Consider the following 115,343-nt stretch of genomic DNA (forward strand, 5'->3'; position numbering starts at 1 on the left):
CATCACGAATTCGGCACCTTTGGCCGCCTCGAACGGCGTCTTGGCCATCTGGCCGCCGTAGGTGTCGACCCAATCCTGCGCCTTGGACGCGGTGCGGTTGTAGACGGTTACGTCGTGACCCGCCTTTTGCAGGTGCCCCGCCATCGGCGCGCCCATGACGCCCAACCCCAGAAATGCCAGCTTTGCCATTCGATCTTCCTTTTACGTCGGTATTGCCTATCGCTTGCGCCTTTCCTAACAGTCAGGCACATCGGGTCAACTGTGCAAGTAAAGTGAGAGTCCGTCTATGGCATTGGTATTTCAGTGGCTGGTGCGCCTGACCGCTGGGCTGATCGTTCTGGCAGTGCTGGGCGTGGGGATGATCTATTACCTCGCGTCGCGGTCCCTGCCGGACTATGACGCGACGCTGCGGGTCGATGGTTTGGCCGCCGAGACAGAGATCGTGCGCGACAATGCCAACGTGCCCCACATCCTTGCGCAGACCGATGCCGATGCGTTCTTTGCGCTGGGGTTTGTCCACGCACAGGACCGGCTGTGGCAGATGATGCTGCTGCGGCGCACGGCGCAGGGGCGGCTGTCCGAAGTGTTCGGCGCGCCAACGGTCGAGACCGACAGTTTCATCCGCCGACTGGATATATACCGGCTGGCCGTGCAATCGGTCGCCGTGCAAACCCCGCAGACGATCACCGCGCTCGAAGCCTATTCCGCAGGCGTCAACGCGCGCATCGCCCAGATCAACGATCAGGCCCTGGGCCGTGGCGCGCCCGAATTCTTTGTCTTTCCCATGGCGCTGGCCCCCTGGCAGCCCGCCGACAGCCTCGCCATCGGCAAGCTGATGGCCCTGCAACTGTCGGGCCAGCTTGACGCCGAAGTGATGCGGGCGCGCATGTCGCTGGCCTTGCCCGATCCGGCCCGGCTGGTCGACATCCTGCCCGATGCCCCCGGCACCGGTGTGGCCGCCCTGCCTGAATATGCGGCGCTGGTGCCGGATGTGCCGCGGTATGCGGCCGTGGCACCGCAAAAGATCAACCCGCTGTCGCCCTTCGGCCCCGAGGTCTTTGCCGGTGCGTCGAACGCATGGGCGGCGGCGCCGTCGCGGTCCGCGTCAGGCGGCACCTTGCTGGCCAACGATCCGCACCTGGGCTTCAGCGCCCCCGGTATCTGGTATCTGGCGCGGCTGGACCTGGCGGCGGGCGGGGTGATTGGTGCGACGATCCCGGGAATGCCCGTGGTGCTGACCGGCCGGTCGGACGCCTTGGGATGGGGGCTGACATCGGCCTATGTCGACGATCAGGACCTGTTGATCGAACAAATCAATCCCGACAATCCCACGCAATACCGCACCCCCGACGGCTGGAAAGAGTTCGAGACCCGCAAGTCGATCATCACCATCAAGGATGCCGACCCGATCACGCTGACCCTGCGCTGGACCGACAACGGGCCGGTGCTGCCCGGCAGCTTCAAGAACATCGGTGCCGTGACACCTGCGGGCCATGTGGCGGCGCTAAGCTGGACGGCGCTGTCGCCCAACGACACCTCGCTGAGCGGGGCGGTCGGGCTGATGTCGTCGCGTGACGTGGCCGAGGCGATCAACGCGTCCGAGCTGTTCATCGCACCCGCACAAAACCTGACACTGGCCGATCTGGACACCATCGCGATGAAAACCGTCGGCGCCGTGCCGCGCCGCGATCCCAACCACCAGTCCAAGGGGCGGATGCCGTCGTTTGGCTACCTGCCCGAGAACCGCTGGCAGGGGGTGATGTCCTTTGCCTCGAACCCCGGTTTTGTCGCGCCCCTGGGCGGTATTCTGGGCAACACCAACAACAAGATGGTCGAACGTCCCTTTCCCAACCACATCAGCTATCGCTGGGGCGACACCCAGCGGGTGCAACGCTGGCAACGGTTGATGCAGGCGCGGCAGGTGCACACCCGCGACAGCTTTATCGAGGCGCAACTGGACACGGTCAGCGCCACCGCGCGGTCGCTGTTGCCGCTGATCGGGGCCGAACTGTGGTTCACCGGCGAAGCCGCCCCCGACGGCACCGCCGAACGCCAGCGCCAGCGCGCGCTGACACTGCTGGCCGACTGGAACGGCGAAATGAACGAACACCTGCCCGAACCGCTGATCTACGCGGCATGGATACGCGCGCTGCAAGACCGCATGGTGCGCGACGACATCGGCCCGCTGGCGGGCGAGCTGACCCATGTGGAGCCGCTGTTCATTGAACGTGCTTTCCGCGACGTGGACGGCGCATCGGTCTGGTGCGACGTGCGCCAGAGCGCGCCGGTGGAAAGCTGCCCCGACATGGCCCGCATGGCGCTGGACGACGCGCTGATCTGGATTGGCGAGACCTATGGCACGCAACTGGAATCGCTGCGCTGGGGCGACGCGCATCAGGCCATTCAGGACCACCCGGTGCTGGGCGACGTGCCGGTGCTGCGCTATTTCGTGAACATCCGCCAAAGCACCTCGGGCGGGGACAACACCCTGCAACGTGGCCTGACGCGGGGCGGCGCGGGCGCGGATGCCTTCGAAAATGTGCACGGCGCGGGCTATCGCGGGGTTTATGACTTTGCCGATCCCGACAGTTCGGTCTTTGTCGAATCCACCGGCCAGTCGGGCCATTTCCTGTCGCGGCACTATGACGACATGGCGCAACTGTGGCGGCGGGGCGAATATATCCCGATGTCGCTGGATCAGGGGCTGGCGCGGGCGGCGTCGGTGGGCATCACCAAGCTGGAACCCGCCACCCCATGACGACGATCCTGTTCAACAAACCCTTTGGCGTGCTGCCCCAGTTTACCGACTGCGGCAGCCCGACGACCCGGCCCACTCTGTCGGATTACATCGACTTGCCGGGGGTCTATCCCGCGGGCCGTCTGGACCGCGACAGCGAAGGGCTGATGGTGCTGACCTCGGACGGTGCCTTGCAGGCCCGCATCGCGCACCCGAAGTTCAAGAAGCCGAAAACCTATTGGGTGCAGGTCGAAGGCACCCCCACCGAAGCACACATGGCGCAACTGCGCGCAGGCGTGACGCTGAAAGACGGCCCGACCCTGCCCGCCTGTGCCCGCCTGATCGACGCACCTGCGAACCTGTGGCCCCGCACGCCACCCATCCGGGTGCGCAAGACGGTACCAGACGGCTGGATCGAGCTGACCCTGACCGAAGGCCGCAACCGCCAGGTGCGCCGGATGACCGCGCACGTGGGCCTGCCCACCCTGCGGCTGGTGCGCGCCAGCATCGGCGACTGGACGCTGGACGGGCTGGACAGCGGCGCGTGGCACGAGATCGCGGTTTGACAGGTTGCACGGGGGCGCTGCCCGCTAAGACAATAGACGGGGGCGCTGCCCGCTAAAATGATCGACGGGGGCGCTGCCCCCGGGCCCCCGGGATATTTAAGGCCAAAAGAATGCGGGATCAGACCTGTTCGAACTGGGCGCGTTGTTTGGGGGTCCAGCGGACGGTGATGGCAAAGCCGTCTTCGTCCTGCACTTCGTCCACGGCCACGCCTTCGGAGAACAGCCAGGCGCGTTTCTTGCCCTGGGCAAAGCTCAGGCGCAGAACCTCTTCGCTGACGCGGCCTTGCAGTGCGTCCGAAATGATCGACATGAAGCTGTCGACGCCGGTGCCGTTAAGCGCCGAAATCGCGATGATGTCCTGATCGCGAGCTGCGCGGGCCTGTGCGGCCTCGGCCTCGGCTTCTGGCAGCAGGTCGATCTTGTTCCAGATCTCGAACATCGGGCGCTCGTTGCCCACGCCCAGCGTGGTCAGGATCTCGCGTACGTCGTCGGCCTGATCCTCGGTCTCGGGGTGCGAGATGTCGCGCACGTGACAGATGATGTCCGCCGCCAGCACTTCCTCAAGCGTGGCGCGGAAGGCCGCGACCAGTTCGGTCGGCAGGTCCGAGATGAAACCCACCGTGTCCGACAGGATAATCTCGGGGCCGTTGTCCAGCTCGACCCGTCGCATGGTGGGATCGAGCGTGGCGAAAAGCATGTCCTCGGCCATCACATTGGCACCGGTCAGACGGTTGAACAACGTCGATTTGCCCGCGTTGGTATAGCCCACCAGCGCCACGATCGGGAACGGCACCTTGGCGCGGGCGGCGCGGTGCAGGGTGCGGGTTTTCACCACCTTGTCCAACTGGCGGCGCAGGCGCACCAGTTGCAGATCAATCGCGCGGCGGTCTGCCTCGATCTGGGTCTCGCCGGGGCCGCCGACAAAGCCCAATCCGCCACGCTGCCGCTCCAGGTGGGTCCAGGCGCGCACAAGGCGGGTGCGCTGATAGTTCAGGGCTGCCATTTCGACCTGCAACACGCCCTCGCGGGTGGCAGCGCGGTCGCTGAAAATCTCGAGGATCAGGCCGGTGCGGTCCAGCAGTTTGACCCCCCATGCCTTTTCAAGGTTGCGCTGTTGCACGGGCGTGACGGGACCGTCCACCAGCACCAGCTCGACCTCTTCTGCCTCGAACCGCGCGCGCAGCTCTTCGATCTTGCCTTTGCCGAACAACATGCCCGCGTGCACCTTGGGCAGCGGCACGGCCAGATGGCCCACCACTTCAAGATGCCGCAGCGCATGGGCCAAAGACACGGCTTCGGCCAGCGCCAGGTCGGCGCCGCGCCGGTTGCGGTCGGATTTTATATCTGGGTGCAGCACAAAGGCCCGCGTGAAACGGGGCCCTTCGCTTTCGTCCACCTGAAACGGAGGTTTGCTCAAGAGGCGTCTTCGCCCTCGTACAAGCTGATCGGCGTGCTTGGCATGATCGTCGAAATGGCGTGTTTATACACCAGTTGCGATTGACCATCGCGGCGCAGCAGCACGCAGAAGTTGTCAAACCATGTGATGACGCCTTGCAACTTTACACCATTGATCAGGAAAATGGTCACGGGCACCTTGGTTTTGCGCACGTGGTTCAGGAAGGCATCCTGCAAATTCTGTCTGTCCGAAGCCATGTCGGTTCTTACCTTTTTTCTTGTCGTCGGCTTGCGGACCAAGCCATCCCTCATTGTGATCGAGTATGAAGGCCAAGTTCCCGAGTTTCCAGCCCAAAAACAGATGCACCCCGTACCGCGCCGTTGACATTGTCCACCAGTGCGTCAACCGCGCCACAGGTCCGGGGTCAAAAGTGCGATGATGGCCAGTGTTTCCAGCCGCCCCAGTATCATCGCGGCGGCAAATACCGATTTGGCACCTGTCCCCAGTTCCTGCATACGGATCGGTGCATCGCCTGCCCAGTCCAGCAACGGGCCGGTGGTGGACAGCGCCGCCACTGCCATGGTCAGCGACGACTCGAAATCCACGCCGAGGGCGCCCAGCAACATGGTGACAAAGGCCAGGCTGATCGCAAACAGCATGAAGAACACCCAGGCGATGAACGCGCCGCCCTTCAGCACCCGGCGGCCCAGCGACGTGCCCCCGCCGACCGAATGGGGATGCACCAGCTTTTCCATCTCGCGCAGACCGGCCTGATACAGCGCAAAGACGCGCAACAGCTTGACCCCGCCCGCGGTGGTGGCCACGCCGCCGCCAATCAGCGCCAGCCCCATCAGGATCATGCCCGGCGTCGCCAGCCCCGACCAGTTCTGCGAGGTTTCCCAGTGCGTGCTGGCAAACCCGGTGGTGCTGAGGAAGGACAGAACCGTGAACACGCTGCCCCACAGGGCCTCGGCGGCGGCGATCAGACGGTTTTGTTCGCCGATGTCGATGGCACCGATGAAATGCCGCAAGAACAGGATCAGCGGCACCCCCAACACCAGCGCAATGCCGATGCGAAATTCGGGATCGTGCCGCAAGCCGCCGCTTTCCGAGGTGACCGTGTCGGTGGAAAAGGTCATGCGCGACAGGGCAAACAGCATGAACAGCGCCATGACCATTTCGCCACTGATGCCCGCAGTTGACCCCGAAATGCCGCCCACAGGCGAAATCCCCGAGGTCGCCATCACCGACATCGCGTGACACAGTGCCACCAGCGACCGGTCACCGCCAAAGATCAGCAGCACCCACAACAACAGCGTCAATCCCACATAGATCGGCACCAGCGTCTTTGACACCTTGACCAGCCGCGCGCGGCCCTGGGGATGCTGATAGCGCATGTTGCGCTCGTCATAGCGGCCGGGTTCGGCGCGGGCCGTCACCTCGAACCCGCCCAGGTTCAGCGGGGCCAGAATGGCACTGGCGGCGATCCACATCAGCAGCCCGCCCATCCAGCCGACCTGCGCACGCCACAAATGCAGGCTGTCGTTCAGCCGGCCGGGGGTGTCGAACAACGTGGCCCCGGTGGTGGTGATCGAGCTGACCATCTCGATATAGGCGTTCAGAAACGACGTGGTGCCCAGTCCCTCGTGGAACGGCACCGCCAGGAACAGCGGCAGGAAGGCAAAGGCGGCAAACAGGCTCATCAACGGGCCAAGGGTGCCGTGACGCGGCGCGCGGCCCGCGTGGGCCAGCGCAATCAGTGCGAACAGCACAAGGCCCAGAATGGCCGAATACAAAAACGCCCGCGCCGTCGCCAGTTCGCGGATCACCCCGCCGTGGATCGCAGGCACCAGCATCGACAGCGATGCCGCGCCGAACATCAGCAGGAACAGCGGCAACTGCAACACGCGGTCCTGAAGGGTGGACGGGCGCATCATCCTAGAAAAAGTCGATGGACACTTGCATCAGCCTCTCGACCTCGGGGACATCCTTGGCCAGGCTGAAAATGGCAATCACGTCGCCCTCGTCGATGCGGGTGGACGACAGCGGGCGGATCACGTCGCCGCCCTTGCGCAGGGCGCCGACCAGCACGCCTTCGGGGAATTCAATCTCGCCGATCTTGCGGCCCGCCAAGGGCGAGGTCGACAGCACCTCGGCCTCGATCACCTCGGCCTCGGCGTCGCCGATGGAATAGACCGACCGCACGCGCCCGTGGCGGATGTGGCGCAGGATCGACGACACGGTGGTGGCGCGCGGGTTGATATAGGCGTCGATGCCCAAGGGGCCCATCATCGGCACCAGCGTCGGATCGTTGATCAGCGCGATGGCGTAAGGGCAGCCTTCGGTCTTGGCGCGCACGGCGGCCAGCATGTTGGTCTTATCATCGTCCGTCACGGCAAGCATCGCATCGGCGCGCGACACCCCAGCCTCGTGCAGCAGCGCCACATCCAGTCCGTCGCCGTTCAGCACAATCGTCCGCTCAAGCGCTTCGGCGGCGCGTTCGGCGATCTTGCGGTTCTTTTCGATAATCTTGGTGCGCACGCGGTTGGTGCGCTTTTCCAGCTCGGACGCGACCGCCAGACCGACATTGCCGCCGCCCACCAGAACTATGCGTTCCTGTTTGGCCAGCTTCTTGCCGAAAATCTCCATCGTGCGGGGCACGTCGTCGACATGGGCGAAAACATAGCAATCGTCACCGACGAAAAGCTGGTCCTTGGCCTCGGGGGTGAACAACGTGCCGTCGCGGCGCACGCCAACCACCACGGCGCGCAGGGTCGAGAACAGATCGGTCAACTGCCGCAGGGGCGTGTTCACCACGGGGCATTCTTCCTCGATGGTGATGCCCAACAGGTGCGCCTTGCCGTCCATGAACCGTTCAGTGTCAAAGGCGGCCGTGGTGTGCAGCCGTTGCAAGGCGGCCGCCGCAACCTCGCGTTCGGGGCTGATCACCACGTCGATGGGCATGTGATCGCGGCGGTACAGGTCGGAATAGATCGCATCCAGATAGGACTGTGACCGCAGCCGCGCGATCTTGCGGTTGATGCCGAACACCGAATGCGCCACCTGACAGGTGACCATGTTCACCTCGTCCGAGTGGGTGGCGGCGATGATCATGTCCGCATCGCGCGCGCCCGCGCGGTCAAGGATGTTGGGATAGCTGGCATAGCCCGCAACCCCCTGCACATCCAGCGAATCCGTGGCACGCCGCACCAGATCGGGGTCGCTGTCGACCACGGTAACATCGTTGCGCTCATTCGACAGGTGACGTGCGATCTGCCAGCCAACCTGACCCGCGCCGCAAATGATGACCTTCATGCGTTCCTTGCCCCTTTGGCAACCGCAACCACAGTGATCGGAAACATCTGCATGACAGAAGGCCGAAACCGGGTCAATTCAATTGTAAATCCTAAAGATTTCCGCCAGTCTTGCCATATGAAAACACGCATTGCCACCCTGATCATGACGCTTGCGCTGCCTGCCTGCGCACCGTTGACGCTGTATTACAAGGCGGGCACGCCCGTCGCCACGCAACAGCGCGATACCACCGCCTGCCAGGTGCAGGCCCTGCGCGATGCGCCGGTCGCCAATCAGGTGCGCCGCACGCCGCCCACCTATGTGCCGCCGCGCCGTGTGTGCAATTCTTCTGGTGCGTGCAGCTCTACGGGCGGCTATTACCTGCCCGGCGAGGTCTATACCGTCGATGTGAACGCGCCCCTGCGCAAGAGGGTCGAAACCCAGTGCATGGCCGACCGCGGCTATAGCCCCACCAGCATTCCGGCCTGCCCTGCGGGTGTGAAACAGGCGGCAACGCCGGGGGCCACGTCCACCCTGCCCCGTCTGACAGCGAAATCCTGTGCGATCCGCAATTCCGACGGCAGCTTCCAGATCGTCAACCAGGGCTGATCCGGGCGCACGCCGCGCATCTGGGGGGCGCTGCCCCCGCGCCTGCGGCGCTCCCCCGGAGTTTGTCTGGCAAGATGAAGCTTAATCTTCGTCGTCGTCCGCATCGTCCACATGGGCCACGCGCGCGCCTGCCTTGGCCGAGGTGACGACGCCCAGGCTTTTGAGTTTGCGGTGCAGGGCCGAGCGTTCCATGCCGACAAAGTTCGCAGTGCGGCTGATGTTGCCGCCAAAGCGGTTGATCTGGGTCAGCAGGTATTCACGCTCGAACGCCTCGCGGGCTTCGCGCAGGGGCAAGGTGGCCAGCGCGCCGGACAGCACGACACGCCCCTCTTCACCGCCCGAGCTGCTGTCGGTGCCCGGCAATTCGCGCGCTTCGATCGGGCCGGTGCCATCCCCCAGGATCAGCACCCGTTCAATCAGGTTCTTGAGCTGGCGCACGTTGCCCGGCCAGACCATCGTTTGCAGCAACGCCAGGGCCTCGTCGCTGATGTCGCGTTTGGGCAGGCCCTGAACGGTGTTGAATTCGGCAATGAAATGGTCGGCCAGCACCGGAATATCCTCGCGGCGGTCTTCCAACGACGGCACCGCGATGGGCACCACGTTCAGCCGGTGGAACAGTTCCTGACGGAAGGTTTCGGCGGCAATCGCCTTTTCCAGATCGCGGTTGGTCGACGAAATCACCCGCAGGTCCACGCGCACCTTGTCGTTGCCGCCGACGCGGGTGAACTGTTGGTCGACCAGCACGCGCAGGATCTTGGACTGGGTGCCCAGCGGCATGTCGGCGACTTCGTCAAAATAGATCACGCCGCCATGCGCCTGTTCCAGCAGCCCCGGCTCGACCCCGCGTTCGGCGTTTTCACGGCCAAACAGCACCTCTTCCATGCGATCCGGCGCGACACCGGCGCAGTTGACCGTGACAAAAGGCGCCGCCGCGCGGTTGGAATTGGCGTGGATATAGCGCGCGGCCAGTTCCTTGCCCGCGCCTGCGGGGCCGGTCAGCATGACGCGTCCGTTGGATTTGGTGACCTTGTCCAGTTGCGAAATCAAACCCTTGAACGACGCGCTGGCGCCAATCATCTGGGTCGGGCCGGTGTCCTGCCGGCGCAGGCTTTGGTTTTCGCGGCGCAGACGGGACGTTTCCATGGCGCGGCGGATCACCACCAGCAACTGGTCGATGTTGAACGGCTTTTCGATAAAGTCGTAGGCACCCTGTTTGATCGCCGCGACCGCAATCTCGATGTTGCCGTGGCCCGAGATGATCACCACCGGCACATCCGGGTTGTCGCGTTTGACCGTTTTCAGAATGTCGATCCCATCCATGCGGCTGTCCTTCAGCCAGATGTCCAGGATCATCAGCGCGGGCGCTTCGGCGTTGATCGCGCTCATCGCGTCGTCCGAATTGCCGGCCAGACGGGTGACAAAGCCTTCGTCCTTGAGAATATCGGAAATCAATTCCCGGATGTCGCGCTCGTCATCAACAATCAGAATATCACTCATGTTACCTCACTCTTTTATTCGTTGCGGCGTCAGCGGCAGTGTGATCACCGCCATCGCGCCGAAATGCGTCTGGCCATCGAATACGGGGGCGTCCTCCAGAACCAGCGTGCCGCCGTGTTCCTCGATAATCTTCTTCACGATCGGCAGGCCCAGCCCCGTGCCGCTGGACCGCGTGGTCACGTAGGGTTCGAACAGGCGCGCGCGATCTTCGGGCAGGCCAATGCCGTTGTCTGCAATCCGGATAATCGCGCGGGCTTTCCGGGTTTCAAGGTGCACGCGAATGCGCGGCTCAAGCCCCTCTGGCGCGCCTTTTTCGATCAAGGTTTCAATGGCTTCGCCTGCGTTCTTAATCAGGTTTGTCAACGCCTGACCGATCATGGTGGCATCCAGATCGGTTGCCAGCGGCGCGTCGGGCAGGTCGGCGTCGATGGTGACATTGGGCTGGCCCGCACGCTGCAAGGTCACGGCATCGCGGACAATCTGCGCCAGATCGTGGCTTTTCCGGTCGGGTTCGGGCATGCGGGCGAATTTTGAAAACTCGTCAACAATGCGCCGCAAGTCATTGGTTTGGCGCACAATCACGTCCGTCATCTGTTCCAGACTGTCGCTGTCATCGCCCACTTTTGACGAAAACTTGCGCTTGATGCGCTCGGCGCTCAGCTGGATCGGCGTCAGCGGGTTCTTGATTTCGTGCGCAATGCGCCGCGCCACGTCGCCCCAGGCGGCCATACGTTGCGCGCTGACCAGGTCGGTGACATCGTCAAAGGCCACAACATACCCTTCAAGCCCGCCATCATCGGTGCGCCGTGTCGCCATGCGCACCAGAAGGTTTTCCAGATGACCGTTGCGGCTGACCTTGACCTCGCCTTGACTTACCTCTTGAAGATTGGCCTTCAAGGCATTGAAAAGAGACCCGAATTCCGGAACGGCCACGGACAAGGCCGTGGATTGGTTGTTGTCCTTCCAGTCCAGCAGCCGTTCAGCGGACCGGTTTACAAAGGCCACGCGCCCTTCGGGGTCCAGCCCCACGACACCCGAGGTCACCGAGCTGAGCACCGAGTCGAACAAGCGACGACGGCGTTCGATCTGGCGGGTGTTGTCCAGCAGCGTTTCGCGTTGGCCTTTCAGTTGCAGGGTCATCTGGTTGAAATAACGCCCCAGCATGGCAATCTCGTCGTCGCCCTCTTCTTCGGGCACACGCACGTCCATGTCCCCCGCGCCCACGCGCTGCGCCGCCCCTGTCAAACGGCCCACCGGCCCGGACAGACGTTCGGCAAACCACAGCCCCAGCCAGATTGCCGCCAGGATCAGGATCACCGCAAAGCCAAGATACAGCAGACCGAATTCAAACAGAACGCGGCCCCGTTCGTTTTCCAATTGCTGATACAGCCGCACCGTCTGCTGCGTTTCGTCCAGCAACGACAGGATTTCACCGTCCACATCGCGGCTGACGTACAGGAAACGGTCGACCAGCGTGGTCAGGGGCACAAGCGCGCGGAATTCGTTGTTGGGCCAATCCTCGACAATCGCCACACCGTCCTTGCGCGCCACGTCGAATTTGCTGTCGTCGGGTTTTTCAAAGTCGAACAGATACGACCGGTCGCCGCGTGCGCGGATCTCGCCGGTGCCGTCGATCAGATAGGCCTCGCGCAGTCCGCGCTGAATCTGAAGCTGGCCGTCGGTCAGAATTTCAATATCGCTCTGGCTGGGCTGGGTGCGGCGCACGCGGTCGATGAATTCGGCCAATGCGCGGGCGTCTTCGACCAGATCGTCATATTGCTCGGCCTCGTAAGCTTCGGCTGCTGCCAGCGACGAGCCGACCACATTGCTGACCCGGTCGGAAAACCAGCCCTCAAGCCCGATGTTCACCGTCAGGCCCGCAAAGACCGCAACCGTCACCGTGGGGATCAACGCCATCAGCGCAAACACGCCGGTCAGCCGCAAGTGCAGGCGAGACCCCGCAGATTTGGCCCGCCGCGCGGCGATCAAACGGGCGACCTGGCTCATGACCAGGGCGGCCACGACCAGAATATAGACAAAGTCGGCCAGCAGAATCAGCCGCAGGGACATGTTGGTGGTGCCCTGATCCAGCGGCCCCAAAATCAGGAATGTCGCCAGCGCCAGCGCAGGCCCCAGAATGACCAAACCCAGCGTCGCGGCGTTGCGCACACGCTTTTGACGGCGCAAACGCCCCATTGTTGCCCATCGTGATTGCCGTGTCCGGGTTGCCACCCTGCACCACCTGTTGATGTGGTGTCCTAAGACACCTACCGCCATATATCGTGGTCCTGACCCGAAAGTGTCCGGATGGCCACGGTTTGATGTGGCAGTTTTACATCATCTTTCGACCGCGTGTCACCTGTATTCCAAGGTCGGTGATCTTCTTGCGCAGGGTATTTCGGTTGATCCCAAGAAGTTCGGCCGCTTTGGCCTGATTTCCGGCGGTGGCGGACAGGGCAATTTCGATCAGCGGTGCCTCGACCTCGCGCAGGATTCGCCCGTGCAGACCGGCGGGCGGCAGCATGTCCCCGTGCAGGTCAAAATACCGCTGCAAGTGACGTGCCACCGATGCGCCCAGTTTCTCGGTGTCGCCCACCGATTGCAGCGGCTCCATCTCGGGCTGGCTGCCAAGCGCCTGTTTGACCTCGGTCGCCGCGATCTCGGGCAGACGGCTGGTCAGGCCCAGTCGGCGCACGGTGTTTTCCAACTGGCGCACGTTGCCGGGCCACGAATAGGTGCGGAACACTTCCGCCGCCTCGTCCGACAGGGTGCGCTGCGCCGCACCCGATTTTTCGCCACGCGCCAGAAAATGATGCGCCAGCAAGGGGATGTCATCGACCCGCTCGCGCAAGGACGGCACATGCAGCGTCGCCCCGCTTAGCCGGTAATACAGATCCTTGCGCACCTTGCCGTTTTCCATGGCCGCGGCCAGATCGGTCTGGCTGGTGGCCAGAAACCGGGGCACGTCATCGCCCGAGGCATCGGTCATGCGCACGATACGCGCCTGGATTTCGTCGGGAATATCGCCAATCTCGTCGATCAACAGCGTGCCGCCGCGCACGCGGGCCATGACCCGTGCGGGGCCTTCCAGATCTTGCAGATCGGCAGGCGTCACAGCCACGAAGGGCATCGACCGGCGGTCCGAAAAGTCGTGAATCGCGCGCGCAATCAACGACTTGCCCGTGCCACTTTCGCCCCAGATCAGCACCGGCAGGTCGGTGTTCATCACCTGTGCCACCACGCGGTACAGCGCCTGCATCACCGGCGTGCGGCCCACCAGCGGCAGATCGTCGGGGCGGTCGTCCTCGATCATTTGCGAACGCGGGCGCTTTTGCTTGCTTTCCAGCGCACGCGCCGTGCGCTTCATCAGGTCGGGCAGATCGAAGGGTTTGGGCAGATAGTCATAGGCTTCGGCCTCGGCGGCCTGAATGGCGGTCATGATCGTATTCTGCGCCGAGATAACGATAACCGGCAGGCCGGGGCGATCCTGCGCAATTTTCGGCAGCATTTCCAAGCCGTTGCCATCGGGCATCATCACATCCGAGATCACCACATCGCCTTTGCCCTCGCCCACCCAGCGCATCAGGGTGGTCAACGACGACGTGGCATGTACCTTGCACCCTGCCCGCGTCAGCGCCTGCGTCAGCACCGTGCGAATTGTGCGATCATCGTCTGCAACCAGAACCGTGCCGTCCATGCTTTATACTTCCTTTTTGGGTTTTGTTTGCCTGGGCGCGCGCGCCAGTGACAGGCGGAACACCGTACGTCCCGGCACCGACGTGACCGAAATTGACCCGCCGTGGTCTGATATGATCTTGCTGACCAGCGCCAGCCCCAGCCCGGTGCCGTTCTCGCGGCCCGAGACGAAGGGATCGAAAACATCCGCCTTGATCGCCTCGGGCAGGCCGGGGCCGTCGTCGATAATCTCGATCTGCAAGGGCAGCGACCGGCCCGTCCCGTCCGCACGACGCAGTCGGAACGAATGTTCAAAGTAGCTGTGCAGCCGGATGGTGCCACCGTCCTTGCCTGCCGCTTCGGATGCGTTTTTCAGCAGGTTCAGCACCACTTGCAGCAACTGGTCGGGATCGCCCTGCGCCATTGGCAACGAGGGGTCGTAATCCTCGATGATCTTCATGTTCGCGCCAAACCCCAGCAGGGCCGAGCGGCGGGCGCGGTCCAGCACGTCGTGAATGTTCACTTCGCGAAAATCGGGCGGCGACAGGTTGCCGAATTGCTCGACCTGTTCCAGCAGTTTGACGATGCGGCGGCTTTCCTCGACGATCAGGTCGGTCAGTTCCAGATCATCCTTGCTCAGGCTCATGCTCAGCAGTTGCGCGGCACCGGTGATGCCCGCCAGCGGGTTCTTGATCTCGTGGGCCAGCATCTCGGCCATGCCGATGGCGGATTTGGCAGCGGATTTCACGCTGTCGTGCTGGGTGATCCGACCCGCCAGTTCGCGCGGGCTGATCAGCATGATCATCTGCCCCGGCGCGCCCTGAAGCGGCGCAATCTGCAATGCGCATTGCAGCGGCGCGCGCTGGCCACCGCCCACATCCACGTCATTGACGAACAATGGCGTCTCATAGGTGCGGGCGCGGGCGAAGGCCTCTTCCAGCGGCGAATCCACGTTCACCTGATCCCACAAGGGCACGCCCACCACCGATTTGGCCGATACGTTCAGGAACCCTTCGGCAGCGGCGTTGATTTCCAGAATGCGGTCGTCGGCGTCGATCAACAGCGCCGGTACGGGCAACGAGGCCCAGATGTCTGCGGCAGGGCTCATGCGGCCTCCTGTCCGGTCCAGGGCGACAGCGCGTCTGGCAGCAGGCGCAGCGCCTCGTTCGGGGTTTTCGCCGTCAGCACAGCGCGGCGCAGATCGGCAGAGGTGCCCGCCGTGTCCATGTACCACCCCAGATGTTTGCGCGCGACGCGCAGGCCCAGCACCGTGCCGTAAAAGGCCAGCATTTCGGTGTAATGCGCCATCACCATATCAGCAAAATCCGCCCCCGTGGGCACCTGCGGCGCAGGCGTGCCGTAAAGCGCGTGCGCCACCTCGGCCAGCAGCCAGGGCCGCCCTTGGGCGCCGCGTCCGATCATCACGCCATCGGTGCCGGATTGCGCCAAAGCCTGCCGCGCGCTGGCCACGTCGACGATGTCGCCGTTGGCGATCACCGGAATGGTCACCGCATCCTTGACGCCGCGGATCGCCGCCCAATCGGCGCGGCCCTTGTAGAACTGACAGCGGGTGCGCCCGTGGATCACGATCTGGCGGATGCCTGCCGCCTCGGCCCGTGCGGCAATCTGCGGGGCGTTCAGCATGTCGTCGTCCCAGCCCAGCCGCGTTTTCAGCGTCACCGGAATGTTGACCGCATTCACCACCGCTTCGATCAGGGTCAGCGCATGGTCCGGCGTCTTCATCAGCGCCGAGCCGGAGTACCCTTGGGTGACCTTCTTGGCCGGGCAGCCCATGTTGATGTCGATCACCGCAGCGCCCTGCCCTTCGACCATCCGCGCGGCTTCGGCCATGGGTGCCGCCTCGCGGCCCGCAAGCTGGACGGCGGTGCCTTGTTGGCCCAGCCCCAGCTCGGCCTTTTCGCGGGTGCCGGGGCGCGCGTTCAGCATGTCGGTGCTGGCGACCATTTCAGACACCACCATGCCCGCGCCAAACCGCGCCACCAGGCTGCGATACGGCAGATCGGTGATTCCGGCCATCGGGGCCAGCATCACCGGTGCAATCATGGTCAATGGGTCGTTGTGTTCGGGCAAATGCCTAATCCTTGTGCGTGTCTTCGAGTTAGCCGACCCGAAGGGTGGCCTCAATGCAATATGGCGCATTTGCGCCCGATCTGGCGGCATGTGCCTAATATTTAAGCACACAAACTGCCGAATTGCCAGCCCGCGCCAATGGTCCTACACATCAGACATGACAGTAACACCCCGCACACCCACATGACATGCGCCGCGATCATCGTCGCCGCGGGCCGTGGCCTGCGCGCGGGCGGGCCTGTGGCCAAGCAATGGCAACCGCTGTGCGGCGCGCGGGTGATCGACCATACGCTGGCGGCGTTCCTGAACCATCCGCAGATTGACCAGGTGGTGCTGGTGCTGCACGCGGACGACATGGGCGGCGCAGAGTTTGCCGGCGTGACCCAGACCACCGGTGGCGCGGACCGTGCCGCGTCGGTGCGCGCAGGGCTGGCGGCGCTGAGCGATCCGGCCATCACCCGCGTGCTGATCCACGATGTCGCCCGCCCCTGCATCACCGCGCGCACCATCAGCGATGTGATTGATGCGCTGGACCGCAGCGTCGGCGCTGCCCCCGCCCTGCCCGTCACCGACGCGCTGTGGACAGGGGCCGACGGACGCGTGACCGGCACGCAGGACCGCACCGGCCTGTTCCGTGCGCAAACGCCGCAAGGGTTCGACCGCGCCGCCATCACCGCCGCCCACGCCGCACACGCAGGCCACGCCGCCGACGATGTCGAGGTCGCCCGCGCCGCAGGGCTTGACGTGGCCATCGTGGCGGGGGACGAGGACAACCTGAAAATCACCCATCCGGCCGACTTTGACCGCGCCGCACGGATATTAAGAGGACGCAATGGACATCAGACTGGGTAACGGCTTTGACGTACATGCCTTTGACGACGGCGATCATGTGACGCTGTGCGGGGTGCGCATTGCCCATGATCACGGGCTCAAGGGCCATTCGGACGCCGATGTGGCGATGCACGCGGTCACCGACGCGATCTATGGCGCGCTGGCGATGGGCGACATCGGCCAGCATTTCCCGCCATCGGACCCGCAGTGGAAGGGGGCCGCCAGCCACATTTTCCTGATCCACGCGGTTGAACTGGCGCAAAAGCACGGTTTTGCCATCGGCAACATCGACTGCACGATCATCTGCGAATTCCCCAAGATCGGCCCGCACAGCGACGCGATGCGCCGCGAAATGGCCCGGATCACGGGGGTTGAGTACACGCGTATCTCGGTCAAGGCGACCACCTCGGAACGCCTGGGCTTTACCGGACGCGGCGAAGGCATCGCGTCGCTGGCAACCTGCACATTGGTGAAATCATGACACAAAAACTCGCAACCGCCATCGGCACCGTTCTGGGTGTCGGCTATATCCGTCCCGCATCGGGCACCTGGGGGTCGCTGGTGGCGCTGCCGTGGGCGTGGCTGCTGCATGTGATCGGCGGCTGGCCGCTGCTGATGGCCGGCATCGTGGTGATCTTTGCCGCCGGATGGTGGGCCACCGGCGTGATGACCAAGGGCAAGACCGACCATGACCCGTCCGAGATTGTCGCGGACGAGGTCGTGGGCCAGTGGATTGCCCTGCTGCCGCTGTCGATTGGTGCGATGAACAACGGCGTGTCGATGCTGGACCTGTGGCCGGGCTGGGTTGCGGCGTTCGTGCTGTTCCGGCTGTTCGACATCTGGAAGCCGTGGCTGGTGGGCCGCGCCGACCGGCGTGGCGATCCGTTGGGCGTGATGCTGGACGATGTGATTGCCGGTGTGTTCGCGGCCATCGGCGTGGTGCTGCTGGCCGGTCTGGCGCACGGGGTGTTGATGCGATGAGCTTGCCCGTCAGCGTGCTGGAGGCCGCCAAAGCGCGCGGCGTGATGATCGCCACTGCCGAAAGCTGCACCGGCGGCATGGTGGCGGCTGCGCTGACCGACATTCCCGGATCGTCGGCGGTGGTCGACCGGGGCATGGTCACCTACACCAACGCCGCCAAGGTCGAGATGCTGGGCGTGTCGCAAGCCACGCTGGACGCGTTCGGCGCGGTGTCCGAAGAAACAGCCGCCGAAATGGCCACAGGCGCGCTGACCCACAGCCACGCGCAATGGGCCGTGGCAATCACCGGCATCGCAGGCCCCGGCGGGTCGGATCACAAGCCCGAGGGGCGCGTGTGTTTCGGGCTGGCAGGACCGGATGGCGTAACCACTCAAACGGTGGAATTCGGGGCAGCGGGCCGCGCGAACGTGCGGGCGGCGGCACGCGATCACGCCTTGGGCCTGCTGCTGGGTGCACTGACCAAAGAGTGAGTGACTGCCGAGTTCTCACCTTGCACAATTTCAGGGCAAAGCGCCCCAAATTCCGCCCGCAAATAACGCAATAACAAAAACGCCCTGTTTTTAAGCGCGCTGGCGCAAAAACTTGCTTCCCCCCTGCGCAATGGCTTGGCACGTCCCCCCAAACCAAACGGGAGGGGACCCAAATGAACGCCGCTGACACAGCCTGGATCATCACCGCAACGGCCCTTGTGCTGTTCATGACATTGCCGGGGCTTGCCCTGTTTTACGGCGGCCTTGTGCGCGCCCGCAACGTCCTGAGCGTGTTCATGCACGTCTATGCCATCGCCTGCCTGATGAGCGTGCTGTGGTTCATCGTCGGCTATTCCATCGCCTTTGGCGGCGGCGACAGCGGCATCTGGGGCGGCTTGGACAAGCTGTTGTTGCTGGGTGTGACGCCCGACAGCCTGACCGGCACACTGCCCGAAGTGCTGTTCTTTGCCTTCCAGATGACATTTGCCATCATCACGCCCGCGCTGATCGTGGGGTCTTATGTCGAGCGTATCGGCTTTGGCTTTGTGCTGCTGTTCTCGGGGCTGTGGATGCTGCTGTGCTATGCGCCGGTGGTGCACTGGATCTGGGGCGGCGGGTTTCTGTCCGACGGTGGCATCTTTGGCGACATCGGCGTGCGCGACTTTGCGGGTGGCATCGTGGTGCATGAAACCGCAGGGCTTGCGGCGCTGATCTTGGCGGTATTCTTAGGCAAACGCCGCAACCACACCACGCCGCCGCACAACCCCGGTCTGGTGATGATCGGGGCGGCCATGCTGTGGGTCGGCTGGTTCGGCTTCAATGGCGGGTCGCAACTGGCCGCCGACGGCGGGGCCGCGATGGCGCTGACGGTCACGCATATTTCGGCGGCCACCGCGTCGCTGACATGGGCGCTGTGGGAGCGGTTGAAGTTCGGCAAATCGTCGCTGGTGGGCATCGTCACCGGCACCATCGCGGGGCTGGCGTCGATCACCCCTGCATCGGGCTTTGTCGGCCCGGTCGAGGCGCTGGTGATCGGGGCCGTCGCGGGCATCCTGTGCCAGGAGGCCGTGAACCTGATCCGCAACAAGGTGGTCATCGACGACACGCTGGATGTCTTTGCCGTGCACGGTGTCGGCGGTATCTTCGGCACGATCATGATCGCGGTGTTCGGCGCAGGCACATGGATCGCGCAACTGGGATCGCTGGCGATTGTCGGGGTTTACACCACCGTCGTCACCATCGTGCTGATCGTCGCGGTGCGCGCCATCACGCCGCTGCGCGTGGACCCCGAGGTCGAAACCAACGGTCTTGACCTCGCCGTCCACGGCGAACGCGCCTACGACATCACCAGCTAGGACGCGATCACGCCGACAAAACCGGCAAGGTCGTTGCCCTGCACGGCCTGCCACAGATCATCGGCGCGCGTCCCCACAAGGGCGTGCGCCTTTTTCATGATCTTGGCCTGCCGGTCAGCCAGCGCCATCGGCGCATCCAGATCGTGAAACGCCGCCTGCCCGTTGACAAAGACCCGCGCCTGCATTTCCGTCAGGCTTTCGTCGGTGTCGACGCGCACGCGGGTGCGGAATTGCGCCAGATCGGCGCGCGCGGCGGTGGCGTCGCTGAACTGCGCAATGTCGCCGGTGTCCAGCCCGTGCGCCGCCATCGCGGCAACCTGGGCATAGCTGAACTTGCATTCCAGCCCCGTGCGCGGGGTTTCGATGTTGCACACGGTCATCCAGCGCGGGTGGGTGGAGATCTCGACCGTGCTGTCGGGTGTCAGGTCGGTGTCGGCCAGCGCCTCAAGCGTGGCGTGCAGCCCGTGGCAACAGGCGTGAAACTTGTGACTGACCCGCGTCATGCGCCAGTCAGCGCCCAAGGTCACGGGATCACCCGCCCTGTGGTGCGTGGGGCCAAAGCCCAGCGGCCCCGCCAGCCCGTCATCAGCCGATGTCATACCCGCCGCCGCCCAGTCCGCAGCCTCGATGCCGCAGCGCGCGGCAAGCCCTGCGTTCAGCGGTTTGCCCATGGTGCCGAACTGCGATTTCAGCCCCGAGGCCATGGTGCTGCACAGCCCCAAGGCATGCCGCATCTGCACGTCGCTCAGGCCCCGCAAACGGCCGGCGGCAATGATGGCCCCGAACGCACCTGCTGTGGCCGTCTGGTGATAGCCCACCTGATAATGCCCGCGCCCCAACCAGATGCCGACAGCCACCGACGCCTCGGCGCCGATCAGTGCCGCGTCGATGATGGCATCCAGCGATGCGCCCGCCGCCTGTCCTGCGGCCAGTGCTGCCGACACAACCGCGACCGACGGGTGGCCGATGTGCGCGAAATGGGTGTCGTCATAGTCCAGCGCATGGCTGAGCGTGCCGTTGATCAGCGCCGCCGCCGCGGGCGCGCCCTGCCCGCCTGCGAACTGCGTACAGTCGCCCGCAACATGCGCAGCCGCAACAAAGCCGTCAAAGCTGCCCTCGGCGGCCCCGGCGACGCCGCAAGCCGCCCAGTCCAGCACCGACAGCGCCATGACCGCGCGGGCGTCCGGATCGGGTTCGGCCCGTGCAAACGCCACCAATTGTTCCGTGATACCTGTTGCTGCCATCACTGCGGCCCCCTTACATCAGGAGGACCGCCTAGCTGTACAACTCGGCGGCCCGCCGTTCGAACGCGCGGACGATCCGCTGCATTGCCTCGTTGAACACGACCCCGATGATGCCCTGCAACACGCGGTTGCGAAACTCGAAATCGACAAAGAACGACACGTCGCAGCCGCCTTCAGTGTCCGAAAACGCCCAGTTCGATTTCATATAGCGAAACGGACCGTCCAGATATTCGGTGTCGATCTTGTGCGCATCCGGCCACAGCACCACGCGGCTGGTGAACCGTTCGCGGAACACCTTGAAGCTGATGACCAGATCGGCCTCCATCACCGTGTGATCGCCCTGATCGGTGGTCGATTTCACGCGCGCGGCGGCACACCACGGCAGGAACTGCGGGTAAGACCCGACATCGGCCACCAGATCATACATCTGTTGGGCGGTATAAGGCAGGAAACGGGTTTCGGAATGTGTCGGCATCACGCTATGAGTTATGGCAAGGGTTCAGACCCATGTGTTACGAAACAGTCCTGAGTTCAAGGGGAACACCATGCCAGACCGGCCTTATGTGATTGATCAGATGATCTCGGCCAAGAGTATTGCCGCGCGGATCGAAGAGCTGTGCACCGAGATTCAGGCGGAATTCAACGGCACCGACAAGCTGGTGGTCGTGGGCCTGCTGCGCGGGTCGTTCGTGTTCATTGCGGACCTGGTGCGCGAGCTGGACCTGCCGATCGAGGTCGATTTTCTTGAAGCGTCCTCTTACGGCGACGCCATGGAATCCAGCCGCGAGGTGCGTATCCTCAAGGACCTGCGCGGCGCCATCGAAGGCCGCGACGTGCTGGTGGTCGAGGACATCGTCGACACCGGCCACACGCTGCACCACGTGGTCAACCTGCTGCGTTCGCGCGAGCCTGCGCGGCTGAAATCCATCGCCCTGCTGGACAAACCAGACCGACGCGAGATCGACATGAAAGCGGATTGGACCGGCTTTGAGATACCCGACGAATTTGTCGTGGGCTACGGCATCGACTTTGCCCAACGCAACCGCAACCTGGGCTATATCGGCAAGGTGCGGTTCACATGAACCCGATCTGGTTCGTGCGCATGGCCCGCTGGGCACGCAACCCGCCATCGTCGGCGCGGGTGAAGCTGGTGTTCGGGGTTATCGCGGTGTTGCTGATGATCTGGGGCGTTGAGAAACTGGGCTGGTGGCCCGACTGGGCCACGGCGACGCGCGCGCGGCCCTGACATCTGGGGGGGGACGCTGGCGCGTCTACCCTTATTTTTTGGGCAAGATGAAGATCAGGCACCTGCGCGGCGCATACCCGGAATGCCGCCCAGTGCCACCGCCAGACCCGTTGTGGCCAGCACCGCGCCCAGCCATTCGGGGGCCGTGGGCACCTCGCCCGCCAGTGGAATGCCCATGATCAGCGCCACGGCGGGCACAACGGCAGGAAACAGCGCGGCAGAACCGACGCCCAGCAGCGCCACCGACCGCGCATAGGCGACCATTGCCAGCACGCCCGCCATCACGCCGTGCACCACGATTTGCAGGATCAGGGTTTCGGTGGGCAATGCGGCCAGACGGTCAAAGGTGCCGAACAGCAGCACACCGGGCACCACAACCACCGCCGACAGCACCGAGGCCACCGCCGTCGCCGCAATCGCGCCCAGTTGCCACAGGCGCAGCAAAATCGTGAAGCCCGCCCAGCAGCCGCCCGCCGCCATGAACATCAGTTGCCCCTTCCACGCACCCGGCGCGCCGGACGTGGACCCCGCCAGCGCAATCAACGCGATGCCGCCCAGCACCATAACGATGCCGGCAATGCGGGCCGCGTGCAGCTTTTCCCCCAGAAACAGGATCGCGATGCCCGTCGCCACCAAAGCGGCCGTCGACGGCTGTATCACCGCCCCGTGGGCCAGCGGCGCGAACAGAAAACCACCCGCGCCGAACATCAGAAACAGCGGCCCGACCATCAGCGCCAGCACAATGCCGCGCCTCCAGCCGACACCACCCAGATCGCCCAGCCCCTTGCGCACCAGCCATGGCAACAGGATCAGCCCCGCAACGCCATAGCGCAGCACGATGACATCAATGGGCAGCAATCCCGTCTGCGCCGCCTGTCGGGCATAAACGAAATACAGCGCCCACATGACCACGGCAGCCAGACCGAAGAAAACCCCGATCAGCCGAACCCGTGCCGCAGCACCTTCGGGGTTATCCAAACTTGGCCAGCCGCGCCGCCCGCAACCGCGCAAAGTCGTCGCCCGCATGGTAGGACGAACGGGTCAGCGGCGTGGCCGATACCATCAGGAACCCCTTGCCGTAGGCGGATTTTTCATAAGCTGCGAATTCGTCGGGGTGCACAAAACGGTCAACCCGGTGGTGTTTCGGCGTGGGTTGCAAATATTGCCCGATGGTCAAAAAGTCGATGTCGGCGGCGCGCATGTCTTCCATCACCTGAATAACCGACTGCCGGTCTTCGCCCAGGCCCACCATGATGCCCGATTTGGTGAACATCGTGGGGTCCAGTTCTTTGACCCGCTGCAACAGACGCAAGCTGTGGAAATAGCGCGCACCGGGGCGCACTTCGGGGTAGAGGCCCGGCACGGTTTCCAGGTTGTGGTTGAACACATCGGGGCGCGCCTCGACCACGACTTCCAAGACGGACGGATCGCAACGGATAAAGTCCGGCGTCAGGATCTCGATGGTGGTGCCGGGGCTGCGGTGGCGGATGGCGCGGATGGTCTGGGCGAAATGGTCGGCCCCGCCATCGGTCACGTCATCGCGGTCCACGCTGGTGATGACCACATGGTTCAGCCCCAGTTTTTCAACCGCATGAGCCACGCGGCCCGGCTCGAAAGCGTCCAGCGCCTCGGGCGGTTTGCCGGTGGCGATGTTGCAGAATGTGCAGGCGCGGGTACAGACCTCGCCCATGATCATCATGGTGGCGTGGCCTTGGGACCAGCATTCACCAACGTTGGGGCACCCCGCCTCTTCACACACCGTGGTCAGGTTGTTGTCGCGCATGATCTTGCGCGTGTCGGCATAGCCCTTGCCGCCCGGCGCCTTGACGCGAATCCAGTCGGGTTTCTTCGGCTGCGGATTGTCGGGGCGACGCGCCTTTTCAGGGTGGCGTTGCTCGGGGATTTTCAGATCGCGCATCAGACATCGCTTTCGGCAGATGGTTTAACGTTGAACAGTCTATAACATAAGGGATTGCGGAATGAACACCAGCCTGCGCATGGCAGCTATGTTTAAGGCCAAGATGCACTATTGCGCCGCTGATGCGATCAAATTTTCCTGCTTTTTCAGAGCCTCGCAGAAAAACACGATTATTTTAGTGGGATATAGCGCCTGCCCTATTTCACCCCGCGCCCGCTTAGTTTAGATTGATTCTAGAAAGGCCCGCACGCCTGCCGGGTCGGATCACACAACGCGATATTTCGAAACAGATCGGAGACTGCACCATGGACGGCGAAATGAAATGCCCCTTCAACAGCAAGAAACAAGTGACCAACCGTGATTGGTGGCCCGATGCGCTGAACCTGAAAGTGCTGAGCCAGCATTCGTCGCTGGTGAACCCGCTGGGCGAAGAGTTTGATTACGCCGCTGCCTTTGGCACGCTTGATCTGGACGCGGTCAAACAGGACATTTTCGCGCTGATGACCGACAGCCAGCCGTGGTGGCCTGCGGACTATGGCCATTATGGCCCGCTGTTCATCCGCATGGCATGGCACAGCGCAGGCACCTACCGTTCGGCCGATGGCCGTGGCGGTGCCTCGACCGGTAACCAGCGGTTCGCGCCGCTGAACTCGTGGCCCGACAACGGCAACCTGGACAAGGCGCGCCGCCTGCTGTGGCCGATCAAGAAGAAATACGGCAACGCCCTGTCCTGGGCCGACCTGATGATCCTTGCGGGCAACTGCGCCATCGAATCGATGGGCGGCAAGGTGTTCGGCTTTGGCGGCGGTCGCGTGGACATTTACGAGCCCGAGGAAGACATCCACTGGGGTGCGGAAACCGAATGGCTGGCGACATCCGACAAGGAAGGCACGCGCTACGGCGAGAACCGCCTGTTGGACAACCCGCTGGCCGCGGTGCAGATGGGTCTGATCTATGTGAACCCCGAAGGGCCGGACGGCAATCCCGACCCTATCGCATCGGGCTTTGACGTGCGCGACACGTTCAGCCGCATGGGCATGGAAGACGACGAAACCGTGGCATTGGTCGCGGGTGGTCACACCTTCGGCAAGGCGCACGGCGCGGGCGATCCGGTCTATGTCGGCCCCGAGCCCGAAGCAGGCGACATGCAGCAGATGGGTCTGGGCTGGATCAACAGCCACGAAAGCGGCATTGGCGGTCATGCGACCACATCCGGCATCGAAGGCGCGTGGAAACCCAACCCGACCACATGGGACATGGGCTATTTCGACGTTCTGTTCAAATACGAATGGAAGCTGACCAAAAGCCCCGCAGGCGCACAGCAATGGACCCCCATTGATGTGGAAGAGGCCGACATGGTCGTCGACGCCCACGACCCCGACAAGAAACATCCGCCGATGATGACCACCGCGGATATGTCGATGAAAATGGACGAAGGCTTTGCCGCCATCTCGCGCCGCTTCCACGCCGACCCCGAGCTGTTCGCCGACGCCTTTGCCCGCGCGTGGTTCAAGCTGACCCACCGCGACATGGGGCCAAAAGCGCGCTATCTGGGCAAAGACGTGCCCGCCGAGGATCTGCTGTGGCAGGACCCGCTGCCCAAGGCGACATTCGCGCCGCTGGGTGATGCGGACATTGCCAAGCTGAAGTCGGACATCCTGGCCACCGGCCTGTCGGTGTCGGAACTGGTGTCGGTCGCCTGGGCCTCGGCCTCGACCTATCGCGGGTCGGATCACCGGGGCGGCGCCAATGGCGCACGCATCCGTCTGGCACCGCAAAAAGACTGGACCGTCAACGAACCGGCCAAGCTGGACAAGGTGCTGAAAGCGCTGGAAGGCGTGCAATCGGCGTTCAACAGCGGCGACAAGGGCGTGTCGATGGCCGATCTGATCGTGCTGGGCGGTGTGGCTGCCATTGAAAAGGCCGCCGCAGACGCAGGCCACAAGGTCGACGTGCCGTTCACGCCGGGCCGCGTGGACGCGACACAGGATCAGACCGACATCGACGGCATGAACCTGTTGGAACCGATGGCCGACGGCTATCGCAACTATGTGGCCGACGGCATCACCGTGAAGGCGGAAAAGCTTCTGATCGACCGCACACAACTGCTGAACCTGACAGCGCCCGAGATGACCGTTCTGATCGGTGGTCTGCGCGTGCTGGGGGCCAACTATGGCGACAGCAAAGCGGGCGTGATGACAGACCGTCCCGGCCAGTTGACAAACGACTTCTTTGCCAACCTGCTGGATATGAACATCCGCTGGGGCGCATCGAACGACGAACAGTCGGCTTTTGAAGGCACCGATGCCAACAGCGGCAAGGTTGTCTGGACCGGAACCCGCGCCGATCTGGCATTCGGCTCGCACGCACAGTTGCGCGCGCTGGCGGAAATCTATGGTCAGGACGATGCGGCACCGCGCTTTGTGCAGGACTTTGTCGCCGCCTGGACCAAGGTGATGAACGCAGACCGTTTCGATCTGGCCTAAGCGTCACAGATGCCAATCATGGGGCGTTCCGGTTCACCACCGGGGCGCCCTTTTTCTTTGGGTGTTCTCACGTTTCGCGGATGGCTACGCCTAGCCGATCAACCCGCCACCCGCGCCCGTCACGGCGTCATAATGCCGCTTCAGCCGCATCAGCGCGATCCGCAGCACGATCTTGCCCGACCGTGCCGACCAGCCCAGCCGCTTTTCTGCCGTCTCCAGCCCTTCCAGATAGCAGCAACACCGCAGCACCACATCGGACAACCCCGGTCCCAGATCGCCCAGCGCCGCCGACACGCGCGCACGTGCTGCATCAGGGCCGCTGCCAACACCGCCATCGGCGGCACCGCTGCCCCGCACGCCGCCGGTCAGGAAGCCATCCCAGTTTTGCGCCACCTTCGGCCCCATATTGGCCAGCTCGAAATCCTCGCGCAGCCGTTCGCCCGCGCGCACCAGTTCGGTGCTTAGAAATTGCGATCCGTCCTTGTCGCGCCGCCGCGCCAGCGCGGTCAAAGGCGATTCAGACAGGCCGTAGCGCATGCGCCGCGCGGCGCTGCTGTCGTGGTCAGCGCCTGATACACACTCTGCTGCCACAGGGCGTGCGCCCGCAAAAGGCAACGATGCTTCGGCAAACCCGTCGGCCAATTCGGCCTCGCCCGCTTCGTCGATCATCCGCGCCAGCGCCTGACGGCCCATCGCCGTGATACGGTAGCGTATGATGCGCCCCTGCCCGTCCGGTGTGATCCAGTCCTTCAGCGCCATCGCCTCGGCCACGGTCCGGTCGACCACCGCCGTGCGCGTGGTTCCGTCGCGCACCACCACGGCCTTGTCCATATCGCCCGCAACAGCCAGCACCGCACCCTTTTCACACATGCGCCGCAGCACCCGCCGCGCGTCCTGCGTCAGCGGATCGGCATCGGGCGTGTCGTGTTTCCTGTAGATCTGGTTCATATTCAGAGCGTCCCCATGTTCAAAATCACATTCTTCGACAGCATCTGCGGCAGCGTCATTCAAACGCAGGGCAGCCTTGTCATCGGCCCCCCGGAAAAACTGCGCACCCAGCGTCTGTAGGGCAGCGTCCACCAACGGGTCGTCACGACGGCTTTCCAACCGCCTGACCTGTCGCAACACCGTTGACGCGTGACATCCTGAAATGCGGGCCAGTTCCCTGATGGTCAGCCCCGCTTCTGTATGTGCCAGATAGGTGCGCGCTGCCTTGGGCACCCACGTCGGCGTGTCGGCAATACACGACTGTTGTTCCGAAATTCGGTCCATCCTCATCTTCTTCCCCTGAGCGTCGTCTGTTTGGTTATCCACAGACTTATCCCCACAACCTTGGGATGCAGTTGTTACTCATTCCTTAACAAGTCAGTGATGGGGCAATCATTGTTTCCAAAAGATAAACTCAGGTGAAGGCGCCGTACGGTGCTTGTCCCCCCTGCGCAACACCCGCTCAGGCTGTGCCACTGTGACGATCTGTCGGCCAACACGTGCCCGATGTTCTGCCATTGCAAAGGAACCAGCCCATGCAAGATATTCTGTCGATGTTGTCTGCCATCCACCGCCCGCGCCTGCTGATGCGGGCCGCCCGTTTCGGCGCCGAGGATTACCGCCGCGAGGTGCACCTGCCGCGCCTGCTGGGATACGGCAAGCTGCCCCGCTATGGCGCGGCGCTGATACAGTTGATGGAAATGGAATCGGCGCTGAATGCCCAGCGCCAGGGGCATGACGCCACCTATTGCCTGACGCGGCACATCGAAGTGCTGATCGCGATCGTGGCCGAGGCGCGTGTGATGCGCACCGCCCAAAGCTAGGGGCGATGCGCAGGGTGTTTACATGAACGAATCGGGTTCGGCGGCCTTGCGTTTGGCCACGAACGCATCCAGCGCTTCGACGACCGCAGGGTCAATCGGCGGCTGCTGGTAGTCGTTCAGCATCTTCTCGACCCGGACCGAGGCCAGCGCCTGCGTGTCGCGCGCGCCTTCGTCCTGCCATGTCTCAAACGGCTTGTAGTCCAGCAGGTCCGATTTCCAGAAGGCGGATTTAAAGTTCGCCTGCGTATGGGCGCAGCCCAGATAGTGCCCGCCGGGGCCAACTTCGCGGATCGCGTCCATGGCTTGGGCGTTTTCGTCAATCTGCACGCCCTTGGCCAGATGGTGCAACGTGCCCAACTGATCGGCGTCCATCACGAACTTCTCGAAAGACGACACAAGGCCCCCTTCCAGCCATCCGCAAGCGTGCAACATAAAGTTCACGCCCGACAGCAGGCCCATGTTCAGCGAGTTCGATGTCTCATAGGCCGCCTGCGCATCCGGCAGCTTCGATCCGCAGAACGACCCCGCCGACCGGAACGGCAGCCCCATGCGCCGTGCCAACTGCCCAGCGCCATATGTGATGTGTGCCGCTTCGGGTGTGCCAAAGGTCGGCGCGCCCGAGTTCATGTCGATCGAGGTGACGAAGGCCCCAAAGATCACCGGCGCACCCTTGCGGCACAGCTGGCTATAGGCGATGCCTGCCAGCACTTCGGCCAGCACCTGTGTCAGCGTGCCCATCACCGACACCGGCGCCATGGCACCGCCCACGATAAACGGCGAGATGATGCAGGCCTGATTGTTCTGCGCATAGACTTCCAGCGCGCCCATCATCACATCGTCAAAGGTCATCGGCGAGTTGATGTTGATCAGCGAGGTCATCACGGTGTTCTGCTGCACAAAGTCTTCGCCGAACAGCACGCCACACATGTCCACCGAATCCTGCGCACGGCTGGGTTCGGTGACCGAGCCCATGAACGGTTTGTCCGACAGGGTCATGTGCGCATACAGCATATCAAGGTGGCGCTTGTTCACCGGAATGTCGGTGGGTTCGCACACCGTGCCGCCCGAATGGTGCAGCCATTTCGACATATAGGCCAGCTTCACGAACTTCTGGAAATCGTCCAGCGTCGCATAGCGGCGGCCACCGGCCGCATCGCGCACGAAGGGCGGGCCATACACCGGGGCCAGCACCAGATTGCGCCCCCCCACCACGACATTGCGCTCGGGGTTGCGGGCGTGCTGGGTGTATTCGCTGGGCGCTGTCTTGCACAATTCGCGTGCCAGCCCCTTGGGGATACGCACCCGTTCGCCGTCAACGTTCGCACCGGCATCGCGCCAGCGTTCCAGCGCCTTTGGATTGTCGGGGAAATTCACGCCGATCTCTTCCAGGATCGTCTCGGCATTGGCCTCGATGATCTGCAAGGCTTCTTCGTTCAGAATCTCAAGGTTGGGAATGTTGCGTTCGATATACTTGGCTGTTTCGAACGACACTGCGCTGCGCTCGGCGCGCCGTGCGGCACCGCCACCACCACGTCCGCGCCGTCCGGTTGCTGCTGCTGTATCCGTCATGATTCCATTCCCTCATTCGTGCGGGTGCCAGTTCTGACCCGCTGATTAGCCCAGCGCCACGCCCAAACGCACGCCCTGAACGGCAGCCAAGGGCAAAAAGCGACATATCCCGTCACTGCCGCGTGTCATTGGGATAAAAATAACACCCCCGCGTTCGGCACAGCCCTGTCAGGCGCTTGCCACAGGCGGCACACAGCCTTAACAGGTTTGCATGAAACAAAGCTCCCATGACCGCCTTTTGATCATCGACTTCGGCAGCCAGGTAACGCAGCTTATTGCGCGTCGCCTGCGCGAACTGAACGTCTATTGCGAAATCCACCCGTTCAACACCGTAACGGATGACTTCCTGAAAGAATTCGCGCCCAAGGCCGTGATTTTTTCGGGCGGCCCGTCGTCGGTGTTTGCCGAGGGCGCGCCGATGCCGCCCATGTCGGTCTTTGACCTTGGCGTGCCGATCCTTGGCATTTGCTACGGCCAGCAGGTGATGATGCATTGCCTGGGCGGCAAGGTCGAACGCGGCCACGGCACCGCCGAATTTGGCCGTGCCTATGTCAGCAAGGGCGCCAAACCGCTGGACTGGCTGAACGGCTGGTTCCTGGAAGACCGCGAACAGGTCTGGATGAGCCACGGCGACCACGTCAGCGCGCTGGCCCCGGGCTTCGAGGTCTACGGCACCTCGCCCAACGCGCCTTTTGCCATCACGGCGGATGTCGAACGCAATTTCTTCGCCGTGCAATTCCACCCCGAGGTGCACCACACCCCCAACGGCAAGACGCTGTACCAGAACTTTGTCAAACTGGCCGGGTTCAAGGGCGACTGGACCATGGACGCCTACCGCGAGGAAGCCATCGCGCGCATCCGCGATCAGGTCGGCGACGGCAAGGTGATCTGCGCGCTGTCCGGCGGCGTAGACAGTTCCGTGGCCGCCGTGCTGATCCACGAGGCCATCGGCGAGCAGCTGACTTGCGTTTACGTCGATCACGGTCTGATGCGCAAAAACGAAAGCGAACAGGTCGTTGGCATGTTCCGCGAGCATTACAACCTGCCGCTGATCCACGCCGACGAATCCGAACTGTTCCTTGGCAAGCTGGACGGCGTCAGCGACCCCGAGACCAAGCGCAAGATCATCGGCGGTCTGTTCATCGACGTGTTCGAGAAATACGCCAAACAGATCGGCGGCGCGGATTTCCTGGCACAGGGCACGCTGTACCCCGACGTGATCGAAAGCGTGTCGTTTTCCGGCGGCCCCTCGGTCACCATCAAATCGCACCACAACGTCGGCGGTCTGCCCGAGCGGATGAACATGCAGCTGGTGGAGCCGCTGCGCGAACTGTTCAAGGACGAGGTGCGCGCACTGGGCCGCGAACTGGGCCTGCCCGACAGCTTTATCGGGCGCCATCCCTTCCCCGGTCCGGGTCTGGCGATCCGCTGCCCCGGCGAGATCACCCGCGCCAAGCTGGACATCCTGCGCGAGGCCGATGCCGTCTATATCGACCAGATCCGCAAGCACGGGCTGTACGATGAAATCTGGCAGGCCTTCGTTGCCATCCTGCCCGTCCGCACCGTCGGCGTGATGGGCGACGGGCGTACCTATGATTTCGCCTGTGCGCTGCGTGCGGTCACCTCGGTCGACGGCATGACCGCCGACTATTATCCGTTCAGCCACGATTTCCTGGGCGAAACCGCCACCCGGATCATCAACGAAGTGCCGGGGATCAACCGGGTGACCTATGACATCACCTCGAAACCTCCGGGCACCATCGAGTGGGAATAAACGCTTTGACAGCCCTGCACGCGGGGCTGTCTTTTACATCCAGATCAAGGCGCTAACCGAATGAACCCCATCCTCAAGGCCGCCCTCTGGATGAGCGGGTCGATAGCGTCGTTTTCGGCGATGGCCGTGGCCGGGCGCGAAGTGGCCTCGCAGCTCGATACCTTTGAGATCATGATGTACCGCAGCCTTGTGGGCGTGGTGATCGTCTGTCTGGTGGCTGGTGTCACCGGCACGTGGCGGCAGGTCAACACCCAGCAGATGGGCACGCATCTGATCCGCAACGCCGCGCATTTCACCGGACAGAACCTGTGGTTCTACGCGGTGACGTTGATCCCGCTTGCGCAGGTCTTTGCATTGGAGTTCACCTCGCCGATCTGGGTGATCGTATTGTCCCCGCTGATCCTTGGCGAACGGCTGACGTCGATGCGCGTGCTGGCGGCGCTTTTGGGATTTGTCGGCATCCTGATCGTGGCGCGCCCCGACGTGGGCGCGATCAACGCAGGCGTGGTGACCGCCGCCAGCGCCGCGATCTTTTTCGCGCTGACCATCATGTTCACCAAACGTCTGACCCGCACCCAGTCGATCACCTGTATCCTGTTCTGGCTGACCACGATGCAACTGGTCATGGGGATGGTCATGGCAGGATACGACGGCGATGTGATGCTGCCCTCAGCGACGACGCTGCCCTGGCTGACGCTGATCGGCCTGGCCGGTCTGCTGGCGCATTTCTGCCTGACCAACGCGCTGAAAATCGCACCGGCCACCGTGGTTGTCCCCATCGACTTTATCCGCCTGCCGACCATCGCTGTGGTGGGAATGCTGGTGTATAACGAAAGCATTGATATCTGGGTGTTTGTCGGGGCTGCGGTGATCTTTGCAGGCAACTACATGAACATCTGGTTCGAAACCCGCCGCCGCTGATTGCGCAGCATTCGGATCGTATCACCAAGACAGCACTGCTAGGCCCAAGGCCATGACATACCAAAAATCCATCTCCGGCCGCGCATGGGCCGAAATGCTGCTGCTGGGGCTGATCTGGGGCGGGTCGTTCCTGTCGATCCGCGTGGCACTGGACGAAATCGGGCCGCTGTGGGCCGTGGCGCATCGCACCGGCTGGGCGATGCTGGTGCTGTGGATCGTGGTGGCGCTGCGCCGTATTCCGGTGCCACGCGACCCGCGCATCTGGGGCGCGTTCGTGGTGATGGGACTGCTGAACAATGTGATCCCCTTTGGCCTGATGGCATGGGGGCAGTTGCACATCGCCAGCGGCCTGACCTCGATCTTCAACGCGGCCACCGCCATTTTCGGCGTACTGGCCGCGTCACTGTTCTTTACAGACGAACGTATGACCCCGCGGCGCGCGCTTGGCGTGGGTCTGGGCTTTGCGGGCGTGGCCACCGCCATCGGTCTGGACAGCCTGCACAGCTTTGATCTGCAAAGCCTCGCCCAACTCGCCGTCTTGGGTGGTGCGGTCAGCTATGCGCTGGCCGGTGTCTGGGCGCGCAAGCATCTGGGCGGGCTGCATCCTGTGCTGGCCGCCGCCGGAATGCTGACCGGATCAAGCCTGATCACCCTGCCGCTGGCCTGGAGCGTCGAGGGACCGATCACGTTGTCGCTGGCACCCGATACGGTGCTGGCCATCGCCTATTATGCCATCGTCGCCACGGCGGGCGCCTACCTGCTGTACTACCGCGTGCTGAACATGGCGGGCAGCGGCAACCTGATGATTGTCACCCTGCTGATCCCACCCGTTGCCATCACCTTGGGCGCGTGGGTGCGCAGCGAAACGCTGGGGCCACAGGCCTATGCAGGCTTTGCCTTGTTGGCGCTGGGGCTGGTGGTGCTGGATGGCCGCACTTGGCGCGCCATCATTGCGCGACTGGTTGACCGTAAAATCCCGCCTAGATAGCATCGCTTCATAGATTGGCCTCACATTTACAACGTTGGTCCGCAGGTGAATAACCTTGCGTAAGGCAACCAATCTTGCCCATGCGTCAACGTTGACGCAGGCCCGTTCTCTACGCTTAGTTTTATTTGTCTTCGCCAACGATCGTTCGCGAAGCAGCTTCTGGGGAGGAGTGACATGACAGTAAAGACCATCGCCATTACGGCGCTTCTTGGCTCGGCTTGTGCCGCGCAAGCGGGCGGCATCGACCGTTCGGGACAGTCCATTCAGGCGCTGTTCGAAAGCGGTCGCTATGCAGAATTCAGCCTTGGGTCGGTGTCCCCCGACACATCGGGCACGGCCGTTGCCGGTCTGGGCGGTTTCGGCTCGGGCGACATGACGTCCAGCTTCTTGCAACTGGGTGCGGCCTACAAAGCGGACATCAACGACCGTTTGTCCTATGCGATCATCTATGACCAACCCTTTGGCGCGGATGTGGATTATCCCACGGGCACGGGCTATTTCGCGGCTGGCTCCATGGCTGATCTGGACGCCCACGCGATCACCGGCCTGATGCGCTACAAGTTCGAAAACAACTTCAGCGTTCACGGCGGTATCCGGGTGCAAAGCATCGAGGCGACGGCTGCGGTGCCGTTTATTCCAAGTGGACCCTACAATGTATCAGGAGAGCGTGACATTGGGATCGGCTATGTCGCTGGTGTTGCGTATGAACGACCAGACATCGCCCTGCGGGTGGCTCTGACCTACAATTCAAGCATCAAACACGACGTTCAAACGAATGAAACCTCGGCCTTGGGCGCAAATTCTTCAATCACACAGATCGAAACGCCACAATCGGTCAATCTGGATTTCCAAACGGGCGTCGCGCAAGACACACTTTTATTTGGTGGTATCCGTTGGGTAGAGTGGTCTGAATTCGACATCACACCGGCAGATTACCAAGTCGTATCAGGAGGTGCGTCACTGGTCAGCTACGACAACGACGTGTTCAGCTATTCGCTGGGTGTCGGCCGTCGTCTCAGCGAAACATGGTCGGTGTCGGCTTCGGTCGGCTATGAAAAGTCGAACGGCGGCTTTGCCAGCAACCTTGGCCCAACAGACGGCTCCAAAAGCTTGGCACTGGCGGCGGTCTACACCAAGGACAACATGAAGGTCACCACGGGCATCCGCTATATCAATATCGGTGACGCCCAGACATCAATCGACGGCGGTGCGACCGCTGCCTCGAACTTCAAGGACAACCACGCCGTCGCGATTGGTATAAAGGTCGGCTACACGTTCTGACCTGATCCTTTTCAGGAAAACCCTGAAACCCGCAGTCCCACAGGCTGCGGGTTTTTTCATGTGACGGCAGCCGGAACTGGCGTCTTGTCCGGCGCTCGGTTAGGAACGTGGTCAAACAGATAACGGACCCTGACCGATGCTATACCCCGATGCCGCAAGCTGGCGCGACGCCCCCGAAAAACGCGTGCTTGTCTATGGCATGTCAGGCTTGGGCAAAACCCACATGTCGACGCTGCTGCGCGCCTCGGGTGACTGGTTCCACTACTCGATCGACTACCGCATCGGCACCCGCTACATGGGCGAATACATCGCCGACAACGCCAAGGCCGAAGCGATGAAAGTGCCGTTCCTGCGCGATCTGCTGTTGTCGGACAGCATCTACATCGGCTCGAACATCACCTTTGAAAACCTGTCCCCCGTCGCCACCTATCTGGGCAAACCGGGCGATCCGGCCTTGGGCGGGCTGGCCATCGACGAATACACCCGCCGTCAGGAACAGTTCCGCCGCGCCGAAATCAGCGCCCTGCGCGACACCGCCTATTTCGCCGACCGGGGCCGCGCGCTCTATGGCTATCCGCATTTCATCTGCGACACCGGCGGGTCGATCTGCGAATGGGTCGATGCCGACGACGATCACGATCCGCTGATGACCGAGCTGTCGGCAACCTGCCTGCCCGTGTGGATCAAGGGCAACGACGCGCACACCGCCGAGCTGATCCGCCGCTTTGACAAAGCCCCCAAACCGATGGCCTATCTGCCTGCATTCCTGAAACAGTGCTGGGACGAATACCTTGCGGAATCAGGACTGTCCGAAGCACAAGTGAACCCCGATACGTTCATCCGCTGGACCTATGCCCGCGCGCTGGCGCACCGCCAGCCGCGTTACGAGGCGATGGCGCGCTGGGGCGTGACCGTCACCGCAGACGAGGTGGCGGCCATGAAATCCCCCGCCGATTTCACCGACCTGATCGCCACAGCCCTTGAGCGGCGCACTTAAAACCCTATCTGACCCTTTCCAATACAAGACCGGACCCAAGCCAATGCCCATCAAGATCCCAGCCACCCTGCCCGCTTACGACGTGCTGACCCGCGAGGGTGTGATGGTTGTGGACGAGGAACTAGCCGCCAGTCAGGACATCCGCCCGCTGCGCATCGCGCTGCTGAACCTGATGCCCAAGAAGATCCAGACGGAAAACCAGTTTGCCCGCCTGATCGGGGCCACGCCGCTTCAGATTGAATTCAGCCTGCTGCGCATGACAGACCACAACACCCGCAACACCGCCGCCGAACATATGGAGGCGTTCTATCGCCCCGTGTCCGAGGTGATGGATGAAAAGTTCGACGGGCTGATCATCACCGGCGCGCCGATTGAACACCTTGATTTTAACGACGTCGGCTATTGGGACGAATTGCAGCGCGTGATGGACTGGACCCAGACCAACGTACATTCCACCTTTGGCGTGTGCTGGGGCGGGATGGCGATGATCAACCACTTCCACGGCGTGCAGAAACACATGCTGGAGAAAAAGGCGTTTGGCTGCTTCCGGCACCGCAACCTTGCGCCTGCCTCGCCGTATCTGCGCGGGTTCTCGGACGATTGCGTGATCCCGGTCAGCCGCTGGACCGAAATGCGACAGGCCGAGGTTGACGACGTGCCCGCCTTGCGCACCCTGCTGGGCAGTGACGAGGTCGGCCCCTGTCTGGTCGAGGACGTGGACCACCGCGCGCTTTATATCTTCAACCACTTTGAATACGACAGTGACACGCTGAAACAGGAATACGACCGCGACGTGGCCGCAGGCACCGAAATCAACGTGCCGATGAATTACTATCCCAACGACGACCCCAGCCAGCCGCCACAAAACCGCTGGCGCAGCCATGCGCATCTTTTGTACGGGAACTGGATCAATGAAATCTACCAATCCACGCCATTTGAACTGGCCAAAATTGGGACGTAAACTGTTGATCTGGCTCGTTGTTCTCGGTCTGGCCCTTGTGGCCACCGTGCAAATCGCGGCCCATTACCGCGAGGCACGCGCCGCGCGCACCCATCCGCCCATCGGACAGATGCTGGACGTGAACGGCACGCAGGTGCACGCGGTTGTCATGGGCCAGGGCCCCGATCTGGTGCTGATCCATGGTGCTGGCGGCAATGTGCGCGACTTTACCTTTGATTTCGCCGAACGGCTGACCGACCGCTACCGCGTGATCCTGTTCGACCGCCCCGGACTGGGCTGGACCGGCCTGCCCGATGACGCCGCCAACGGCGCGTGGGCGTCGCAAGGCACCCCGCCCCAGACGCAAGCCGCGCTGTTGCAGGGTGCCGCCGACCAGTTGGGCGTGCGCAATCCCGTCGTGCTGGGCCACAGCTTTGGCGGCTCTGTCGCGCTGGCATGGGCGCTGTCGCGGCCCGACGACACCGCCGCCGTTGTGATGGTCGCGGGCGTCGCACAGCCATGGCCGGGCGATCTGGGGCCGTTCTACACCGTTCTGGGCGCACCTTGGGGTGGCGCGCTGGTGGTGCCGCTGATCACCGCCTTTACCCCCCGCCCCTACGTCAAGGACCGCATCGACAGCATTTTTGCCCCGCAGACCGCGCCGCAAGGCTATGCCGACTATATCGGCGCAGGCCTGTCCATGCGCCGCACCACCCTGCGCGCCAATGTGCGTCAGGTGAACACCCTGCGCCCGCATATGGTTGCGATGAAACCGCAGCTGCCGACCCTGACCATGCCGATGGAAATCGTGCACGGCGATGCCGACGACACCGTGCCGCTGGCCGTCCACTCGATCCCGCTGTCGCAACAGGTGCCCGGCGCCCATCTGACCGTGCTGCCCGGTGTTGGACATATGCCACATCACGTCGATCCGCAGGCCGTTGTCGATGCCATTGACCGTGCAGCGCAACGTGCGGGTTTGCGTTAAGCGCCACGCCGCACCATATTGATGTTAATAGAAGTCACTTCAGGGGAGCACGCCGCGTGACCAAACCATTCGACGGCGCCATCAGCGCCTTTGCCGAAAGCGAAGCGCCCGAGGACATCCGCAAAACCATCGCGCGCGCCGACAAGGACGACGTGCTGTCCGACAGCTATCCGCATTCCGAACGCATGTCGCGCAAGGCCTATGACAAGCAGATGGAGCGGTTGCAGATCGAACTGGTCAAAATGCAGGCCTGGGTGCAGGAAAGCGGCGCGCGCGTGGCCTGTGTGTTCGAAGGCCGCGACGCGGCGGGCAAAGGCGGCACGATCAAACGGTTCCGCGAAAACCTGAACCCGCGCAGCGCGCAGGTGGTGGCCCTGCCCAAGCCCACGGAAAAAGAGGCCGGAGAATGGTATTTCCAACGCTACATCAGACGCTTGCCCAGTGCAGGCAACCTGTCGTTCTTTGACCGAAGCTGGTACAATCGCGGCGTCGTCGAAAAGGTTTTCGGTTTTTGCACCGATGCACAGCGCGCGCATTTCTTTCAACAGGTCCAACCTTTTGAGGAGATGCTGGTCGAGGACGGCATTCACCTGTTCAAGTTCTGGCTGAACGTGGGCCGCGAAGAGCAATTGCGTCGGATGATGGACCGCGAATCCGATCCGCTGAAGCAGTGGAAGCTTAGCTGGATCGACGTCGAGGGCCTGAAGAAATGGGACGACTATTCCACCGCCATCCGCGAAACACTGGACCGGTCGCATTCGGACCATGCGCCGTGGACCATCGTGCGGTCCGACGACAAGCGTCGCGCGCGCCTGGCCGCGATCCGCTGTGTGCTGCACGGGCTGGACTACACCAACAAGGACGCCCAAGCCATTGGCAAGATTGACGAAAGCATCTGTGGCGGACCGGACATCTGGGATGCCTAAACGCGGTTATCACCATGGCAATCTGCGGCAGGCGCTGGTCGATGCGGCGCTTGAGCTGATCGAGCTGAAGGGCCCCACAGGCTTTACCCTGTCCGAGGCTGCCAAACAGGCGGGTGTCACCCCCGCCGCTGTCTACCGTCACTTTGAGGGCCGCGAGGACCTGATCGCCGAGGCAGCGCTGCAAGGCTACGAGATATTCGCGGACCTGATGGATTACGCCTATCAGTCCGGCCAGCCCTCGGCGCTGGCGGCGTTCGAGGCCACGGGCCGCGCCTATCTGGCCTTTGCCCGCAAGCACCCCGGCCACTATATTTCGATGTTCGAAAGCGGCATCTCGATCAACCGCACGCCGGAACTGGCCGCCGCTGCCAACCGCGCGAACGGCGTTCTGGAAAAAGCCGCCAGCGACCTGTCACAACACATCCCCGCCGACAAACGCCCCCCCGCGTCCATGTTCAGCGCCCACATCTGGGCGATGAGCCACGGCGTCGTCGAACTCTTCGCCCGCAACAGCCCCGGCCGCGCCAGCCCCTTCCCCCCCGAGGACCTTCTGGAAAGCGGCATCGGCATATACTTGCGCGGTTTGGGCCTGGTGGCGCCGGATGGGTGACCCCAAAAGGTAAATCCTTGTGAAGAAAGGGCTTTCCAACCGATCAACCTTGAGTAGAAAAACCTTATAATAAGATCTCTTAAACAGGACCAATATCTTTTTCCAACGCCACGATCACCCGAAAGGATCGCCTACGCGACCTGAAACGGCGTGAACCAGGTTACTTCGATCTGAATTTTATCAAATCCGTCACGCCGGAACATCGCAGCACCTGTATTGACCTGTTGGACCACTCCAAATCGCAACTGCGACAAGATCTGTTTGCGCTGGCGCGACTGGATTTCAAAAAGAACGGTTTCTTCGTCGAATTCGGCGCCACCAACGGCGTTGATCTGAACAACACCTGGTTGATGGAAACCGCATTCGGCTGGAGCGGCATCCTGGCTGAACCCGCCCGCAACTGGCAGGCCGAACTGACCGCCAACCGTGCGTGCGCGATCGAAAAGCGCTGTGTCTGGCGCGCCTCGGGCGAAACCTTGCAATTCACCGAAGCCCCCCGTGGTGAAAACTCGGCGATTTCTACCTTTGTGTCAAAGTCTCGCAAATTGCGCGGCACATCCTACGATGTCACGACCATTTCGCTGAACGATCTGCTTGCGGAACATGGCGCGCCTGAGGTGATCGACTATCTGTCCGTCGACACCGAAGGCAGTGAATTCGACATATTGAACGCGCTGGACTTCGACCGCTGGTCGTTCCGCATTCTGACGGTCGAGCACAACTTTGCCCCGCAACGCGAAGATATACATGCCCTGCTGACTTCAAAAGGCTATGCGCGCGTATTGGAAGACGTGTCGCGCTTTGATGACTGGTACGTCAACGCTGAGGCGCGCAGCTAGGACTCTGCACGAAATTAAGGCGTCATAACCTTGATCTATCCTTGTCACACGAGGATGGCGGGGTTTGGCATTGCATGGTGCATTTCAGTACCTTAGTAAAAGACTCAATCAAAACCAGTCCTAGCAAGTCGCCAGACCAGCCAGGGACCTCCCACTGAAAGCACAATCATGACCACTAAAACCCTCATCGGTGCGGGTGTCTTCGCGACTCTTTGCGCGGGTGCCGCCTTTGCCCAAGACAACATTGCCGTTGGTGCCGATCCGATCTTTGATCCGGTTCAGGACCGCCCGGTTCTGTCGTGGAGCGCAGGCATTGCCGCCACAGCACGGTTCGCCACGTAGGACGATCTGGACCATGCCGAAAACGAACTCGAAGGCTTTTTCGAACTGGCCTATTCCGGGTTTCACGGCGGCCTGACCATCACCACCCTGTACCAGGACCCGGCGGATGACGTGGAATACGAAGCCAACCTTGGCTACGGCGCCGAATTTGGCAACGGCATGTCGTGGGATCTGACCTATGGCTATATCTGGCTGAACAACACTGATGGCCATTCCGAAGAAATCACCGCAACGCTGGCCTTCCCCGTCACCGACAGCGTTGAGGGTGCCATTGCCGTGATCGTCGACCCCGACACCGGCAAAAGCGATCAGGAATTCGCATTCGAAGCGCCCCTGAACGACCGTTGGTCGCTGGTGGGTCTGGTTGGCAACTCGGATCGTGATGACAACGTCTATGGCGAACTGGGCGCGGTTTATGCGATCAACGACAGCACCGCGTTTCAGGTTCTGTACGAAGACACCAACGACAGCGACGGCCTGTTGGGCTTTACCGTGTCGTATGAATTCGGCGGCTGATCCAGCCACCACCTGACAGACAATTGGCGCGTGATCTTGTACAGATTGCGCGCCTTTTTGTACGTAAATTCCGAAAACGAAAAAACCCGCGCCGTGGCGCGGGTTCTTCCAAGTCTTCGCGGTGTAAGCCGGATTAACGCTTGGAGAACTGGAAGCTCTTACGCGCTTTGGCTTTACCGTATTTCTTACGTTCCACAACGCGGCTGTCGCGTGTCAGGAAGCCTGCGGCTTTCAACGCGCCACGCAGCGAGGGATCGTACAGTTGCAACGCTTTGGACACGCCGTGCTTGACCGCACCGGCCTGACCGGACAGACCGCCGCCCTTGACCGTGGCAACCACGTCAAATTCGCCTTCGACACCGGCAACGGTGAAGGGCTGGGCCAGGATCATTTGCAGAACCGGACGGGCAAAGTATGTTTTCATCTCTTTGCCGTTCACGGTGACCTTGCCCGAACCGGGTTTGATCCAGACGCGGGCAACCGCATCTTTCCGTTTGCCTGTGGCATAGGACCGACCGAATTCGTCACGAACCTGCTCGCGCGGGTTCAGATCGGTTTCAGTGCCTTGCACGCCGCCGACATTTTCGGTCACTGCGGCTTGCAGATCTTCGAGTGTGTTGATTTCGTCGGCCATGCTTATGCGCTCCGCGTGTTTTTCTTGTTCATCGACTTCACGTCGAGAACTTCGGGGTTTTGCGCTTCGTGCGGGTGTTCACCGCCAGCATAGACGCGCAGGTTGGTCATGACCTGACGGCTCAGACGGTTGCCGGGCAGCATCCGTTTGACGGCCAGCGTGACCACGCGCTCGGGGTGTGCACCTTCGAGGATCTGCTCTTTGGTGCGCGATTTGATACCACCGGGGTGGCCGGTGTGCCAAAAATGCTCTTCCTGGCGCTTCTTGCCAGTCAGTTGCACTTTTTCAGCGTTGATGATGATCACATTGTCGCCCATGTCCATGTGCGGTGTGAACGACGGCTTGTGCTTGCCGCGCAGGCGGGTTGCGACGATCGAGGCAAGACGGCCCAGAACGATGCCTTCGGCGTCGATCAGGATCCATTTCTTGTCGATATCCGCAGGTGTTGCGGTAAAGGTTTTCATTGCAGGAGTTTCCTGTTTGCTGTTGCGGGCCACGCGGTGCGTGTCCCTGGTATGCGATGGGCGGGTTATATAGCACGCGCAAGCACGGTCAAGCGGCGCAAATCTTTTATAACCGTTGAAAATCAATGCCTTGCAAATAAGGTATTATTATACCCCAACGTTCAGACGTTGATTTGCTCGGGCGGGTTGTCCAACAACATGCGCAAACGTCCCACCGCGTCCTTGAAGGTCTCCAGCCGCACACCGGCGTTGATGGCAAACCGGATCGCGTGCGGGCTGCGCGCGTCGCGACAGGCGTATTCCTCGCCCGCGCGCACCTGCACGCCCTGCGCCTCGGCGGCCTGGCAAAACGCGGTGGCCCGCCAGCCTTCGGGCAGCGGCAGCCAGACGAACGGCACATTCTCGCGCCAGCGCAGGTCGTAGCGGCCCAGAATGTTCACCGCCGCCTGTACATATTGGTTGATGCCCGCCTGCACCTGCCCGGTCAGCGCCGGCAATTGCGGATGGGTCAGCAAAGCCGCCGTCAGGTCCAGAATTGGCGTCGGCAGTCCAAAAAACGCATGTTCCGCCGCACGGCGCAGCGGGGCCGCCCGCCCGTGCGGTGCGATGGCCATGCCGATCCGCAAGGCCGGTGTCAGCGATTTCGAAATCGACGAGACATACCAGCCCCGCTCCGGCGCCAGCATCCGGTAGGACGGCGCCTTGGCCGCCGCGATCTGATAGCAGTCGTCGTCGATAATTTGCAGGTCATGGGCGCGGGCCACCTCGACCAGCTCAAGCCGGCGTTCCAGCGGGGTGAACAGACAGGTGGGATTGTGCACCTCGGGCGAGGTGCAGAATACCTGTGCATCGTTCTGGGCGGCGGCACGGGCCAGCGCCTCGGGGATCACGCCGTAAGCATCCATCGCAACGGGCACCACATCGGCGCGCACCAGATCGGCAGCACGGCGGAAACCGGGATAGGACAGATCCTCGACCAGAACCGCCGGTTTGCGCCCCCTCAGCAGCGCCTGCATCAAAAGCAGGATGGCGCTTTGCCCACCGTTGGCCAGCACAACATCGCTTTGATCCATATGGCCCAACTGCGCGCCCGCCAGCCATTTCACCACCGCCTCGCGCGCAGGGCGGGCGTTGGTGCGGTCGGGATAGTGCATCATGCCGGACGGCGGATCGCGGGCAATATCGGCCAGAAGGCCACGGATCAGGTGCGCCTGTCCGACGCTGGGCAAATGCGGTGACACCATGTTCACCCGCCAGTCCTGCGCCTCGCGGTTGTGGGCGGCGCTGTCAATCTCGATCGGCGGGGCAAAGGCGGCATCGTCGTCCACAGGCGGCGCCACAAAGGTGCCCCGCCCGACTTCGGCGTTCAGCAGCCCCTCGTCCGTCAGAATTGTATAGGCACGCGCCACGGTGCCCGGCGTGATCTTGAGCTGCCACGCCAGGTCGCGCACCGGCGGCAGCCGTGTGCCTTGGGTCAATGCCCCCTCTGACACCGCCGCGCGGATGATCTGCGCCACGGCTTTGTACTTGGGCCCTGCACCGGTTGGCAGCGTGTCCGGCCAAATTGTATCCATTACAATGCTTCCATAGATTCTTTGCATTCGCCTTTGTATCAATACTCATGGCAATAACGCCAAATTGTGTCAATACAATTCATCGGAAGAACCAAAGGAGATTTCCCATGACACAGACAACTGCCCTGTCCGCCGACGCCCTGGCCCACCTGCGCGACACGCGCACGCTGCCGGTCACTTCTGTCGTTGCGATCAATCTGGCGGTTGCCCTGTCGAAATGGGCCACACGCCGCCGCACGCGCCTGGCACTTGGCCAGTTGACGCAACAGCAGCTGGACGATGTGGGACTGACCCCGCACGTGGCTTATACCGAGTCACGTCGGGTTTTCTGGCGCGCGTAACGTCCCTGTGACGCGTGACAGACCTCTTCCTTGCCGCCGGGTTCGTCCCGGCGGTCTTTTCATATCTGGCGGTTATTTCTGCGGAATCGCATAGGTCAGGCTGGCACGGGCCACGGGCGCGTCCATGCCGTGCGAATGTATCAATACATCGGTGACCGACAACAGCTTGCCCAGCTTCAGAACCGTCGCATGTGCCACCAGATCGACGCCCGCAGCCGGTTTGCGCATGAAATCAATGGAACAATTCGTGGTCACGGCCAGCGCCTTGGGGCCGACCAAAGCCAGCGTCGCCAGATAGGCCGCCACATCCGCCAGTGCGAACATCGACGGCCCCGACACGGTGCCACCGGGGCGCAAATGACGGGTGTCCACCACCAGACGGACGCGGATTTTGCCGCCCCCCACCTCTTCGACGATAAAGTCGTTGGCCACCTGATCGAACTCGACCACCAAAAAGGCCATCAAGTCTTCTGCGCTCATCACCGTTTGCATGGCTTTCCCTCTGCTCATCCCTGACCTAAGGTTCCTGTCAAACACCTGGAGGGCAAGATGGCAATTCTTGAACGTAAGGTCACGGACGGCGTGGCCCATCTGACGATGAACGCACCCGAGCGGCTGAATGCGCTGTCGGACGAAATGATTCTGGCGCTGCACACCACGCTGGACGACATCGCCGAGACGCGCAGCATCCGCGCGGTGATCCTGTCTGGCAGTGGCAAGGCATTCTGCGCCGGTCACGATCTGAAACAAATGACCGAAGGCCGCCAGAAGCCGGACGGCGGGCGCGGCTATTTCGCCGATCTGTTCAACCGCTGTTCGTCGATGATGGCGCGGGTGCAATCCCTGCCCCAGCCGGTCATCGCACAAGTCCACGGCATCGCCACCGCTGCGGGGTGCCAGCTGGTCGCCACCTGCGACATGGCCATCGCGGCGCAGGGCACACGTTTTGGCGTCAATGGCGTGAACATCGGCCTGTTCTGTTCCACCCCGATGGTGGCGCTGACCCGCAACATCCCGCGCAAACAGGCGTTCGAGATGCTGACCACCGGCCAGTTCATCGAAGCCGACCGCGCGCAGGCGCTGGGGCTGATCAACCGTGCGGTCCTGCCCGAGCATCTGGCCGCAGAGACGCAAGAGCTGGCCGATACGGTCGCGGCCAAGCTGGGGTCGGCGGTGAAAATCGGCAAACAGGCGTTTTATGACCAGTTGTCGATGACCACCGATGCTGCCTATGCGCACACCGGCGATGTCATGGTGGAAAACATGCTGCACCGGGACACCGAAGAAGGAATTGCGGCGTTTTTGGACAAGCGTGACCCACGCTGGGAGCAATAGGTGAATTTCTGCCGAACTGTTTAACTGTTTGGAATAAAAAGAGATAACCTCGAACTTCTCACTGTTTCCATTTCGGGATGGATTGTTCACGCGGAATCTCTGGCAAATCGGGCATTACTGTGTCACAAGAATGACAAGCCAAGTGGCTGAAACGATTTTGGGTCGCCGTCGGCGGAAGGTCCCTCCAGGTCAGCTCTCTCTGACCGACCATTCCCGCAGCGGCGACCCCAAAATATCCCCCTGAAAAACGAAAGCCCTAAACGCACCCCACGGCACAGGCATGTCTGCGCCCCGTTGCGCATGGCCGCGCCCTGCCCTACATCAGCCCTATGACAGATATCCTTCATATTGTGGGCGGCGGCATGGCCGGGTCCGAAGCAGCATGGCAAGCCGCCAACATGGGCGTGCAGGTCGTGATCCATGAAATGCGCCCTCAGGTCGGCACCTTTGCCCACCAGACCGGTCTGCTGGGCGAAATGGTGTGTTCCAATTCGTTCCGGTCCGACGACAGCGAACAGAACGCCGTGGGGTTGTTGCATTGGGAAATGCGCGCGGCGAACGGGCTGGTCATGGCAACGGCGGACAAACACCGCCTGCCCGCTGGCGGTGCGCTGGCCGTGGACCGCGACCCCTTTGCCCAGACCATCACCGACACCCTGATGGCGCATCCGAATATTTCCGTGGAATACGGCGAGATCACCGCGCTGCCCGACACCGGCACGTGGATCTTCGCCACCGGTCCGCTGACGTCTTCAAGCTTGGGTCAGGCGATTGCCGCCGAGACCGGCGCCGAGGCGCTGGCGTTTTTCGACGCGATTGCCCCCATCGTCTATCACGACAGCATCGACATGGAACGCGCCTGGATGCAGTCGCGCTATGACAAGGGCGAGACCGAGGAAGAGCGCACCGCCTACCTGAACTGTCCCATGGACAAGGCGCAATACGACGCCTTCATCGACGCCCTGCTGGCCGCCGACAAGACCGAGTTTCACGAGGGCGAAACGGCGGGATATTTCGACGGCTGCCTGCCGATCGAGGTGATGGCCGAACGGGGCCGCGAGACATTGCGCCACGGCCCGATGAAACCCGTGGGCCTGACCAACCCGCACCAGCCCGACGTCAAGGCGCACGCCGTGGTGCAGTTGCGCCGCGACAACAAGCTGGGCACGCTGTACAACATCGTCGGATTTCAGACCAAAATGAAATACGGCGCGCAGACCGAAGTGTTCAAGATGATCCCCGGGCTGGAAAACGCCAGCTTTGCCCGTCTGGGCGGCATCCACCGCAACACGTTCCTGAACAGTCCCACGTTGCTGGATGGCCAGATGCGCCTGCGGTCGCGGCCCAATGTGCGCTTCGCAGGCCAGATCACCGGTGTCGAAGGCTATGTGGAATCCTCGGCCATGGGGCTGCTGGCAGGGCGCATGGCGGCCACCGAACTGCTGGGCGGCACGCTGGACACGCCCCCGAACACCACTGCGATGGGCGCGCTGATCACCCATATCTCGGGTGGGGCCGAGGCCAAGACGTTCCAGCCGATGAACGTGAACTTTGGCCTGTTCCCCCCCGTTGACGGGCTGAAATCAGGCCGTCGCGGACGCAAGGACCGCTACAAGGCCTATACCGACCGCGCCAAGGCGGATTGGCAGGCATGGCTGGCCCCGCAGGGCGCGATTGCCTGACGACAGACTGGACGGTGGGGCCGCTTGGCCCTACCTTTGCCTTATGTCATCATTTCTGAACAAAGCTTACACAGCCCGCGACGCGGGTGAAACCCGTGCGCTGTACGATGACTGGGCCGCCAGTTACGAGGCTGATATTACCGCTCAGGGTTATGCCACCCCGGCCCGTTGCGCGGCCGCCTTGCGGAAATATGTACAAGACACGGATGTTCCTGTACTGGATTTCGGCTGTGGCACCGGCCTGTCGGGACAGGCGCTGCGCGATGCCGGCTTTGACGTGATCGACGGCGTGGACCTGTCGTCGGAAATGCTGGCGCTGGCGCAGGACAAGGCGATTTACCGGTCCCTTACCCGGATCAAGGGCGGCAAAACCCTGCCTTTTGCCGATGGCACATACAGCTTGATAGCCGCCGTCGGTGCGATTGGCTCAGGGGCTGCACCCGCAGGAATGCTGCACACGCTGATGCGCAAGCTGCCCAAGGGCGGCAAGCTGGTGTTTTCGCTGAACGATCACGCCTTGAAAGACCCCGCCTGCGAGGGCACCTTGTCCGAATGGACCGACTGCGGTGCCGCCCGCCTGCTGATGCGCGAGGACGGGCCGCACCTGCCCGAAATCAACTTGAACGGCACCATATATGTGATTGAAAAAGCGTGACATTCACCACAAGGTTTGCGCCATCCCCCACAGGGCCGCTGCATCTGGGCCATGCCTATTCTGCCATGCTGGCGCACGACATGGCACAGGCTCAGGGAGGTCGGTTCCTGCTGCGCATCGAAGACATCGACCGCGCGCGGGCACGTCCCGAATGGGAGGCGCAGATATACGACGATTTGACGTGGCTGGGCCTGACGTGGGAACAGCCGGTTCTGCGCCAGTCGGAAAACATGAACTTTTACCGGCAATCCATTGATAAACTATGGAAATCCGGTCTGATCTACCCCTGCACCTGCAACCGCCGCGACATCCAGTACGCGCTGTCTGCCCCGCAGGAAGGCGCAGTGCTGACCGGCCCCGACGGCCCGATCTACCCCGGCACCTGCCGCCATGTGCCTGCCCCCGAAACGCCCATCCCCGACACCGCCGCCCTGCGCCTGAACATGGCCCGCGCGGTGCCAATGCTGTGCGATCTGCGCTACATCGAAACGGGCGAGGACGCAGGCACGGTGGATTTCAGCACCGAAGATCTGACGCAAACGCTGGGCGACATCGTACTGGCGCGGCGCGATATGGGCACGTCCTATCATTTGTCCGTGGTGCTGGACGATGCGGCGCAGGGGATCACCCATGTGGTCCGTGGTGCCGATCTGGCCGAAGCGACGCGCATTCATGTGGTGCTGCAAAGGCTGCTGAACCTGCCGACGCCTGTCTATCATCACCACCGCCTGATCCGTGACGACGCGGGCAAACGGCTGGCCAAACGCGACGATGCGCGCGCCATCGCCAGATACCGTGCCGAGGGTGCCACGCCCCGCGACATTCGCAGGCTGGTCGGGCTGCCGGCTTAGGGCGCGGCTTCCAGCTCGACCACCTCACCGCCCCGCACAGCGCGGTAAAAGCACGTCCGCCGCCCGGTGTGGCACGCAGGCCCCGTCTGGTTGACCATCACCAACAGGCAATCGCTGTCACAATCAAAGCGGAAATCGACCAGCTCTTGCACGTTGCCGGATGTTTCGCCCTTGATCCAGAACGCGCTGCGCGAGCGCGACCAATAGGTGACCTTGCCCGTTTCAAGCGTGCGCGCCACGGCGTCTGCGTTCATCCACGCCATCATCAGCACATCGCCGGTGGTGGCATCCTGCGCTATCGCGGGGATCAGACCCGCGTCGTTATAGGTCAGGGTTGCGGGGTCGAAATTTTGGTCGGACATCACGTAAATCCTAATTTGCATCTCGGGCCGGGACGCTTATGTATCAGGGTGCACCGAAAGGAAAGCGGACATGGCGGACAGCGATCTTATCAAACTTTACTCGGGCCAGATTCTGGCGCTGGCCACCGATATTCCGCACCGCGAACGGCTGGAAAGCCCCGGCGCCACGGTCAAGAAACGCGCGCCGCTGTGCGGGTCGACGGTGACGGTGGATGTCTGCGTGGCCGACGGGGTCATCAGCGCCTTTGGTCAGGACGTGAAAGCCTGTGCGCTGGGTCAGGCATCGGCGGCCGTCGTGGGGGGCGCCGTGATCGGGCGCACGCTGGCCGAGGTCGAGACCGCCCGCGACCAGTTGCGCGCCATGCTGAAGGACGCAGGGCCGGTGCCCGACGCCCCCTTTGACGGGTTCAAGGTGCTGGAACCCGCCCGCGAGTATCGCAACCGCCACGCCTCGATTCTGCTGAGCATCGAAGCCACGGCCGAGGCGATGCAACAGGCCTTGCAAGCCAACTGCGCCTGAGCGCGCCCGCATTAGGAACTTGTGAACCAATCTGCGCTAGCCAGTGATTGACAACTGGCGAGGCATGATGACCGCACATTCCGAAATTGCCGAACTTCAGCAGATCAACCGTCTGGCTGCGCGCGCCTCTGAATTGGGGTATGAAATTGTCGATCTGGCCGGTTTTCTGGACGTGGTCGAAACCCAGGCCCGCGAACAACGCTCCGCTTTGGCCGCCCTGACCCATTCCGCAACCAAGGTTGAAACCGCCAATGCCGAGATGCATGAAGCGTCGGATGCGCTGACCGGCAGCACCCGCGACGCGGTGCGCGATGTCAAAACGTCGGCGGACACCATTCGGGGTCTGGGGGCGCAAACCACCACCGTCGCCGGATGGGTGCAGGAATTGCGCGATCGCACGCTTTCTGTTGGTGAAACGCTGGATGCGGTCAAGGACAACAACGCGCAGATCGCGACAATTGCCATGCAGGTGAACACGCTGGCCATCAACGCCAAGATCGAAGCCGCCCGCGCGGGCGACGCGGGGCGCGGTTTTGCCGTGGTGGCCGAGGCGATCAACGCGCTGAGCCAGAAGACCAGGGACGCGGCCACCCGCATCACCCGCAATATCGAAACGCTGACCGACTGGATGGCGCTGCTGGGCACCGAGGCGCAGACGATTGCCAGCACCGCCGAAACCGTGATTGATCTGACCGGGGCCAGCGACAGTGCCCTGACGCAGATCGAAAATTCGATGCAACAGGCGTTTGATCAGGTGGCGCGGATTGCGGACCGCACGCAGGTGGTGGGCGTGGCGATGGCCAGTTTCTCGCCGAACCTTGTGGGGATAGAGGCGGCGGTGACCCGCACCACCAACGGCATCAAATCCACGCACGAACGGATCAACCGGCTGATCGACCGGTCGGAACAAATCGTGCAATCCAGCGCGGCGCTGGGGGGCACGACCAAGGACGCGCCGATGATCGACTATGTGCGCCAGCTTGCCGCCATCGCCAGCAGCCGGTTGGAACAAGCGATTGCGGACGGCCAGATCACGCAGGCGCAAATGTTCGACCGGCAATATCATCCGGTGCCCGGAAGCAATCCGGTTCAGGTTGTCACCGGATTTACCAAGCTGATGGATCAGGTGATGCCTGATATTCAGGAACCGGCGCTGCGCTTTGACGACCGCGTGGTGTTTTGCGCCGCTGTGGATGTGAACGGCTATCTGCCCACCCACAATCGCAAATTCTCGCAGCCACAAGGGGGTGACCCGGTGTGGAACATGGCCAATTGCCGCAACCGGCGCATCTTTGACGACCGCGTGGGGTTAAAGGCGGGGCGCAGCACCGATCCGTTTCTGTTGCAGGTGTACCGCCGCGACATGGGCGGTGGCGATTTCGCCATGATGAAGGATCTGTCGGCCCCGATCATAATCAACGGTGTGCATTGGGGCGGTTTGCGGCTGGCCTATACATTTTAAGGCTGTTCCAACCGCAAAAAAAACGCCGCACATCCGGTTGGGATGGCGGCGCAGGAAAAGCGTTTGTCGTGTGGGACCCGAACTGTCCGGCCAAGGGGGACCTTGGTTAACGCGGGACAGGCAATCCCGTTAATGCGCATCTATTTGGGACGGATACGCCAGACAGCCGGCACGACATCGCAGGCAGAAAATCAGACAAAGGCAGGCAGGTGCAGTCCGACGACCAGCATCACCATCAAGGCCGCAGCCCCCACCGCATCTTGCAACAATGTGCTTTCCGCGCGGGTGGCGATGGATTTGATCATTCGCATGGTGGTCATCGTGTCATCTCCCGTTCTTTGTTGCTCCTTTGTTCTCATATCCTTTACGTTCTGTAAAGAACTTTGTGAGAACATTTGTGAACTTATTGGAACATCAAAAGGGGGATTTGCGCTAACCCACTGAAATCAAACGAATGGCTTCGTCCTGCCGCATCAGCCACAACAACATGCGGGCTGCCTTGCCGCGCGCTGTCTCCAGCTTGGGATCATCTGACAACAGCTTGCGCGCATCGCTTTGCGCAATGGCCATCAATCCTGCCTGCCGCTCAAGGTCGGCGACGGCAAACCGTGGCAGGCCCGACTGCGCCGTGCCGATCACATCGCCCGCGCCGCGCATCTGCAAATCGGTTTCGGCAATCACGAACCCATCCTCGGTCTCGCGCAGCACTTCCAGACGTTTTTGCCCCGTCTCGCTCAGCGGTGCCTGATACATCAGCAAACAGGTGGATGCCGCATCGCCCCGCCCCACGCGCCCGCGCAACTGGTGCAACTGGGCCAGGCCAAAGATCTCGGCCCGCTCGATCACCATGATCGTGGCGTTGGGCACGTTTACCCCCACCTCGATCACCGTGGTCGCCACCAGCACAGATGTTTCACCCGCCTGAAACGCCGCCATCGCCGCATCTTTTTCAGCGGGCGGCATCTGGCCATGCACCAACCCGACGACACCTTCACCCAACGCCGCGCGCAGCCGTTTGAAACGCTCGCCCGCCGAGGTCAGATCGACCACTTCGCTTTCCTCGACCAGCGGACAGACCCAATAGCATTGCTGCCCCTTGGCAATCGCCGCGCGCAACCGGTCGATCACCTCGTCCATGCGGCCCGTGCTGACCAGCGCCGTGCGGATCGGTTTGCGGCCCGGCGGCTTTTCGTCGAGCACCGACACGTCCATATCGCCGTATTGCGCCAGTGACAGGGACCGCGGAATCGGCGTTGCGGTCATCACCAACACATCCGCCTGCACGCCCTTGGACCCCAGCGCCAGACGTTGCCGTACGCCAAACCGGTGCTGTTCGTCGATGATCGCAAGGCGCAGATCGCGGAATGCGACGTCCTTTTGAAACACCGCATGGGTGCCCACCAATATCTGTATGCGCCCGTCGGCCAATGCGGCCAGCTTGGCCTTGCGCTCGTTGCCCTTGTCGCGCCCCGTCAGCAGCTCCAGCACCACGCCCGCGTCCTCGGCCAGCGGCTGCAACCCTTCAAGGTGTTGACGCGCAAGGATTTCTGTCGGGGCCATCAGCACGCCCTGCCCGCCCGCCTCGACCGCGACCAGCAAAGCCATGAAGGCCACCAGCGTCTTGCCCGCGCCAACGTCGCCCTGCAACAGGCGGTTCATGCGCTGCGGCTGTGCCATGTCGTCGGCAATCTCGGCAATCGCGCGTTCTTGCGCGCCGGTGGGCCGATATGGCAGCGCCGCCAGAACCTTGCGCTGCAACGCTCCGGTGGCGACACTGGAGCGACCCGGTTTGCGCCGTTCCGCCGCGCGGGCCAGGGCCAGGGTGATCTGGTGCGCCAGCAATTCGTCATAGGCCAGACGTTCGCGCGCAGGCGCGGTTATCGCAATATCGCGCAGCGATTGCGGCGCGTGGGCCTGCGCCACAGCCTCGGAAAATGTGGGCCATTTGGCCTGCGCGACCTGAGCGGGATCGCTCCATTCGGCCATTTCGGGCACACGGGTCAACGCGCCACGGGTTGCTTTCCACATCACCTTTTGGGTGACACCGGCGGTCAGCGGATAGACGGGTTCGAAGGCCGGAATGTCGCCCGCTTCGGCCTCGGGCAGGATGTGATCGGGGTGCAGCATCTGTGCGATGCCGTCGAACATTTCGACCTTGCCCGACACCACGCGCCGCGACCCTTCGGGCAGTTGTTTCAGCAGGAAATCAGACCGCCCGCGGAAGAACACGATCTGAAAGGCCGTCTCGGCGTCCTCGACCGTGATGCGATAGGCGCCCCCCTTGTTGCGCGGAGGCTGGTGGCGTCCGACGGTCACGATCACTGTGTAAGAGCCGGGCAAAACAGCATCTTTCAGCGTTGCGCGCGGGCTGCGGTCGATGCCGGTGTGGGGCAGTGTGAACAGCAGGTCACGCGGCGTCGTGATGCCGGTGGCCGCCAGCAAGTCGGCTGTTTTCGGCCCCACCCCTTCAAGCGTCTGCGCTTCGGCAAAAAGCGGGAAAAGCTGTTCTGGCCGGCCGCTCATGCGCCCTCGATCAGCGCCAGCCAGCCGTCTTCGTCCAGTGTTGTGATGCCCAGTTCCGCCGCCTTCTTGGCTTTTGATCCTGCGCCCGGACCCGCGACCAATATGTCGGTCTTGGCGCTGACCGAACCGGACACTTTCGCGCCCAGCGTTTCGGCCCGCGCCTTGGCCTCGGCGCGGGTCATTTTTTCAAGCGTGCCGGTGAAAACAACGATCTTGCCCGCGACCGGGCTGCCCGATGTGTCGGGGCGTTCCGTGGCTTGCACGTCAAGTTGCGCGACGAGCCGGTCGATGGCGGCGCGTTCGGTGTCCTGGGCAAAGGTGGCGGTCAGCGATCCGGCCATGACCGCGCCCACCCCGTCGATGCCTATCAGGTCGGCCCACGCGTCGTTTTCAGGATCGGCGGCGGCGTCCATCGCGGCGGCGAATGCGTCCCAGGTGCCATAGTGCAAGGCCAGCAGGTTCGACGCCGCTTCGCCCACATGGCGCATGCCAAGGCCGAAGATCAGGCGCGACAGCGCGATCTTGCGACGGTCATCAATGGCGTCAAAAAGGTTGCTGGCCGATTTGTCGCCCCAGCCCTCGCGGTTTTTCAACTGTTGCATCCCGCTGCCGTAACGATCGCGCAGGGTGAAGATGTCGGCAGGCTCGGCAATCCAGCCGTCGGCGTGGAATTGTTCGACCTGTTTGGCGCCCAAACCTTCGATGTCGAAGGCACCGCGCGCAACGAAATGCTTTAGTTTTTCAACGGCTTGCGCAGGGCAAATCATGCCGCCTGAACACCGGCGGATGGCGTCGCCCGGCTCGCGGATGGCGTCGCTGCCGCATTCGGGGCAGACCTGCGGAAACGCGTAGGGCGTTGCGTTGTCGGGGCGTTTGGTCAGGTCCACATCCGCAACCTTGGGGATCACATCGCCCGCGCGGTAGACCTGTACCCAGTCGCCAATGCGGATGTCCTTGCCTGCGCGGATCTCTCCGCCTTTCGAGTCGCGGCCCGCGATGTAATCCTCGTTGTGCAGCGTGGCGTTTGAGACCACGACGCCGCCCACGGTGACCGGGGCAAGCCGCGCCACGGGGCTGAGCGCGCCGGTGCGGCCCACCTGAATGTCGATGGTTTCCAGCCGGGTCCACGCCAGTTCGGCGGGGAATTTATGCGCCGTGGCCCAACGGGGGGTGGTCGACCGGAACCCAAGGCGCCCTTGCAGCGCCAGGTCGTTCACCTTGTAGACCACGCCGTCGATGTCATAGCCCAAAGCGCTGCGCATCTGTTCGATCTTGGCGTAATGGGTGATCATTTCGGCGGGGCCGTCACACAATTGGGTCAGCGGATTGGTCTGAAACCCCATCTGTTTCAAACGGTTGATCGCGGCCATCTGGGTGTCGGCCAGCGGTTCCGAAATTTCGCCCCAGGTGTAGGCAAAGAACCGAAGCGGGCGCGCGCGGGTGATCGACGCATCCAACTGGCGCAGCGATCCGGCCGCCGCGTTGCGCGGGTTGGCAAAGGTTTTGCCGCCGCGCTCGGTCTGGCGGGCGTTCAGCGCCGCAAAGTCGGCGTGGCTCATGTAAACCTCGCCGCGCACTTCCAGAATGGACGGGGCGTTTTTGATGCTTTGGGGAATGTCGTCGATGGTCAGCGCATTGGCGGTCACGTTTTCGCCCACCTGACCGTCGCCGCGTGTCGCCGCAGAGACCAGCGCGCCGTTTTCATAGCGCAGCGACAGCGACAGCCCGTCGATCTTGGGTTCCGCCGTGTATGCCAGCGGGGCATCGGCGGCCAGCCCAAGGTATTTGCGCACCCGCCCGTCGAAATCCGCGACATCCTCAGCCTCGAACGCGTTGGACAATGACAGCATCGACACGGCGTGCCGTATCTTGGAAAACCCTTCGGCGGGTTCGGCGCCGATCTGGTCACTGGGGCTGTCGTCGCGTTTCAGGTCGGGAAAGCGCGCCTCGATCTGCGCATTGCGCCGCTTTAGCGCGTCATATTCCGCGTCATCAATCCGCGGCGCGTCCTCGGTGTGATATGCGCGATTCGCACCTGCCAGCACATCGGCCAGCCGCGCCAGTTCGTCCCGGGCCTGCGCTTCGGTCATGTCAGAGATGTTGATGGTGTCGGACACGGGACCTGCCTCTTTCTTGATGTCGCGCCCTAGAGATAGAAGCGTGGCAAGCACAGGTCCAGTTCATTCAGGTCAGAAAGTCTGCGTGAGTGATGTCATCTGCCGCCTGCACCCGATGCCCTTGGGTGCAGACCCTTGGATTTATGCGCCGATGGCCAGTCGCTGGCTGTCATCGCCCGACAGGATACCGGGTTCGGGATCGCACAGCACATAGCCGCGCCCCCAGACGGTTTCGATGTAGTTCTGGCCGCCTGTCGCCGTGCTGAGTTTCTTGCGCAGCTTGCAGATAAACACGTCGATGATCTTCAACTCGGGCTCGTCCATGCCACCGTACAGATGGTTCAGGAACATCTCTTTGGTCAGGGTCGTGCCCTTGCGCAGGCTTAGCAGTTCGAGCATCTGATATTCCTTGCCCGTCAGATGGACCGACTTGTTGTCGACGCTGACGGTTTTCGCGTCCAGGTTGACCGAGATCAGGCCCGTTTCAATGACCGACTGCGAGTGTCCCTTGGACCGCCGAATTATGGCATGAATGCGCGCAACCAGTTCTTCGCGGTGGAAGGGTTTGGTCAGGTAATCATCTGCCCCGAACCCGAAACCCTTGATCTTGTTTTCGGTGTCATCCGCCCCTGACAGGATCAGGATGGGCGTTTCGATCCGCGACAGGCGCAATTGTCGCAGCACCTCGTGGCCATTCATATCAGGCAGATCCAGATCAAGCAGGATAAGATCGTAGTCGTAAAGCTTGGCCAGATCGATCCCCTCTTCACCCAGATCCGTCGCATAGACGTTCAAGTTGGCATGGGTCAGCATCAATTCGATGCTTTTCGAGGTCGTCGGATCATCTTCAACAAGCAAAACACTCATTATCAGTCTCCGGATCACGTCTAAAATAAGGCATTGACCACACACTGTACAAAAAAGGTTAATCACACGTTACTGAAACACAGGTTACTACAAGCAACTACAGGTTGCTAACATTAAACTTTTCATCAATCCGGTTTTGGCCCCCGAAAACGTTGCAAAGCGGTGGCTTTCAGGGCCTCTTCGCCATGCAGGCTGACGGCGCGCACCCATTCCTCGAATTCTTCGGCGCTGATGTCATAGCGTTGCAACGCCGCCGCCTGCCCGATCAACCCGTACAGAACGCCGCGCACCACCGCCGCCTTGCGCGACGCCACCCAGCGCCGCGTGCCCGCGTCGGGCAGATCGGCCTGCGTCATCACAGACCCGTTCAGCAATGTGACCGCCCTTGGACCGTCGACTTTTTTCAGATACATGACTGTCTCGTGTAGCACCGTTACAGGTCCAACTGCGCGCCTCGGTCTTAAGGTTCGGTGAAGCCGCCTCTTGAGAGTAATTAGGATTTTCCTATATATCGCCTGACACCCTCGGAGATCGTCATGCCACTTGATACTGCACACCCGCTGAATTCGCTGGGTTTTGCCAAGCCGCCCGCAGACACACGGGTCGTCGTTGCCATGTCCGGCGGCGTCGACAGTTCGGTTGTGGCCGCTCAGCTGGCCGAAGAAGGCTATGACGTGGTCGGCGTGACCTTGCAGTTGTACGACCACGGCGCGGCGCTGGCGAAAAAGGGCGCGTGCTGTGCGGGGCGCGACATTCACGATGCCCGCCGCGTGGCCGAGGAAATGGGCTTTCCGCACTATGTTCTGGACTATGAAAACGTGTTCAAGGACGCGGTGATCGACGAGTTTGCCGACAGCTATCTGGGCGGGGCGACGCCTGTGCCCTGTATCCGCTGCAACGAACGGGTCAAGTTCAAGGATCTGCTGGAAACCGCCAAGGATCTGGAGGCCGACTGCATGGCCACCGGCCACTATATCCAGCGCAAGATGGGTGCCGACGGGGCCGAGCTGCATTGCGCCACCGATGCCGCGCGCGATCAAAGCTATTTCCTGTTCTCAACCACCGCACAGCAACTGGATTACCTGCGCTTTCCGCTGGGCCATCTGCCGTCCAAGGACGCCACCCGCGCGCTGGCTGCGAAATATGGTCTCAGCGTGGCGGACAAGCCCGACAGCCAGGACATCTGTTTCGTGCCGAACGGCGATTATGCCAGCGTTATCCGCAAGTTGCGCCCCGAAGCGGCGGCTCCGGGCGAGATTGTGGATATGGATGGCACCGTGCTGGGCAGCCATGACGGGGTGATCAACTATACCATCGGGCAACGTCGGGGTCTGGGCATCGGCGGGCTGGCCGATCCGCTGTATGTGGTGAAGCTGGATGCCAACACCGCCCGCGTGGTGGTTGGCCCCAAGGAGATGCTGGCGACACGTACGGTGCCTGTGCGCGAGATCAACTGGCTGGGGGATGAACCCATGATGTCGCGGAGCGAATGGCCGATAGCCGTGCGGGTGCGGTCGACACGCCCCCCCACCGACGCGATCCTGCGTCCGATTTCGGACACCGAGGCGACGGTAGAACTGACCCTGCCCGAAGAGGGCGTCAGCCCCGGACAGGCCTGCGTGTTCTACGACCGCGACAGCAGCCGCATCTTTGGCGGTGGCTGGATTCACAAAGGTTAAGACGGGGAGCTTAACGGCTCTCCAATATGCCTAAAGCCGCGCCAGCACCGCGCGGGCGGCGCGCAGGCCGGGGTCTTCGCCGTTGCGGCCCAGCAGGTCCATCGTGGTCTGCATCGCCGCGCGCTGCGGTGCGGGGTCTTGCAGCAAATCCAGCACCCCTTGGGCGATCAGGTCGGACCGGCATTGTGCGCCGATGAACTCGGGCACAGTGCGTGTATCCGAGACGATATTGATCAAATTGGCGGTATCTATCTGCATCATCCGCTGCACGATTCGACGGCTAAGCCAGTTCATATCGTAGGCGCTGACCATCGGCGTATCTGCGGCCGCCAGTTCCAGCGCCACGGTGCCGGACGCCGCAAGTGCGGCATCGGCGGCGGCAAAGGCCACGCGTTTGGCATGGGCCGCCGTTTCCACATCCAGCCCGCGCGGGTCCAGAACCTTGGGCACCAAGGGCCAGTCGGCGACGGCGGCGATCACCATGTCGGCCACGGGGGCGGCTGCGGGCACCACCACGCGCAAGCCCGGATGCGCGGCCAGCACGGGGGCCAAGGCCGCGCCCAGACGCGGGGCCAGACGCGACACCTCTCCCTTGCGCGATCCGGGCAAGACCAGCAGCAGCGGGTCGGCGGCCTCCATCCCGTATTGCACGCGGAACTTCGCCACATCTTCCGCAGAGGGCTGCGGTTCGGACACCACGGGATGCCCGACAAAGTCGCAGTCCATGCCGGCGGCCTGCATGTAAGGTGGCTCAAACGGGAACAGCGCCAGCACGTGGTCGATCACTTCGGCCATGTGATCCGCACGTTTGGGCCGCCATGCCCAGACCGTCGGGGCCACGTAATGCACGGTGCGGATGCTGCTGGACGCCTTGACCAGCCGGGCGACGCGCAGGCAGAAATCGGGGCTGTCGATGGTGATCATCACATCCGGGCCCGTATCGACCACCGCCTGTGCGGTCTGGGCGATGCGGCGTTTCAGGTGGCGGTATTTGGGCAGCACTTCCATGATGCCCATGATGCTCAGCTCGGACATGTCAAAGCGGCTGGTCAGCCCCTGCGCCTGCATCTCGGGGCCACCGACGCCGTCAAAGGTCACGTCCGGCACCAGCGTCCGCAGCCCTGCCATCAGCGCGCCGCCCAGCTTGTCGCCTGACGGCTCGCCCGCGATGATGAACACCCGCATCAGTCGCCCGTCCGCGCCCACAGGACCAGCCCGTGCTGATCGGCCAGCGCGACACATGCGTCGCGGTCCAGCACCAGCACATCACCGGCGTCGATGACGATACCGGCAAAGCCCGCGGCGGCGCAGGCGGTGATTGTGTCGGGGCCGATGGTGGGCAGGTCGATGCGCCGTTCCTGCCCCGGTTTGGGCGCTTTGAACAGGATGGCGCGGTCTTCGGGCTTGGCTGACATGCGCGCAATCAGTGCGTCGGTGCCTGCGGCGTCTTCCATGCCGATGACGCAGCCACCTGCCACCACACAAGCCTGCCCGATGTCGCGCGCGCCCTCGCGGGCGATGTGGGCGGCACCGGCCTCGGCATCGCGGCGCATCTGCGCGTCGGGCCATGCGTCGCCATAGACACCGCCGGTGGCCAGCAGCACGGGCACCAGGTCTTCGACCCCGCGCACGGCAAAGCCGGTCTTTTCGAAAATATCCAACACGATGCGCAGCGCCCCGTCGTCGCCCTGTTGCAGGGCCTGCTGGAACAGCGGCACCAGCGGCGCGGTTTCGGCATCCAGCGCGGCAGGGTCCAGCGTGGGCCGCGCGATACCGCCGACAAAGCAGACATCGGTCACGCCACGCGTGCCAAGATCAACCAACAAAGAGCCCAGCGTTTCCAGACGGAATGTCAGGTCAGGCACCAGCCCGTCCGGCGCATTGCCGTCCAGCATACAGACCAGCGGCGGCGCGGATTGCGCGTCGGCCACCACCTTGGGCATCTGGCCCGTCCCAACGATCAGCGCCAGCATTGCCGGCTCACTTCGGGGTCAGGAACGACCGGTCGGATTCACCCAGGATGAAATCGACGATCTGTTTGACATAAGCGCTGTCTGTCTCGGCCCCCAGACGTTCGGCGCGGTCGTGGAACGTGCCCTCGCCCTGTGCCAGCATCTGGAAGGCAGCCCGCAGCGCCGTGATGTCGGCACGCTTCACGCCGCGCCGTTTCAATCCGACCAGGTTCAGCCCGTCCAGATCGCCGCGCGGGGCCTGTACCAAACCGTATGGAATGACGTCGTTGGTCACCATGGTGACCGCCCCGATGATCGCACCCTGCCCAATGCGGACGAACTGGTGGATGCCCGACAGGCCGCCGATGATCACGTCATCCTCAAGCACACAGTGCCCCGCCACGGCGGCATTGTTGACCACGATCACGCGGTTGCCGACCTGTGCGTCGTGCGCAATGTGACAGCCCGCCATGAACAATCCGTCATCGCCCACACGGGTCACGCCGCCGCCGCCCTCGGTGCCGCCGTTCATCGTGACGTGTTCGCGGATGCGGTTGCGTTTGCCGATTTCCAGCGCCGAGGTTTCGCCCTTGAACTTCAGATCCTGCGGGATCTCGCCAATGACGGCGAAGGAGAAGATCACCGTGCCTTCGCCGACCGTCGTACGACCGGTGATAACCACATGGCTTTTCAATTCGACGTCCGGGCCAAGCACGACCTCGGGACCGATCAGGCAGAACGGCCCGACCGTGGCGCTGGGGTCGATCTGTGCGCCGTCTTCGACAACCGCAGAGGGGTGGATACCGCTCATGCTATGACATCCTTGGGCAGGTCCATCATCGCGGTGAACGACGCCTCGCAGGCCATCTCGCCTTCGACTTCGGCCACGCCCGAGAATTTCCAGACCTTGCCGCCCGGCTTGCCGCGCACAGTTTGCAGTTTCAGTTCCAGCACATCGCCGGGAATGACCATGCGGCGGAATTTGCAGCCCTCGATCGCCATGAAATAAACCAGCATGTCGCGGTCGGCCATGTTCAGCGCGGTGCCCACCATCACGGCGGCGGTTTGGGCCATTGCCTCGACGATGGTGACCCCCGGCATGATCGGCTTGCCCGGAAAGTGGCCTTGAAAGTGTGGTTCGTTCATCGTCACGTTCTTGATGCCGCGCGCCGTCTGATAGCCGTCGATGTCCACGACCTTGTCCACCAGCAGGAACGGATAGCGGTGCGGCAGGATGCGCTGGATCAGATGGATGTCGGCTGTCAGAAGCTCGGAGGTCATAGGCTGTTCTTTCCGTGGTGTTACAGGCCGCGAGGTTACCAAGCCGCATCCGGCGGGGCAAGCGAACGGCCCTGTGATGCTATTTGGTTCCGTCGCCCAGGGCGGCGTCGATCCGCGCGATGGCGGCGTCGGTGATGTCGATGGCATTGGCGCTGAGAAACACGCTGCGCCGTTCCAGGATCACCGCGGCACCCGCATCGCGCATCAGCGCTTCGAGGACCGGGGCGGCGGCGTTCAAAAAGGCGATCTGCTCTTTCTCCAGCAGTTGCGACAGGTCCCGCCCCTTGGCCTCTTGAGCGCGGCGGGTGCTTTGGACCTTTTCGTCAAAGGCATCCGCCAAGGTCCGAAAGGCTTCGGGCTCCATCGTGGCGCGTTTGTCGGTCAATTCCTGTTCTTCGGCGCTCAACTCGGCCTCGATGCTGCGGTTCTCGGTGGCCAGTTCCGCGCCGCGCTCTTCGATTTCCTTGGCCGCACGCAGGCCAAAGGCGCTTTGCGAATACAAGCGGTCCGTGTCGACCGTCAGGATCGGGCTTTGCACCACCTTGGGCGCAGGTTTCGGCTGTTCCTGTGCGGCAACAAAAGACCCTGCCAGCACGGTGGCCAGCAGGGTCAGAAAGATGCGCGTAAAACGTCGCATCACGCGCCTCAGAACGAGGTCGACAGGGTCAGATCGAAGCTTTGATCGCGGTCGAAGTCTTCTTTTTTGATCGCGTCGGTAAAGTTGAACCGCAGCGGACCAACCGGCGTGTCCCACAGGATCGAGACACCGATGACATGACGGAACGATCCGCCTTCGCCGTCCACGGCGTTGCCGCCCAAGTTAACATCACTGAGATCCCAAAGGTTGCCGACGTCATAGAAGACCGCCCCACGAATTCCGTACTCTTCCGGCAAGCCCAGCGGGAACTCGGCCTCGAACCGTGCGACGACAAACATGTTGCCGCCCAAGGCATCACCATTAGCGTTATCACGTGGCCCGATGCCACCCGCTTCAAAACCACGCATGATGCTGGAGCCAAGCAGAAAGCGGTCAACCGCACGGTTGTTGCCGTCCATCCAGCTTAGCACGCCACCTTCAAGTGTCGCGGTCAAGGTAACTTCTTCGTTGAAGATACGCTTTTGACCGACAACCTTGCCCGTGGTGCGGACAAATTTGCTGTCCCCGCCCAAACCGGCAAAATCCTGACCGAACTGCAACAGAACGCCCGCTGTCGGGTCCAGACCCGAACGGCGCGTGTCATAGGTATAGGTGTAGCCAACCGACGACCGGAACTGTGCGCCTGCATTAATGTCGTCCTGGATGATCAAGCCGTGTTCAGCCGGATTGCGCGCCAGAACGTCGATGCTTTCTGCGGTATAGTTCACCGAAAGTCGACCATTTTCGCTCAGCGGGAAATCAAGGCTTGGTTTGAAGACAATGCTTTCGGAGTCGAACGTATAAGCGCTGCTGTTGCTTGTGCCATAGGACAGTTGCAGACCAAAGCCCAGGTCACGCCCCAGCACAGCCGGTTCGCGGAAGCTGATCCCGTAGGTTTCAGATTCTTCCGCGGTCGAGAAATCCAACTTGAGTGTCTGACCACGGCCGACAAAGTTGCGCTCGACAAAAGAGACCGCCAGACCAAAACCGTTTTCCGACGAGAATGTCCCGCCAAAGCTCAGCGAGCCTGTGGGCTTTTCCGCCACGTCCACGTCAACGATCACCTGCTCGGGGCTGGACCCTTCGCGGGCGTTCACTTGCGGAGATTCAAAATAATCCAGCGCCCGGATACGTTCCGCGCTTTCGCGGATTTCGCGCGGGTTGAACGGGTCACCCTCTGCCACCGGGAACTGACGGCGGATCACGCGGTCCAGCGTGGTGGTGTTGCCTTCGATGTCGATGCGTTCGACAAAGACGCGCTGGCCACGGCTGATGACAAATTCGATGTCCAGCGTCAGGTCACGGTCGTTGCGGGTGATGCGCGGTTCGACCCGCATGAAATCAACCGTGTTGCGGATCGCCAGCGCTTCCATGCGCGAGATTTCCTGTTCGATCAGGGAGGGCGAATAGACAACACCGGGGCGGATTTTCGTGACCGCCTGATATTCGTCTGCATCCACACCCGACATTTCGGAAACCGTGGTCACCTGCCCGATCTTGAATTGCTGACCTTCCTGGACGTTGAACACCAGAAAATAGCCGTCGCGTTCCTGCGTCAGTTCGGCGTTGACCGAGTTGATGCGGAAATCGACGTAGCCGCGCGACAGGTAGAAATCACGCAGCATCTGTTTGTCCGCTTCGATCCGGTCGGACACGAAGGTGTCGGCCTTGATCAGCGTGCGGAACAGGCCGGCCTGCTTGGTGCCCAGAACGCGGCGCAAACGACGGTCCGAGAACACGCGGTTGCCGACAAAGCTCAGACGTTCCACCTCGACGACGTCGCCTTCGAAGATTTCAAACACCAGATCGACACGGTTGTCGCGGCGCTTGATGACGCGCGGTGTGACCCGCGCGGCCAGACGGCCATCGTTCGAATAGGCTTCGGCGATGGCTGCGGCATCTTTCTCGGCAAGGCTGGGGTTGAACACCCGGCGCTCGGACGAGCTGACCATCGCGGTCAGCGCTTCGTCCTTGATGCGGCGGTTGCCCTCGAAACTGATACGGTTGATCGTCGGCAGCTCGACCACAGTGATCCGCAACGTGTTGCCTTGCGGTGCAATTTCGACAGTTTCGAACAGTCCGCTGGCCACCAGACGCTGATACGCGTCGTTCAGTTGCCCCGCAGACAGGTTTTGACCGCGTGCGATTCCGGCCTGGCTGAGGATTGCCGACTGGCCGATCCGCGCGTTGCCGTCGACAACCACACTGTCAAACCGATAGGTCTGCGCCTGTGCTTGCGTTGCGTAAAATGTATAACTTGTTGCAGTTGCTGCAAAAAACACAGAAGCTCGCAAAAGCCCTGTTGCGATGCGCACACGACGCTGTCGCTTGGCTGCACCGCCCTCTAACCCCAGTCTCATGGTTTTGACCCATTCTTTTAGACACCCATTGACCTTCTGAGTACCCAAGAAGACCGTGCTTGTCAAAACGACAAAGCCCGCCGTGAACGGCGGGCTGTTACAAGTTGTAATGAAGGTGCTGACAGATCAGCCGGCGATATAGACGCTGATCCACATCGCGGCACCGATTGCGCCCAGACAAAGCGCCCGATCCCAGTTCAGCAGCATCAAAAGGCTTAGGCCTTTGTAACCGTTTTGCAGTGTTTGCATGGTGCATGTTCCCTTTTTCTCGGAACATGCCTAAGCACCGATTATGGCGTGAGTTTGTTTAATTGTGGCGCAAATAAGGCAGCGTGTCGCGCCATGCCCTTTATAGCACTTTCGAAAAAACCTGAATCACTTAACGCTGCCTGAAATCGTAGATTTCAACGCGTTAAGTGATGGCTTGCCTATCAAGTTTTCCGAGAAGTGCGTCAGGGACAGAAAATATCGTTTCCAAGGGCAAAGATCATCAGCGTCAGCACCAGGGTCAGACCGATCCCCATCAGAATGCGCAGCGCGCCATCGCTGGGCGGGCGTTTCATCACCGCCTCGTAGGCGTAAAACACCAGATGCCCGCCATCCAGCGCCGGGATCGGGAACAGGTTCAGCAGACCCACCGCCGTGCTAAGCACCGCGATAAACCGCAGGAAAGACTGCGTGCCCTGGCTGGCCATCGCGCCCGAGGTCTGGGCAATGCCGATGGGACCGGACAGGTTGCAGGTGCTGATCGCGCCGGTGATGATATGACCAAGGCCCGACAGCGATCCGGTGATGATGCCGCCGGTTTCGGCAACCCCGTCGCCAAGGGCGCGCCACACGCCCATCGGTTCGGTGGCCAGCTCGAACGCCATGCCGCCCGCGATGCCAATGCGCCATTCGGTTTTATAGCTGCCGTCGGCTTGTGGCTCGTCCACGCGCTTGGCAGACAGGGTTTTGTCCAGAACCGTGCCGTCCCGCCAGACCTGCAAGGCCACTGGCGCGCCGTCCGATGCCTCGACCGAGTTTTTCAGCTCTTCAAAGACCGAAATCGGGGTGCCGTTGACCGCGACGATCACGTCGCCCACATCCAGATCCGCCTGATATGCGGCGCTGCGCGGGACCAGCCCCACGACCAACGGCGGGAAAAGCTGCGGTCCCTGCACGTCCAGTTCGGTGCCGTCGCGGTTGACGCGGTAGTCCAGTTGCGTGGTCTTGGGCAGGCTGCTGAGGAACGGGGCAAAGCTGTCATCGCTGATCAAAGGCACGGTATTACCGGCGATTTGCAAAATCTCGTCACCGGGCCGCAATTCGTTCACTTGCGCCGGCAAGGCGCGCAGTTCGCCCACCGTCATCTGGTCACGCGTTGTGCCCAACGACAGGAACAGCGCCGCGAAAAGCAAGATCGAGAACACAAAGTTGAACACAGGGCCCGCCGCCACAGTCGCCGCCCGCGCCCACAGTGGCGCGCCGTGCATCGTGCGGCGCAATGCGACCGCGTCGGCCTCGGCCGCCTGCATCGCATCGGCATCCTTGCCGGATGCCGCGTTGGCATCGCCCGCGAATTTCACATAGCCGCCAAAGGGAAGTGCCGCGATCTGCCACTGGGTGCCGCGTTTGTCGGTGCGTTTGTAGATCACCGGACCAAAGCCCAGCGAAAACACATCGGCATGAATGCCCGACCAGCGCCCGACGATGTAGTGGCCGTATTCGTGGATGGTCACGATCACGCTGAGCGCCACGACAAAGGCGACGATGATCCAGATCAGGCCGCCGGCCTGTGGAAGCAATCCGATAATGTCCAAAATTCTACCCTGCTCTTTTTGCTATTATGTCGCGCGCGGCCTTGCGTGCCAAATGGTCAGCAGCCGCGACGTTATCAAGTGTCATAGAGGCGTCAATGTGACCGCCCGCCGCGTCCATCTGCGTCAGCACCAGTTCGACCACTTCGGCCATGGCGGTGAAATTCAGATGGCCTGCGATAAATCCGTCCAGCGCGGTTTCCTTGGCGGCGTTGAACACCGCCCCCGCCAGCCCGCCGCGCGCCATCACCTCGCGGGCCAGCCGCAATGCGGGCCAGCGGTCGGTGTCGGGGGCGCGGAACGTCAGGCTGCCGATGGCCGCAAGGTCCAGCCGTTCGACCGGCAGCGCGCGCCGGTCGGGCCAGTGCAGCGCATAGCCGATGGCGTGGCGCATATCGGCGGGGCCGACGTGCGCCATCAGCGCGCCGTCATGAAAGCCGACAAGCGCGTGGATCATGGATTCGGGGTGCACCAGCACTTCGATCTTGTCAGGGGAGACGCCGAAATATTCCCGTGTCTCAATGACTTCCAAGGCCTTGTTGAACATGGACGCGGAATCGATGGTGATCCGTTGGCCCATGTCCCAGTTGGGATGGCTCGACGCCTGCGCCAGCGTCGCGTTGGGCAGGTCGGCCAGCGGCCAGTCGCGGAATGCCCCACCCGAGGCGGTGATGACAATGCGTTCGACCGCGGCCATATCCTCGCCCACCAGCGCCTGAAAGACGGCGCTGTGTTCGCTGTCGACGGGCAGCAGGCGCGCGTCGTGTTTGGCCGCTGTCTCAAGGATCAACGCGCCTGCGCAGACCAGCGATTCCTTGTTGGCCAGCGCCAGTGTCGCGCCCTGTTCCAGCGCCGCCATGCCGGGGGCCAGCCCCGCCGCACCGACAATCGCGGACATCACCCAATCGGCAGGGCGCGCAGCCGCTTCGGTCAGGGCCGCCTGCCCTGCGGCGGCCGCAATCCCCGATCCGGCCAGCGCCGCGCGCAGATCGTCCAGACGGTCCTCGTTGGCTGTCACCGCCACATCCGCGTTCAACGCCCGTGCGTCCGCCGCCAGTTGCGCGATGTTGCCCGCACCCGTCAGCGCCACAACGTCATAGGCATCGGCATCCCGTTTGATCAGATCAATGGTGTTCTGCCCGATCGACCCCGTGGCCCCGAGAATGGTGATCCGCCTGCGCGTCATGTCGGTCAGACCAATCCGGGCGGAAAGCCGATGATTTGCCCCACGATCAACAGGAACACCGACGCGCCCATCATCCCGTCGAACCGATCCAGCACACCACCGTGGCCCGGGATCAGCGTGCTGCTGTCCTTGACGCCCATGTGCCGCTTGATCGCGCTTTCTGCGATGTCGCCCATCTGCGAGGCCATTGAAATGGCGATGGAAATGCCGATCAGCTCGCTTGTGGCACCGGTCACGGCCATCGTGATCCAGCCGACCAGCGCCGCGCCGACCCAGCCGGCGGCGGTGCCTGACCATGTCTTTTTGGGGCTGACGCGCGGCCAGAATTTCGGCCCGCCGATCATCCGGCCCGCGAAATAGCCCACAACGTCGGTGACCACCACGACCACCACCAGCCACAGCATCCAGCCAAAGCCCAGCTCGCCGCGCACCGACATCATGCCGAAACCGGCAAGCTGCACCAGAACCGCGTAGGACATGAAGATCGTGCGGTGCTGCGACAGTTGGCCAAAGCCGACCATCATCGGTGCCAACAGGATCGGCAGCGCCCAGCCCGCCGGCAGATAGGCCGACAGCAACAGCGCCGCCCCCGCCAACAGCGCCAGTTGCCAGGCCACCGCAGGGGTGCGCGGCGTCAGCATCCGCACCAGTTCCCACACGGACAGCCCGCAAATCAGCGCCACCATCACGTTGAACGCATGTCCGCCGATGGCAACACCGGCCAGCCCCACGACCACCATGACCGCAGCCGAGCCCATGCGCACTGCCAGATCAGACCACTTTGTCGTGCTTGTGTTCATGTCTTTACCCCTCCGAACCGCCGGTCGCGCCCGCCGTAAGAGGCGCAGAGCCGGGCAAATTCCTCTTTGGTGAAATCAGGCCACAGCGTATCAATGAATTCATATTCGGCATAGGCCGACTGCCACAGCAAAAAGTTGGAAATCCGCGCCTCGCCCGACGTGCGGATCACCAGATCGGGATCGGGCAGCACGCAGGTGTCCAGATATTTGGGCAGCGTTTCCTCGTCCACGTCTTCGGGGTTCAGCGAGCCATTGGCCACGTCTCGGGCCAGCCGTTGGGTGGCACGGGCCACTTCGTCGCGGCCGCCATAGTTCAGCGCGATGGTCAGATGCACCGAGGTGTTGTTCTGGGTCAGAACCTCAAGATCGTCCATCAGCTTGATCAGCTTCGCGTCCAGCTTGACCCGGTCGCCGATGAAACGCACCCGTGCCCCGAATTCGTCCAGCGCACGGGCTTCGCGGCTGATATACATGCGAAACAGGCTCATCAGCCCGGCCACCTCGGTCTGCGTGCGCCGCCAGTTCTCTGTCGAGAAGGCAAAGATCGTCAGATATTCAACACCAACATCGGGGCAGCTTTCGACCACTTCGCGCACGCGTTTCGCGCCGGCCCGGTGGCCGAACAGGCGCGGGCGTCCGCGCTGCGTGGCCCAACGTCCGTTGCCATCCATGATGATGGCGACGTGACGCGGTCCGTTGGGATGCTTCTGGGCGATGACAAGGCTCCTAAGGCGGTGCGTGGTGTGCGGTGGTCACTGGTCTGACCGGATGCCCGCGCTGACGCAATGACAGGTCCGGTCAGACTTGCATGATCTCGGTCTGTTTGTTCTCAAGCGCCTCGTCGATCTGCTTGATATAGGCGTTGGTCAGATCCTGAACCTCGCCCTCCCAGATTTTCTGATCGTCTTCGGACAGGCCGTCGGCCTTGCCCTTCTTGATCTGGTCCATGCCGTCGCGGCGCAGGTTGCGGATGCTGACGCGGGCGTGTTCGGCATATTGACCGGCCACTTTGGACAGCTCGCGGCGGCGCTCTTCGTTCAGCTCGGGGATCGGCAGCATGATGATGGTGCCATTCAACTGCGGGTTGATGCCCAGACCGCTTTCGCGGATGGCTTTTTCCACGGCGTTGACCATGGATTTGTCCCACACGTTGATCGTGACCATACGCGGTTCGGGCACGTTGACGGTGCCGACCTGGTTGATCGGTGTGCGCTGGCCGTAGGCCTCGACCATCACCGGTTCCAGCATTGATGCCGACCCACGGCCCGTGCGCAACGAGGCGAATTCGGTCTTCAACGCTGAAATCGCACCATCCATGCGGCGTTTCAGATCGTCGGTATCCAGCATAAAGTCTTCGGACATGAGGTTTTCCCCTTATTGGTCGCGCGCCCCTTCCCCGGGCGTGGTGCGGGTATAGATCATCCCGCGGCCCGAAGGCCAGCAGGGTTTCGCATGGCGGTGCGCGGTCTGTTTAACCGTGAACGCGGGTATAGGTGCCTTTGCCCGCCAGAATACCTTTGAAACCGCCGGGTTCGTCCAGCGAAAAGACGATGATCGGCAGGTTGTTGTCACGCGCCAGTGCAATGGCCGAGGCGTCCATCACCCCCAGCCGCTTTTGCAGCACGTCGTCAAAGCTGACCTTGTCATAGCGTTTGGCATCGGCGTGTTTGGCTGGGTCCTTGTCATAGACACCGTCGACCTTGGTGCCCTTGAAGATCGCCTCGCAGGACATTTCGTTGGCGCGCAGGGTCGCGGCGGTGTCGGTGGTGAAATAGGGGTTACCGGTGCCCGCGGCAAAGATGCAGACCCGCTTTTTCTCAAGGTGGCGCACGGCGCGGCGGCGGATGTAGGGTTCGGCCACCTCGTTCATGGTGATCGCGGAAATCACCCGTGTGTGAATGCCCAACCCTTCCAGCGAGGATTGCATCGCCAGCGCGTTCATCACCGTGGCCAGCATCCCCATATAGTCCGCCGTGGTCCGCTCCATCCCCTGCGCCGACCCTTGCAGGCCGCGAAAGATGTTGCCGCCGCCGATGACCATGCAGATCTCGACGCCCAGTTCGTGCACCGACTGCACCTCGCGGGCGATGCGCTCAACGGTGGGCGGATGCAGGCCAAAGCCCTGGTCCCCCATCAGCGCCTCGCCGGAAATTTTCAGCATCACACGTTTGAATGTGACATCCGAGGCAGCTTGGATCTCGTCGCTCATGGGGTTCTCCGGCTTTTGGGCAGTTTTGTTCGTGCGCAAACTGTCCTAAAACACCGCTCAGTTCAATGCACAGCGCGAAGGTATCGGCAAGAAATGGACGCTTTGGGGTCACTTGATCTGTCTTCTGTCGATCCGCAGCGCCCCGTGCTGATTGCGGGGCCGACGGCATCGGGCAAATCCGGGCTGGCGCTGGCCATCGCCGAGGCGCAGGGCGGCGTGATCGTGAACGCCGACGCCAGCCAGATTTACGACTGCTGGCAGGTGGTGACCGCGCGGCCCGATGCCGCCGATCTGGCCCGCGCGCCGCATCTGTTGTACGGGCATGTGACCTATGACGCGCCCTATTCCGCCGGCCACTGGCTGCGCGAGGTGGCGCCGTTGCTGTCGGGGGACGCGCGGCCCATCATAGTGGGCGGAACGGGGCTGTATTTCACCGCACTGACCAAGGGGCTGGCCGAGATTCCGGCCACCCCCGACGCTGTGCGCGCATCCGGCGATGCGATTCCCCTTGCGGGGTTATTGGCAGAGCTCGACCCCGAGACGACCGCGCGGATCGACACCAACAACCGCGCGCGGGTCCAGCGCGCGTGGGAGGTGCTGCACGCCACGGGGCGCGGGCTGGCCGCGTGGCACGACGACACGCCGCCGCCGTTGCTGCCCCAGAGCGCGGCCACCTGCATCGCCCTGAGCAGTCCGCCCGACTGGCTGAACGCGCGCATTGCGCAGCGGTTCGACATGATGCTGGCGGGCGGCGCGCTGGACGAGATCGCGCAGATGCGCGACCGCTATGACCCCGCCCTGCCCAGTTGCCGCGCGATTGGTGTGCCCGAGCTGATGGCCCATGCCACGGGCGAAATGACGCTGGACGCCGCCCGCGACGCGGCGGTGATTGCAACCCGCCAATACGCCAAGCGTCAGCGCACTTGGCAGCGGTCGAAAATGGGGCACTGGCAATGGGTTGATCCGTCTTTGGGATGACCCCGATTTCACTTTGAACATATTCTTGCCGCATTTCAGGGGGTATCTGCCAAGAATATTGCGATTATCCGACAAATGCGTATAGATGGCGCCATGACCCTGGATGCCATCCGTATCAGCACGATCACCCCTGCGGGCGGCGCACAGGACTGGCGCTGGACGTTGGCGCATGACCAACCCCATCACCTGTTGGTCTGGACCACGCGCGGACAGGGCCGGCTGTTGCTGAACGGCACCCGGCGCGGCGTCGGGGCGCACAACGCGATCTTTGTGCCTGCGGGCGAATTGTTCGCGCTTGAGCTGAGCCGCCAAAGCATCGGTCTGACCGCCACCATTCCCGTGGGCACCGAGGTGCGCCTGCCCCAGACCCCGCGCCAGTTGCGCCTGCGCGAGAGCGGCCCGATTTCGGAACTGACCGGATTTCTGGACGCAGCCCAACGTGAAGCCACCGCCAGACGCAGCCTGACGCAAGACGCGCTGGACGGCTACATGGCGCTGGTGTCGGTCTGGTTGCGCCGCCAGATGGCCGAGGATGACCACCTGCCGCAAAAGCAGAACGCCGGTGCGCGGCTGTCGGCCCGGTTTTGCGCCCGCATCGCCCGCGATTACCACAACGGGATGAGTTCGGGGGAACACGCCGAAGCCCTGGGCGTGACCGGCACCCATCTGGCCCGCGCCTGCAAGGCCGCGACCGGCCACACCGCCGCCGAACTGCTGGGCCAGCGCATCCTGCACGCGGCGCGCGCCGCTTTGGCGGACACCGACGTGCCGATGCAGGACATCGCCCGCCATCTGGGCTTTGGCAGCGCGGCCTATTTCACGCGCTACATCCAGACGCATACGGGCAAGACCCCCAGCCAGCTGCGCAAGGCCGCCAACCCGCGCGCCATCTGACGCAGGTCGATCGGGGTGCGCACGCTTTGTGTCGCTTTCGAACCAACCGACTGTCGCTTTTAGACCAAAAAATCCAAACCTTCCGTTGACCCCGTGGGATCAGTGTTGCCAGATAGCAGAACACATTTGCCATCTGCCCGCCGCGCGCCATCTTGAACAAGGGCGCGGATCAAAGGACCGGGACGGACCCGCCGCGCGGGCATTGCAACAAGGAAACCAGACCGCCACCCATCCGGCGCAAAAGGTCACGACAGGCCAATCCAACACCAGAACGGCCAAGCCAGAAGGCAGGTCACCATCCGTGGCGGGCATTCCCGTCGCAGCCGACCAACAGGGACATTCATGGGACTATTCATCCTTAGACGACTGGGTGTGATGATTGTAACGGCCTTGTGCCTGACGTTTATCGTGTTCTTCCTGACCAACCTGTATCCCAACCTTGAAAAGTTGGCCAAAAGCCAGGGCAACGTGCGCATGTCGGACGAGGCCGTGAACAGCTTTCTGGGCAAGCGCGGATATCTGGACCCGATGCCGGTGAAGTTCGGCCGCTGGCTGGGCGTGGTGCCCGGTTGGGTGACCCAAGCGCCCGACGGCACCGTCACGGGCCGCTGTTTTGCCGAAAACACCCCACCCGAAGACCGCCCCACCTTTTGCGGTGTGCTGCAAGGCAACTGGGGCCAGTCCACCGTGTTCAAGGAAGACGTGGGCGGCATCGTGCTGGAGCGGCTGGGCAAGACCGGAAAGCTGATGGGGTTTGTGTTGCTGGTCATGGTGCCCGCATCGCTGATCGTCGGGGTGCTGGCGGGGATGCGCGAAGGTTCGGCGCTGGACCGGTCGCTGTCGACCTTTTCGATCGCAACGACGGCGACGCCGGAATATGTCTCGGGCGTGATCTTTATCGCGGTGTTCTCGTCCTCGGCCTTCGGGCTGAAATGGTTCAAGGGGTCGGCCAGATCGGCGATTGAGGACATAACCTTTGAGAATTTCACCCTGCCGGTTCTGACCATCGCCCTGTACGGCATGGGATACATTGCCCGCATGACCCGCGCGTCGATGACCGAGGTGATGACGGCCCAATACATCCGTACCGCGCGGCTGAAAGGCGTCAGCTTTGGCAACATCGTGCTGAAACACGCCCTGCGCAACGCGCTGATTGCACCGTTCACGGTGATCATGCTGCAAATTCCGTGGCTGTTGAACGGTGTGGTGATCGTGGAAACCCTGTTCAATTACCGCGGCTTCGGCTGGGTTCTGGTGCAGGCGGCAGGCAGCAACGACATCGAGCTGCTGCTGGCCGTGTCGGTGGTGTCGGTGATCGTGGTGCTGCTGACGCAACTGATCTCGGACATCGGTTACGTCATCCTGAACCCGCGCATCCGCATTTCATGAGCGAGGCCTGACAGATGGAACCGTTGACATGGACAGGCACCCTGAGCGGGCTGAACGTCGCCTTTTTTGCTGTGGCGGCCGCGCTGGCGCTGGCCATCATCGCGCGCCTTGCGGTGTCGGTTTTCGTATCCGACAGCGGACCGCTTGGCGTGAACGCCGATGGCACGCTGATGGCGCCCTCGGGTGTGACCGGACTAAGTGCCAAGGCCTTGCACTACAGCTTTTTCGCAGTGATCACGATGGTGCTGATCTATCTGCTGGGGGGCGTGATACTGGGCACCAAAGCGGGCATTCTGGGCGGGCTGTCGCGTCTGATGTGGCCGGTCTGGGTCGCGCTGATTGCGCTGTTTGCCGTGTCGATCACGTTCAAACGCAAGCTGGGGCTTTACGGCAAGCTGTTTGACAGCACGATCGGCATGGTCGGCTTTGGTCTGGTGATGTTCTGGGTGTTCACCGGCGTTCTGGGCGGCGCGTTCGACATGCTGATCACACATGACCCGCTGAGCCCGGTTTCGGGGATGAAAAACGCCCTGCCCGGCACCCCGCTGAGCGGGGCCGAAGCGGGTGATTTCCAGTGGTTCCTGCTGGGGGGCGACAATCTGGCGCGCGATGTGTTCTCGCGGGTGGTCAAGGGCGCGTGGATCGTCGTCAAGATCGCGCCGATGGCGACGCTGTTCGCCTTTATGGTGGGCATCACATTGGGCCTGCCTGCGGGATATTACAGCGGCCGGCTGGATACGGTCCTGTCGTTTCTGGCCAACCTGATCCTGGCCTTTCCGGTGATCTTGCTGTTCTACCTGCTGGTCACGCCCGAGATTGCGGCGACCGGCATCCCCAACGTCATGGCGGCGGTGCTGTTTTCCTTTCCCATCGTGTTTTGCGCGGTGCTGTTGAATGCGCGCTATTACACGCGGCCTACGGTGCGCACCCCGCTGTTGATCGTGGTGCTGGGGGGGCTGGTGTGGGCCTATCTTTCGCTCATCTCGAACGACGGGTCGATTGTGGCGAATGACAGCTACCGCGTTCCGGGACTGCCCGCCTTTGCCGACTGGATCGACATGGGCAGCGGATTGCTGACGGTGTTTGTGGCGGTGGTTTTCGTCAATGCGCCCACAGTGTTCCGCATCGTCCGCGGCCTCGCGCTGGACATCAAGACGCGGGATTATGTGGCCGCCGCCCAAACCCGTGGCGAGGGGCCGTGGTACATCATGCTGTGGGAAATCCTGCCAAACGCGCGCGGGCCGCTGATCGTCGATTTTTGCCTGCGCATCGGCTACACCACCATCCTGTTGGGCACGCTGGGGTTCTTTGGTCTGGGACTGGAAAGCGAAAGCCCCGACTGGGGCACCACCATCAACTCGGGGCGGCGGCTGCTGTCGATCTATCCGCACGCGGCGATGGCACCGGCCTTTGCGCTGATGACGCTGGTGCTGGGGCTGAACCTGCTGGCCGACGGGCTGCGCGAGGAATCGTTGCGCGATTGACGACGCGGGGCCGATTTCGGGGGCGCTGCCCCCGGACCCCCGGGATATTTATGGCCAAAAGAAGCCCCGCAGGGGCACTGGCGGCAAGGGAGAACGACAATGGTCAAAGACGCCTATGACGGCCCCATTCTGGAGATCGACAAGCTGTCGATCTCGTTTTTCACCCGGCTGCGGGAAATTCCTGCGGTCATGGACTTTTCGGTCAGCATTGAGCCGGGCGAGGCCGTGGGGCTTGTGGGCGAAAGCGGCTGTGGCAAATCCACCGTGGCGCTGGGGGTAATGCAGGACCTGGGCGTGAACGGGCGCGTCGTGGGCGGGTCGATCAGGTTCAAGGGCCGCGATCTGGGTGCGATGACGCAAAAGGAATTGCGCAGCATTCGCGGGTCGGAGATTGCGATGATCTATCAGGAACCGATGGCGTCGCTGAACCCTGCGATGAAGATCGGGCGGCAGCTGATGGAAGTGCCGATGATCCACGCCGGTATGAGCGAGAAAGAGGCCCGCGCGCGGGCGCTGGAGCTGGTGACGGATGTCAAGCTGCCCGACCCCAAACGCATATTGGACGCGTATCCGCACCAGCTTTCGGGCGGGCAGCAGCAGCGGATCGTGATCGCGATGGCGCTGATGTCCGAGCCGTCCCTGCTGATCCTGGACGAGCCCACCACAGCGCTGGACGTGACGGTCGAGGCGGCCGTGGTCGAGCTGGTCAAGGGTCTGGGCAAGAAATACGGCACCTCGATGCTGTTCATCAGTCACAATCTGGGGCTGGTGCTGGAAACCTGCGACAAGATCTGTGTGATGTATTCCGGCGAAGCGGTCGAGCGCGGCAGCATCGAGGATGTCTTTGACGAGATGCAGCACCCCTATACGCAGGCGCTGTTCCGGTCGATCCCCCTGCCCGGTGCCGACAAGAACGCGCGCCCGCTGATCGCCATTCCCGGCAACTTTCCCCTGCCCCACGAGCGGCCCGTTGGCTGCAACTTTGGCCCGCGCTGCGACTATTTCGAAGCGGGGCGTTGTGATCAGGGTGACATCCCGATGTTTCCGGTGCCCGGTGACGACGTGCACAACACCCGTTGTCTGCGCTTTCAGGAAATCGACTGGCAGGCACAGCCCGAGCTGGCCGAGGTCAAGCAGAAGGGCGAGATCGGCGAGGTGGTTCTGCGTATGGACAACCTGAAGAAATATTACGAGGTCGCCGCCAATGCGCTGTTCGGCGGAGTTGCGACAAAGGTGGTCAAGGCCAATGAAACCCTAAGCTTCGAGGCCCGCGAATCCGAAACGCTGGCGATTGTGGGCGAAAGCGGCTGTGGCAAGTCGACCTTTGCCAAGGTCCTGATGGGGCTGGAGACGGCGACCCAAGGGACGATCACCCTGGATAACCGCGAGATTCAAGACATCCCGATTGAAAAACGCGACACGCAGACCGTGGCCGACGTGCAGATGGTGTTCCAGAACCCCTTCGACACATTGAACCCGTCGATGACCGTGGGCCGCCAGATCATCCGCGCGCTTGAGATCTTCAGGGTCGGCAAGACCGAAGCCGACCGGCGGCAGCGGATGCTGGAGCTGCTGGATCTGGTCAAGCTGCCGCGCGAATTTGCGGGCCGGATGCCGCGGCAACTGTCAGGCGGGCAAAAGCAGCGGGTCGGCATTGCGCGCGCCTTTGCCGGCGACGCGCGGATCGTGGTGGCGGATGAACCTGTGTCGGCGCTGGATGTGTCGGTGCAGGCGGCAGTGACCGATCTGTTGATGGAAATACAGCGCGAACATAAAACCACGCTGCTGTTCATCAGCCATGATCTGAGCATCGTGCGATACCTCGCGGACCGCGTGATGGTGATGTACCTGGGCCATGTGGTGGAACTGGGCACCACGGAACAGGTTTTTTCGCCGCCCTACCACCCTTACACCGAGGCGCTGTTGTCGGCCGTGCCCATCGCCGACACGCGGGTGAAGAAAAAGCACATCGTGTTGGAAGGCGAAATTCCATCTGCCATGAACCCGCCACCCGGCTGCCCGTTCCAGACGCGCTGCGGGTGGAAGGGCCAGGTGCCCGGCAATCTGTGCGAGACCGAAGTGCCCCCCTTGCGGGACATGGCGGCGGGGCATCAGGTGAAATGCCACCTGAGTGCAGAGAAATTCGCCGAGATGGAGCCGGTGATCCAGATCGCGGCAGAATAGAAACGGGCATGGAAAAGGGCCGCAGCGTGAACTGCGGCCCTGAACTGTCATAAAGCGTGGGTTATTTCGATTTGTCGCCGCGGGCAATGTCAGGGATGTTGTCGACGACAGTGTTGGCCAGCGTGGTGATCATCGCCACGTAAAAGTCGGTACGGTCCGGCGCGACAAAGATCACCCCCTCTTGCGGGGTTGTGTCGGCTGTCGATGCCTTGATCCAGAGCGGCATGGCCTCGGCGTTGATCTCATTGTTGTCATCGGTGTAGTTGATGGTCGCGCGCAGTTCGTTGAACTCTGCGCTGTCGGGCAGCACGGAATCACCGTCCAGCAAGACGCCCTTGATCTCGACGTCGATCATCGGATCGCCCGCGTCGCCTGTCAGGTCCAGACGTTCGGCAATCAGACGTTGCACGTCTGTTGCTATCTGCGGGTAATACTGCATCGCGTTTGCGTCGACATATTCATTCAGGTTCGCATGAACGTTCACTTCAGAAATCGGCGTTTCAGCGAAAGCCCCCAGTGGCAGTAGGGCAAGCGCTGTTACAGCGGTCAGTTTTGCAAAAGTCGTCTTCATGGTCTTACTCCTTCAGCGGCCGTTATGGCCCAGGTTGTGCTGATCAACGGACAGACCTGCAAAGTGGTTCCGAAGCGGCGTGTAAAAGGGTGGGAAACGGTTGTCAGACCGGCGGAAACACGCCCATACGCCTGAAATCAAACAGCTTTTCAGAAGACAGCGCGGCAACAACGCCACCGCAAGACACACCAAATGCGTTTCTCAAAGTGGCGGGAACCTGCCTGCGCCACGTCTATACAGCGCCGCCAGACGCAGTATCTGGACGTCAGCGGACCACCTTTGATGGGGTTTGTCAGTAAAGCAGCGCCCTTGCGCGGGTCGCCTAGCTGCCCCAGATGATTTTCACGTAGTTCTGGGTTTCTTTGTAGGGCGGCACACCCTTGTGGCGCTTCACCGCCGCGGGGCCAGCGTTATAGGCCGCAAGCGCCAGCCGCCAACTGCCAAAGGTGCGGAATTGCTGGCTGAGATAGCGCGCGCCGCCGTCCAGATTTTCGTGCGGATCGCTGGGGTCCACCCGCAGACGCTGCGCGGTGCCAGGCATCAGTTGTGCCAGACCCAGCGCGCCCTTGTGCGATTTGGCCGTGGGGTTCCAGCCTGATTCCTGTTGGATCAACCGCAAAAACAGGTCTTCGGGCACCCCGTGACGGCGCGCGGCCTCGCGGGCGGCGGTCAGATAGACGCCCTTGTACTTGCCGCTGTAGGCCGGGTTGATGTCCCATTTCGTCGGCGTGTTCACCTTGGGCGGCTGCAATTTGACCGACGCGGTGTATTGCTGCGACGCACGGTTGTCCAAAACTTTGGTCTGCGATCCGAACAGCTTGCCCCGACTGCGCGTTGAAAACACGTCTGCCTGTGCCGCACCTGTCAGTGTCGCACCGATCACCAGCGCAGAAATACATACGCGCATATCGTTCAGCCCCCGAAGATACAAAGCCCGCACGGCTTTGGTTTCATACGTGGGCGCACTATACTTAATCTTGTGCCTTGGGCCACCCCTTAAGCGTTAGGCTTCTGTTTACCACGGGTCGGCCAGTCTGTAGGTTGTCACGACCGTTCGGGAATCGCCCGATCGGGTACGAATGAGTGAGAGGACATCATGGCTGGCTCAGTGAACAAAGTGATCCTTATCGGCAATCTGGGCCGCGACCCCGAAGTGCGCAGTTTCCAGAACGGCGGCAAGGTGTGCAACCTGCGCATCGCCACCTCGGAGACGTGGAAAGACCGCAATACCGGCGAGCGCAAAGAGCGGACCGAATGGCATTCGGTGGCCATCTTCCAGGAAGGTCTGGTGCGGATTGCCGAGCAGTACCTGAAAAAGGGTTCAAAAGTGTATATCGAAGGCCAGTTGCAAACGCGCAAATGGCAAGACCAGTCCGGTCAGGACCGTTATTCGACCGAGGTTGTTTTGCAAGGGTACGGCGGCACGCTGACCATGCTGGACGGACCCAGCGGTGGTGGCGGCGGCGGTGGCAATTACGGTGGTGGCGGTGGCGGCTATGACAGCGGCCCGTCCGATGACCGTTATGGCGGCCAGTCGTCTGGTGGCGGTGGCGGCAACAGCGCGCCGATGCCGTCGCGCGATCTGGACGATGAAATTCCGTTCTAAGGATTTGGTTCTGCGCGGCGCCTAGCCGTCGCGCAGAACATCCAACACGGCCTCGGGCGGCACATCGCCCGTGACAAAAGCATCACCAATGCCGCGCGCCAGCACAAAGCGAAGCTGGCCATTCACAACCTTCTTGTCCTGCCCCATCAGCGCCAGCAAGGCCTGCGGCCCCGGCAGTTCCCCGTCAATGTCCGCCAGATCGGTCTTCATGCCCATGTCGCGCAAATGCGCGCGCACGCGGCTGGGGTCTTCCTGACTGCACAGACCCAGTCGTGCCGACAGGGCAAAGGCCAGCGCACAGCCCACCGCCACGCCTTCGCCGTGAAACAAACGGTCGGAATAGCCTGTTGCCGCCTCAAGCGCATGGCAGAACGTGTGACCAAGGTTCAGCAACGCCCGCTCGCCTTGTTCGGTCTCGTCGCGCGCGACGATGTCCGCCTTCATCTGCACCGACCGGCGCACCGCCTCGATGCGCGCGGGCACGTCGCCTGCGGCCAGTGCTGGCCCCTGCCCTTCGAGCCAGTCAAAAAATGCGGCATCACCCAGCAGCCCGTATTTCACCACCTCGCCGTAGCCTGCCAGAAAATCGCGGGGCGTCAGCGTGCCCAGCACATCCACATCGGCCAGCACCAAAGTGGGCTGGTGAAAGGCCCCGATCAGGTTCTTGCCGTGGGCTGTGTTGATCCCCGTCTTGCCCCCGACCGAGCTGTCGACCTGTGCCAGCAGCGACGTGGGCATTTGCACAAAGCGCACCCCGCGCCGCAGGATCGCGGCGGCAAAGCCCACCAGATCACCGATCACCCCGCCGCCCAGGGCCACGACGATGTCGCCCCGCTCGACCTTTTGATCCAGCAGCCAGTCGACGCAGGCCATCAGGTGCGGCCAGCTTTTGGTGGCCTCGCCTGCGGGCAATGTCATGGCCGCGCTGTCGATGCCATGGGCGCGCAGCCCGTCCTGCAAAGCCGCCAGATGCAGCGCCGCGACGGTCTCGTCCGAGATCACAACCACCCGCGACCGTTTCAGAAACGGCGCGATGTGCGCGCCTGCTTCGGCCAGAAGGCCGGTGCCGATCAGCACGTCATAATCGCGCCCCGGCAGGTCCACATGTACGGTTTCACGCATCCAGTTTCTCCAACACATCGGGCCGTGTCAGCAACGCCGCCAAAACCCGTTCGGCCATATCGTCAATGCTGTACGACGGTTTTGACGCAACATGCAGATCGGCCAGATTGTAAATCGGCACCCGCGTTTCATACAGCCGCGTCAGCTTGCCCTTGGGGTCGGGGTCGCGCAGCAAGGGGCGCGAGTCCTTGTACCGCACCCGCTGCCACAACAACGGCAGGTCAGCGTTCAGCCAGACCGAGACACCGCGTTGCGAGATGTTGTTGCGATTCTCGTCGCTTAGAAACGCACCGCCGCCCGTGGACAGAATGCCGTGGGAATTGTCCAACAGCCGCGAGATCACCTGCGTTTCCTTGATGCGGAAGAACGGCTCGCCGTCGCGTTCGAATATCTCGGGCACGGTCATGTTGGCCGCGGCTTCGATTTCGTGGTCGCTGTCCAGAAACGGCACACCCAGTTTCGCCGCCAGCGCCTTGCCCACGGCGGTCTTGCCTGCGCCCATCATCCCGACCAGCACAACGGTTTTGTGCAGCGCAAACTGCGCAGCATCTGCTGAACTATCTGGCGTAGATTGCTGAATTTCGCTCATATTCCGGTGAATGACGTGATATTGGAGAAAAGGCCATATATAACTTGGTCAAAATCATAAGACCCGGGGCAGGCTGAGACATGGGAAAACTAATCAAGTATCTGATATATCTAATCGTTCTGGGGCTAATAGGCTTGGTGGTCTATGCCTATGTCGGTCCGTTTTTCGGCGCGGATTTCGACCCGCCGCAGACCGAAGTGCGTGTGCCCGTGACGCTCGATGGCAAATAAGGTCGGCGTCATTTCGCGCAGGTCGGGCCGCATTCTGGCGCTGATGCTGGGGGCCGCTGTCCCCGCAGGCACTGCGCTTGCGCAAGAGGCGCCGCTGTCGGTCATCGACTGGCTGGACCGCAACGCCCCCACACCCGCCGCGCAGAACAGGCCCACAAGGGATGAACCCGCCGTCGCCCCCAGCGGCAATGTGCCTGCGATCACGGTGGCGCCGCTGGATGGCCCTGCGGCGCGGCGCGTGGGACTGGCCCCTGCGTCGGTGACCGGCCTGCCTGACACCCTGTGGCAAGCATCCGACGGGGCCGAGCTGGCCGATGCCATTGCCAACACCAAGGCCGTGCGCCTGCCCGCCACGCAATCGCTGTTCTACACGCTGCTGCTGGCCGAGGCGCTGCCGCCTTCGGTGCACGATCAGACGTTCAATCTGGCACGGGTCGATGCCCTGATGCGGATGGGCGCGCTTGATCCTGCGCTGGCGCTGCTTGAACAGATCGGCCCCGATGTGTCGCCAGCCGTCTTTGCCCGCTATTTCGACGCCAGCCTGCTGGCCGGCACCGAGGACACCGCCTGTGCCAAGATCACCAGCAAACCGTCGCTGGCCCCGGATTATGCCACACGTGTGTTCTGTGCCGCCCGCGCCGGTGACTGGGACACCGCCGTGCTGCTGCTAGGCACCGCCCGCGCGCTGGATGCGATCACCGAAGCCCGCGCCGATATGCTTGAGCGGTTTCTGGACCCCGACCTGTTCGAGGGGGAACCCGACCTGCCCACCCCCGCCAAGGACGATCCGCTAAGCTTTCGCGTGTTCGAGGCCATCGGCACCCCCATTTCCACCGCCCTGTGGCCGCGCATCTATGCCAACGCCGATCTGCGCGAACTGGCGGGCTGGCGGTCGCAGTTGCTGGCGGTCGAGCGGCTGGCCCAAACCGGGGCCGTTGCGGACAACCGCCTTCTGGGCATCTACACCGACCGGCAACCCGCAGCATCCGGCGGACTGTGGGACCGGGTGCGCGCGGTGCAACGGTTCGAAACCGCGCTGAACAGCAACAGCGCCGAGGCAGTGGCCAAGACCCTGCCCACCGCCTGGTCCGAGATGCAGACCGCCGGGCTGGCCGTGCCCTTTGCCAACCTTTATGGCGACCGTCTGCCCGCGCTACAGGACCGCGCCGCCAGCACCGCAGCGTTCGAGACGATGCTGCTGTCGCCCGCGTACGAACAGGCCGCCACCCGCTATCCCACCGCTGCCGCGCGTGCGCCGCTGCTGGTGGCGCTGGCGCAGGGCGACACCACGGGTGCGCAGCCCAACGGGCCGATGGAAAAGGCGCTGGTCGATGCGTTTTCCGTGGCGACGCCAGATGCCACGCTGATCGGACTGGCCCGCACTGGCAAGCTGGGGCTGGCATTGCTGAGCGCGCTGGATCTGGTGAACGAAGGCGCCAAGGGCGATCCCGACAGCCTGCGTCAGGGGCTGGCCACCCTGCGGGCACTCGGACTGGAAGACAACGCGCGCCGCACCGCGCTGGAAATCATGCTAAGGCCCGCGCCATGAGCGCCGACACCGACCGCTGGATTTCCACATTTATCGAAGCACAGGCCGCTGAACTGGGGGCCGCGCAGAATACGCTGTTGGCCTACGGGCGCGATCTGAAAGATTTTGCCACCTGGGCCACCCGTCAGGGCCGCAGCTTTGACACCGTGAAACAGGCCGACATCGAAACCTATCTGGTGTTTTGCGACGATCAGGGGCTGGCCAAATCCACCCGCGCGCGGCGGCTGTCGTCGATCAAGCAGATGTACCGCTTTGCCTTCGAGGAAGGCTGGCGCGCTGAAAACCCCGCGATCCAGATCTCGGGACCGGGACAGGACAAACGCCTGCCCAAAACGCTGGACATCGCCGAGGTGGACCGCCTGCTGGAAGCGGCCCGCGCGTCGGGGCGCAATGACGCGGATGCGGCGCGCAACACCTGCCTGATGGAACTGCTGTACGCGACCGGAATGCGGGTCACCGAACTGGTGGGCCTGCCGGTCAGTGCGGCGCGGGGCGATCCGCGGATGTTGCTGATCCTCGGCAAGGGTGGCAAGGAACGCATCGTGCCGCTGTCGCCCCCGGCCCGCGCGGCGTTGGCCGACTGGCTGAAAACACGCGACGCCGCCGAGGATGTTGCCCGCACCAAGGGCAAGCCTGCCTCGCGGTTTTTGTTCCCGTCACGTGGGGCAGCGGGGCACCTGACCCGCCACCGGTTCTACCTGATGATCAAGGAATTTGCCGTGGCGGGCGGCGTGAACCCCGACAAGGTCACACCGCACACCCTGCGCCACGCCTTTGCCACGCACCTGTTGGCGGGCGGGGCCGATCTGCGGTCCATTCAGGCGCTGCTGGGCCACGCCGATGTCGCCACGACCGAGATTTACACCCATGTGCTGGACGCGCGCCTGACCGAACTGGTGTTGGACCATCACCCGCTGGCAGACGACGGGATGCGCAAAGCGCCGGGCAAGCCCCCCAAGGACGACCAATAACTGCCCCCTTGCCCCGGGTGTGCTGCAAACATCTGCCCGCCTTCCCTTGAATGCGCGGCCCATCGCCCCCATAACCCTATGAACCCTCAAGGATCATAAACGTACCAATGGACCCATCTTCTGCAACGCTGGACAGCGCTTTCTGGATCACCTGCGGGATCATCCTGTTTCTTTTGTTTCTCTCCGGCTTCTTCTCCGGTTCGGAAACGGCCCTGACCGCGGCGTCACGCGGGAAACTGCGCAGCCAGGCCGACAAGGGCTCGCGCGGGGCGCAGCGGGCGCTGAAGATCACCGAAGACAATGAACGTCTGATCGGCTCGGTCCTGCTGGGCAACAACCTTGTGAACATTCTGGCGGCCTCGATGGCCACGGCGCTGTTCACCCGTGTCTTTGGCGAAAGCGGCGTGGCGCTGGCGACGCTGGTGATGACGCTGCTGGTGCTGATCTTTGCCGAGGTGCTGCCGAAAACCTACGCGATCACCAACGCCGAAAGCGCGGCTGCCGCCGTGTCGCGGCCCATTGCGCTGATCATTCTGGTATTTTCGCCCATCGTGGCCGCCGTGCGCTATTTCGTGCGCGGTGTTTTGTTCGTGTTCGGCGTGCGCATTGACCCCGACAGCAACGTCCTGGCCGTGCGCGAGGAAATCGCAGGCGCGCTGCATCTGGGCCATTCCGAAGGTGTGGTCGAGAAAGAAGACCGCGACCGCATTCTGGGCGCGCTGGATCTGGGTGACCGGATGGTCGAAGAGATCATGTTGCACCGTTCGGGCATCGAGATGATCAATGCCCAGGACGACCCCGAGACCATCTTTGAGCAATGTCTGAAATCCAGCCACACCCGCCTGCCGCTGTACCGCGATGACGTGGAAAACATCATTGGCGTGGTCCATGCCAAGGACCTGCTGCGCGCGATGTACAAGATTGTTGGCGGGCCGGATGGCGACGCCAAGGCGCTGAAGTCCTTTAACATTCTGGACGTGGCCACCGACCCGTATTTTGTGCCGGAAACCACCACGCTGGACGACCAGATGCGGCAATTCCTGCGTCTGAACACGCATTTCGCGCTGGTGGTGGACGAATACGGCAGCCTTCAGGGGCTGATCACGCTTGAGGACATTCTGGAAGAGATCGTGGGCGAGATCACGGACGAATTTGACCCCGACGCCGACCATCCGGTGACACGCGGCGAGGACGGGCAGTTTGTCGTCGACGGATCAATGACCATCCGCGACCTGAACCGCGCCACCGAATGGACCCTGCCCGATGACGAGGCGAACACCGTCGCCGGCCTGGTGATCCACGAGGCACAGATGATCCCCGAGGTGGGTCAGGTGTTTTCGTTCCACGGCTTCCGGTTTGAAGTGACCGCGCGCGACGGCAACCGGATCGCGGCGCTGGCTATTCGGCCGCTTGTCCGACGCTAGAGGCCGCGCGCATCGGCATCTTCATCAGAAGATGATAGCCGTCTGACTGCGCCTCAAGCGTAAACTCTGCCCCGATTTGCAAGGCCGCGGCCTGCATCAGACGCTGGCCCAGACGGGTCACTTCGTTTTCCTCGGCCGGATTGGCGTTGCCGATGCCGTCATCGCGGCAATGCACCTGCAATGTGGCGCCATCGGCGGACAACTCGGCCGAAATCGTCACCGTGCCACGCCGCCCGTCGGGAAAGGCATGTTTGATCGCATTCGCGGTAAACTCGCTGACGATCATGCCGATATTGGCCGCCGTTGACGACACGACCTGTACCGCGCAGACGTTCATGTCCAGACGCACGTTCGACGGCGCCGACGCCTCGAGCAGCGACGCCACGCGGACCAGATAGGGGGCCAGTGCGACGCGGTCCGACTGGCTGGTCTGGTACAATTCCTGATGCAACATCGCCACCGCATCTATGCGCCGCTCGACCGCGGACAGGGCCTCGATCGCCACGGCGTTGTCCACGCGTGACTTGTACATACGCACGACCGACAGCACCGTTTGCAGCGAATTCTTGACGCGGTGGTCAATCTCGCCGCGCAGCACCTCGGCCTGATGCAGGGCAAGCCGCAATTCGATCTGGCGCATCAGTTGCCCGCCCAGCACCCGCAACGTGGTGCGTTGCAGGTCGGTCAGAACACGCGGTTCGGTGTCCAGCACGCACAATGTGCCAATCGGCAGCCCGCCGTCCGACAAAAGCGGCACGCCCGCATAAAACCGGATGTGTTCATCGCCCACGACCAACGGATTGTCCGCTGTGCGCACGTCGCGCGTGGTGTCGGCAATCTCGACCAGATCATGTTGCAGGATCACATGGCTGCAAATCGACCGATCCAGATCGGTTTCGGGCGCATCCAGCCCCACGCGCGCCTTGAACCACTGGCGGGTTTCATCCACCAGCGAAATCAGGGAAATCGGAACCTCACAAATTTTAGAAGCCAAATCAACGACTTCATCAAACTGGCTTTCCGCCTCGGTGTCCAGAATCCCAAGCTCGCGCAGATGTGCCAGCCGTTCGCTTTGTTTGGGGTGAAGCTGTGCGCGCATTCGTGGCCCTCAAAATGCTATAAGAGCCGGTTCTTATACGTTTGCCCCCCGCATTCAAGAGTTTAGCCGCCGATTAAGCACGCAATCGCGCACCTTCCGGGTCAAAGGGTGGCTTGGCCAGGATCGTGGCACGGTGCGGCTGGCCCAGCACCATCACGTCGACCACGTCACCGGCCACGGCCCCAGTGACGTATCCCAGTGCCAGCGACATCCCCACCGAATAGCCATAAGCGCCAGAGGTCACGCGCCCGATGCCCTGCCCGTCCTTGAAAATCGGCTCGCCGCCTGTCGCATCCGCGTTTGACGCGTCGGTATCGGCGGCATCCAGCGCCAGCAGCACAAGGTGTTCGCGCGCAGGCTGTGCCAGTGTTGTGGCCAGCGCGTCGCGGTTCAAGAACACCTTGTCCATCTTGCACAGCCGGTCCAACGCCACCTCTTGCGGCCAGTATTCGGGGCTGTATTCGCGCCCCCAAGAACCATAGCCCTTTTCGATCCGCAAGCTCATCAACGCGCGGCTGCCCACGGGGCCAGCGCCAAAGGTTTTGCCTGCCTCGATCAACGCGGCGTACAGCTGCGTCTGGTCCTGCGTGCGGCAATGCAGTTCCCACCCCAGATCGCCGGTGAACGACACCCGCAGCGCCAGCACCTGAACGCCCGCCAGTTCGATCCACTGCGACCGCATGAACGGAAAATCGTCCGTGTCCAGTGACGCATTGGTCAGCCGCTGCAACAGTGCGCGGCTGTCAGGACCGGCCACGTTGAACCCGCACATCGCCTCGGTCATGCTGTCAAACGTCGTGCCCTCGGGCAGTGGCACCGCGCGGAAAAACCGCTGGTGATAGCGTTCCGCCATGCCCGAGCCGATCACCCAGAATTCATCGTCGGCGGTGCGCGTCACTGTGAAATCACCCGCGATCCCGCCCCGCTTGCCGATCAGCGGCGTCAGGCACGACCGCCCGACCGCCACCGGCATCCGGTTGGCAAAGACCGCGTTCAGCCAATCTTCGGCCCCCGGTCCCTTGCAGCGGTATTTGGCAAAGTTCGAGATGTCGATAATGCCCGCACGGTCGCGCAGCATCCGGCATTCGGTCCCCACAGGCCCCCACCAGTTCTGCCGCGTGAACCCGTCAGTGTCCTGCGCGCCCGGTGCATCCGCAAACCACAGCGGATGCTCCCAGCCTGCGTTCAGCCCGAACACCGCGCCCAACTGACCTTGCACATCATAGACGGGCCGCGTGCGCGCAGGCCGTCCGGCGCTGCGTTCTTCGTTGGGAAAGTGGATCTTGAAGCGGTTGGCATATTGGTCGCGCACCCGCGCCTTGGTAAACGCCTTGTCCGCCCAGTCGCCAAACCGCGCCATGTCCCAGGCGAACATATCGTATTGCGTCTCGCCTTCGATGATCCACTGCGCCGCCAACAGGCCCATGCCGCCCGACTGTGAAAAGCCGGGGATGATGCCGTTGCAGCAGAAATAGCCGCGCAGCTCGGGCACCGGTCCGAACAGAACGTTGGCATCGGGCGACCAGATCATCGGCCCGTTGATCACCCGCTTGATCCCTGCGGTTCCCACCACCGGCACCCGGTCGATGGCCCGCATCATGTTGTCCTCGATCCGTTCCAGATCGTCGGCAAACAGTTCGTGACCAAAGCCCGGCGGTGTCCCGTCCTCGGCCCAGAACCGCATGTCCTTTTCATAGGCGCCAACCAGCAACCCCTTGCCCTCTTGCCGCAGGTAATATTCGCCGTCCCGGTCCGCGACCGAGGGCAAACGGCGATCCAATGCGGCAATCTCGGGGATGGTCTCGGTCACGAAATACTGATGTTCGGTTGGTTGCAGCGGCAGCGTCAACCCCGCCATTGCCGCCACCTCGCGCCCCCACAAGCCGGCGGCGTTGATGACCCAAGGCGTTGCGATATCGCCCTTTTGCGTGCGCACGATCCATGTGCCGTCGGGCTGCTGTTCGGTTCCCGTGACAGGACAGAACCGCACAATCTCGGCCCCCATCGCGCGCGCGCCCGCGGCATAGGCATTGGTCACGCCGGACGGGTCCACATTGCCGCCCTCGGGTTCCCACATGATGCAGCGGATGCCGTCGAAATCCACCAGCGGGTGCAGCCGCTCGGCCTCGGTCCGGTCCACTTCGACAAAGTTCATGCCGTAAAGCTTGGCCTTGGCCGCTTGCAACCGAAGCTGATGTTCGCGCGCCTGCGTCTGCGCCAGGTACAGCGATCCGGGCTGAAAGACGCCGCAGCCCTGTCCGGTCTCCTGCTCCAGGTCCCTGTACAGGCCCATCGTGTAATGCTGAATGCGGCTGATGTTGGTGCTGTCATGCAGCCCGTGAATATTGGCCGCCGCGTGCCAGGTGCTGCCCGATGTCAGCTCGTCCCGTTCCAGCAGCACCACATCGCGCCAGCTCAGCTTGGCCAGATGGTACAGGATCGAACATCCGATAACGCCGCCGCCGATCACGACAGCTTGGGCATGGGTGCGCATGGGGCCTGGCCTTTGTTCAGTGTATCTGCCCCAACCTGCCGCCTTGTGCTGCGCAAGATTGATCATTTCCGACGCCCCATGTCGGCCAAACACCAAGCGCAAAAATAAACCGGCTTCATCTTGCCAGCCAAACTCCGGGGGTCCGGGGCAGCGCCCCGCTGGCACATCCATCGCCCAAGGGTTCCTGCCGGCCCAAGCGCTTTCGGACGGGTTGAAAGTACACATCGAAATACTGGGCCAGATGCGCCCCGCCACCGTGACGTTGACGCCCCCCTTTGATGCCGATGGCGCACGAATGCGCGGCTGACTATGGTGGGCGCATGGATCATCACAACATCATCCCCGCCATCGTTCTTGCCGCAGGGCAATCGTCGCGTATGCGTGGCGCAGACAAGCTGTTGCAGGATGTGGACGGCGAGCCGCTGATCCGGCGGCAATGCCGGATCGCACGGCAGGTCTGTGGGCAGGTGTTGGTGGCGCTGCCGCCCGCGCCGCACGATCGCTATACCGCGATCAGCGGGCTGGATGTGACGCCGGTGCCTGTGGCCGATGCCGCCGAAGGCATGGGCGCGTCATTGCGCACAAGCTTTGCCGCCTTGCCGGAACAGGCTGATGCGGCGTTGCTGCTGCTGGGGGATCTGCCGGATTTGACCGCGGATGACTTGAAGACCGTCTTGCAGTCTGTTGATCTTAAATCAGAAACCTTGATCTGGCGCGGCACCACAGCGGACGGGCGTGCAGGCCACCCCATCGTCTTTGCAAAGTCTTTGTTTGCACAGTTTGCAAACCTGACAGGCGACAACGGCGGCCAGTCGATTGTGCAAAGCGTGGGTGACCGCGTCGCGCGGATTGCCCTGACAGGCAACCGCGCGCGCAATGATCTGGACACACCCGAAGATTGGGCCAACTGGCGCGCCGCGCGGGATTAACCCAGCAGCGACCGCGCCTCGAAGGACCGCAGCGACCGGCGGGCCGATGTGTAATCTTCCAGCCCCTGCAACGTCTCAAGTTCGGGGAACAGCGACAGGATTTCCTGGCGTTGCTCTGATCCGATCCCGCGCAGTGACATATCGCCGGGTTGGAAGCTTTCGGTCCACGTGCCGTCGCCCAGGATAACCTCGTGGTGGTCGAACATCAGGTGGATATAGCTGACGCTGTCCGCCTGAACGATGTCCACGCCTTCCATCATGGTCAGATGCTTGGCTGCGACCAGAACTTCGCGGTCATCGAACATGACAGCGGCCAGATCCGATGTGATCAGCATCCGGTGGTTCGGGCTGACCAGCATGTCGCGATCCGGCAGACCACGGCCCAAAGCGCCCTGACGGATCAACACAGGGTTGAACTCGGGGCGCGCGGCCAGCTCGGCGCGGGTCAGATCGCGACGACCGGCCCACCGCAGTTTTTGCAGGCCGTTGTCACGGGTAAACACACGCATACCGGGTTTCAATGACTCGACAGCCACTTCGCCCTTGTCGGTGGCGATCATGGTGCCGGGGGTAAAGCACATGATGATCTGTTCGATCTCGGAATAGTTGGTGCGACCCGAAATGTTGCCATGTTCGTCGAAAAACTCGATGTGGCCCGATTCAGTGCCCGGCCCGTCGGAATAGACCTTGGCGCGCACGCCGGTCAGGTCGATCACGTCGATGTCCGAGCCGTCCGCATCTTCGCCACCGACAATGGTGCCGCCATTGATACCGTCAAAGGTAAACCGGTCACTGCCAAAGCCGCCGTTGGCCGTGTCATGGTCCTTGCCCATCACGAACAGGTCCTGCCCGTCACCGCCGGTCATCGTGTCATCACCAGTGCCACCGATCAGCGTGTCGTTGCCTGCGCCACCGATCAGCGTATCCTGACCCTGACCGCCATTCAGCAGATCGTTGCCTTCGCCACCGTCGACGGAATCGTCACCGTCGTCGCCCGACAGCACGTCATCGCCGCCTTGGCCAAAGATCACGTCCTGGCCTGCACCACCGTCGATGGTGTCGTTGCCCGCCACGATTGGCGTCACGACCGCGTCGTCGATCAGGTCACCCGAGAAGGTAAAGCCAGACTGCGTGCTGCGCGATTCCAGCGTAAATTCGATGAATGTGCGGTTTTCGAATTCGGCGCTGAACCACGCCTCTTGATCCTCGGGGTCGTTGTTTCCGCTGCCGATCGCCGTGACCGTCGTCGATGTGGTCTGAACGTTCAAAACCGAATTCGACGCCACACCAAAGGCCGAGAAACTGGAGGCTTGCAGCGTCACCGCCTCTTGGTCGCCGGTGCCGTTGCGGTCAAGATCGTTGAACGTCGCAACCGAGTTCAGTGCAACAGGCTGACCTGTCGCGGGGTCGAAAAACTCGAACCGGAATGTGGCGGTGTCGCCCTTGCCCGAGCTGAAATATTGATTGTTCAGCAGAATTTCAGAACCACGGCCACCGGTCAGATCGACCGACAGTTTGCTGTCGGATTTCGACACCAGAACCAAGCGGCCCGAGATTGGTGTGCCATCCGCCAGCGTTGCCACGTTGCTGTAAATGGCCGAGTCGCCCGCGCCCGCATTGTTTCCGTAATAGGTCTGCGACACAACGTTGTCACTGCGCAGTGACAGGGCAGACGCGTCCTGTCCGGGCGCTGTTCCTTCGCCCGCATCGCCGAACAGCGTGTCGTTGCCTTCGCCGCCCGAGATGTAATCGTTGCCGCCCTCGCCCGAGATACGATCCTGGCCGTTCAGGCCGGTTATCACATCGTCGCCAGCTCCACCCTGAAGAGTGTCGTTGTTATTCGTCCCATTGATCACGGTCATGGCAGCGGTTTCCCAAACTGAGTTTGCAGACGTCACGCCCCCACGCTCGTCTTAAAGATGTATTAGCAAACAATTTTAGGAAGTATATGGGGATAGGGCACAAACTGGCCTTTGAGCCCATATTTTCGCCTTAGTTGACGTCACGAAATGCGGCAGTTTTTCCGTTTAGGAAACAGTGTTGAATTTCCATGAACATTGAACGCAAAAAACGACACAGCCCCCTGCGTCGTTTTCCGCGTCCGGTGTGACCTACGGCCACACCGGCGACTCACTCACTGCATATGTTGGTTGGGCGCGAGGCGCGCTTATTTGGTCAAAAGGACCGCCTCGTGCTGTTTCAGGGACCGGCGTGCCGAGGTGTATGCGTCGACGCCTTCGCGCGTTTTCAGCTCTGGGAAGAGCTCGAAAAGTTCGTTGCGCTGTGCGTTGCCGATACCGGCCAGTGTCATATCGCCGGGCTGGAAGCTTTCGGTCCAGGCCCCGTCTGACAGGATCACTTCGTGCTGGTCGAACATCACGTGGATGTAGGTCGTTTCGCTGACGTCAACAATATCGACCCCTTCAAGACCGGTCAGGTGCTTGGCCGCGACCAGAACCTCACGCTCTTCAAAGTAAAGCGCAGTCTTGTCGTTGGCCACCAGAACGCGGTGGTTGGGCGATACCATCATGTCACGCTCGGGCAGACCGCCCCCCAGCGCACCCTTCTGGATCAGGACAGGCTTGAGGTGTGCGGCACGCTCGAACTCGGTGCCTGTCATCGACTTCTGACCGACCCAGCGGATTTCCTGGATGCCGTTGTCGCGGGTGATGACCCGGTCGCCGACTTGCAGGTCCTCGACCCGACGCTCGCCTTTGGGCGTGGCGATCAGGGTGCCGGGGGTGAAGCAGGGGATGATTGATTCAATCTCGTAGAAATCAAGCGTGCCCTTGCTGGTGCCATCGTCGTTCAGGAACCGAATGGTGCCCGAGGTTGAATCGCCGTCCGCATCGGTGGTGCGGCTGACATATTCGTATTTGCCCGCACCTGTCAGATTCAGCGTGTCGAAATCATCGCCGCCTGTGCCGCCGTCCACGGTGTCACCCGCATTGGCGTTCAGGAAGGTGTCGCGCCCGTCGCCACCCGACATAGAGTCGTCGCCGCCGTTGCCGCCGTCGATGGTGTCGTTGCCCGCGCCGCCGGTCATCACGTCGTCGCCGGTTGCGCCGATGATCATGTCATCGCCGTCGCCGCCGTCCAGCGTGTCGTCACCCGTGCCGCCGTCGATCCAGTCGTCGCCGTCGCCGCCGTACAACTTGTCGGCGCCGTTTTCGCCAAGGATCGTGTCGTTGCCCGTGCCGCCATAGACGGTGTCGGCGTTGCGGCCTGCGTTGATGTAATCGTCGCCTTCGCCGCCGTCGATCTCGTCGTTGCCCTGACCGCCCATAAGCGTGTCATTGCCAACACCACCAAAGATGGTGTCATCGTCGATCTCGCCGTCGATGTAATCGTCGCCTTCGTCACCGTACAGCAGGTCATCGTCGTCCGCGCCATAGATCACGTCGTTGCCTTCGCCGCCATAGACGGTGTCACGGCCGTTGTCCTGACGTTTGTCGGCACCGAACGGATTCGATCCGTCGTCTTCGATGTTGGTCGAATCCGGGACCTTCAGCGGGTCGTTGCCGGCGTAGATCGTATCGTTGCCGATGCCGCCGTAGATGATGTCGCTGCCTTCGCCGCCAACAATGCGGTCGTCGCCATCGTCGCCGGACACTTCATCGTCGTCGATGCCTGCGTCGATCACATCGTTGCCGGTGCCACCAAAGACGGTGTCGCGGTCGTCGCCGGTGCTGATGGTGTCGTCGCCGGCACCACCGTCCACAAAGTCACGCTCGTTTTCGGCAGCAGGTGTGCCTTCTTCGCCGGTGAACAGGCCCGGATAGCCCTTGTCGATTTTCAGATCGTTGTCGGGATCGCTCGAGGTGATCACGTCGTTGCCGTCACCGCCATAGATGGTGTCGGACCCGTCGCCGCCCTTGATGACATCGTCACCATCGCCGCCGTTGATCAGATCGTCACCGGCACCGCCGTTGATGGTGTCGTTGCCATTGTCACCGTTCAGCGTGTCATCGCCCATGCCGCCGTTCAGGCTGTCATCGCCTTCGCCGCCATTGACCAGATCGTCGCCGTTGCCGGCAAAGACAGTGTCGTTGCCATCGCCTGCTTCGATGATGTCATCATCGGCTTTGGTCGGATCGTCCGAGAACTCGTTGTCGCCCGCATCGACCATGTCGCCACCGACATCGCCAGTGTAGCCTGCGTTGATCAGATCATTGCCGTCTGTGCCGCTGACGATACCGTCGTTGACCGTCACCTGGATGTTGGCCGTATCCATCGCCCCGGAGGGGTCCTCGACAGTGTAGCTGATGTTCACGATGCCTTCGTAATTGGCGGCAGGTGTGAACAGGACCTTGTTGTCCTGAATGACAGCAACACCCAAGGCCGCAGGCACGGCCACGTTGGTGATGGTCAGCTTGTCGCCATCGGGATCGGTGTCGTTGGCCAGTGCGTCGATCAGAACCGAATCCTGATTGAAGGTCGCAGCCACGTCATCCACCGCATCGGGCGCGTCGTTGACGTTGTTCACAGTCACAACCGCCTCGCCGGTGTCTTCACCGCCGTTGCCGTCCTGAACCACGTAAGTGATGGTCGCGTCACCGACAAAGTCGGTGGCCGGCGTGAACACAACCTTGTTGTCAACGATGTCCACGGTGCCTTGGTCCGCCGGAACAGTCGCCGACTTGATGGTCAGCGTGTCGCCGTCCACGTCCGTGTCGTTGGCCAACACGTCGATGGTAACTTGCGTGTTCTCGTCTGTTGTTGCGGTGTCATCCACGGCAACCGGATCGTCGTTGACCGGTGTCACGGTCACAACCGCCTCGCCGGTGTCTTCGCCACCGTTGCCGTCCTGAACCACGTAAGTGATGGTCGCGTCGCCGTTGAAATCGTCGGCGGGTGTGAACACCAGTTTGTTGTCAACGATGTCTACGGTGCCTTGGTCTGCCGGAACGGTCGCCGACTTGATCGTCAGCGTGTCGCCGTCCGCGTCGGTGTCGTTGGCCAGCACGTCCACGGTTACAGCTGTGTCTTCGTCTGTGGTCGCGGTGTCATCCACGGCAACCGGGCCGTCGTTGACGGCACCCACGGTCACAACCGCTTCGCCGGTGTCCTCGCCGCCGTTGCCGTCCTGAACCACGTAAGTGATGGTCGCGTCGCCGTTGAAGTTATCGGCGGGTGTGAACACGACTTTGTTGTCCACAATCTCGACGGTGCCTTGATCGGCCGGCACTGTCGCCGATTTGATCGTCAGCGTGTCGCCGTCCACATCGGTGTCGTTCGCCAGCACGTCCACGGTCACAGCCGTGTCTTCGTCTGTTGTCGCAGTGTCATCCACGGCAACCGGATCGTCGTTGACGGGGTTAACGGTCACGACCGCTTCGCCGGTGTCTTCACCGCCGTTGCCGTCCTGAACCACATAAGTGATGGTCGCGTCGCCGTTGAAGTCGTCGGCGGGTGTGAACACCAGTTTGTTGTCAACGATGTCTACGGTGCCTTGGTCGGCAGGAACAGTCGCCGACTTGATCGTCAGCGTGTCGCCATCAGGATCGGTGTCGTTGGCCAGAACGTCCACGGTGACAGCTGTATCCTCATCCGTTGTCGCGGTGTCGTCCACGGCATCGGGTGCGTCATTGACAGCGCCCACGGTCACAACCGCTTCGCCGGTGTCTTCACCGCCGTTGCCGTCCTGAACCACGTAGGTGATGGTCGCGTCGCCGTTGAAGTTATCGGCGGGTGTGAACACCACTTTGTTGTCCACGATCTCGACGGTGCCTTGATCGGCCGGCACTGTCGCCGATTTGATCGTCAGCGTGTCGCCGTCCACATCGGTGTCGTTCGCCAGAACGTCTACGGTGACAGAGGTGTCTTCGTCTGTTGTCGCGGTGTCATCCAAGGCAACCGGATCATCGTTGACCGGTGTCACGGTCACAACCGCCTCGCCGGTGTCTTCCCCACCGTTGCCGTCCTGAACCACATAAGTGATTGTTGCTTCGCCGTTGAAGTTGTCGGCGGGTGTGAAAACCACTTTGTTGTCCACAATCTCGACGGTGCCTTGGTCGGCCGGCACTGTCGCCGACTTGATGGTCAGCGTGTCACCATCGGGATCGGAGTCGTTCGCCAGCACGTCGATGGTGACCGCCGTGTCCTCATCCGTGGTCGCGGTGTCGTCCATCGCGTCGGGGCCACGGTTCACTTCGTCGCCGATGATGTTTTCAATCTCGGTGAAGGCCAGCGTGTCGCCAGTGGGTTTGCCGTCGCCGTCCACAAAAACGATCGTGCCGTCGAAACCGTTGCCGTTGCTGTCCACAACCTTGTCGGTGATGTAGAACGAACCTTGGCCTGTCAGGTCCAATGTGTCGTTGTCGGTGTTCAGCGCCGGATCAGCATCAAAGCCACCTGCACCCCCATCGACCACATCGCCTGCGCCACCAAAGATCACGTCGGCATCGTCGCCACCGGACAGTGTGTCGTCACCTTCGCCGCCGGTCAGCGTGTCGTTGCCGCCTTCGCCAAAGATCATGTCGTCGCCGTCGCCGCCGTTCAGCACGTCGTTGCCGTCTTCACCGGCAGGCACGCCGACCTTGGCGTCGAAATACACGTCCGTGACGTTGATACCCGAGTTGTTCGAGCCATCCTGATCGTGTTCGATCACGATGCGGCTGACGGGGCCGGGAATGTCGACCAGGATCGAATAGTTGCCCGAGGTGTCTTCCTCGTAGCCGCCGTTGCTGTCCGCCGTGTCGACGCCAAACTTGCCGTCGCTGTCGATCAGCGTCAGCTTGCCACCGCCGGTCATGTCGACGTTGATCTCTTTGCCGTCGGCGTCATAGGCTGTGATGCGCACCACGCCGTCGCCGTCGATGTCGTTGACGCGGAAGGACACGTTTTCAACCGCATCGCTGAACGACAGCTCATAGTCGGCCTGGTTGCCCTTGCCTTTGGTTTCGCTGTCCAGCGAGCTGAAAGCGTCAACGCCTTTGCCGTCATCCTCGATCGAGTGGACTTTTTGCTGATCGGTTGAAAATTCGGTATCCGCCGCGCCGGTTTCTTGCAGCACTTTGAACGTCACATCGACGTTGCCGGTGTTCTGCGTAAAGCCGTCCATGTCCTGACCGTTGGCCACGCCTGCCTGATCCCACTCAAAGCTTTCGCGCACGGTCTCGGTCGATGTCGGGGGTGTTTCGCCGGCATTGTCGCCATAGATCACGTCGTCGCCCGACCCGCCGTCGATGCTGTCATCGCCCGAGCCGCCAACCAACAGGTCGTCGTCCGCGCCGCCGTTGATGGTGTCGTCACCGCCCTGGCCATAGATCGTGTCGTTGCCTGCGTCACCGTTCAAGAAGTCAGCGCCGACACCCTGCGCCGCGGTCGCTTCGCCGTCGGTGCCTTCGATGGTCTCGAAGGTTTCAACGATGCCGATGTCGGAAATGTAGATATTCGACTGGCCGTGGCCATCGCCTGCGTGGATCACTTCGATCCGGCTGACGGGGCCGGTGACTGTCACGGTCACAGCCGCGTCAGCATCGGTGCGCGCATCGCCATGGTCGCTGTTCGATGTGATGGTGTTGTTCGATCCCAGCGACAGACCGGAACCAACCTGAAAATCAACCGGAACGGCCGTGCCATCGGGCCCATAGGCCAGCACGCGGACAAAGCCGACGTCGGCGTCAATGTCGGTGATGTTGAAACGCACCTGATCAACCGCTTTGTCGAAGCCGATCTTGTAGGTGCCGCTTTCTCCGTTGTCCGCTTCGGATTCAAGGCTCGAGCGTGTGTTGATGCTGTCCTTGAGACCGCCCACGTAAATAGCTTCGTTGTCGAATTCGGTCTCAAGACCGTTCGAGTGCCACGAGGGGCGCGGCGGTGTCTCGACCGTTACCTTCACGCCACCAACCTGTTGGCTCAGCGTCATGTTTTCCAGGTCTTCGCCATCGTCGACCTTGCCGTGCCACGCCCCATCGGGGTCGGGCAGCTCGCTCCAGCGGAACATGTTTTCGTCGCCGGTCGTCTTGCCGATGGTGCCGCCGGTATAGCCGCTGTCACCATAGATCAGATCGTCGCCCGTGCCGCCATATACAGTGTCGTCGCCCGCGCCCGCATAAACTTCGTCGTCGTCAGCGCCCGCATGAACCACGTCATCGCCGCCGCGTGCATCCACGATGTCCTGATCACCGACGTCCGAACCAATGATTGCATCGTTGTTGTCAATTTTGTCGCCTTCCGGATCGCCGGTGTAGGCCGCGTTGATCACATTGGCATTATTGTCGCCATCCACCACGCCATCGCGCGTCGTTTTCTCGGGCGTTGCAGGGTCCACGGGGGTCTTCGGATCATAATAGAATGTCATCTTTGCATTTCCTTTAAAGGCGTGGTGCACGCCACTGCCGCACCACCGCGGACTAACCAAACTCGAACCCTTTAAAGAACGATTCCTGCGGCGGCCGGGCGACCCGCGCGGAAACACACAAGTGATGGGAAGATGACCTGACACACAGGTTCAGTCGCCAAGGAAAGACCTTGACCACATTGCGTATACGGTGTTGCGGCAGCAACCCGGCGCACGCACATCCTCCACATCAAAATTGATGTGACTCAGCGCGGTCGCCCCCGTGACCTACAGACATCGCCCCCCAGTTGGGCAGGTTCAGTCATACAATTGCCAATGGGTCGAACAAAGCAAAAAATGTCTATAAATTCGCAACATTGCGGCAAAGCTGCCGAACTTGGGCCCTAATTCAGCCTGAAGTTGCGCGGTGTTTTCCCATCACTGTTTCCGCCTTATCGCGCTAAACCCTGTGTTTTCATGCTCCATTTCCCGTGTGATCCGTTAATCACCGGCAGTTTCGTTTCCAATTCGGAAACAAATACACCCCAAACGGTTGCGCCCAATTATTGCCCCAATTGAACGCTGGCCGCCGCCGGTTGCGTTCCTGAACAGGAACCAATTGTGTCTGAAATGAGTGTTTGGTTCAAATCGGCCAATAAAGCCGGAAATCCACCCGATTCGTTGCAGCTTTGGACCCGGCTGGCGAAAGGTCCAACATCCCGCGAAACGGCAGGTCACCGACTGTTGAAAGAAACGGATGGCATTCACGTCCGCAATGACGACGATGGTGGGGCCTGAAGCGGCACCTTAGCTCTGAACGGGTCTGCGCCGTCCGACAAACCGATGTCACCAACCGACCTCAGAAGCCCCGCGACCTTAGTCGCCCAGATCAACCGGCCCATGTTCCGCGTAGGCGTCCCCCGGACCGGGGTTCGTGGCGTGCGTGTGCCCGCCCAGATGGGTCATCACACCCCAGACCGCGTTCAGCGCGGTTTGTACGGCACCTTCGACCCATGCGGGCGTCCAGCTTATGCCGTCACCTGCCAGAAACAGCCCCCGTTGCTCGGGCGGCATCTGCGATTGTTCGAAATGCCCGTACATCCGGTAGTTATAACGGTAATGCCCCGGCAACGCGCCCTTGAACGCGCCCAGGAAATTCTCGTCGCTTTCCCAACTGACCGTGATCGGGTTGCCGATGATATGCTGGGTGATGTCCACCTTGGGATAGATCTTACGCAGCGCGTCCAGCGCCAGATCGACCCGCTTTTCAACCGGCAGCGGTTCCATCTTCAGCGCATCCGACATCCACGAATAGGTCAGGCACATCACCGCAGGCGCGTTTGGCCCGTCTTCAAACAGATAGGTGCCACGGGTCATGCGGTCGGTCAGGGTCACGCTCATCACCTCGCGGCCCGTGTCCGGGTCGCGGTCGCGCCAGAACGGGCGGTCAACCATCACAAAGGTCTTTGACGACTGCATATAGCGGGTGCGGTCCAGCGCCATCCACATATCCTGCGCCAGCAGACGTTCCTCGAAATCCATCGACGTGGTCATCAGCCAGCTTTGACAGGTGCTGATCAGCGCATCGAACGTCTCGACACGGCCCCAGCGGTCGGTCACTTCGAACGGCCCATCGTCGCCCTGCTTGCGCACTTTCACCACACCGGGGCGGGTCGATCCGCCGTGCAGTTTTTCCAGCGTCATCCCTTCGGGCCAGTGGACCATCTTGTCGGGGCTGCGGGTCCACAGGCCGCGCGGCACCTGTTCGACGCCGCCGACCATATAGTGTTGATCGTCATCGAGCCCCAGCAAGTTCACCCGCAGGATCTCAAGCATCGAATTGGGGAAATCACTGTCCCACCCGCCGGTGCCGAAACCGACCTGGCCAAAGACCTCGCGGTGCCGGAACGACAGTTTTTTGAACGCGTCGGACGAGGCGATAAAGTCGTAAAAACTGCGGTCGTCCCATGCCCGCGCAATGGGGTTCCACAGTTCCTTGACCAACGCGGCATCGCGCGCCTTGATCGCCGCTTGCAAGGCGCCGAACTGGGCGTGATCCTCCAGCGCCTGCTGATAGGCGGCCCCGACCTCGCGAAACAGCGGCGGCAGGTCGTCGATGGTTTCGGCATACAGCGTCTCGCCCGCAAGGTCGATCACGGTTGATCCTGCGGCCTTGGTCAGCGGATTCGGAAAGGGCCGCGTCTCGATCCCCAGCATATCGACATAGTGATAAAAGGCGGTGGACGAGAGCGGGAAGCGCATACCGCCCAGTTCGGCGATCGCATTGGTGGTGCCCTCAAAGCTTTGGCTGCGCAGCCGTCCGCCGAATTGGCCGGATTCAAAGACGACGGGGCGCAGGCCCAGCTTCATCAGCTCATAGGCGCAGATCACCCCCGAGATGCCGGCACCGATGATCCCCACCGTGCGCCCGTGGCTTTCGGCGGGCACCGCGCCCAAGCCTGCGGGATTGGTGATCCAGTCGTCAAAGGCAAAGGTAAAGTCGGGGCCAAAGGCGGTGACATAGGGTTGGGGTCTGGGGTCAGATGTCATCGCGGTTCGTTCCAATTTCGGTGTAAATCTCGGGGCGACGGTCGTGCAGATAGCGTACGGCCTGGCGGGTGCGCGCAATCTCGGCGCGGTCAAGATCGGCCACGATCAGCCCCGGCCCGCGCCCTGCCCGCGCAATATCGCGGCCATCGGGCGCACACACGCAGGACAGGCCGCAATAGTCGAAATCACCTTCGCTGCCGCAATAGTTGACATAGACCACAAACAGCCCGTTTTCCTCGGCCCGTGCGGGGACCAGCCGCGTGGCGACACTGTCATAGGGGATCATGTTCGCGGTGGGCACCAGCACCAGATCGGCCCCGTCCAACGCATAGGCGCGGGTCAGTTCGGGAAACTCGATGTCGTAACAGATTGCCAGTGCGATCCGCCAGCCGTTCCACGACACCACCGGCGCGCGGGTTTGCCCCGCCTGAAACTGCGCGCGGTCCACGTCGCCGTAAAGATGGGTCTTGCGGTAGTGTGCGATGCGCGCCCCCGCCGCGTCGATCAGTTGCACTGCGTTGAAGGGCGCACCGCCTTGCGGGTCAGCCTGCGGATAGCCATAAAGGATCGCCAGCCCGTGACGGCGGGCAATGTCCGCCACCTGCGCCGACGCCGGGCCATCGGCGGTCTGCGCCAGCTCCAGAACCCGCGCAGCGCCGATGTTATAGCCGGACAGATACATCTCTGGCGTGACCAACAGATCGCAACCGGCGGCTTTGGCCTGCGCGGCAGTGTCGTTCAACCGCGCGAGGCTGTGCACCATATCCGGTGCCGGGGGCGCGACCTGCATACAGGCTATTTTCAAACGTGCCTCCTGTGGCGTTAGCGATCCTGTCGCCCAAGGTGATGCTACATTTCGGCGTTTTCATCCAGCGGCCAAATGGGGCGGCGCACGTTGACGTAGGGGCGTCGGCTCATTTGCGGCGTGGACAGCGCGCCGCAGTCGCACACGATCACCTTGCCCGCGATCGGCTCGAACGCGGCGCGAAAGTGCTGCATGGATTTCACCGCGACCACCGATTTCTGCTCGGGCTGGATGCCGAAAGTCTTGAACTGTTGCAGGTCCAGCATCTGGTCGCGCTCCGTGGTGACCAGAATGTCGATGCCGTCCACCCGCAGAACCGCCGTGGGACCAAAGCTGCGGCGCAACCCGCCCAGCATTGGCCCGTCGCCGGTCAGCCAGCCGTCCGAAATGTGCATGATCTGGCCGCTCAATGTCAGCGGTCCGCCGCCAAAGGCCGGATCGTTCTTGCCACCCAGGTCAAGTGTCACCGTGTCGCCGACTGCGCCCCCACACAGCATGGTGGCGGCATCAGGGTCGATCATCGGGGCAAAGGTCGCGTTTTCCAGCCTCGCGTCCAGCATGGCAGCCAGCAGATTTGTCGCATCGCCATAGGCGCCCGACCCGGGGTTGTCAGCATAATCCGCGATCACCAGCGGCCCCCTGGCGGTGTCAAAGGATGTGGCGACCGCACAGGCATCTTCGACGCTTAGAAAATCGTTGGCGATGCTGTTGCGGGCCTCCCAGATTTCCGCCGCGATCTGCTGCGAAATGGTGTGGGCGCGCGCCTCGGCGCCATCGGTATTGGCATCATAGGTCACCAGAACCGTGGGGCCCATGTCGTGAATATCCGCATCGCTGAAGCCTGCGTTGATCGACACGCAGTGAATGCCGGCTTCGGCCTCATGCTCCAGCGCACGCGCATAAAGCGGGACAATCGGGCCAACATCGGTGCGCCCGCCGTTGGGATCGTCCAGCATCGGGCAGGCCACGCGACAGGTTTTCGGGCGGCTTTTGCCCGCCATCGCTGCCTCGAGAATACGGCCCGCCTGTTGCCCGCGTTCACGCAGGTCGATGTGGGGATAGGTCTTGTAGGACACGATGATATTGGCCAGCGCCGCCATCTGCGGGGTGACGTTGCAATGCAGGTCCAGCGTGGTGGCGATGGGCATGTCCGGCCCCACGATGTCGCGCAGACGTTGCAACAATTCGCCCTCGCCGTCCTCGCAGAACTCGGTGACCATGGCCCCGTGCATGGCCAGCAGGATGCCGTCCAATGTGTCCTTGTGCTGTTCGACGGCGGCGCAAATCTTGCCTGCCACATGCTCGAATGCGTGCCGCGACACCTTGGACCCCGGCACGGCATAGGCGGAAATCACATGGGTCAGGTCCCAACCCGCTGCGTCGGCCACATCGGTAAACCCGGACAGGCCGGTGTTGCCGTCGGACAGACGCGCCAACGCCTCGTCGCCTTCCATCAGCGCATCAACCTCAAAGTTGTGAAGCTCGGTCAGGCCCTTTTTGAAGGTGTTGCTTTCATGAAGAAATTCGGCAGTGAGGACATGGTGCGTCATGGGTTATCCTTGGATTGGGTGAAAACAGGCGACGGGGTGCGGTTCGCGGCTCAGCACGGGAACCGTCTCGCGGCATCTGGCCGTGACATTGGGACAGCGCGCGGCAAAGGCGCAGCCGCGCGGCAGGTCGAAACCGCTGGGGATCTCGCCGGTCAGCTCGGTGGCCTCCTGGCGGGTGTTCGGATCGGGGGCAAAGGTGCTGGCCATCAGCGCACGGGTGTAAGGATGGCGCGGCGCGGCGCCGGGATCGGGCAATTCCTCGACCACTGCGCCCAGATACATCACCACGATGCGGTTGCAGAAATAGCGGACCAGCCCGAGGTCGTGGCTGATGAACAGGTAAGTCAGGTCCAGATCGCGTTGCAAATCCTGGATCAACGACACGATCTGCGCCTGAATAGACACGTCCAGCGACGCCGTCGGCTCGTCCAGCACGATAAAATCCGGGTTCAGCGCCAGGGCCCGCGCGATGCCGACCCGCTGGCGTTGCCCGCCGGACAACTGGTGCGGATAGCTTTGCGTCATTGACGGGGGCAGACCGACCTTTTCCATCAGCGCGTCGATGCGACCGCGCGGCACCCGCTGGCCTTGCACCACAAAAGGTTCCGCCAGCGCATCCGCCACCCGATACCGCGGATCAAGCGAGGAATAGGGGTCTTGGAACACCATCGCCATCCGCTGACGCATCTTGCGCAACTCGGCCCGGCTGAGCTGCGTCAGGTCGGCGCCTTCAAAGCAGACAGCACCTTCGGTCGGCTCGATCAGCCGCAACACCAGACGGGCCAGCGTGGACTTGCCACAGCCGCTTTCACCGACCACGCCGACGATGTCGCCGCGTGCAATCGACAGCGATACATCGCGCACCGCCAACATGCTGCGCCGCTTTTTCAGGAAACCGCCGGGGGTGTCGAACCGCTTGGACAGGGACTGAATTTTGACAAGAGGTTCAGACATCCGGCGCTCCGTTCAGGGGGTAATGGCAGGCGACCGTGCCCGCGTCGGACAGGCCACGCTGAACAGGAACCCTGGTGTCGCAACCTGCACCCGCGCGCGGGCAGCGGGGGTGAAACCGGCAGCCCGACGGATAAGCCGTGGCCGAGGCCACATTGCCGGGAATGCCCGTCAACGATCCGGGTGCCATGCCCTCGCGGGGGATGCAGTCGATCAGGGCGGCTGAATAGGGATGCTGAGGGCTGGCAAACAGCGCATGCACCGGCTTTTGCTCGGCCAGCCGGCCCGCATAGAGCACCGCCACCTTGTCACAGGCCTGTGCCACGACGCCCATGTCGTGCGTGATCAGCACCAGCGCCAGACCGCGTTCGCGCACCAGACGGGTCAGCAGATGGATGATCTGCGCCTGAACCGTGACATCCAGCGCCGTCGTCGGCTCGTCCGCGACGATCAGGTCGGGATCGCCCGCCAATGCCATCGCAATGACGATGCGTTGCTTCATGCCGCCCGACAACTGGTGCGGATAGGCAGAACAGATGGTGTCGGCCTGCGGAATGCGCAGTTGGGTCAACAGCGCGATGGTGCGCGCCCGCGCCGCTTTGCGGTCCAGCCCCAGGTGCGTGCGGGACACGAAATCGACCTGTGGGCCAATGCGCTGCACAGGGTCCAGTGCTGTCATCGGGTTTTGGGTGATAAAGGCAATCCGGCGTCCGCGCAGGGCCCGCAGCTTGCGCTTGGGCTGGGTGACCATGTCGGTGCCGTCGAATTCAAGCGACCCTGCGGTGACGCGCCCGCCGATCAGCGGCAGCAAGCCGGTCAGCGCAAGTGCTGTCAGCGATTTGCCCGATCCGCTTTCTCCAACCAGCCCCATGATCTCGCCCTTGGCCAGGTCAAAGCTGACGCCTTCCAGCAGGGTCAGTGTGCCGATGCCCACCGACAGGTTTTTGACACTTAGCAACATCAGCTTTCCCGCACGCGCGCGCGCACGTCCAGCGCATGGATCAGCGCATCGCCGAACAGGTTGATCGCAAAGACGGTCACGGCCACGGCCACCCCCGGAATGATGATGATCCACGGAGCCTTGAACATCTGTGCCGTGCCCGACGACATCAGCCCGCCCCAACTGGGGGTCGGAGGCTGCGCGCCCAGGCCGAAGAACCCCAGCGTCGCTTCAAGGATGATCGCGTCCCCCGTGGCCAGCATCGCGGCGACAATCACCGGTGCCAGCGCGTTCGGCAGCAGATGACGCATCAGGATATGACCGTGGCTGGCCCCCAAAGACAGCGATGCCTCGACAAAAGTTTCGGATTTGATCGCCATGATCTGCGACCGTGTCAGCCGCGTGAACAGCGCCAGATAGGCAACGCCTATGGCGACCATCGCCCCTGTGACACCGGGGCCGATGATGGCCACCAGGATAAGCGCCACCAGAATTTCGGGGAACGACCACGTCAGGTCGATCACCGCCGTCACGGCCCGGTCAAACCGCCCACCAAAGTATCCTGACGCCGCCCCAAGGCACATGCCGCAGAACACCGAGATACCAATTGCAACCGTCGACACGCTCAGCGAGGTCCGCGCGCCATACATGATGCGCGTCAGCATATCGCGGCCGAATTCGTCGGTGCCCAGCCAATGCGCTGCATCCGGTGCACGGAACGCATTGGGCAGGTCCTGAATGTCGTATTCATAAGGTGTCAGGTACGGCGCAAAGACCGCAACGAACACCACCAGTATCAGCCAGGTGCCGGCGATCACACCTTTGGGGCGGTGCATGACGCGGCCCAATGTGGTGTCGGACAGTTTCATTACAGCCACCCCCATCACAATGCCGCCCTGACGCGCGGGTCCATGGCCGCCTGAATAAGGTCGCCCGCCAAGGTGCCCAGCATCACCGCCATCGCAAGGATCAGCAGACAGGCCTGAACCACGGGATAATCATGCTGGTTCAGTGATTTGATCAGCAGCGTGCCCAGGCCGGGACGGGCAAAGACCACCTCGACCGTGACGGCGCCGCCCAGGATCCAGCCAATGCGCAGCGACAGGATGGTGACCACAGGAATAAGCGCGTGCCGCAACACATGGCGCAACTGGATGCGTGCGGGGCGCATCCCCTTGGCGTGCAAAAGCATCAGGAAATCGCGCTGCCCTGCCTCGACCATCGCCACGCGGGTCACCCGGGCAACCAGTGCGGTGCCGCCCAGACCCACGGTCAGAACCGGCAGAACCATCGCCGACCAGTCGCGCGCGCCTGACACCGGGAACATGCCCAGCCAGACGGAAAACACCAGGATCAGCAAAAGACCCAGCCAGAACCCCGGAACGGTTGAGCCAAGCAGCACAACCGTCATGATCAGCTGGTCCGGCCAACGGTCACGGTTCAGTGCCGCGATCGTGCCCAGAACAATCCCGAAAAAGGTCGAGAACGCCAGTGCACACAGTCCCAGCGCCAGCGAATGCGGCAAGGCCTGGGCGATCAGGTCGGCCACTGGCCTGCGGGCAACGATGGCTGTGCCCAGGTCGCCTTGAAGCACACCGCTGAGCCAGATCCAGTATTGCACTGCCAGCGGCTTGTCCAAGCCATAGCGCGCGGTCATGACCTCGCGCTGTTCGGGGCCTGCACCGATCTTCAGCAGGTTGTCGATCGGATCGCCAGGTATCAGGTGAATGATCGAAAAGATCACCGCCGACACCGCAAGGAAAACGGGGATCAGAACCAGCACCCGCCTGATGAAATAACCCAACATGTCTGATCCCCGCCTGACGCTTATTCGACCGGAGCCATGTCCATCAGCACGGTCGACCCGATGCCCGGCGCGTCAAACACTTCGGGCATGGAAATCCGCGAGGTGTTGTACCCGACACTGACCACAGGCTGGTAAATCGGGGCGACCGGAAACTGCGAAAGGACGTATTCGTGATAGGCGGTAAAGTTCGCGATCCGCTCGTCCGAGCTTTTTGATCCGGTCATGGCCGCAGCGCGCAACTCTTCGGCCTTCGGGTCGTTGAACATCGAGATGTTCGGATAGCCCAGCCGGTCACCGCCAAAGAACCAATCGACAATATCGGCGTTGTCCCAGACATAGGACCGCACGGCGACCTGCTGTTCGCCGGATTTGTACTGATCGCGGATCATGGCGCTGTCAAAGGTGCCGATCTCGGCGCTGATGCCCACGGCTTTCAGTTGCGCCTGCACAACTTCCGACAGACGGCGGAACACGCTGTCGCTTTGGGTCCACAAGGACACCTCTAACGGCTGCCCGTCCTTCATGCGCACGCCATCCCCGCCCATGGTCCAACCCGCTTCGTCCAGCAGGGCGTTGGCCCTGTCGGGGTTGAACGCGATGCGATATTCGTCGGCCACTTTCGCCTCGGGCAATGCCGAGATCAGGAAGGTGTCTGCCACCTGCCCGATGCCACCATAGATGTTGTCCAGAATTTCCTGCTGGTTGATGGCAAGGGCCGCGGCCTCGCGCACCTTGATGTCGGTGAAGGGTTCTTTGACCACGTTCATGACCATGTAAACCAGCTCGCGCCCCGGAACACTGACCAGCTTCAGGTCGCTTTGTTTCTCAACCTCGGGGACGAAATCGGCAGGGACCGACAGCAGCATATCGACACCGCCGGTTTTCAGCTCGAGAAACGCGGTCGACGCTTCGGCGATCTCGCGGAATGTCAGGTGTTCGAACTTGGCCGGGCCTGTGTTCTTGGCGACGGGCGAACCCCAGGTGTAATCGTCGTTGCGCACCAGAACGGTTTGCTGGCCGATGTCGAAGCTTTCCAGCTTGTAGGGCCCCGTGCCGATGGTTTCGGTCACGCCAAAATTCTCGCCCATGGCGACAAAGGATTTGGGTTCGGGCACGCCCATGATGGCAAGGTTGTACAGCAGGTTCGGTTCGGGATGTTTCATCACGAACTTCACCGTGTATTCATCCACAACCTGAATGCTGTCGATGGCCGCAGTGTAATAGGCGTTGTCGGTGCCGTCATACAGCGGCAGCCAGTCCGCGATGGTTTGCGCATTGAAGGGCACACCGTTGTGGAAGGTCACCCCTTGTTTCAGGTGGAACACCCACGACATGCCGTCCTCGGACTCTTCCCAGCTTTCGGCCAGATGCGGATGATAGCTGCGCGCGGCGTCCACCTCGACCAGCCGGTCGAAGATCAGAAAGGCGGCAGCGTTCGTCAGAATGGCCGTAACAGGGTTATAACTTGTCAGACCGACCGTGTTGGACGGTAGAACAATCGTGGCTTCCTGCGCAAAGACGGCCGGGGCCATCGCAATCATCGACGCGATGGACACGCTTGCAGCCCGCAAATATTTGTTGAACATCATGGTAATGGTCCCTTCCCTATGGTGGCGCTTTTTTGATTATTTTTTGCTTGTGTCGGACGGCGCGCCGAGGTGGCCGACAAAGGTGTTGTAGCCCGCAGAAATCGCGGCCATCCGCTCCTCGACATCTGCGCCCAATTCGTTGAACACGCCGTTCACCGTCAGGCTGATCAGGCTGGAAATGGGTGCCGTGTTGTCCCAAAACAGGTTCAGCTCTGTCGGCACGGCAAAGGTTTCGTCGGCCAGCCCCGAATCCCACGTACAGTACAGATCGGTGATCAACGACACTTTCACGCCGCGTTCCTTGGCGGCGCGCGCCAGCTTTTCGGCCATGCGGGAATATTTACGCCCGTCGATAATCACCAGGCAGGACTGCGCAGGGTCGCCCTGCAACAGCTCGGAAAACGTGCCGCCCTCCTGGTCGGCCAACCAGACGCCAGGGCGCAGGTATTGAAGGCCGTTTGTCAGATACTGCGCCTGACCGCGTTCGGCCTGAAATCCCGCGACAAAGACCTGCGGCGTGTGCGCCAGCCGCTTGACCATGGCCTCGAAAGGCGGGCTGCCCGCCATTTCGTAAACCGCGACAAGGGCGGCAATCTCAAGCTCCAGCGCACGGCTCAGCTCTGCCCCACCACTGCGGGAGCGTGCATGAAAATCCTTCAGCCGATCCCCGATCAACCAGGCGCTGTCACCCAAGTCGGCCTGAAGCCGCGATTTCAGCTCTTTGAAACTGTCCAGCCCGATGCTGCGGCAATACCGCCCGACGCTGGCCTCTGACACGCCGATCTTGGTGGCCAGGGTCGATGCCGTCTCGAAGGGAAGCGTTTTGATGTTCGTCATCATGTAGCTTGCGATGGCTTTTTCGCCTTTGGTCGCACCCTCGACGCTGTCAGCCAGCAGTTGCTGAACGCTGATCGAAATATTGTCTGGATGTGCCAAAGCGCCGCCCCCTTAAACTGTCTCCTGGGACTCGAAATGACAGAAAGCTTTCATAATGTCAATCTTGCAATATTTATATCCCTCGACTACACGTAGTCCAACCTCGCCAAACCAAAGGGTTCGACATGTCGGAAATTGCCAAACAGACCCGCGCACCGCTGACCATCGACAGGGCCGAATTGCGGCTAGTCCGGCTGCCTTTGCTACAGCCGTTCGTGATCTCGACCGGCACGATGTATGACCGCATTTTCCCGCTGCTGACGCTCTATTCAGGCGAATACGCCGGATATGCCGAAGGGGTGATGGACCCCCTGCCCGACTATCTGGGTGAAACGCTGCCCGCTGCGATGGCCTTGCTCAAGGAACTGTTTCTGCCGATGATCGTGGGGAAGTCTTTTGAAAACCCTGCGGCGCTGGACAAGCTTCTGGCCCCGTGGCGCGGTCACCAAATGACCAAGGCGACGGTCGACATGGCATTCTGGGACCTGTGGGCCAAGTCGTTAAACCTGCCGCTGCAAACCGTTCTGGGCGGGACCGGAGATGCAATAGACGCAGGCGTTTCGCTGGGAATCGGGTCCATCGACGACACTGTCGCGCGCGTCGCCCACCACCACAGGCTAGGTTACAAACGGATCAAGCTCAAGATCAAACCGGGGCACGACGTGGCGCTGGTCGCTGCGGTGCGCGCCGCCTTTCCCGACATCCGGCTTAGCGTGGACGCCAACGCCTGTTACACACTGGCCGATGCGGGCCTGCTGCAAAAGCTGGACGATCTGGCGCTGGATTACATCGAACAACCGCTGGCATGGGACGACATTCAGGACCACGCAGTGCTGCAAAAACGGATGACAACGCCGATCTGTCTGGATGAATGCATCAATTCGGTGCGCGCCTGCCGTCAGGCGCTTCAGGCCGACGCGGCGCGGGTGATCAACATCAAGGTGGCGCGGTCGGGCGGTTATCACACGGCGCTGAAAATGCACGATCTTGCGGCGGCCTTTGACGTGCCGGTCTGGTGTGGCGGTATGCTGGAATCGGGCATCGGACGCGCCCACAACATCCATCTGTCCACCTTGCCCAACTTCACCAAACCCGGCGATGTGTCCAGCGCCAGCCGCTATTTCGCGCGCGACATCATCCACGAACCGCTCGAGGCAACCGACGGGCGCATGGCAGTGCCACAAGGTGCTGGCATCGGCGTCACACTGAATGAAAGTTTTCTGTCAGAGATGACACTTTCAACCGAAAGCTTCTCCGCATGACAGCACCGGTGATCCGCGAACTGTCCGGCATGGCAGAGTTCACCAAGGCCGAAGCCCTGCAACGCGCAGTCTGGGGACAGGATGATCTGGCCGACCCCTATGATCTGATGATGGTCATCCAGCACGAAGGCGGTCTTGCCGCCGGCGCTTTCTCGGGTGACGAACTTGTCGGTTATGTCTTCGGCTTTCCCACACGCGAGCCGCACATCCAGCATTCGCACCGTCTTGCGGTGTTGCCAAAAATGCAGGGGATGGGATTGGGGGCGCGTCTGAAATGGTTTCAGCGCGACTGGTGTCTGGCACGGGACATCACCCATGTGCGCTGGACATTCGACCCGTTGCGCGCAGCCAATGCAGTGCTGAACGTGGGCAAACTGGGCGTAATCGTCGACACCTATCTGGCCGATTATTATGGGAAAATGGTCGGGATCAACGCGGGCACCCCTTCTGATCGGCTGATGGCGGACTGGTTTCTCGACACCGCGCGCGTCGCAGATTGCGCGGCACGCATTGCGCAGGTTCATGCTGATGATGCGCGGCGTGTCACCATACCAAGCGACTTTGCGTCGATGCTCGCATCAGACCCCGATGCAGCATTGGCCGAAAGGTTGCGCGTCCGCGACGAGATTGGCCGGGCTTTGGAAGATGGTTTTGTCATCAGCGGATTTATCGGCGATCAGTCGTGCTATGTTCTCACGAAGCTTGCCGCATAGGCGGTGACGGTGGCGCACCGGGCCGCGATGGGTGAAAACTGAACATATAATTGATGTCTGTATTTTCACGGAGAACCCTGCAAAACAGGGTGGTACCCAAGGCCGGACTGGTCATAGTTGAGAAAATTGCTTTGATTTCAAGCCACGCATGTCCCAAATCAGCCGTCAGGTCCGCTCATGAAAATCAATGGCTTATAACCGAAGTGTCCCACGATCTTTAGCTGCTCCGACCTAAGCGCCCACCGCTCAGAAACACGGCAGCTTCCCAAGATTTAGTTACGAGTTCGATTCTCGTTGTCCGCTCCATGCTAGAACTGAACCTGCGACCGCGCATGCAAAATCAATGGGTTAGAAGTGCATTGAAAAATCTGGCTCACATGTGATGCCACACAGCATTTTGCGTGCGAAGAAAGCGACTTCGAAGAGATCTGCTCATTTCAGCGCGATTCACGCTGAAATGCGCTTGATCAAAACACGAAATCAGGAAACCTTATCCGAATCATCGTTTCGCCTAGGAAATAAAAAAAGGGACAGAACTCATGCAGCGATTCACGGAAATCGAAGGAATTCGAGGAATCCTGGCGTTTATCATCGTGCTTTATCACTATGGATTAAATACAATCGTACTTAAAATTTCTGGCGGTATTATAGAAAACTCGCACTGGGGAAATGCTGTGGATTTTTTCTTTGTGATTAGTGGATTTGTCTTGGGACATTCTCAGAACAAGCAGCAGAAAACTTGGGGGCAATTTTCGATTCAGAGGGCCTTCAGGTTACTCCCCCCCTACCTCGCACTTTTTATATTATATATAGCTTTTGAAGTTTCGTCGTGGGAGCATGGAGAAGCTTCTCTAATGCTGTCCACTATTGGACTATCTTATATGCTCGGCATGCCTCAGTGGAATGGTGTGAGCTGGAGTATGTCTGTAGAACTATATTTACCTATTCTATTTTTTGGCGCATTCTTCATCCTTAAAAAACGTCGAATCCTTAACCTCATATTTTTTGCTATATCTTTGCTATGCTGCTCCATAATTTCAACTTCATATCCACTCATAGACACTCCAAGTGGGCTCTTAAGAGGGCTATTTGGAATAGGACTTGGGATTACGCTTTTTTTGTGTGCAGAGACTTTCCAATAATTACCAAACCGCACTTTGGCACCTTGACGTGCCTTACTTATTTCAGTCTCTATTTGCTACTGACGCTTGCTACTGGAGCAATAGAGTACATCGGTTTTTTAATACCAGTTGCTACAATACTCTGTATTTCCACCGCATCTCAATCTAATTCCCTGCTTTCAAGCCGCCCATTCGTTTTCTTGGGTGGAATTACGTTCACTATTTATCTTATCCACATGCCCCTGCAAAAATATGCAATTAGTACATTTGGAATCGAGAACGTGGATGGTAGCATACCAGCAAAAATTTCCCTCATTCTTATATCAATATTGGGAGCCTGGTTGCTGTCGATTACGGTAGAAAGGCGAGCGAACAGACTTGGTCATCTGATATCTAACAGCATGCGCCAAAAGAACCTTGAAAATTCATAGGGTGAGCGCTTGCCGTTCTTTTGACAGAAAGCAATTAAAATCAGCATTCAGCAAGCCAACCAGATTGAAAAAAATCTGATAAAGAAGATCAATTTTTATGCTCGAATTCTTATTCTACTCCTAAAAAACTTTACCCTTCTTCCCAAGACTGTTCCTTCAGCATTCCAATGGACTGATGTGAAACGACCGAACTGAATAACATAAAAGTAGAAGAGTAAGGGGAAGGAATTGCTGTTCATAAACCTATCATTAAGCACGAGCATAAGGGTACTAGGAAGCAGAAATATAAAAATTTTAAAATTTGATTTGACAAGAGAATATGCGTACCATCCCAGCCAAATCCAAAAGATTAAACCAACCACTCCATACATGGATATACTGTACAGAAACGGGTTATGTGCCCCTCTCATGCTATCTTCATACAAACCCATCCCCGACCCGAACCAAGGATGCAATGTGAAGCTTTCCCATGCTTGCATCCATTGATAGTTTCTACCTGATACAAAACCTGTTGCCAGCCCTCTGTCCGGATCGCTTGCTAAGAGTATCTCTTCCGCAGCCCCCCTTATCAAGCTACCTTCGAGCAGAATTACTATCACTATGGGCATGCACAGAAGAATGCGCCGTAACAGATTGGATTTTGTCAGCTCGCCATCTACCTCAAAAATAATTTTCATAAGTGCTGTCAAGCCTATTACTATCATGCCAGTCCTAGTCTCCATAAAATAGGTCGATATTAACATAGGAATACACAACAATAGAAAACTGCTTTTTTTCATAGATATGGCACCCGCAAAAGCTGAAATTGCAAAAATCTCCCCACCTAAATTTGGGTGAGAACCACCAAAAAAACTAAACCTTCCCCAAAGACCGCTAATCAAGCCTGCCTTTATGAATATGATGTGGATGATCGCGCAAACAGAACTAAATATAAAGAAATTTCTGGAAAAGGCCAAAATACTTTCTCTATCAACTAGAGAAATTAGAAGGGAAATGTTGAGAACAAATAGAGTTAGGCCCAAATAATTCGACAACACAAAATTCTGATGCGCATCCATGTAACCAGATTGAACGAAAAACACCGCTCCAATACCAGCAATACCAAGACAGGCTTTTGGTATTGCTTTTTTTGATAAAATCAGAAATAAAAACAGAGAAACAACTATCTGCAATAGATAAAATATTATATTCCCGCCGGGAATAATATAGAATAGAGGCAGAATTCCCCACAGCAGCCCCAAATAAGGCACCACGTCTCTTGATTTTATCATACCTTAGGTGTCCAATATTATACTGAAGCCAGTCAACGTCCTTTAACAGCAATTTTGCGGTTTTGTATAGAGTCGCAATTTGCCTCTTGCCTTAAGCCCAATGTACACCCTTGCTGGTTCCTGAGCCACGCGCTTGAGTAATTTTGGGCGGTTTATCTACTGCCTCGTCCGTCCAACATACTAAAAATTCGTGTCCTCCCCCACAGAGCCGCAGTTGGTGCGAAGACTACGCTCACGGATGGATGAACGCCGATAATCAACTCCAAAACGCTTGATAGCCTCAGCGCGTGTCAGGTGCACGCTCCTGCTGCACCGGATGTGTTTGCAGTAGATGACCAGGTTTTGGTCCTCGATCAGATCCCCAATGACCATGCCGCCCTCCGGTGAAAGCACTTACCACTGGCTTCGAACATACGAAGGTATCCCTGACTGCGCACGTCATCAGCGGTGAAATTAGCGAATTTCTGCCAGCTTTTTGAGAAGACCTATCGAATCAGATGGGATTGTTCTATGGAGGTTGTGATTATCAAGGACTCAAATCCTGGGGAGGATGTGGTGCCACTTGTTAGCGACAGAAAATCTTCAGATGTTGATCGGAGCGATATCCGCCCCAAAAGAAGGTTTCGCCGAATTTGGGCATTCTGGGCGATGGTAGCTTTGCTTTGGCTCATCGCAGGTCAGCAGCTCATAGAGAGCACGCTTGGTAGCTAATGCGGCTCCCACTTTACCAGGCTCTGCCCCAGACAAGGTACCCTGCGAAAATGGCCAGCCAAAACATGACCACCAATACTGCAATCACGTCATAGATGTGAAACTTATCGCCGAAGCGTAGCCTCAGTGCTTTCAGATACTGCTTTATTCTTTCTCGCAACGCACCCACCTGCCCGCTCCCTCGCAGTGGTTTTAGGCCAAGCCTCAATAAGAGGACAATCTAAACACATATTTCGTATTTTCCAACGCCGTGGGAGAAGCGCTGCTGCGAGTGCCGAGGATGACGTTCATGCATTTGGGGAGCGTCTCTAGATCAAAAATTCCGAAATATAAGCCAAGTAAAATCCATGTGAGGGCTTCACAGAGGGCTGCCGCCAACTACGACTGAGCAGAGCTTATGCAAAAAAGCCCGACCGCAAGTTGCGGCCGGGAAATAGGGAAGATTTGGTTAGTAAACTTGATTGTGATACCCCAAGGTTGATTCTGTCAAGTTGTACCCCCTCAGGTTAAACACACCCAGCATCATGCCCCCGCACGACGGCGGTCCCTGCACGCCCCAGGTTATCAGGGCTGACTAGCAGCGAGGCGCTTATCCATACTTGCAGCGAACTTAATGATAGCGCGCAGGTCTTCGTGTGTCAGCTTGCCATAGATCGTCAGCATTAGCTTTTCGTCTTCGTCATCGCTCCAATCCAAGCGGCAACCAACGCGACCACGACTT

The 115,343-nt window shown here is 61.6% G+C and carries 104 protein-coding genes and 1 pseudogene (2 of these 105 cut by a window edge); 47 read left to right on the plus strand and 58 right to left on the minus strand.

The features are described 5' to 3' along the window. Window positions 1-189, minus strand: partial view of an NAD(P)-dependent oxidoreductase gene (locus tag AAC077_RS04450; protein WP_339766912.1) — the 5' end (the start) only. 684 nt of this gene lie to the left of the window's left edge; 189 of the gene's 873 nt are visible here — the first part of the coding sequence; its start codon is at window positions 187-189; the stop codon falls past the left edge of the window. A 97-nt stretch (window positions 190-286) separates the two neighbouring features. Here AAC077_RS04450 and AAC077_RS04455 point away from each other — a divergent pair, with 97 nt between their 5' ends. Together AAC077_RS04455 and AAC077_RS04460 are read left to right on the plus strand one after the other, a co-directional pair. Next, window positions 287-2,758: a penicillin acylase family protein gene (locus tag AAC077_RS04455; protein WP_339766914.1), complete on the plus strand. Its 2,472-nt coding sequence runs from the start codon at window positions 287-289 to the stop codon at window positions 2,756-2,758. Then, window positions 2,755-3,303 (plus strand): pseudouridine synthase, encoded by a 549-nt coding sequence (locus AAC077_RS04460; protein WP_339766915.1) that lies wholly within the window; start codon window positions 2,755-2,757, stop codon window positions 3,301-3,303. The genes AAC077_RS04455 and AAC077_RS04460 overlap by 4 nt, the downstream gene beginning before the upstream one ends. Window positions 3,304-3,421: 118 nt before the next feature. On the opposite strand, the gene hflX is transcribed toward AAC077_RS04460, so the two are convergent. The 4 genes from hflX to trkA form a co-directional block, all read right to left on the minus strand. Next, window positions 3,422-4,720: a GTPase HflX gene (hflX, locus tag AAC077_RS04465; RefSeq protein WP_339766917.1), complete on the minus strand. Its 1,299-nt coding sequence runs from the start codon at window positions 4,718-4,720 to the stop codon at window positions 3,422-3,424. Then, window positions 4,717-4,956: an RNA chaperone Hfq gene (gene hfq / locus AAC077_RS04470; protein ID WP_339766919.1), complete on the minus strand. Its 240-nt coding sequence runs from the start codon at window positions 4,954-4,956 to the stop codon at window positions 4,717-4,719. The genes hflX and hfq overlap by 4 nt, the downstream gene beginning before the upstream one ends. 144 nt (window positions 4,957-5,100) lie before the next feature. Next, window positions 5,101-6,636, minus strand: coding sequence for a potassium transporter TrkG (locus AAC077_RS04475; RefSeq protein WP_339766921.1), 1,536 nt, complete (start codon window positions 6,634-6,636; stop codon window positions 5,101-5,103). Window position 6,637: 1 nt separating this feature from the next. After that, window positions 6,638-8,014, minus strand: coding sequence for a Trk system potassium transporter TrkA (gene trkA / locus AAC077_RS04480; protein WP_339766923.1), 1,377 nt, complete (start codon window positions 8,012-8,014; stop codon window positions 6,638-6,640). A gap of 117 nt (window positions 8,015-8,131) precedes the next feature. On the opposite strand from trkA, the gene AAC077_RS04485 reads away from it, so the two are divergent. Continuing rightward, window positions 8,132-8,602: a hypothetical protein gene (locus AAC077_RS04485; RefSeq protein ID WP_339766925.1), complete on the plus strand. Its 471-nt coding sequence runs from the start codon at window positions 8,132-8,134 to the stop codon at window positions 8,600-8,602. Window positions 8,603-8,683: 81 nt separating this feature from the next. Here the strand turns inward: AAC077_RS04485 and AAC077_RS04490 are convergent, their stop codons facing one another. From AAC077_RS04490 to dusB, 5 genes are all read right to left on the minus strand, one after another. After that, the gene (locus tag AAC077_RS04490) at window positions 8,684-10,099 is read right to left on the minus strand and encodes a sigma-54 dependent transcriptional regulator (protein WP_339766927.1); all 1,416 of its coding nucleotides are present in this window, start codon (window positions 10,097-10,099) and stop codon (window positions 8,684-8,686) included. Between the two features lie 6 nt (window positions 10,100-10,105). Next, on the minus strand, window positions 10,106-12,295 hold the full coding sequence (locus AAC077_RS04495) for a PAS domain-containing sensor histidine kinase (RefSeq protein WP_339766929.1): 2,190 nt from the start codon (window positions 12,293-12,295) through the stop codon (window positions 10,106-10,108). 136 nt (window positions 12,296-12,431) lie between these two features. Continuing rightward, on the minus strand, window positions 12,432-13,796 hold the full coding sequence (locus AAC077_RS04500) for a response regulator (RefSeq protein ID WP_339766931.1): 1,365 nt from the start codon (window positions 13,794-13,796) through the stop codon (window positions 12,432-12,434). Window positions 13,797-13,799: 3 nt separating this feature from the next. Continuing rightward, entirely contained in the window at window positions 13,800-14,882 is a 1,083-nt protein-coding gene (locus tag AAC077_RS04505) for an ATP-binding protein (RefSeq protein ID WP_339766933.1), read from the minus strand. After that, window positions 14,879-15,838: a tRNA dihydrouridine synthase DusB gene (dusB, locus tag AAC077_RS04510; RefSeq protein ID WP_339767956.1), complete on the minus strand. Its 960-nt coding sequence runs from the start codon at window positions 15,836-15,838 to the stop codon at window positions 14,879-14,881. The genes AAC077_RS04505 and dusB overlap by 4 nt, the downstream gene beginning before the upstream one ends. Window positions 15,839-16,048: 210 nt before the next feature. Here dusB and AAC077_RS04515 point away from each other — a divergent pair. The 4 genes and pseudogenes from AAC077_RS04515 (at window position 16,049) to AAC077_RS04530 (ending at window position 19,502) form a co-directional block, all read left to right on the plus strand. Next, window positions 16,049-17,177: pseudogene (locus tag AAC077_RS04515) on the plus strand (bifunctional 2-C-methyl-D-erythritol 4-phosphate cytidylyltransferase/2-C-methyl-D-erythritol 2,4-cyclodiphosphate synthase). After that, on the plus strand, window positions 17,174-17,677 hold the full coding sequence (locus tag AAC077_RS04520; protein ID WP_339766935.1) for a phosphatidylglycerophosphatase A: 504 nt from the start codon (window positions 17,174-17,176) through the stop codon (window positions 17,675-17,677). The pseudogene AAC077_RS04515 and the gene AAC077_RS04520 overlap by 4 nt, the downstream one beginning before the upstream one ends. Then, complete coding sequence (locus AAC077_RS04525) at window positions 17,674-18,147, plus strand: CinA family protein (protein ID WP_339766937.1); 474 nt, start codon at window positions 17,674-17,676, stop codon at window positions 18,145-18,147. The genes AAC077_RS04520 and AAC077_RS04525 overlap by 4 nt, the downstream gene beginning before the upstream one ends. A gap of 173 nt (window positions 18,148-18,320) precedes the next feature. Further along, a complete protein-coding gene (locus tag AAC077_RS04530; RefSeq protein WP_339766939.1) occupies window positions 18,321-19,502 on the plus strand; it encodes an ammonium transporter in 1,182 nt (393 codons plus the stop codon). Here the strand turns inward: AAC077_RS04530 and AAC077_RS04535 are convergent. Continuing rightward, a complete protein-coding gene (locus tag AAC077_RS04535; protein WP_339766941.1) occupies window positions 19,499-20,746 on the minus strand; it encodes an MmgE/PrpD family protein in 1,248 nt (415 codons plus the stop codon). The genes AAC077_RS04530 and AAC077_RS04535 overlap by 4 nt on opposite strands. 31 nt (window positions 20,747-20,777) lie before the next feature. Next, on the minus strand, window positions 20,778-21,221 hold the full coding sequence (locus AAC077_RS04540) for a type II toxin-antitoxin system RatA family toxin (protein ID WP_339766943.1): 444 nt from the start codon (window positions 21,219-21,221) through the stop codon (window positions 20,778-20,780). A 70-nt stretch (window positions 21,222-21,291) separates the two neighbouring features. Between AAC077_RS04540 and hpt the strand changes: the two genes are divergently transcribed. Together hpt and AAC077_RS04550 are read left to right on the plus strand one after the other, a co-directional pair. After that, window positions 21,292-21,828: a hypoxanthine phosphoribosyltransferase gene (hpt, locus tag AAC077_RS04545; RefSeq protein ID WP_339766945.1), complete on the plus strand. Its 537-nt coding sequence runs from the start codon at window positions 21,292-21,294 to the stop codon at window positions 21,826-21,828. Continuing rightward, the gene (locus AAC077_RS04550; RefSeq protein ID WP_339766947.1) at window positions 21,825-21,992 is read left to right on the plus strand and encodes a hypothetical protein; all 168 of its coding nucleotides are present in this window, start codon (window positions 21,825-21,827) and stop codon (window positions 21,990-21,992) included. Before hpt ends, AAC077_RS04550 begins: the two co-directional genes overlap by 4 nt. 54 nt (window positions 21,993-22,046) lie before the next feature. Here the strand turns inward: AAC077_RS04550 and AAC077_RS04555 are convergent, their stop codons facing one another. Both AAC077_RS04555 and lipA read right to left on the minus strand, forming a co-directional pair. Beyond that, complete coding sequence (locus AAC077_RS04555) at window positions 22,047-22,970, minus strand: DMT family transporter (protein ID WP_339766949.1); 924 nt, start codon at window positions 22,968-22,970, stop codon at window positions 22,047-22,049. After that, window positions 22,963-23,910 carry a lipoyl synthase gene (gene lipA / locus AAC077_RS04560; RefSeq protein ID WP_339766952.1) on the minus strand — a complete coding sequence of 316 codons (948 nt, stop codon included), beginning with the start codon at window positions 23,908-23,910 and terminating at the stop codon, window positions 22,963-22,965. Before lipA ends, AAC077_RS04555 begins: the two co-directional genes overlap by 8 nt. A 61-nt stretch (window positions 23,911-23,971) precedes the next feature. On the opposite strand from lipA, the gene AAC077_RS04565 reads away from it, so the two are divergent. Together AAC077_RS04565 and katG are read left to right on the plus strand one after the other, a co-directional pair. Next, a complete protein-coding gene (locus tag AAC077_RS04565) occupies window positions 23,972-24,136 on the plus strand; it encodes a hypothetical protein (protein WP_339766954.1) in 165 nt (54 codons plus the stop codon). Between the two features lie 79 nt (window positions 24,137-24,215). Beyond that, on the plus strand, window positions 24,216-26,396 hold the full coding sequence (gene katG / locus AAC077_RS04570; protein WP_339766956.1) for a catalase/peroxidase HPI: 2,181 nt from the start codon (window positions 24,216-24,218) through the stop codon (window positions 26,394-26,396). 90 nt (window positions 26,397-26,486) lie between these two features. On the opposite strand, the gene AAC077_RS04575 is transcribed toward katG, so the two are convergent. Next, a complete protein-coding gene (locus AAC077_RS04575) occupies window positions 26,487-27,668 on the minus strand; it encodes a DUF6456 domain-containing protein (RefSeq protein ID WP_339766958.1) in 1,182 nt (393 codons plus the stop codon). A 251-nt stretch (window positions 27,669-27,919) separates the two neighbouring features. Between AAC077_RS04575 and AAC077_RS04580 the strand changes: the two genes are divergently transcribed. Further along, window positions 27,920-28,207: a DUF6477 family protein gene (locus AAC077_RS04580; protein WP_339766960.1), complete on the plus strand. Its 288-nt coding sequence runs from the start codon at window positions 27,920-27,922 to the stop codon at window positions 28,205-28,207. An 18-nt stretch (window positions 28,208-28,225) separates the two neighbouring features. On the opposite strand, the gene AAC077_RS04585 is transcribed toward AAC077_RS04580, so the two are convergent. Then, the gene (locus AAC077_RS04585; RefSeq protein WP_339766962.1) at window positions 28,226-29,776 is read right to left on the minus strand and encodes a trimethylamine methyltransferase family protein; all 1,551 of its coding nucleotides are present in this window, start codon (window positions 29,774-29,776) and stop codon (window positions 28,226-28,228) included. A 211-nt stretch (window positions 29,777-29,987) separates the two neighbouring features. Between AAC077_RS04585 and guaA the strand changes: the two genes are divergently transcribed. The 12 genes from guaA to AAC077_RS04645 all read left to right on the plus strand — a co-directional run bounded on the left by guaA (window position 29,988) and on the right by AAC077_RS04645 (window position 40,898). Beyond that, window positions 29,988-31,550 carry a glutamine-hydrolyzing GMP synthase gene (gene guaA / locus AAC077_RS04590; RefSeq protein WP_339766963.1) on the plus strand — a complete coding sequence of 521 codons (1,563 nt, stop codon included), beginning with the start codon at window positions 29,988-29,990 and terminating at the stop codon, window positions 31,548-31,550. 60 nt (window positions 31,551-31,610) lie between these two features. Further along, window positions 31,611-32,471, plus strand: a complete 861-nt coding sequence (locus tag AAC077_RS04595) for a DMT family transporter (protein WP_339766965.1) — start codon at window positions 31,611-31,613, stop codon at window positions 32,469-32,471. Window positions 32,472-32,523: 52 nt separating this feature from the next. Continuing rightward, window positions 32,524-33,459, plus strand: a complete 936-nt coding sequence (locus tag AAC077_RS04600) for a DMT family transporter (protein WP_339766967.1) — start codon at window positions 32,524-32,526, stop codon at window positions 33,457-33,459. 174 nt (window positions 33,460-33,633) lie between these two features. Then, window positions 33,634-34,740 (plus strand): outer membrane protein transport protein, encoded by a 1,107-nt coding sequence (locus AAC077_RS04605; protein WP_339766970.1) that lies wholly within the window; start codon window positions 33,634-33,636, stop codon window positions 34,738-34,740. Window positions 34,741-34,876: 136 nt separating this feature from the next. Beyond that, window positions 34,877-35,737: an ATPase gene (locus tag AAC077_RS04610; RefSeq protein ID WP_339766971.1), complete on the plus strand. Its 861-nt coding sequence runs from the start codon at window positions 34,877-34,879 to the stop codon at window positions 35,735-35,737. Window positions 35,738-35,780: 43 nt separating this feature from the next. Continuing rightward, window positions 35,781-36,698 carry a homoserine O-succinyltransferase gene (gene metA, locus AAC077_RS04615; protein ID WP_339766973.1) on the plus strand — a complete coding sequence of 306 codons (918 nt, stop codon included), beginning with the start codon at window positions 35,781-35,783 and terminating at the stop codon, window positions 36,696-36,698. Window positions 36,699-36,702: 4 nt separating this feature from the next. Continuing rightward, window positions 36,703-37,665 (plus strand): alpha/beta hydrolase, encoded by a 963-nt coding sequence (locus AAC077_RS04620; protein ID WP_339766975.1) that lies wholly within the window; start codon window positions 36,703-36,705, stop codon window positions 37,663-37,665. Between the two features lie 56 nt (window positions 37,666-37,721). Further along, the gene (ppk2, locus tag AAC077_RS04625) at window positions 37,722-38,591 is read left to right on the plus strand and encodes a polyphosphate kinase 2 (RefSeq protein ID WP_339766977.1); all 870 of its coding nucleotides are present in this window, start codon (window positions 37,722-37,724) and stop codon (window positions 38,589-38,591) included. Continuing rightward, on the plus strand, window positions 38,584-39,201 hold the full coding sequence (locus tag AAC077_RS04630) for a TetR/AcrR family transcriptional regulator (protein ID WP_339766979.1): 618 nt from the start codon (window positions 38,584-38,586) through the stop codon (window positions 39,199-39,201). Before ppk2 ends, AAC077_RS04630 begins: the two co-directional genes overlap by 8 nt. Before the next feature lie 224 nt (window positions 39,202-39,425). Beyond that, window positions 39,426-40,040, plus strand: a complete 615-nt coding sequence (locus tag AAC077_RS04635) for an FkbM family methyltransferase (protein ID WP_339766981.1) — start codon at window positions 39,426-39,428, stop codon at window positions 40,038-40,040. A 168-nt stretch (window positions 40,041-40,208) separates the two neighbouring features. Further along, on the plus strand, window positions 40,209-40,382 hold the full coding sequence (locus AAC077_RS04640; RefSeq protein WP_339766983.1) for a hypothetical protein: 174 nt from the start codon (window positions 40,209-40,211) through the stop codon (window positions 40,380-40,382). Between the two features lie 111 nt (window positions 40,383-40,493). After that, the gene (locus AAC077_RS04645) at window positions 40,494-40,898 is read left to right on the plus strand and encodes a hypothetical protein (RefSeq protein WP_339766984.1); all 405 of its coding nucleotides are present in this window, start codon (window positions 40,494-40,496) and stop codon (window positions 40,896-40,898) included. A gap of 133 nt (window positions 40,899-41,031) precedes the next feature. Here AAC077_RS04645 and rpsI read toward each other — a convergent pair whose 3' ends face one another. The 3 genes from rpsI to AAC077_RS04660 all read right to left on the minus strand — a co-directional run bounded on the left by rpsI (window position 41,032) and on the right by AAC077_RS04660 (window position 43,570). Beyond that, a complete protein-coding gene (rpsI, locus tag AAC077_RS04650) occupies window positions 41,032-41,532 on the minus strand; it encodes a 30S ribosomal protein S9 (protein WP_339766985.1) in 501 nt (166 codons plus the stop codon). 2 nt (window positions 41,533-41,534) lie between these two features. After that, window positions 41,535-41,996, minus strand: a complete 462-nt coding sequence (gene rplM / locus AAC077_RS04655; protein WP_339766987.1) for a 50S ribosomal protein L13 — start codon at window positions 41,994-41,996, stop codon at window positions 41,535-41,537. Window positions 41,997-42,157: 161 nt separating this feature from the next. Beyond that, window positions 42,158-43,570 carry a PLP-dependent aminotransferase family protein gene (locus tag AAC077_RS04660; protein ID WP_339766989.1) on the minus strand — a complete coding sequence of 471 codons (1,413 nt, stop codon included), beginning with the start codon at window positions 43,568-43,570 and terminating at the stop codon, window positions 42,158-42,160. A gap of 107 nt (window positions 43,571-43,677) precedes the next feature. Between AAC077_RS04660 and AAC077_RS04665 the strand changes: the two genes are divergently transcribed. Continuing rightward, window positions 43,678-43,911 (plus strand): DUF1127 domain-containing protein, encoded by a 234-nt coding sequence (locus tag AAC077_RS04665; protein ID WP_339766990.1) that lies wholly within the window; start codon window positions 43,678-43,680, stop codon window positions 43,909-43,911. Between the two features lie 72 nt (window positions 43,912-43,983). On the opposite strand, the gene AAC077_RS04670 is transcribed toward AAC077_RS04665, so the two are convergent. Next, on the minus strand, window positions 43,984-44,403 hold the full coding sequence (locus AAC077_RS04670; RefSeq protein WP_339767958.1) for a PaaI family thioesterase: 420 nt from the start codon (window positions 44,401-44,403) through the stop codon (window positions 43,984-43,986). A gap of 57 nt (window positions 44,404-44,460) precedes the next feature. Between AAC077_RS04670 and AAC077_RS04675 the strand changes: the two genes are divergently transcribed. The 4 genes from AAC077_RS04675 to gluQRS all read left to right on the plus strand — a co-directional run bounded on the left by AAC077_RS04675 (window position 44,461) and on the right by gluQRS (window position 48,434). Continuing rightward, window positions 44,461-45,246, plus strand: coding sequence for an enoyl-CoA hydratase (locus tag AAC077_RS04675; protein ID WP_339766992.1), 786 nt, complete (start codon window positions 44,461-44,463; stop codon window positions 45,244-45,246). Window positions 45,247-45,575: 329 nt separating this feature from the next. Continuing rightward, window positions 45,576-46,928, plus strand: coding sequence for a methylenetetrahydrofolate--tRNA-(uracil(54)-C(5))-methyltransferase (FADH(2)-oxidizing) TrmFO (trmFO, locus tag AAC077_RS04680; protein ID WP_339766994.1), 1,353 nt, complete (start codon window positions 45,576-45,578; stop codon window positions 46,926-46,928). Window positions 46,929-46,971: 43 nt separating this feature from the next. After that, complete coding sequence (locus tag AAC077_RS04685; protein ID WP_339766996.1) at window positions 46,972-47,583, plus strand: class I SAM-dependent methyltransferase; 612 nt, start codon at window positions 46,972-46,974, stop codon at window positions 47,581-47,583. Further along, window positions 47,580-48,434 carry a tRNA glutamyl-Q(34) synthetase GluQRS gene (gene gluQRS, locus AAC077_RS04690; RefSeq protein WP_339766998.1) on the plus strand — a complete coding sequence of 285 codons (855 nt, stop codon included), beginning with the start codon at window positions 47,580-47,582 and terminating at the stop codon, window positions 48,432-48,434. The genes AAC077_RS04685 and gluQRS overlap by 4 nt, the downstream gene beginning before the upstream one ends. On the opposite strand, the gene hisI is transcribed toward gluQRS, so the two are convergent. Then, complete coding sequence (hisI, locus tag AAC077_RS04695) at window positions 48,431-48,796, minus strand: phosphoribosyl-AMP cyclohydrolase (RefSeq protein WP_339767000.1); 366 nt, start codon at window positions 48,794-48,796, stop codon at window positions 48,431-48,433. The two genes, gluQRS and hisI, sit on opposite strands and share 4 nt — an antisense overlap. Before the next feature lie 70 nt (window positions 48,797-48,866). Between hisI and AAC077_RS04700 the strand changes: the two genes are divergently transcribed. Further along, window positions 48,867-49,316, plus strand: coding sequence for an iron-sulfur cluster assembly scaffold protein (locus AAC077_RS04700; protein ID WP_339767002.1), 450 nt, complete (start codon window positions 48,867-48,869; stop codon window positions 49,314-49,316). A 64-nt stretch (window positions 49,317-49,380) separates the two neighbouring features. Beyond that, on the plus strand, window positions 49,381-50,778 hold the full coding sequence (locus tag AAC077_RS04705) for a methyl-accepting chemotaxis protein (RefSeq protein WP_339767004.1): 1,398 nt from the start codon (window positions 49,381-49,383) through the stop codon (window positions 50,776-50,778). Between the two features lie 191 nt (window positions 50,779-50,969). Here the strand turns inward: AAC077_RS04705 and AAC077_RS04710 are convergent, their stop codons facing one another. From AAC077_RS04710 to AAC077_RS04730, 5 genes are all read right to left on the minus strand, one after another. Next, on the minus strand, window positions 50,970-51,098 hold the full coding sequence (locus AAC077_RS04710; protein ID WP_339767989.1) for a hypothetical protein: 129 nt from the start codon (window positions 51,096-51,098) through the stop codon (window positions 50,970-50,972). A gap of 112 nt (window positions 51,099-51,210) precedes the next feature. Further along, on the minus strand, window positions 51,211-53,301 hold the full coding sequence (gene recG, locus AAC077_RS04715) for an ATP-dependent DNA helicase RecG (RefSeq protein ID WP_339767006.1): 2,091 nt from the start codon (window positions 53,299-53,301) through the stop codon (window positions 51,211-51,213). Then, complete coding sequence (ligA, locus tag AAC077_RS04720) at window positions 53,298-55,391, minus strand: NAD-dependent DNA ligase LigA (RefSeq protein ID WP_339767960.1); 2,094 nt, start codon at window positions 55,389-55,391, stop codon at window positions 53,298-53,300. Before ligA ends, recG begins: the two co-directional genes overlap by 4 nt. A gap of 168 nt (window positions 55,392-55,559) precedes the next feature. Beyond that, window positions 55,560-56,285 carry a response regulator transcription factor gene (locus AAC077_RS04725; protein WP_339767008.1) on the minus strand — a complete coding sequence of 242 codons (726 nt, stop codon included), beginning with the start codon at window positions 56,283-56,285 and terminating at the stop codon, window positions 55,560-55,562. A gap of 125 nt (window positions 56,286-56,410) precedes the next feature. After that, window positions 56,411-56,698 carry a DUF1153 domain-containing protein gene (locus tag AAC077_RS04730; RefSeq protein WP_339767010.1) on the minus strand — a complete coding sequence of 96 codons (288 nt, stop codon included), beginning with the start codon at window positions 56,696-56,698 and terminating at the stop codon, window positions 56,411-56,413. Window positions 56,699-56,821: 123 nt separating this feature from the next. Here AAC077_RS04730 and mnmA point away from each other — a divergent pair, with 123 nt between their 5' ends. Then, on the plus strand, window positions 56,822-57,964 hold the full coding sequence (gene mnmA / locus AAC077_RS04735) for a tRNA 2-thiouridine(34) synthase MnmA (RefSeq protein ID WP_339767012.1): 1,143 nt from the start codon (window positions 56,822-56,824) through the stop codon (window positions 57,962-57,964). A 30-nt stretch (window positions 57,965-57,994) separates the two neighbouring features. Here the strand turns inward: mnmA and lpxB are convergent, their stop codons facing one another. The 13 genes from lpxB to pyrH all read right to left on the minus strand — a co-directional run bounded on the left by lpxB (window position 57,995) and on the right by pyrH (window position 70,188). Further along, entirely contained in the window at window positions 57,995-59,149 is a 1,155-nt protein-coding gene (gene lpxB, locus AAC077_RS04740; RefSeq protein ID WP_339767014.1) for a lipid-A-disaccharide synthase, read from the minus strand. Then, window positions 59,149-59,937 carry a UDP-2,3-diacylglucosamine diphosphatase LpxI gene (gene lpxI, locus AAC077_RS04745; protein WP_339767016.1) on the minus strand — a complete coding sequence of 263 codons (789 nt, stop codon included), beginning with the start codon at window positions 59,935-59,937 and terminating at the stop codon, window positions 59,149-59,151. Before lpxI ends, lpxB begins: the two co-directional genes overlap by 1 nt. 7 nt (window positions 59,938-59,944) lie before the next feature. Further along, window positions 59,945-60,727, minus strand: a complete 783-nt coding sequence (lpxA, locus tag AAC077_RS04750) for an acyl-ACP--UDP-N-acetylglucosamine O-acyltransferase (protein ID WP_339767018.1) — start codon at window positions 60,725-60,727, stop codon at window positions 59,945-59,947. Then, on the minus strand, window positions 60,724-61,197 hold the full coding sequence (fabZ, locus tag AAC077_RS04755) for a 3-hydroxyacyl-ACP dehydratase FabZ (protein WP_339767020.1): 474 nt from the start codon (window positions 61,195-61,197) through the stop codon (window positions 60,724-60,726). Before fabZ ends, lpxA begins: the two co-directional genes overlap by 4 nt. A 79-nt stretch (window positions 61,198-61,276) precedes the next feature. Beyond that, window positions 61,277-61,834, minus strand: a complete 558-nt coding sequence (locus AAC077_RS04760) for an OmpH family outer membrane protein (protein WP_339767022.1) — start codon at window positions 61,832-61,834, stop codon at window positions 61,277-61,279. An 8-nt stretch (window positions 61,835-61,842) separates the two neighbouring features. After that, window positions 61,843-64,194, minus strand: a complete 2,352-nt coding sequence (bamA, locus tag AAC077_RS04765; RefSeq protein ID WP_339767024.1) for an outer membrane protein assembly factor BamA — start codon at window positions 64,192-64,194, stop codon at window positions 61,843-61,845. A gap of 126 nt (window positions 64,195-64,320) precedes the next feature. Next, window positions 64,321-64,443, minus strand: a complete 123-nt coding sequence (locus AAC077_RS04770) for a hypothetical protein (RefSeq protein ID WP_339767026.1) — start codon at window positions 64,441-64,443, stop codon at window positions 64,321-64,323. Window positions 64,444-64,646: 203 nt separating this feature from the next. Continuing rightward, window positions 64,647-65,996, minus strand: a complete 1,350-nt coding sequence (rseP, locus tag AAC077_RS04775; RefSeq protein ID WP_339767028.1) for an RIP metalloprotease RseP — start codon at window positions 65,994-65,996, stop codon at window positions 64,647-64,649. 4 nt (window positions 65,997-66,000) lie between these two features. Beyond that, a complete protein-coding gene (dxr, locus tag AAC077_RS04780; RefSeq protein WP_339767030.1) occupies window positions 66,001-67,179 on the minus strand; it encodes a 1-deoxy-D-xylulose-5-phosphate reductoisomerase in 1,179 nt (392 codons plus the stop codon). A 5-nt stretch (window positions 67,180-67,184) separates the two neighbouring features. After that, a complete protein-coding gene (locus AAC077_RS04785) occupies window positions 67,185-67,979 on the minus strand; it encodes a phosphatidate cytidylyltransferase (protein ID WP_339767032.1) in 795 nt (264 codons plus the stop codon). Beyond that, window positions 67,976-68,695 carry a polyprenyl diphosphate synthase gene (gene uppS / locus AAC077_RS04790; RefSeq protein WP_339767962.1) on the minus strand — a complete coding sequence of 240 codons (720 nt, stop codon included), beginning with the start codon at window positions 68,693-68,695 and terminating at the stop codon, window positions 67,976-67,978. The genes AAC077_RS04785 and uppS overlap by 4 nt, the downstream gene beginning before the upstream one ends. A gap of 82 nt (window positions 68,696-68,777) precedes the next feature. Further along, entirely contained in the window at window positions 68,778-69,341 is a 564-nt protein-coding gene (frr, locus tag AAC077_RS04795) for a ribosome recycling factor (protein ID WP_339767034.1), read from the minus strand. Window positions 69,342-69,450: 109 nt separating this feature from the next. Further along, the gene (gene pyrH / locus AAC077_RS04800; RefSeq protein ID WP_339767036.1) at window positions 69,451-70,188 is read right to left on the minus strand and encodes a UMP kinase; all 738 of its coding nucleotides are present in this window, start codon (window positions 70,186-70,188) and stop codon (window positions 69,451-69,453) included. Window positions 70,189-70,281: 93 nt separating this feature from the next. Here pyrH and miaA point away from each other — a divergent pair, with 93 nt between their 5' ends. The 5 genes from miaA to AAC077_RS04825 all read left to right on the plus strand — a co-directional run bounded on the left by miaA (window position 70,282) and on the right by AAC077_RS04825 (window position 77,117). Further along, window positions 70,282-71,166, plus strand: a complete 885-nt coding sequence (miaA, locus tag AAC077_RS04805; protein WP_339767038.1) for a tRNA (adenosine(37)-N6)-dimethylallyltransferase MiaA — start codon at window positions 70,282-70,284, stop codon at window positions 71,164-71,166. Window positions 71,167-71,259: 93 nt separating this feature from the next. Then, complete coding sequence (locus AAC077_RS04810; protein ID WP_339767040.1) at window positions 71,260-72,060, plus strand: AraC family transcriptional regulator; 801 nt, start codon at window positions 71,260-71,262, stop codon at window positions 72,058-72,060. Window positions 72,061-72,402: 342 nt separating this feature from the next. Next, a complete protein-coding gene (locus AAC077_RS04815) occupies window positions 72,403-73,449 on the plus strand; it encodes an ABC transporter permease (RefSeq protein WP_339767042.1) in 1,047 nt (348 codons plus the stop codon). 14 nt (window positions 73,450-73,463) lie between these two features. Continuing rightward, the gene (locus tag AAC077_RS04820) at window positions 73,464-74,933 is read left to right on the plus strand and encodes an ABC transporter permease (RefSeq protein WP_339767044.1); all 1,470 of its coding nucleotides are present in this window, start codon (window positions 73,464-73,466) and stop codon (window positions 74,931-74,933) included. Window positions 74,934-75,032: 99 nt separating this feature from the next. Further along, the gene (locus AAC077_RS04825; RefSeq protein ID WP_339767046.1) at window positions 75,033-77,117 is read left to right on the plus strand and encodes an ABC transporter ATP-binding protein; all 2,085 of its coding nucleotides are present in this window, start codon (window positions 75,033-75,035) and stop codon (window positions 77,115-77,117) included. Window positions 77,118-77,178: 61 nt separating this feature from the next. Here AAC077_RS04825 and AAC077_RS04830 read toward each other — a convergent pair whose 3' ends face one another. Continuing rightward, a complete protein-coding gene (locus AAC077_RS04830; RefSeq protein ID WP_339767049.1) occupies window positions 77,179-77,688 on the minus strand; it encodes a hypothetical protein in 510 nt (169 codons plus the stop codon). Between the two features lie 322 nt (window positions 77,689-78,010). Beyond that, complete coding sequence (locus tag AAC077_RS04835; protein ID WP_339767051.1) at window positions 78,011-78,595, minus strand: lytic transglycosylase domain-containing protein; 585 nt, start codon at window positions 78,593-78,595, stop codon at window positions 78,011-78,013. A 189-nt stretch (window positions 78,596-78,784) separates the two neighbouring features. On the opposite strand from AAC077_RS04835, the gene ssb reads away from it, so the two are divergent. Further along, entirely contained in the window at window positions 78,785-79,294 is a 510-nt protein-coding gene (gene ssb, locus AAC077_RS04840) for a single-stranded DNA-binding protein (protein ID WP_339767053.1), read from the plus strand. A gap of 21 nt (window positions 79,295-79,315) precedes the next feature. On the opposite strand, the gene aroB is transcribed toward ssb, so the two are convergent. Both aroB and AAC077_RS04850 read right to left on the minus strand, forming a co-directional pair. Beyond that, on the minus strand, window positions 79,316-80,416 hold the full coding sequence (gene aroB / locus AAC077_RS04845) for a 3-dehydroquinate synthase (protein ID WP_339767055.1): 1,101 nt from the start codon (window positions 80,414-80,416) through the stop codon (window positions 79,316-79,318). After that, window positions 80,409-81,005, minus strand: coding sequence for a shikimate kinase (locus AAC077_RS04850; RefSeq protein WP_339767057.1), 597 nt, complete (start codon window positions 81,003-81,005; stop codon window positions 80,409-80,411). Before AAC077_RS04850 ends, aroB begins: the two co-directional genes overlap by 8 nt. Before the next feature lie 80 nt (window positions 81,006-81,085). Between AAC077_RS04850 and AAC077_RS04855 the strand changes: the two genes are divergently transcribed. The 4 genes from AAC077_RS04855 (at window position 81,086) to AAC077_RS04870 (ending at window position 85,179) form a co-directional block, all read left to right on the plus strand. After that, window positions 81,086-81,235 carry a hypothetical protein gene (locus tag AAC077_RS04855; protein WP_339767059.1) on the plus strand — a complete coding sequence of 50 codons (150 nt, stop codon included), beginning with the start codon at window positions 81,086-81,088 and terminating at the stop codon, window positions 81,233-81,235. Continuing rightward, window positions 81,225-82,784 (plus strand): hypothetical protein, encoded by a 1,560-nt coding sequence (locus AAC077_RS04860; protein WP_339767061.1) that lies wholly within the window; start codon window positions 81,225-81,227, stop codon window positions 82,782-82,784. The genes AAC077_RS04855 and AAC077_RS04860 overlap by 11 nt, the downstream gene beginning before the upstream one ends. Continuing rightward, window positions 82,781-83,755: a site-specific tyrosine recombinase XerD gene (locus AAC077_RS04865; protein ID WP_339767063.1), complete on the plus strand. Its 975-nt coding sequence runs from the start codon at window positions 82,781-82,783 to the stop codon at window positions 83,753-83,755. The genes AAC077_RS04860 and AAC077_RS04865 overlap by 4 nt, the downstream gene beginning before the upstream one ends. Window positions 83,756-83,862: 107 nt before the next feature. Next, the gene (locus AAC077_RS04870) at window positions 83,863-85,179 is read left to right on the plus strand and encodes an HlyC/CorC family transporter (RefSeq protein WP_339767065.1); all 1,317 of its coding nucleotides are present in this window, start codon (window positions 83,863-83,865) and stop codon (window positions 85,177-85,179) included. Here AAC077_RS04870 and AAC077_RS04875 read toward each other — a convergent pair. Beyond that, the gene (locus AAC077_RS04875; protein WP_339767067.1) at window positions 85,154-86,278 is read right to left on the minus strand and encodes a histidine kinase dimerization/phosphoacceptor domain -containing protein; all 1,125 of its coding nucleotides are present in this window, start codon (window positions 86,276-86,278) and stop codon (window positions 85,154-85,156) included. The two genes, AAC077_RS04870 and AAC077_RS04875, sit on opposite strands and share 26 nt — an antisense overlap. A 73-nt stretch (window positions 86,279-86,351) precedes the next feature. Then, entirely contained in the window at window positions 86,352-88,772 is a 2,421-nt protein-coding gene (locus tag AAC077_RS04880) for an FAD-dependent oxidoreductase (RefSeq protein WP_339767069.1), read from the minus strand. A gap of 320 nt (window positions 88,773-89,092) precedes the next feature. Between AAC077_RS04880 and AAC077_RS04885 the strand changes: the two genes are divergently transcribed. Then, window positions 89,093-89,701, plus strand: a complete 609-nt coding sequence (locus tag AAC077_RS04885; RefSeq protein WP_339767071.1) for a nucleotidyltransferase family protein — start codon at window positions 89,093-89,095, stop codon at window positions 89,699-89,701. On the opposite strand, the gene AAC077_RS04890 is transcribed toward AAC077_RS04885, so the two are convergent. The 11 genes from AAC077_RS04890 to AAC077_RS04940 all read right to left on the minus strand — a co-directional run bounded on the left by AAC077_RS04890 (window position 89,698) and on the right by AAC077_RS04940 (window position 109,113). After that, on the minus strand, window positions 89,698-91,563 hold the full coding sequence (locus tag AAC077_RS04890) for a Hint domain-containing protein (RefSeq protein WP_339767072.1): 1,866 nt from the start codon (window positions 91,561-91,563) through the stop codon (window positions 89,698-89,700). The two genes, AAC077_RS04885 and AAC077_RS04890, sit on opposite strands and share 4 nt — an antisense overlap. A gap of 305 nt (window positions 91,564-91,868) precedes the next feature. Next, the gene (locus tag AAC077_RS04895; RefSeq protein WP_339767073.1) at window positions 91,869-98,006 is read right to left on the minus strand and encodes a cadherin-like domain-containing protein; all 6,138 of its coding nucleotides are present in this window, start codon (window positions 98,004-98,006) and stop codon (window positions 91,869-91,871) included. Window positions 98,007-98,861: 855 nt separating this feature from the next. Further along, window positions 98,862-100,535 carry an NAD(P)/FAD-dependent oxidoreductase gene (locus AAC077_RS04900; protein ID WP_339767075.1) on the minus strand — a complete coding sequence of 558 codons (1,674 nt, stop codon included), beginning with the start codon at window positions 100,533-100,535 and terminating at the stop codon, window positions 98,862-98,864. Then, the gene (locus AAC077_RS04905; protein ID WP_339767077.1) at window positions 100,525-101,325 is read right to left on the minus strand and encodes a carbon-nitrogen hydrolase family protein; all 801 of its coding nucleotides are present in this window, start codon (window positions 101,323-101,325) and stop codon (window positions 100,525-100,527) included. The genes AAC077_RS04900 and AAC077_RS04905 overlap by 11 nt, the downstream gene beginning before the upstream one ends. A gap of 59 nt (window positions 101,326-101,384) precedes the next feature. Next, window positions 101,385-102,890 (minus strand): M81 family metallopeptidase, encoded by a 1,506-nt coding sequence (locus tag AAC077_RS04910; RefSeq protein ID WP_339767079.1) that lies wholly within the window; start codon window positions 102,888-102,890, stop codon window positions 101,385-101,387. Window positions 102,891-102,893: 3 nt separating this feature from the next. Continuing rightward, window positions 102,894-103,844, minus strand: a complete 951-nt coding sequence (locus AAC077_RS04915; RefSeq protein ID WP_339767081.1) for an ABC transporter ATP-binding protein — start codon at window positions 103,842-103,844, stop codon at window positions 102,894-102,896. After that, complete coding sequence (locus tag AAC077_RS04920; RefSeq protein ID WP_339767083.1) at window positions 103,837-104,802, minus strand: ABC transporter ATP-binding protein; 966 nt, start codon at window positions 104,800-104,802, stop codon at window positions 103,837-103,839. Before AAC077_RS04920 ends, AAC077_RS04915 begins: the two co-directional genes overlap by 8 nt. After that, a complete protein-coding gene (locus tag AAC077_RS04925; RefSeq protein WP_339767085.1) occupies window positions 104,802-105,650 on the minus strand; it encodes an ABC transporter permease in 849 nt (282 codons plus the stop codon). The genes AAC077_RS04920 and AAC077_RS04925 overlap by 1 nt, the downstream gene beginning before the upstream one ends. A 14-nt stretch (window positions 105,651-105,664) precedes the next feature. After that, window positions 105,665-106,588 carry an ABC transporter permease gene (locus AAC077_RS04930; protein WP_339767087.1) on the minus strand — a complete coding sequence of 308 codons (924 nt, stop codon included), beginning with the start codon at window positions 106,586-106,588 and terminating at the stop codon, window positions 105,665-105,667. Window positions 106,589-106,608: 20 nt separating this feature from the next. Then, complete coding sequence (locus tag AAC077_RS04935; RefSeq protein WP_339767089.1) at window positions 106,609-108,177, minus strand: ABC transporter substrate-binding protein; 1,569 nt, start codon at window positions 108,175-108,177, stop codon at window positions 106,609-106,611. 36 nt (window positions 108,178-108,213) lie between these two features. Continuing rightward, window positions 108,214-109,113, minus strand: a complete 900-nt coding sequence (locus AAC077_RS04940; protein ID WP_339767091.1) for a MurR/RpiR family transcriptional regulator — start codon at window positions 109,111-109,113, stop codon at window positions 108,214-108,216. A gap of 125 nt (window positions 109,114-109,238) precedes the next feature. Between AAC077_RS04940 and menC the strand changes: the two genes are divergently transcribed. The 3 genes from menC to AAC077_RS04955 all read left to right on the plus strand — a co-directional run bounded on the left by menC (window position 109,239) and on the right by AAC077_RS04955 (window position 112,230). Then, on the plus strand, window positions 109,239-110,375 hold the full coding sequence (gene menC, locus AAC077_RS04945; protein WP_339767093.1) for an o-succinylbenzoate synthase: 1,137 nt from the start codon (window positions 109,239-109,241) through the stop codon (window positions 110,373-110,375). Then, a complete protein-coding gene (locus AAC077_RS04950; RefSeq protein WP_339767094.1) occupies window positions 110,372-111,088 on the plus strand; it encodes a GNAT family N-acetyltransferase in 717 nt (238 codons plus the stop codon). The genes menC and AAC077_RS04950 overlap by 4 nt, the downstream gene beginning before the upstream one ends. Window positions 111,089-111,627: 539 nt before the next feature. Next, the gene (locus AAC077_RS04955) at window positions 111,628-112,230 is read left to right on the plus strand and encodes an acyltransferase (protein ID WP_339767096.1); all 603 of its coding nucleotides are present in this window, start codon (window positions 111,628-111,630) and stop codon (window positions 112,228-112,230) included. Window positions 112,231-112,735: 505 nt separating this feature from the next. On the opposite strand, the gene AAC077_RS04960 is transcribed toward AAC077_RS04955, so the two are convergent. Further along, window positions 112,736-113,911, minus strand: coding sequence for an O-antigen ligase family protein (locus tag AAC077_RS04960; protein ID WP_339767098.1), 1,176 nt, complete (start codon window positions 113,909-113,911; stop codon window positions 112,736-112,738). Window positions 113,912-114,421: 510 nt separating this feature from the next. On the opposite strand from AAC077_RS04960, the gene AAC077_RS04965 reads away from it, so the two are divergent. Further along, on the plus strand, window positions 114,422-114,622 hold the full coding sequence (locus tag AAC077_RS04965; protein ID WP_339767100.1) for a hypothetical protein: 201 nt from the start codon (window positions 114,422-114,424) through the stop codon (window positions 114,620-114,622). Window positions 114,623-115,186: 564 nt separating this feature from the next. Here the strand turns inward: AAC077_RS04965 and AAC077_RS04970 are convergent. Beyond that, on the minus strand, window positions 115,187-115,343 hold the 3' portion of the coding sequence (locus tag AAC077_RS04970; RefSeq protein ID WP_339767102.1) for a hypothetical protein. Its footprint extends 74 nt past the window's final position; only the last 157 of its 231 coding nucleotides appear in the window; its start codon lies beyond the right edge, outside the window; it ends in the stop codon at window positions 115,187-115,189.

The organism is uncultured Pseudosulfitobacter sp., assembly GCF_963976325.1.
Classification (GTDB): domain Bacteria; phylum Pseudomonadota; class Alphaproteobacteria; order Rhodobacterales; family Rhodobacteraceae; genus Pseudosulfitobacter.

Bases quoted from the DNA above. Each gene is read 5' to 3' on its own strand.
- AAC077_RS04455 (WP_339766914.1), top strand. From the start codon at position 287: ATGGCATTGGTATTTCAGTGGCTGGTGCGCCTGACCGCTGGGCTGATC.
- AAC077_RS04460 (WP_339766915.1), top strand. From the start codon at position 2,755: ATGACGACGATCCTGTTCAACAAACCCTTTGGCGTGCTGCCCCAGTTT.
- hfq (WP_339766919.1), bottom strand. From the start codon at position 4,956: ATGGCTTCGGACAGACAGAATTTGCAGGATGCCTTCCTGAACCACGTG.
- AAC077_RS04475 (WP_339766921.1), bottom strand. From the start codon at position 6,636: ATGATGCGCCCGTCCACCCTTCAGGACCGCGTGTTGCAGTTGCCGCTG.
- trkA (WP_339766923.1), bottom strand. From the start codon at position 8,014: ATGAAGGTCATCATTTGCGGCGCGGGTCAGGTTGGCTGGCAGATCGCA.
- AAC077_RS04485 (WP_339766925.1), top strand. From the start codon at position 8,132: ATGAAAACACGCATTGCCACCCTGATCATGACGCTTGCGCTGCCTGCC.
- AAC077_RS04490 (WP_339766927.1), bottom strand. From the start codon at position 10,099: ATGAGTGATATTCTGATTGTTGATGACGAGCGCGACATCCGGGAATTG.
- AAC077_RS04495 (WP_339766929.1), bottom strand. From the start codon at position 12,295: ATGGGGCGTTTGCGCCGTCAAAAGCGTGTGCGCAACGCCGCGACGCTG.
- AAC077_RS04500 (WP_339766931.1), bottom strand. From the start codon at position 13,796: ATGGACGGCACGGTTCTGGTTGCAGACGATGATCGCACAATTCGCACG.
- AAC077_RS04505 (WP_339766933.1), bottom strand. From the start codon at position 14,882: ATGAGCCCTGCCGCAGACATCTGGGCCTCGTTGCCCGTACCGGCGCTG.
- dusB (WP_339767956.1), bottom strand. From the start codon at position 15,838: ATGATTGCACCGGTGATGCTGGCCCCGATGGCCGGAATCACCGATCTG.
- AAC077_RS04520 (WP_339766935.1), top strand. From the start codon at position 17,174: ATGACACAAAAACTCGCAACCGCCATCGGCACCGTTCTGGGTGTCGGC.
- AAC077_RS04525 (WP_339766937.1), top strand. From the start codon at position 17,674: ATGAGCTTGCCCGTCAGCGTGCTGGAGGCCGCCAAAGCGCGCGGCGTG.
- AAC077_RS04530 (WP_339766939.1), top strand. From the start codon at position 18,321: ATGAACGCCGCTGACACAGCCTGGATCATCACCGCAACGGCCCTTGTG.
- AAC077_RS04535 (WP_339766941.1), bottom strand. From the start codon at position 20,746: ATGGCAGCAACAGGTATCACGGAACAATTGGTGGCGTTTGCACGGGCC.
- AAC077_RS04540 (WP_339766943.1), bottom strand. From the start codon at position 21,221: ATGCCGACACATTCCGAAACCCGTTTCCTGCCTTATACCGCCCAACAG.
- hpt (WP_339766945.1), top strand. From the start codon at position 21,292: ATGCCAGACCGGCCTTATGTGATTGATCAGATGATCTCGGCCAAGAGT.
- AAC077_RS04550 (WP_339766947.1), top strand. From the start codon at position 21,825: ATGAACCCGATCTGGTTCGTGCGCATGGCCCGCTGGGCACGCAACCCG.
- lipA (WP_339766952.1), bottom strand. From the start codon at position 23,910: ATGCGCGATCTGAAAATCCCCGAGCAACGCCACCCTGAAAAGGCGCGT.
- AAC077_RS04565 (WP_339766954.1), top strand. From the start codon at position 23,972: ATGAACACCAGCCTGCGCATGGCAGCTATGTTTAAGGCCAAGATGCAC.
- katG (WP_339766956.1), top strand. From the start codon at position 24,216: ATGGACGGCGAAATGAAATGCCCCTTCAACAGCAAGAAACAAGTGACC.
- AAC077_RS04575 (WP_339766958.1), bottom strand. From the start codon at position 27,668: ATGGACCGAATTTCGGAACAACAGTCGTGTATTGCCGACACGCCGACG.
- AAC077_RS04580 (WP_339766960.1), top strand. From the start codon at position 27,920: ATGCAAGATATTCTGTCGATGTTGTCTGCCATCCACCGCCCGCGCCTG.
- AAC077_RS04585 (WP_339766962.1), bottom strand. From the start codon at position 29,776: ATGACGGATACAGCAGCAGCAACCGGACGGCGCGGACGTGGTGGTGGC.
- guaA (WP_339766963.1), top strand. From the start codon at position 29,988: ATGAAACAAAGCTCCCATGACCGCCTTTTGATCATCGACTTCGGCAGC.
- AAC077_RS04595 (WP_339766965.1), top strand. From the start codon at position 31,611: ATGAACCCCATCCTCAAGGCCGCCCTCTGGATGAGCGGGTCGATAGCG.
- AAC077_RS04600 (WP_339766967.1), top strand. From the start codon at position 32,524: ATGACATACCAAAAATCCATCTCCGGCCGCGCATGGGCCGAAATGCTG.
- AAC077_RS04605 (WP_339766970.1), top strand. From the start codon at position 33,634: ATGACAGTAAAGACCATCGCCATTACGGCGCTTCTTGGCTCGGCTTGT.
- AAC077_RS04610 (WP_339766971.1), top strand. From the start codon at position 34,877: ATGCTATACCCCGATGCCGCAAGCTGGCGCGACGCCCCCGAAAAACGC.
- metA (WP_339766973.1), top strand. From the start codon at position 35,781: ATGCCCATCAAGATCCCAGCCACCCTGCCCGCTTACGACGTGCTGACC.
- AAC077_RS04630 (WP_339766979.1), top strand. From the start codon at position 38,584: ATGCCTAAACGCGGTTATCACCATGGCAATCTGCGGCAGGCGCTGGTC.
- AAC077_RS04640 (WP_339766983.1), top strand. From the start codon at position 40,209: ATGACCACTAAAACCCTCATCGGTGCGGGTGTCTTCGCGACTCTTTGC.
- rpsI (WP_339766985.1), bottom strand. From the start codon at position 41,532: ATGGCCGACGAAATCAACACACTCGAAGATCTGCAAGCCGCAGTGACC.
- rplM (WP_339766987.1), bottom strand. From the start codon at position 41,996: ATGAAAACCTTTACCGCAACACCTGCGGATATCGACAAGAAATGGATC.
- AAC077_RS04660 (WP_339766989.1), bottom strand. From the start codon at position 43,570: ATGGATACAATTTGGCCGGACACGCTGCCAACCGGTGCAGGGCCCAAG.
- AAC077_RS04665 (WP_339766990.1), top strand. From the start codon at position 43,678: ATGACACAGACAACTGCCCTGTCCGCCGACGCCCTGGCCCACCTGCGC.
- AAC077_RS04670 (WP_339767958.1), bottom strand. From the start codon at position 44,403: ATGCAAACGGTGATGAGCGCAGAAGACTTGATGGCCTTTTTGGTGGTC.
- AAC077_RS04675 (WP_339766992.1), top strand. From the start codon at position 44,461: ATGGCAATTCTTGAACGTAAGGTCACGGACGGCGTGGCCCATCTGACG.
- trmFO (WP_339766994.1), top strand. From the start codon at position 45,576: ATGACAGATATCCTTCATATTGTGGGCGGCGGCATGGCCGGGTCCGAA.
- AAC077_RS04685 (WP_339766996.1), top strand. From the start codon at position 46,972: ATGTCATCATTTCTGAACAAAGCTTACACAGCCCGCGACGCGGGTGAA.
- hisI (WP_339767000.1), bottom strand. From the start codon at position 48,796: ATGTCCGACCAAAATTTCGACCCCGCAACCCTGACCTATAACGACGCG.
- AAC077_RS04700 (WP_339767002.1), top strand. From the start codon at position 48,867: ATGGCGGACAGCGATCTTATCAAACTTTACTCGGGCCAGATTCTGGCG.
- AAC077_RS04705 (WP_339767004.1), top strand. From the start codon at position 49,381: ATGATGACCGCACATTCCGAAATTGCCGAACTTCAGCAGATCAACCGT.
- AAC077_RS04710 (WP_339767989.1), bottom strand. From the start codon at position 51,098: ATGACCACCATGCGAATGATCAAATCCATCGCCACCCGCGCGGAAAGC.
- recG (WP_339767006.1), bottom strand. From the start codon at position 53,301: ATGAGCGGCCGGCCAGAACAGCTTTTCCCGCTTTTTGCCGAAGCGCAG.
- ligA (WP_339767960.1), bottom strand. From the start codon at position 55,391: ATGACCGAAGCGCAGGCCCGGGACGAACTGGCGCGGCTGGCCGATGTG.
- AAC077_RS04725 (WP_339767008.1), bottom strand. From the start codon at position 56,285: ATGAGTGTTTTGCTTGTTGAAGATGATCCGACGACCTCGAAAAGCATC.
- AAC077_RS04730 (WP_339767010.1), bottom strand. From the start codon at position 56,698: ATGTATCTGAAAAAAGTCGACGGTCCAAGGGCGGTCACATTGCTGAAC.
- mnmA (WP_339767012.1), top strand. From the start codon at position 56,822: ATGCCACTTGATACTGCACACCCGCTGAATTCGCTGGGTTTTGCCAAG.
- lpxB (WP_339767014.1), bottom strand. From the start codon at position 59,149: ATGCGGGTGTTCATCATCGCGGGCGAGCCGTCAGGCGACAAGCTGGGC.
- lpxI (WP_339767016.1), bottom strand. From the start codon at position 59,937: ATGCTGGCGCTGATCGTTGGGACGGGCCAGATGCCCAAGGTGGTGGCC.
- lpxA (WP_339767018.1), bottom strand. From the start codon at position 60,727: ATGAGCGGTATCCACCCCTCTGCGGTTGTCGAAGACGGCGCACAGATC.
- fabZ (WP_339767020.1), bottom strand. From the start codon at position 61,197: ATGACCTCCGAGCTTCTGACAGCCGACATCCATCTGATCCAGCGCATC.
- AAC077_RS04760 (WP_339767022.1), bottom strand. From the start codon at position 61,834: ATGCGACGTTTTACGCGCATCTTTCTGACCCTGCTGGCCACCGTGCTG.
- bamA (WP_339767024.1), bottom strand. From the start codon at position 64,194: ATGAGACTGGGGTTAGAGGGCGGTGCAGCCAAGCGACAGCGTCGTGTG.
- AAC077_RS04770 (WP_339767026.1), bottom strand. From the start codon at position 64,443: ATGCAAACACTGCAAAACGGTTACAAAGGCCTAAGCCTTTTGATGCTG.
- dxr (WP_339767030.1), bottom strand. From the start codon at position 67,179: ATGACGCGCAGGCGGATCACCATTCTCGGGGCCACGGGGTCGATCGGG.
- AAC077_RS04785 (WP_339767032.1), bottom strand. From the start codon at position 67,979: ATGAACACAAGCACGACAAAGTGGTCTGATCTGGCAGTGCGCATGGGC.
- frr (WP_339767034.1), bottom strand. From the start codon at position 69,341: ATGTCCGAAGACTTTATGCTGGATACCGACGATCTGAAACGCCGCATG.
- pyrH (WP_339767036.1), bottom strand. From the start codon at position 70,188: ATGAGCGACGAGATCCAAGCTGCCTCGGATGTCACATTCAAACGTGTG.
- miaA (WP_339767038.1), top strand. From the start codon at position 70,282: ATGGACGCTTTGGGGTCACTTGATCTGTCTTCTGTCGATCCGCAGCGC.
- AAC077_RS04810 (WP_339767040.1), top strand. From the start codon at position 71,260: ATGACCCTGGATGCCATCCGTATCAGCACGATCACCCCTGCGGGCGGC.
- AAC077_RS04815 (WP_339767042.1), top strand. From the start codon at position 72,403: ATGGGACTATTCATCCTTAGACGACTGGGTGTGATGATTGTAACGGCC.
- AAC077_RS04820 (WP_339767044.1), top strand. From the start codon at position 73,464: ATGGAACCGTTGACATGGACAGGCACCCTGAGCGGGCTGAACGTCGCC.
- AAC077_RS04825 (WP_339767046.1), top strand. From the start codon at position 75,033: ATGGTCAAAGACGCCTATGACGGCCCCATTCTGGAGATCGACAAGCTG.
- AAC077_RS04830 (WP_339767049.1), bottom strand. From the start codon at position 77,688: ATGAAGACGACTTTTGCAAAACTGACCGCTGTAACAGCGCTTGCCCTA.
- AAC077_RS04835 (WP_339767051.1), bottom strand. From the start codon at position 78,595: ATGCGCGTATGTATTTCTGCGCTGGTGATCGGTGCGACACTGACAGGT.
- ssb (WP_339767053.1), top strand. From the start codon at position 78,785: ATGGCTGGCTCAGTGAACAAAGTGATCCTTATCGGCAATCTGGGCCGC.
- aroB (WP_339767055.1), bottom strand. From the start codon at position 80,416: ATGCGTGAAACCGTACATGTGGACCTGCCGGGGCGCGATTATGACGTG.
- AAC077_RS04850 (WP_339767057.1), bottom strand. From the start codon at position 81,005: ATGAGCGAAATTCAGCAATCTACGCCAGATAGTTCAGCAGATGCTGCG.
- AAC077_RS04855 (WP_339767059.1), top strand. From the start codon at position 81,086: ATGGGAAAACTAATCAAGTATCTGATATATCTAATCGTTCTGGGGCTA.
- AAC077_RS04860 (WP_339767061.1), top strand. From the start codon at position 81,225: ATGGCAAATAAGGTCGGCGTCATTTCGCGCAGGTCGGGCCGCATTCTG.
- AAC077_RS04865 (WP_339767063.1), top strand. From the start codon at position 82,781: ATGAGCGCCGACACCGACCGCTGGATTTCCACATTTATCGAAGCACAG.
- AAC077_RS04870 (WP_339767065.1), top strand. From the start codon at position 83,863: ATGGACCCATCTTCTGCAACGCTGGACAGCGCTTTCTGGATCACCTGC.
- AAC077_RS04875 (WP_339767067.1), bottom strand. From the start codon at position 86,278: ATGCGCGCACAGCTTCACCCCAAACAAAGCGAACGGCTGGCACATCTG.
- AAC077_RS04880 (WP_339767069.1), bottom strand. From the start codon at position 88,772: ATGCGCACCCATGCCCAAGCTGTCGTGATCGGCGGCGGCGTTATCGGA.
- AAC077_RS04885 (WP_339767071.1), top strand. From the start codon at position 89,093: ATGGATCATCACAACATCATCCCCGCCATCGTTCTTGCCGCAGGGCAA.
- AAC077_RS04890 (WP_339767072.1), bottom strand. From the start codon at position 91,563: ATGACCGTGATCAATGGGACGAATAACAACGACACTCTTCAGGGTGGA.
- AAC077_RS04895 (WP_339767073.1), bottom strand. From the start codon at position 98,006: ATGACATTCTATTATGATCCGAAGACCCCCGTGGACCCTGCAACGCCC.
- AAC077_RS04900 (WP_339767075.1), bottom strand. From the start codon at position 100,535: ATGACATCTGACCCCAGACCCCAACCCTATGTCACCGCCTTTGGCCCC.
- AAC077_RS04905 (WP_339767077.1), bottom strand. From the start codon at position 101,325: ATGCAGGTCGCGCCCCCGGCACCGGATATGGTGCACAGCCTCGCGCGG.
- AAC077_RS04910 (WP_339767079.1), bottom strand. From the start codon at position 102,890: ATGACGCACCATGTCCTCACTGCCGAATTTCTTCATGAAAGCAACACC.
- AAC077_RS04915 (WP_339767081.1), bottom strand. From the start codon at position 103,844: ATGTCTGAACCTCTTGTCAAAATTCAGTCCCTGTCCAAGCGGTTCGAC.
- AAC077_RS04920 (WP_339767083.1), bottom strand. From the start codon at position 104,802: ATGTTGCTAAGTGTCAAAAACCTGTCGGTGGGCATCGGCACACTGACC.
- AAC077_RS04925 (WP_339767085.1), bottom strand. From the start codon at position 105,650: ATGAAACTGTCCGACACCACATTGGGCCGCGTCATGCACCGCCCCAAA.
- AAC077_RS04930 (WP_339767087.1), bottom strand. From the start codon at position 106,588: ATGTTGGGTTATTTCATCAGGCGGGTGCTGGTTCTGATCCCCGTTTTC.
- AAC077_RS04935 (WP_339767089.1), bottom strand. From the start codon at position 108,177: ATGATGTTCAACAAATATTTGCGGGCTGCAAGCGTGTCCATCGCGTCG.
- menC (WP_339767093.1), top strand. From the start codon at position 109,239: ATGTCGGAAATTGCCAAACAGACCCGCGCACCGCTGACCATCGACAGG.
- AAC077_RS04950 (WP_339767094.1), top strand. From the start codon at position 110,372: ATGACAGCACCGGTGATCCGCGAACTGTCCGGCATGGCAGAGTTCACC.
- AAC077_RS04955 (WP_339767096.1), top strand. From the start codon at position 111,628: ATGCAGCGATTCACGGAAATCGAAGGAATTCGAGGAATCCTGGCGTTT.
- AAC077_RS04960 (WP_339767098.1), bottom strand. From the start codon at position 113,911: ATGATAAAATCAAGAGACGTGGTGCCTTATTTGGGGCTGCTGTGGGGA.
- AAC077_RS04965 (WP_339767100.1), top strand. From the start codon at position 114,422: ATGGAGGTTGTGATTATCAAGGACTCAAATCCTGGGGAGGATGTGGTG.